Here is a 115,343-nt window from a genome sequence, read left to right as displayed (position 1 = left end):
CCAGTGTGCCTGACCTTTCTTATGGATAGTCATTACCGTTCTCCTGTGTTGTCGTTGGAGTTACAAGTATAGGACGGCTGAGAAAAAGCATGGCACATACGGGATAGTTCTCATTTGCCGCTTAAGCATTGACCTTTCAGCTGAAATGACCGACCATCCAGAAAGCCGCTATTTTTAACATCGGCTTTCTATCAGGTTGTATTTCGTCCGTTCTCATACGGACTCGCCCTTGAAACCAGTAACAGGATTAAGGAGTTAGAATGAAATCGAACCGTCAGGCCCGTCATATTCTCGGACTGGACCACAAAATCTCAAATCAACGCAAAGTCGTGACCGAAGGTGACAAAACCAACGTGGTCAATAATCCTACCGGAAGAAAGCGCCGCGCTGACGGCAAATAGCCTTTCGCACGTCTGACTGAATAACGAGATAAACACCATTGCAACCGCAGTGGTGTTTTTGCTTATAAAACCCCTTAACCCATTCACAATGCTTTATACTTCGGCCGTTTCCCTGGCGGACAGGCCACATACGATCATAAAGAGTGCCAGGGACGGTTATTCAAAAAAGAGTGAGTGACATGGAAAACGAAACTAAAAAACTGCGTTCCCTTTACATCCCCTACGCTGGCCCGGTTCTGCTGGAATTCCCTTTACTGAATAAAGGGAGTGCTTTCAGTGCGGAAGAACGCCGTAACTTCAACCTGCTGGGGTTACTGCCGGAAGTGGTCGAGACGATTGAAGAACAGGCTGAACGCGCCTGGATCCAATATCAGGGATTCAAAACCGAAATCGATAAACATATTTACCTGCGCAACATCCAGGACACCAACGAAACCCTGTTTTACCGGCTGGTGCATAATCACCTTGATGAGATGATGCCGGTTATCTATACCCCAACGGTTGGCGCGGCCTGTGAGCGTTTCTCCGAGATTTATCGTCGCGCGCGCGGCGTGTTTATCTCTTATCAGAACCGCCACAATATGGACGATATCCTGCAAAACGTTCCTAACCACAATATCAAGGTCATCGTTGTCACCGATGGGGAACGTATTTTGGGTCTTGGCGATCAGGGGATCGGCGGGATGGGTATTCCAATCGGTAAACTGTCGCTGTATACCGCGTGTGGTGGGATCAGCCCGGCCTACACCCTGCCGGTGGTACTGGACGTCGGAACCAACAACCAGCAACTGCTCAACGATCCGCTGTATATGGGCTGGCGTAATCCGCGTATCACCGATGATGAATACTACGAATTTGTCGATGAATTCATCCAGGCTGTGAAGCATCGCTGGCCGGACGTGCTGTTGCAGTTTGAAGATTTCGCACAGAAAAACGCCATGCCGCTGTTGACCCGCTATCGCGATGAAATTTGCTCGTTTAACGACGATATTCAGGGTACCGCTGCGGTAACCGTTGGCACGCTGATTGCGGCCAGCCGTGCGGCCGGTAGCCAGTTAAGCGAACAGAACATTGTCTTCCTCGGGGCAGGTTCCGCCGGTTGCGGAATTGCCGAGCAGATCATCGCGCAAATCCAGCGTGAAGGTTTAAGCGAAGAAGCGGCGCGTCAACGCGTGTTTATGGTCGATCGCTTCGGCCTGTTAACCGATAAGATGCCGAACCTGCTCTCTTTCCAGACCAAACTGGTGCAAAAACGCGAAAATCTGCAGCACTGGGATACGCAAGAAGATGTGCTGTCGTTACTCGATGTGGTACGCAACGTTAAGCCGGACATCCTGATTGGTGTTTCCGGACAGACTGGCCTGTTTACCGAAGAGATCATTCGCGAAATGCATAAGCATTGCCCGCGTCCGATCGTCATGCCGCTGTCTAACCCGACTTCCCGCGTAGAAGCCACGCCACAGGATATTATCGCCTGGACCGAGGGTAACGCGCTGGTTGCGACCGGTAGCCCGTTTGCACCGGTACTGTGGAAAGAGAAAATCTATCCCATTGCCCAATGTAACAACGCCTATATCTTCCCGGGTATTGGTCTGGGGGTAATTGCTTCTGGCGCATCGCGTATCACCGATGAAATGCTGATGTCAGCCAGTGAAACGCTGGCGCAGTATTCACCGCTGGTGCTCAACGGCGAAGGACTGGTGTTACCTGAGCTGAAAGATATTCAGACCGTTTCCCGCGCCATCGCGTTTGCCGTCGGTAAAATGGCCCAGCAGCAAGGCGTGGCGGTGAAAACCTCCGCCGAAGCGCTGCAACAGGCGATTGACGATAACTTCTGGCAGGCAGAATACCGCGACTACCGTCGTACCTCTATCTGACGGTTTGCCCGGCGGCACTCTGCTGCCGGGCGCTCAGAACTTGCGCGACTGCGTGACTTACGATTACACTTTCGCTACCGATTAACATTCTGAATAACAAAAGGAGGATACTTATGCTGTACTGTGAACGTTTTATCGTTTCACATGCTTTTGGCGATCGCCAGTGCTCAAGCGTTATCGGTATCGTGCTGCGATAACTTCTGCTTGAGCGAAGCTAACTTCTAAATCCCCTTCTCTCGGGCTTACCGGGTTATCGTCAGCGATGTTTGACGAGGCGTTTTTACGCCTGTAACTCTTGAGTAAGCAACAATGAGCACATTACTAACCGCACAATCCTTACACGTTGATACGGCATTCGGCACGCTATTCGACGATCTTTCCTTTACCCTGAAAAAAGGCGACCGCATCGGGCTTATCGGTTACAACGGCTGCGGCAAAAGCACGCTGTTAAAACTGCTCGATGGCACAATTTCGCCGACCAGTGGGGTTATCGCGCAGGCAAATCACTGCCATCTCGCCCGTGTAGAACAACATCTGCCTGACGAAATATTGCCGCTCACGCTGCAGGAAGCTGTTCTGGCTCAACTGCCCGAGCATGAACGCGCAGGTCAGCAGTGGCGAGTTGAAGCACTGCTCGCCGAAATGGGGTTCACGCCGGAGAATTTATCTCTGACAGCACACACGCTGAGCGGCGGCCAACACACGCGTCTGTTATTGGCGCGGGCGCTGATGCGAAACCCTGACCTGCTGCTGCTGGATGAGCCGGGTAACCACCTGGATCTGCCAACATTACTGTGGCTGGAACAGTTCTTACAAAACTGGTCTGGCAGTTTTGTGGTGGTTTCCCACGACCCGCAGCTGTTAGACGCGGTGACTCACGGAACCTGGATCCTGCGCGATCGAACTCTTCATGCCTTCGATCTGCCCTGTAGCGCGGCGCGTCAGGCTCTGGCAGAAAGAGACATCAGCGATGCTCTGCGCCATAAGGCTGAGCAAAAGGAGATAGACCGGGTGACCGCCAGCGCCAAACGGCTGGCTACCTGGGGGCGGGTCTACGACAACGAAGATCTTTCCCGCAAGGCCAAGCAGATGGAAAAGCAGGTACAGCGCCTGAAAGAGGTACAGACTGAAGTGACGTCAGGAAGTCAGTGGACACTAACATTGCAGGGAGATGCCCTGCGTGCGGATCGTTTGCTGGAGATGACTAATCTGTCCGTAGCCCCTGCTCCCGACGCCGATACGCTGTTTTCCATTGCCGGTCTCCGGTTAAAAAGCGGCGATCGCGTGGCGATTGTCGGGCGCAACGGTTGCGGGAAATCATCGTTGTTAAGGCTTATCTGGCAACAGTTTCACTCACAACTGGCATCACCTTCACTGGTGTTGCACCCGCGCGTTACGTTGGGGTATTACGACCAGACGCTGCACCAACTCGCAGATAACGATTCGTTATTTGACGCGCTGGAGCCGTTTGCTCCGCAGCCTGATATCCGCAAAATGGCGCTGATTAGCGCGGGTTTTCCGTGGGTTCGTCACGCGCAGCGGATCAGTTCCCTAAGCGGCGGTGAGCGCTCCCGGCTGCTGTTTGTTGGGCTAACGCTTGCGCGCTACAGCCTGCTGATGCTCGATGAACCGACCAACCATCTGGATCTGGAAGGTAAAGAGGCGTTAGCAGAAACGCTGCAAAGCTATAACGGCGGCGTGTTGTTGGTCAGTCACGACCGTCAGCTTATTAGCCAAAGCTGTAACCGGTTTTGGTTGATCGACAAGGGCGAACTCAGTGAATGGCACGATCTGGACGCGGTCAATGCGCGTATTCGGGAAACATCCTCGGAGATAACCGTTCCAAAAACGGTGGTCGATGCAAGAGCCGAAATAAGCGGTGACAGCGATGGATTGCTGGAACAACTTCTTGAGCTGGAGCAGCGTCTGGCTGACGATCTTGCCCGCAAGCCGAAACATCAAAAGCCGTTGTTACAGGCGCAATGGCGTGAGGAGATTGAGCGCCTGAACTCACAACTGGAGTAAACCGTATTGCCGGATGGCAGGCCTACATCAGCAAAATGCGCGTGTAGGCCCGTCATCCGGCTTATCTTTTGTTATTGCGGTTTTTTCTCTTTCCAGGCATCCCAGGCCTGCTTGATCTCTTGCTTTGCCGTAGCGGCGTCATTGAAACCGTTTAATTCGACCTTCTTGCGCCCTTCCGGCAGATCTTTGTATACGCGGAAGAAAGATTCCAGACGTTGAACTTCAATCTTGGGCAGGTCGCTTAACTCTTTGATGTTGTCATAAGTGGGGTCAATTTTGCTGGCCGGAACGGCGACAATTTTATCGTCCTTTTCACCGCCGTCGATCATCTTCAGTACGCCTATAGCCCGCAGCTTAATCAACGTTCCCGGGGCCAGCGGCGCGCGGGTATAAAAGATAACATCCAGCGGATCGCCGTCACCAGCTAAAGACTGGGTTAGTGAACCGTAGTTGGCGGGATAGGCAACCGGCATTGACTGGAAGCGATCGGCCACGATAAAACCGGTTTTGGCGTCGGTTTCATATTTAATCATTCCACCTGCCGGGATTTCGGTTACGGCATAAAACTCTTCCGGGTTATTTTCTGGCTGAGGAAATTCGAGGATGTTCTGCGCCTGAGCGGACGCACAAAGAAACACGCTGACTGCGAGTAATTTTTTCACCAGATGCATTGTCTTTTAACTCTTCTATTATTGGAAAGACAATACCTTACGTTCAGCAGATGACAAAAACATGACATTTTTTTGGCAAAAAAATGGCGCTACTGGTGTAGCGCCATTACGATCAGGGCACGTCAGGAGTTAGTTAACCCCTTCCTCGCTCTCTTTTTTCGCTTCTTGTCGTTCAACTTCGCGATACCAGCGTGGGTGATGTTTCTTCGCCCAGCGGCGGCTCACTTTCCCTTCGACCATGCCTTTAATCGATCCTTTCACCCAGAATGCCATATACATGTGGATGAGGATGGCGTGCATCAGGATAATCCCCGCAGCCGCATGGATAAGCAGGCTATAGCGCACGACCTGCATCGGGAAGAACTGCGCAAAGTACGGACGCCAGATAATGATGCCGGTAATCAGCAGCACGAAAATCATGCTCATGATCGACCAGAACATCATTTTCTGTCCGGCATTGTACTTACCCACGTCCGCCACTTTGTGTTCATTGCCTTTCAGCACTTCCACAATATTTTTCAGCCACGGGATATCTTTTTTATCCGGGATGTTGTGGTGAACAAAGCGTACAAACATGAACATCAGCGCCACGAAGATCAGCAGTCCGAAGAACGGGTGCAAAATGCGCCCCATCTGCGGTGTACCGAAGGTCTGCGTCAGCCATTGCAGAGTCGGGAAGAAAAACGAAATCCCCGACAACGCCACCAGGAAGAAGCAGATCACCACCGTCCAGTGACAGGCGCGGTCGATAAACTTCGTGCGCACAATCATTTTCGACTTACTCATGATGATCCTCCTCGTCGTCGTCCACTTCCTTATTCGGACCGATACCAATGTAGTGGTAAATCAGTCCGGCGAAGGTGGCGATAAATCCGGCAGCGGCCAGTGGTTTCAGCGCCCCTTTCCACAGATTGATAGAGGTATCGATCTGCGGTTCTTTCGGCAGGCCGTGATACAGCTCCGGCTGGTTGGCATGATGCAGAACGTACATCACGTGCGTGCCACCCACACCTTCCGGGTTGTAGACACCGGCATGTTCATAACCACGTGCTTTCAGTTTTGCCACTCGCTGTTCGCCCATTTCCAGCATTTCCTGCTTGGTACCGAAATGGATTGCCCCGGTCGGACAGGTCTTCACGCAGGCAGGCTCCTGCCCGACGCTGACGCGGTCCACACACAGCGTACATTTATACACGCGGTTATCCTCTTTATTGAGGCGCGGAATATTAAATGGACACCCGGCAATACAGTAGCCGCAGCCAATACAGTGCTCTGACTGAAAATCAACAATCCCGTTGGCGTACTGGATGATAGCCCCGGCAGACGGGCATGCCTTCAGGCAGCCCGGATCTTCACAGTGCATACAGCCGTCTTTACGAATCAACCACTCGAGCTTGCCGTTCTGTTCGGTTTCGGTAAACCGCATCACCGTCCAGGACTTGGCGCTAAGATCGGCAGGGTTGTCATACACCCCGACGCAGTGGCCGACTTCATCGCGGATATCATTCCACTCTGAGCATGCCACCTGACAGGCCTTACAGCCTATACAGGTGGAAACGTCGATCAGCTTTGCGACCTCAGCTTTGTAATCACGGGCCTGAGGCGGCGGCGTGATGGCGTTTGTTGCGGACCGTTTGATGATGTCCTGCGTTTCCATAGACATATGTTCGCCTCCCTTACGCCTTCTCGATGTTAACTAAAAACGCTTTGTATTCCGGCGTTTGCGAGTTTGCATCACCGACATTCGGCGTCAGGGTGTTGGCGATATAGCCTTTACGCGCGACTCCTTCAAAGCCCCAGTGGATCGGGATCCCAACCGTTTCAACCTGCTGACCGTTGACGTGCAGAGTGCGCAGACGACGGGTAACCACGGCAACTGCGCGAATAAATCCACGCTTGCTGCTGACTTTGACGTGATCGCCGTTGGAGATCCCCTTCGCTGCCGCCAGCGTTTCGCTGATTTCCACAAACTGCTCTGGCTGGGCAATCGCATTCAGCAATGCGTGCTTGGTCCAGGTATGGAAATGTTCGGTCAGACGATAGGTCGTCCCGACGTACGGGAAGTCCTGTTTCGTGCCCATGCGTAACTTATCCGCTTCGTACAGACGCGCTGCCGGGTTGGAGATCACGTTCGGATGCAGCGGGTTCGTACCCAGCGGCGTTTCCATCGGCTCGTAGTGTTCCGGGAACGGACCTTCCGCCATCTTATCGATAGCGAACAGACGACCCAGCCCTTCCGGCTGCATAATAAACGGATTGGTGCCACTGCCCGGTGCTGCGGTGTTGAAGTCCGGGATATCGTTCCCCGTCCACTTCGTGCCGTTCCACTGGATCAGCATGCGTTTTGGATCCCATGGCTTACCTTGCGGGTCCGCCGAAGCGCGGTTATACAACACGCGACGGTTTAACGGCCATGCCCAGGCCCAGCCCAGCGTATTACCGAGACCTGACGGGTCGGCGTTATCGCGATTGGCCATCTGGTTGCCCTGCTCGGTCCAGCTACCGGTATAAATCCAGCAGGACGATGACGTAGAACCATCATCGCGCAGAAGCGCAAAGCTGCTGAGTAACTGGCCTTTCTTCGCAACCAGCACACCGTTGGCATCATAGAGGTCTTCCAGCGCATAGCCGTTGTTCTCTTTTGCCACTTCCTCGGAGTGCGGTTCGTCCGGCTGCTTATAGTTCCAGCTCATTTTCAGCACGGGTTCTACGGCTTTACCGCCTTCAGTGCGATACATGTCGCGCAGACGGTGATAAATACCGGCCAGAATTTCGCCGTCGTTACGGGCTTCACCCGGGGCATCCTGACCTTTCCAGTGCCACTGCAGCCAGCGACCGGAGTTGGCGATGGAGCCGTCCTCTTCCGCAAAGCAGGTGGATGGCAAACGGAAGACTTCGGTCTGAATAGAAGCCGGATCAACGTCGTTTGATTCGCCGTGGTTCTGCCAGAACGTTGAGGTTTCAGTCACCAGCGGATCGATAATCACCAGATACTTCAGTTTGCTCAGGCACTGCACCACTTTGTTTTTGTCCGGGAAGGACGCGACCGGGTTAAAGCCCTGACAGATGTAGCCGGTCACTTTCCCGCTATCCATCATGTTGAAGTATTTGATGACGTCGTAGGACTGATCCCACTTCGGCAACCACTCAAAGCCCCAGTCGTTTTCTTTCTGCGCCGCATTGCCGTAGAAAGATTTCATCAGGCTGACGAAGAATTTCGGGTAGTTGCCCCAGTAGTTCACCTGATCGGCCAACGTCGCTTTTGGCGTGTTAGCGGCCAGATAGGTTTGCAGATCGGCCTGTTTCTCTGACGGCAGCGTCAGGTAGCCTGGCAGACTGGTAGAGAGCAGCCCTAAGTCGGTTAAACCCTGAATGTTGGAGTGACCGCGTAAAGCGTTGACCCCGCCACCTGCCATCCCCATGTTGCCGAGCAGCAACTGGATCATCGCCATGGTACGGATGTTCTGCGCCCCGACGGTATGCTGTGTCCAGCCCAGCGCATACAGGAACGTGGTGGTGCGGTCCGCTGCGCTGGTGGAAGCCAGCACTTCGCAAACTTTCAGGAAGTCTTCTTTTGGCGTACCGCAGATGTTTTCCACCACATCCGGCGTGTAGCGGGAAACGTGCTGTTTTAGCAGATTCCAGACACAGCGAGGATGGCTTAACGTTTCATCGCGTTTCGCGTAGCCGTTTTCATCGAACTGGTAGTTCCAGGACGATTTATCGTATTGGCGTTTTTTCGCGTCGTAACCGCTGAACAGACCGTCTTCAAAAGCAAAATCATCCCGCACCAGCAGGCTGGCGTTGGTGTAATGCTTAACGTATTCAGCGTTGATTTTGTTGTTTTCAATCAGATACAGCAAGACGCCGGACAGGAACGTAATGTCCGTGCCGGAACGAATTGGCGCGTAAATATCCGCTACCGAGGCTGTACGTGTAAAACGGGGGTCAACAACAATTAGCGTGGCATCATTGTTGTTTTTAGCTTCCATCGCCCAGCGGAATCCCACCGGATGTGCTTCAGCGGCGTTACCGCCCATCACCATCACGACGTTGGCGTTTTTAATATCAACCCAGTGGTTGGTCATCGCACCGCGACCAAATGTTGGAGCAAGACTTGCTACCGTTGGTCCGTGTCAGACGCGCGCCTGGTTGTCTACTGCCAGCATGCCGAGTGAGCGCACAAATTTTTGCGTCAGCATGCCGGTTTCATTACTTGCCGCAGATGCGCACAGCATCCCGGTAGAAAGCCAGCGGTTTACCGTTACGCCCTGCTCATTCTTCTCAATAAAGTTGGCGTCGCGGTCAGTTTTCATCAGCTTCGCGATACGGGTGAAAGCCTCATCCCAGCTGATACGCTGCCATTTGTCGGAGCCTGGAGCGCGATATTCCGGGTAACGCAGACGGTTTTCACTGTGCACGTAATCCAGTAATCCTGCGCCCTTAGGGCATAATGCTCCACGGCTCACCGGATGATCCGGATCCCCTTCAATATGGTAAATCGACTCTTTGGCGTTTTTTGCTCCATCTCCCAGGCTATACATTAATAGCCCGCAACCTACGGAACAGTATGTGCAGGTGTTTCGGATCTCTTTGGCGCGCAACAGCTTATAGTTTCGCGCCTGAGCCAGTGCCATTTTGGGTGCAAAACCCAGAGCGGCTACTGTTGTTCCCGCCATACCGCCCGCGCAGATTTTAAAAAATTGTCTGCGGCTGACGTCCATTGCTTTCCTCTTTTTTGCAGGGATTCGTACAGGAAATCTCTCAAATTGCGCCAGCGCGGCATGATTGAAAGATGACATGTACAACTTCGCGACGAAACTATCAGCTATATCCATATTTTTTTTGCGTCAAATCAATAACGAAACGGTTCCGCTACTAAATAGTGCACTTCGCTTAACCTTTGTACCCATAAGGGAGTAGGCAAAAGGGAATTAATTAGTGCGCTACGGTGTAAAGGTGCTATACATTTCAGCTTAATTTTTGCCAGTACCATGGACAGACAATCAGCATGACAAAACAAAAAGCAACGTTAATTGGGCTTATTGCCATCGTGCTCTGGAGCACGATGGTCGGGCTTATTCGTGGGGTAAGCGAAGGACTGGGGCCGGCAGGCGGCGCGGCGATGATTTTTACATTAAGCGGCCTGTTGCTGATATTTACCGTCGGCTTCCCAAATATCAGAAAAATTCCTGTGCGATATTTAATCGCCGGCAGCGTGCTTTTTGTTAGCTATGAAATATGTTTAGCGCTGGCCCTCGGCTATGCCGCCACTCGTCACCAGGCTATTGAAGTGGGTATGGTCAATTATCTCTGGCCAAGTCTGACAATATTATTCGCCATCTTATTTAATGGCCAAAAAACAACCTGGTTGGTGATTCCCGGATTAATCATCGCATTGACCGGGGTTTGTTGGGTGTTGGGGGGCGAAAACGGCCTCAATCCTGGAGAAATTATCAGTAATGTTGCCAGCAGCCCGCTTAGCTATTTCCTCGCCTTTCTCGGTGCTTTTATCTGGGCAACGTATTGCACGGTGACCAATAAATATGCAAAAGGTTTTAACGGCATCACCGTGTTCGTTTTACTAACGGCGGCAAGTTTGTGGGTTTACTATTTTATTACGCCTCAACCGGAAATGGTTTTCAGCACTTCGGTGACGATTAAAATGTTCACTGCAGCATTAACGTTAGGATTTGCCTATGCCACGTGGAATATTGGTATTTTGCATGGCAACGTGACCGTTATGGCCGTCGGGTCTTATTTTACTCCAGTGCTCTCCTCTGCGCTGGCGGCGGTGTTGCTCAGCGCCCCGCTGTCACTATCCTTCTGGCAAGGAGCGCTGATGGTCTGCGCGGGGTCTCTGCTTTGCTGGCTGGCAACGCGCCGTGCCTGAAAAAAGTCGGGTTTTATCACAAACAAATAAAATCCGGCTATACTTTAGACAATTTAATGAATAATAATTGTTCATTCCACTGCGGTTTATGTTTATATTTTTTTAATTAAATGTTAAATATATGGAAATTAATTAACGCCCGAAAGTATTACTCGGTTATCTGTATCTCTTCACATGTATATATTACACCTGCGAAACTAACGCCATTTAAATCATAGCCTGCACAATAGTTCCCCATGTAAATATACCCATTCCGATCTGTCACATATTAAGATTAATACAATCAGCTATATTATGTAGATCTGGATCACACAACTTCAAATATTTCGCAATATTATGAAACTTATTATTGAACTTATACCACTGCGTCATTTAAAAATGGTTTGCCATTGACGAACCCCTTCGTTTAGCAATGGTTTAGGAAACACACCAAGAAATAATTATAAGGATTATTTAGAATGAAACTTAAATTAGTTGCAGTGGCAGTGACTAGCCTGTTGGCGGCAGGTGCGGTAAACGCAGCTGAGGTATATAACAAAGACGCAAACAAACTGGACCTGTACGGTAAAGTTCACGCTCAACACTACTTCTCTAACGATACCAGCAGCGATGGCGACAAAACTTACGCGCGTCTGGGCTTCAAAGGCGAAACTCAGATCAACGACCAACTGGTTGGTTTTGGTCAGTGGGAATATGAATTCAAAGGCAACCGTTCTGAAGATCAGGGTTCCGACAAAGATAAAACCCGTCTGGCATTCGCTGGCCTGAAATTCGCTGAATACGGTTCTTTCGACTACGGTCGTAACTACGGCGTAGCTTACGACATCGGCGCATGGACCGACGTTCTGCCAGAGTTCGGTGGCGATACCTGGACCCAGACTGACGTCTTCATGACTGGTCGTACTACTGGCGTTGCAACCTACCGTAACACCGACTTCTTCGGTCTGGTCGAAGGTCTGAACTTTGCCCTGCAGTACCAGGGTAAAAACGATCGTAGCGCCGACAAAGAAGCTAACGGCGACGGCTTCGGTCTGTCAACTACCTATGAGTACGATGGCTTCGGCGTAGGTGCAGCCTATGCGAAATCTGACCGTACTGACTCCCAGAACAACCACAGCGGTCAGTTCAAAGCTGACGGTAAGAACGCTGAAGTTTGGGCTGCTGGCCTGAAATATGATGCGAACAACATCTACCTGGCAACCACCTACTCCGAAACCCGTAACATGACTACCTTTGGTGGTACTGTTAAAGGTACTGAGATCATCGGTATTGCAAATAAAGCACAGAACTTTGAAGCTGTTGCTCAGTACCAGTTCGACTTCGGTCTGCGTCCGTCCGTTGCTTACCTGAAGTCTAAAGGTAAAGACATCAACGGTTACGGCGACCAGGATCTGGTTGAATACGTAGACCTGGGTGCTACCTACTACTTCAACAAAAACATGTCCACCTTCGTTGATTACAAAATCAACCTGCTGGATGCCAACAACTTCACAAGAGCTGCCGGTGTAAGCACTGACAACATCGTTGCTGTTGGTCTGAACTACCAGTTCTAATTTTGTTGTAGTCTGAATACAAAGCCAGTCCTTCCAGGGCTGGCTTTTTCTCTTAATGTAGACTCGGTCATAAGGAGTATGCCGTGCAGACATTCACTGGTCGTTGTCTTTGCGGGCAGAGTCATTTTACCGTCGACGTCGAAATGCTGGATGTCTATGCCTGTCATTGTACGCTGTGCCAGAAGTGGTCAGGTGGCATCGCTATGTATCTGGAAGCCAGCGCTCAGCCGCTGATGTCGCCGGATTCAGCAGAACCTTCGCACTTCCCATCTTCAAATCGTGGTGAACGTTTCTTCTGTTCCGGATGCGGGTGCCCGCTCTGGTTTACCCTAACGGGCAGCGATCGTTATTTTGTGCCGTGGACGCTGCTGGAACTGAATGAGGTGGATCGCCGCCGCCTGGTTTTAGCGGCAGAGATCTATACGGAAACACAGCCTGCGTTCTGGAGGCTGACGGGGCAATACGCTCGACTGAGTGGAAAAGAAGTCGAAGAGATGGATTACCCCTGTCATTTAGCCCATTAGTTATTGACGCTGTACCTTTGCCAGACTGAACCACATTCCTACCGCTAATACGATAAGCATGCTGCCGGCGCTGCTTAAGGCCACGCTGTGCGACCAGGTAAAGGCTTCTTTAGCAGCCGACAGCAACGCCTCACTCAGCGACGACGGGAGCGAGTGCGCCAGTTGCACCGCCTCACCCATTGACGATGAGGCTCGTTCTATCTCCTGTGGATTAAGTCCGACAGGCGGCAGAATCGAGGCTGAAAAGCTGCGGCTCAACAACAAACCAAAGATAGCGATCCCAAGCCCGGCCCCCAGTTCATAAGCCATTGTCTCAATGGCGCCCGCGGCTGCGGCTTTTTCTGCCGGGGCTGCCGCCATGATAGCCGCCGTTGAGGCCAGCAGCGCACTGGCGGCGCTGAAACCGAGCAAAGCCATTAATATCCAGGCTTGAATCTGCTGAGTACTGAAATCTGTCATCGCCAGGCCGTAAAAACTGACGGCGCTAAGCGCCATACCCGCCGTTGCCACACAACGTAATCCCAGGCGTGACACCAGCATACCGGCAATGGGTCCGCTGAAGCCGCTTGCCAGCATCACCGGCAGCATAAACAATCCCGCCTGATACGGTGTTAAACCATGAACAAACTGTAGCTCCTGAGCCATCAGTAACTCGAAACCCACCAGAGTTATCATGGCGGTCATCGCCATCACAACGCCGCTTAAGATGATGCGATGCGTGAACAGCCGCATATCAATCATCGGGCGGGAAGCAGCAAGCTGGATGCGGACAAACTGCCACAACAGTAACGCGCCGGTTAACAGCGTCAACGTAATGGCAACGGTCGCCGTATGCCCTTTCAGCGCGGTTTTAGCGCTGTAAACCAGCAGCAGAATGGCGACAATCAGCATTATTGCATGACCGAAATTTAACGATTGATCGCGACGTCCGGCCTGGCGCGGCACTAAACGTGCGGTTAAGGCCATCACCACCAGGACAATCGGTACATTAATTAAGAATACGGATCCCCAGTAGAAGTGCTCCAGCAGCATTCCACCAACCAGTGGGCCAAATGCCGCACCGCCGGAACCCACGGCAGCCCAGACACCGAGCGCCATATTGCGATGCCGTTGCTCAGCGAATGTGGCGCGAATACCCGCAAGCGTTGCCGGAACAATCATCGCCGCCCCAATCGCCAATACGGCCCGGGTGGCAATCAGCCAACCCGCGCTGTGGGCAAAGGCAGCGGCCAGCGATGCGAGGCCAAATAATCCGCCCCCTAACAGCAGCAGACGTTTAAAGCCAATACGATCGCCCAGCGCGCCCATTGGCAATACCATTCCGGCCATTACCAGAGAATAAATATCAATGATCCACAGCAGCTCGTTACCACTGGCGCCCAGCGTCATACTCAGCGTGGGCGCGGCAACGTGCAGCACCGTTGCATCAATCGCAACAGGGATGTAGACCAGTACAATAATGACTAACGTTAACCACTGACGAAACATAAAACTCCCTAACGAAACTGAAACTGGACACGTGTCCAGCTTTAGCGATCCTACGGAAATTTGAACGTATGTCCAACTTTTTGTTAGACTGCGTGCTATACGGGTACAGGAGGAAAGATGAGCTATCTGAATCGGGACGAACGTCGGGAAGTTATTCTGCAAGCGGCCATGCGTGTCGCGCTTGAGGAAGGATTTACTGCGATGACGGTGCGGCGTATTGCCACGGAAGCGCAGGTGTCTACCGGGCAGGTACACCATCACTTTACCTCTGCGGGTGAGTTAAAATCCCTCGCTTTTGTGCAACTGATACGGACCCTTCTGGATGCCGAACAGGTCAGTGATAACGCTAGCTTCCGCGAACGACTGCATGCCATGTTGGGCAGTGAAGATGGCGGGTTCGAACCCTACATTAAACTGTGGCGTGAAGCGCAGGTCCTGGCGGATAAAGATCCGGAAATCAAAAGCGCCTACCTGCTAACCATGCGGATGTGGCATGAAGAAACCGCCGCTATCATCACTCAAGGACAGAGTGCAGGTGAATTCTCAGCAATACCGGATGCGGCCGAGGTGGCCTGGCGCTTAATCGCATTGGTTTGCGGCCTGGATGGCATCTATGTCTTAGGCATTGAGGAAATGGCCGACCCTGCATTCGTGCGCCATTTGGATCGTATGATTACGTTAGAGTTAGTTAATTGATGTTATAGATGAATTAATAATACATCTTTTAATTTTACAATTGGTAACACTTAAGCAACATGTAATTCCCTCATCACGCCGCGTTATTGCGCTTTTTTATCTATTCTTTCAGTCAATATTCCCAAAACTTTTCAATAGTTTCTAAAAAGAACTCGCGCGGCGCTGTATGCGTTTATTTCTTTTTCATGAACGGCATGGGCATGGAGAATAATATGTCAGCATCAAATGAGAAAAATAATCGTTATCTTTTAACTGACTGGAAACCGGAGAACCCCGCCTTTTGGGAAAACAAAGGTAAGCATATTGCACGCAGAAACCTCTGGATATCAGTAAGTTGTCTGTTGCTGGCGTTCTGCGTCTGGATGTTGTTTAGCGCCGTGGCCGTCAATCTGAATAAAATTGGTTTTAATTTCACCACTGACCAACTGTTTTTATTAACGGCATTGCCTTCTCTTTCTGGCGCAATATTGCGCGTTCCCTACTCCTTTATGGTACCTATATTTGGTGGGCGCCGGTGGACCATTTTTAGCACGATTATTCTGGTTATTCCCTGCGTCTGGCTCGGTTTTGCCGTGCAAAATAACGCTACTCCGTTTGGCGTATTTATTATCATTGCGCTGATGTGTGGTTTTGCTGGCGCAAACTTTGCCTCCAGCATGGGTAATATCAGCTTTTTCTTCCCCAAAGCTAAACAAGGCAGCGCATTAGGCGTTAACGGTGGTCTCGGCAACCTTGGCGTCAGCGTGATGCAGTTGATCGCGCCGCTAGTGATCTTTCTGCCTATCTTTACCTTTTTGGGCGTACAGGGCGTACCGCAAGCCGACGGCTCGTTATTGTCGCTGGCCAATGCCGCATGGATTTGGGTTCCGTTACTGCTGATAGCCACCTTAGCAGCAGGCATGGGAATGAACGATATTGCCAGTTCGAAGGCCTCAATTGCTTCCCAGTTGCCGGTCCTCAAGCGTTTTCATCTGTGGTTATTAAGCCTGCTGTATCTCGCCACCTTCGGTTCATTTATCGGCTTTTCGGCAGGCTTTGCCATGCTGGCGAAAACTCAGTTCCCGGACGTGAATATCCTGCAACTGGCGTTCTTCGGCCCCTTCATCGGCGCTCTTGCGCGATCGGCAGGCGGCGTGATCTCTGACAAATTCGGCGGTGTGCGCGTCACGTTAATTAACTTCATCTTTATGGCGTTGTTTAGCGCCCTGCTGTTCCTCACCCTGCCTGGGTCAGGCGAAGGAAACTTTGTCGCCTTCTACCTGGTGTTTATGGGCTTGTTCCTGACTGCGGGTCTGGGAAGCGGCTCAACCTTCCAGATGATCGCGGTGATCTTTCGCAAAATCACCATATACCGGGTGAAGCTGCACGGTGGTACTGAAGAACAGGCCCAACGTGAGGCGGTAACCGATACCGCTGCCGCCCTGGGATTCATCTCTGCTATTGGCGCTGTGGGGGGCTTTTTCATCCCCAAAGCGTTTGGTTCATCGCTGGCGCTGACCGGCTCTCCGGTGGGCGCAATGAAAATATTCCTCGTGTTTTACATCGTCTGCGTGCTGGTGACCTGGCTGGTCTATGGCCGTAAATCACAAAAAAAATAACAAAATGGATACCGCAGGATCGGACAGTTCGATAGGCCGGATAAGGCGTTAACCGCCATCCGGCCTACCGTTCGATTCACCGTCGGCAATATTCTCAAAGCAGGAGTTATGTCATGAGTAAACTGTTCGATCGCTTTCGCTACTTTAAACAAAAGGGCGATACGTTTGCCGATGGGCACGGGCAAGTGATGCACACCAACCGGGACTGGGAAGACAGCTATCGTCAGCGCTGGCAGTTCGACAAAATTGTGCGTTCTACCCACGGCGTTAACTGTACCGGCTCATGCAGTTGGAAAATCTACGTCAAAAACGGACTGGTGACCTGGGAAACGCAGCAAACCGACTACCCGCGTACCCGCCCTGACCTGCCAAATCATGAACCCCGTGGCTGCCCGCGCGGTGCCAGCTACTCCTGGTATCTTTACAGCGCCAACCGTCTGAAGTATCCCCTGGTGCGTAAACGTCTGATCGAACTGTGGCGCGACGCCCTGTCCCGCCAGCCCGATCCGGTGCTGGCCTGGGAATCCATTATGAACGACCCGCAAAAATGCCAGAGCTACAAGCAGGTACGCGGGCGCGGTGGTTTTATCCGTTCCAACTGGAAAGAGCTTAATCAGCTCATTGCTGCCGCCAACGTCTGGACGGTGAAAACCTATGGCCCGGATCGCGTGGCCGGGTTCTCCCCGATCCCTGCTATGTCGATGGTCTCCTATGCCGCAGGCACACGTTATCTTTCGCTACTGGGCGGAACCTGCCTGAGCTTCTATGACTGGTACTGCGACTTACCGCCTGCATCACCGATGACCTGGGGCGAACAGACCGATGTTCCAGAATCCGCCGACTGGTATAACTCCAGCTACATCATCGCCTGGGGGTCAAACGTGCCGCAGACCCGTACCCCGGATGCGCACTTTTTTACTGAAGTACGCTACAAAGGCACCAAGACGATTGCCATTACGCCGGATTACTCGGAAGTCGCTAAACTGTGCGACCAGTGGCTGGCACCTAAGCAAGGAACAGACAGCGCGTTGGCGATGGCGATGGGCCACGTCATCCTGAAAGAATTCCACCTCGACAATCCCAGCGATTACTTCATCAATTACTGTCGTCGCTATACCGATATGCCGATGCTGGTTTTGCTGGATGCCCGGGAAGATGGCAGCTACGTGCCAGGGCGCATGATGCGCGCCTCAGACCTTGTCGATGGTCTGGGCGAAAGTAACAATCCGGAGTGGAAAACCGTGGCCTTTAACACTGCTGGCGAACTGGTGGTCCCGAACGGGTCTATCGGTTTTCGCTGGGGCGAGAAAGGTAAATGGAACCTGGAGCCACTGGCGGCTGGCGCTGAAACAGAACTTTCCCTCTCGTTGCTTGGTCAGCATGATGAAGTGACCGGCGTGGCATTCCCCTACTTCGGCGGCAACGAAAACCCACATTTTCGCAGCGTGAAACAGGAACCCGTGCTGATTCGTCAACTGCCGGTAAAACATCTTACCCTCGCCGACGGCAGCCGTTGCCCGGTGGTAAGCGTCTATGATCTGGTGCTGGCGAATTACGGCCTCGACCGTGGTCTGGATGACGCTCATAGCGCGCAAGATTACGGCGAAGTGAAAGCCTACACCCCGGCCTGGGGAGAGCAAATTACCGGTGTCCCTCGTCGTCATATCGAACAAATCGCCCGTGAGTTTGCCGATACGGCGCACAAAACGCATGGCCGTTCGATGATTATCCTCGGGGCTGGCGTCAACCACTGGTATCACATGGATATGAACTACCGTGGAATGATTAACATCCTCGTGTTCTGCGGTTGTGTGGGACAAAGCGGTGGCGGCTGGGCGCACTATGTGGGTCAGGAGAAACTGCGTCCGCAAACCGGTTGGTTGCCGCTGGCCTTTGCGCTGGACTGGAACCGCCCGCCGCGTCAGATGAACAGCACCTCGTTTTTCTACAATCACTCCAGCCAATGGCGTTATGAAAAACTCACCGCTCAGGAACTCCTCTCTCCGCTGGCTGACGCGTCGAAGTTTAGCGGACATTTGATCGACTTTAACGTGCGTGCAGAAAGAATGGGCTGGCTGCCGTCCGCGCCGCAGCTCAACCTCAACCCTCTGACCGTCAAAGCAAAGGCAGAACAAGCGGGAGTGTCGCCTGCGCAATACACTGCACAGGCGCTGAAATCGGGTGAAATTCGTTTTGCCTGCGAGCAGCCGGATAGTGGTAACAACCATCCGCGTAATCTCTTCGTCTGGCGCTCTAACCTGCTCGGCTCCTCCGGTAAAGGGCATGAATACATGCTCAAGTATCTGCTGGGTACCGAAAGCGGGATCCAGGGGGAAGCGCTCGGTTCAAGCGAAGGTATTAAACCTGAAGAGGTGGAATGGCAGTCCGCGGCGATAGAGGGCAAGCTTGATCTGCTGGTAACGCTCGATTTCCGTATGTCGAGTACCTGCCTGTTCTCCGATGTCGTTTTGCCGACCGCCACCTGGTATGAAAAAGACGATATGAACACCTCGGATATGCATCCGTTTATTCACCCGCTGTCGGCGGCGGTCGATCCTGCGTGGGAATCGAAGAGCGACTGGGAAATTTATAAAGGCATCGCCAAAGTCTTCTCTGAGGTTTGCGTCGGGCACCTTGGGCAAGAAACGGATGTGGTATTACAACCGCTGCAACACGACTCCCCGGCAGAGCTGGCGCAGCCGTTTGACATTCAGGACTGGCGTAAAGGCGAATGCGATCTCCTCCCGGGGAAAACGGCGCCCAATATTGCCGTTGTGGAACGTGACTATCCCGCCACCTACGAACGCTTCACTTCGCTCGGTCCGCTAATGGACAAGCTCGGTAACGGCGGGAAAGGTATTACGTGGAATACCCAGGCGGAGGTCGATTTCCTCGGCAAGCTGAACTACACCAAACGCGAAGGCCCGGCGAAAGGCCGACCACTGATAGACACCGCGCTGGATGCGTCTGAGGTGATCCTCGCCCTGGCACCGGAAACGAACGGTCAGGTGGCGGTGAAAGCCTGGGAAGCGCTGGGAGCGATGACCGGACGCGACCATACGCATCTGGCGTTGAACAAAGAAGACGAGAAAATCCGTTTTCGCGATATTCAGGCGCAGCCGCGCAAAATCATCTCCAGCCCCACCTGGTCCGGGCTGGAAAGTGAACATGTCTCCTATAACGCAGGCTATACCAACGTCCACGAGCTGATCCCGTGGCGTACCCTGTCCGGTCGCCAACAGTTGTACCAGGATCACGCGTGGATGCGAGCCTTTGGTGAAAGTCTGGTGGCATATCGTCCACCTATCGATACCCGTAGCGTCAGCAATATGCGCGAAGTTCCACCTAACGGCTTCCCGGAAAAAGCGCTCAACTTCCTGACTCCGCATCAGAAATGGGGGATCCATTCTACCTACAGCGAAAACCTGCTGATGCTGACGCTGTCGCGCGGCGGCCCCATTGTCTGGATCAGTGAAACCGATGCTAAAGAGCTGGGCATTGAGGATAACGACTGGATTGAAGCCTTTAACGCCAACGGCGCGCTCACCGCGCGGGCTGTGGTGAGTCAGCGCGTGCCGCCGGGAATGACCATGATGTATCACGCTCAGGAGCGAATCATGAATATCCCTGGATCGGAAGTCACCGGTATGCGCGGCGGGATCCACAACTCAGTCACCCGCGTCTGCCCGAAACCCACGCACATGATCGGCGGCTATGCGCAACTGGCATACAGCTTCAACTATTACGGCACGGTCGGCTCTAACCGCGATGAGTTCATCATGATTAGAAAAATGAAAAATATTAACTGGCTGGATGATGAAGGTCGCGATCAGGTACAGGAGACGAAAAAATGAAAATACGCTCACAGGTAGGCATGGTTCTTAATCTGGATAAGTGCATCGGCTGCCACACCTGCTCCGTCACCTGTAAAAACGTCTGGACCGGGCGTGAAGGGATGGAATATGCGTGGTTTAACAACGTTGAGACCAAGCCAGGCATTGGCTATCCGAAAAACTGGGAAGATCAGGAAGAGTGGCAAGGCGGCTGGATTCGCGATGTTAACGGGAAGATAAGGCCGCGCCTGGGCGGCAAGATGGGCGTTATCACCAAAATTTTTGCTAACCCAGTGATCCCGCAAATCGATGATTATTACGAACCCTTTACCTACGATTATCAGCATCTGCATAGCGCGCCGGAAAGCAAGAATCAGCCCACCGCACGTCCGCGTTCGCTGATAGATGGCAGACGGATGGACAAGATTATCTGGGGCCCTAACTGGGAAGAGTTGCTCGGCGGTGAGTTCTCAAAACGTGCCCGCGACCGTAACTTTGAGAAAATGCAAAAGGAGATGTACGGGCAATTCGAAAACACCTTCATGATGTATTTACCGCGCTTGTGCGAACACTGCCTGAACCCAAGCTGTGTCGCCACCTGCCCGAGCGGAGCCATCTATAAGCGTGAAGAAGACGGCATCGTGTTGATCGACCAGGATAAATGTCGTGGCTGGCGCTTGTGCATCAGCGGTTGTCCGTACAAAAAAATCTACTTTAACTGGAAGAGCGGTAAATCAGAGAAGTGCATTTTCTGCTACCCGCGTATTGAGTCCGGCCAGCCGACGGTATGTTCGGAAACCTGCGTGGGACGCATCCGCTATCTTGGCGTATTGCTGTATGACGCCGACCGCATCGAAGAAGCAGCCAGCACCGAGCATGAGACCGATCTCTACGAGCGTCAGTGCGATGTGTTCCTCAATCCACACGACCCGGTGGTCATTGAAGAGGCGTTAAAACAAGGTATTCCGCACAACGTCATCGAAGCGGCCCAACGTTCGCCCGTTTACAAGATGGCGATGGACTGGAAGCTGGCGCTGCCGCTGCACCCGGAATACCGCACCCTGCCGATGGTCTGGTATGTACCGCCGTTGTCGCCGATTCAGTCGGTCGCTGACGCGGGGGGACTGCCGCACAATGGCAACATTCTGCCAGCGGTTGAATCACTGCGAATTCCGGTTCAGTACCTTGCCAACATGCTTAGCGCGGGCGATACCGGTCCGGTACTGCGGGCGCTAAAACGAATGATGGCCATGCGCCATTATATGCGTTCGCAAACCGTAGAAGGCGTTACGGACACCCGCGCGATTGAGGAAGTGGGTCTGACAGTTGAGCAGGTTGAAGAGATGTATCGCTATCTGGCCATCGCCAACTATGAAGACCGCTTCGTGATCCCGACCAGCCACCGTGAAATGGCGCGTGATGCGTTCCCGGAGAAAAACGGTTGCGGATTTACCTTTGGCGACGGCTGCCATGGTTCAGATACCAAATTCAACCTGTTTAACAGCAGTCGTATTGATGCCATCGACATCACCGAAGTGCGCGATAACGCGGAGGGTGAATAATGCAAATCCTGAAGGTTATCGGCCTGCTGATGGAATATCCCGACGAGTTGCTGTGGGAGTGTAAAGACGAGGCGCTGGCGCTTGTGGCCAGCGATGCCCCAATGCTTACCGAATTTAGCCAGGGGCTGCTCAATGCGCCATTACTGGATAAACAAGCCGAATGGTGTGAGATATTTGACCGGGGCCGGGCCACCTCTCTGCTGCTGTTTGAGCACGTGCACGCCGAGTCTCGCGATCGGGGCCAGGCGATGGTTGATCTGTTGGCGCAGTACGAAAAGGTCGGACTGCAGCTCGACTGCCGCGAACTGCCGGATCATCTGCCGCTGTATCTTGAGTACTTAAGCGTGTTGCCGGAAGCGGAGGCCAAAGAAGGATTGCAGAACGTCGCACCAATTCTGGCGCTGCTGGGGGGGCGTTTGAAACAGCGTGATACGCCGTGGTATCAACTGTTTGACGCCCTGCTACTGCTTGCCGGAAGCCCTCTTTCAAGTGACAGTGTCACTAAACAGGTTGGCACGGAAACCCGCGACGATACCCGACAGGCGCTGGATGCCGTCTGGGAAGAGGAACAGGTGAAGTTTATCGAGGATAACGCCACCGCCTGTGACAGTTCACCGTTACAAAACTATCAACGACGCTTTAGCCAGGACGTGGCACCTCAGTATGTCGACGTCAGCGCGGGAGGCCCGAAATGATACAGTACCTGAACGTCTTTTTTTACGATATCTACCCGTACCTGTGCGGCACGGTGTTTATCCTCGGCAGTTGGCTACGCTATGACTACGGGCAATACACCTGGCGAGCCTCTTCCAGCCAGATGCTGGACAAACGCGGCATGGTGTTATGGTCAAACCTGTTCCACATCGGCATTCTGGGGATCTTTTTCGGGCACTTGTTTGGCATGTTAACCCCGCACTGGATGTATGCCTGGTTCCTGCCGATTGCGGTGAAGCAGCAGATGGCGATGATCGCCGGTGGGCTCTGTGGCGTGCTGACGCTGGTCGGTGGCGCTGGCTTGCTGGTACGTCGTTTGACCAATCCGCGCATTCGTGCAACCTCCTCCACTGCCGATATCCTGATCCTCTGCGTTCTGCTGATTCAGTGTATCCTCGGCTTAACCACCATCCCATTCTCTGCGCAGCATCCTGACGGCAGTGAAATGCTGAAACTGGTAGGTTGGGCGCAGTCGGTAGTGACTTTCCAGGGCGGCGCGTCTGCGCATCTGGATGGCGTGGCGTTGATTTTCCGTGTGCATCTGGTTCTGGGGATGACTATCTTCCTGCTGTTCCCGTTCACGCGCCTGGTTCACGTGTGGAGCGCGCCGTTTGAGTACTTTACCCGCCGCTATCAAATAGTGCGTTCACGCCGATAAATCCGCATTGAAATGTCGGGTGACGACACGCCTTATCCGACCTACAACCAGGTACCGTAGGCCGGATAAGATAGCGATCATCGCCATCCGGCATTTTGCACGTTATGATGCTTCTCCATTCCAGGGAGAACGTTAATGAAACCACAGGTTTACCACGTCGATGCCTTTACCTCGGTACCCTTTCGCGGCAATTCAGCAGGCGTGGTTTTGCATGCTGACGGACTGAGCGAAGCGCAGATGCAACTCATTGCTCGCGAGCTGCGTCATTCGGAAACCGCTTTCCTGCTGACCAGCGACGACAGCGATGTTCGCATCCGCTATTTCACGCCGACGGTAGAAGTTCCTATCTGTGGGCATGCTACCGTCGCTGCACATTATGTGCGGGCAAACGTGCTTGGCTTGGGCAACAGTACAGTCTGGCAAACTTCGCTGGCTGGTCGTCATCGGGTGGATATCGAAGCTACCGGGAATGACTATCGTATTAGCCTTGAACAAGGCGTACCCGGATTTGAACCTCCGCTGGAAGGGGCTATTCGTGGTGCGATTATCGATGCCCTACACCTGAGCGAAGACGATATGCTGGCAGGCTTGCCGATTCAGGTTGCTACCACCGGGCATTCGAAAGTGATGATTCCGCTTAAGCCCGAGGTGGACCTCGACGCCCTTTCCCCTGATTTGCAGGCTCTGACAGCCATCAGCCAACAAATTGGCTGTAACGGCTTCTTTCCTTTTCAAATCCGCCCGGGCGAAAACGCCACCGATGGCCGCATGTTTTCGCCTGCGATTGGGATTGTGGAAGACCCGGTTACCGGCAATGCCAACGGTCCAATGGGCGCGTGGTTGGTTCACCATGGGCAGATGGCGCATGATGGGAAAACGTTACGTGTTCAGGGACATCAGGGCCGTGCGCTCGGGCGCGACGGTATTGTTGATGTGACGGTGACTATCCGTGATAACCAGCCAGAAAAAGTCACCATTACCGGTTCGGCGGTGATCCTGTTTCACGCAGAATGGGCGATAGATTTTTAATTGTTCCCGTAGGCCGGGTAAGGCCTACAACGTTCAAAATCATTGACTATAAAAATTTTATATGAATCTAAAAATAACAAATTCGTGATATCAAAATAATTTACAAAGTTGAACAGAGATAATGTCATGTACATTTATGAATCAGCTAAAAAATACTGGACGAACAAGCTAAACGGTATCCTGATAGTGATTTCCCTAATAAAAATTATGAAAAACAACTCAAAATCTATAATGCTAAGATCAAAGTTGATAAACTCAAAAGCGCTTTAAAGCCAACAATAGGGCTAAGTTCTTCTTATTGGTCTGAGCCTGTTAATATTTTTGCGAAAAAATATTTGGAATCTATTTTTTCGATGCGCGATATAACAAGAACATTTAAAATATTAGCCGGGATGTTTCATTTTACAGAAAATGAAAAGGATATAGTAAATCAACACGCTAATAATAATATCGGTAAAAAACACTACGACAGATACGACTATATTATTGAAAAAAGAGAGGTAACGTTGAAATGGGAAAAAGCGTTACATATTCTACTATCAAAAAATGGGCTAAATGAGATAAATTTGATTATAGAAAAGGTGAAAGCATTATAATTAATTCATTTGTTAAATGAGTTATGCATTTATTATTTTTAGCCTGAATTATCTAGGATTGTATTCAGGCTTTTTTACATATTATGTGATCAGAAACACAAAATTTACTGTGAAAATCGGTTGTTATTATATTTTTAGCAGATGAGTAAGATTCAAAAATGTATTTCTATCAAAGTAATAAAAAAATCTGTCAGTATATTTATGAACATGAATTATGGGTTTTAGGTCGTGTTATTGAAATATATGATCAGGTTACCCATCAGAATGAGGAAATGTTAGAGCCTTTATGGAGAAAATTCGATAGCGACATAGAAGGTATTTCTTTATTTTGTTCAAAAATGGAAGCAGCGTTCTATTCAACTTATTTAGAAAAAAGATTTAATGAAAAATGGGCAGTATATCCTCTGGATGATTTCAACATTAAAGAAATGATAATACATAATTATTCAGCCAAGAAAACTTACGAATATAATTTATTATTGAGTGCAGGTTTATGGGCCGATAAAGATAATAAAATTATCACATGCAATTATCATTTAGTTCAAGCCATGATCCCCGTCACGTATAAGCCTGGTGTTATAACAAAAGACAGCGAACATCCAATATTAAAAATACCAGAAAACGTAGCGGTAAAATTTAACAAAATGTGGAAAAGAAGATACCCTGACTTCATTAGCCATACCAAATCACAGTGCAATTATCACAGTGACTATTTAAAAGAACAAAGTTTAATAGCATTCAACAATATTCAATTTAAAGAGATTGATGAAATATCTGATTGTGTTTACTTAGCGACATACGACAATGACTGGATTTTTTGTAATCCAGATGATTTAAATTTAATAAGGTAAGGATATTATGGGCATTGCATATTTTTTAAGAGTTGGCGATAAAACAACGTGCGGCGGGAGCATCATAACGGGTGCATTTGATCATATAATTCATGGACAGTTTACTGCTCGTAATGGTGATAAATATATATGTGGTAAAGATAAGAATATTTATTCTATAGCCGGGGGACAGCCTGATTATTATATACAGGGTGTACAGGCTGCCGGAACAGCACATAGCACCGGTACATGTCCGTGTAAGTGCAAATTTATTAATTCAATTTATAATGTAACGTATGGCTATGAAAGTGAGAGTAAAAGTAAAGTCCATTCCGCCAGGCCAGCAACAAACAAAATGGTATCTGGAACTCTACAGCACGCACCGAAACCGCTTACAATAGCTCCAGAGCCATCTGGCCCGGTTGAAGAAGAAAAACCGCCCCGTGAACCTGTAGATGCGGGATTTTGCGTATTACCTTACGGGTCCACACCATCATCATATGAACCGTTTTTTTTCATTAATCCTCCCGATGGTACACGTGAGCTATACCATAAACTGAATCCTGATATGAAAAAACAACCTGGTTCGATTTTGATTGTTGTTGATCCTGAAAAACAAGATCAGGAACAAATTCAGACATTGCAAAAAGCGCGTGACAGAATAGATAAAGCTCTTGCACCGCTTTCTTTAGAGGAAGCAAAATTACTGCATGACAACAGAGGGGCCGTGGATGCATTTTCATATCAACTCTTTGGCAATTATTTAGGAAATGCTGGGGACGGCTTTGGCTATATTAGTGAGGCAGGTAAAGGTTATTATGAAGAAATAAATAAAATATTAATTGAAATTCAGGAGTTATACAAAAACACATATACCCATAATAAAGGTATTATATCGGGAGAGGAATTTTTCGGTCAACGTGCAAGACTATTTGGAAAACTAAATTCTCTATTAAACAAATATTCTAAAACCCATCTTAACTTAGAAGAATATAATAACATAAAAAAAGCTTTAGGTTTATCAACAGGATCAATTATGCACAAATGGGATAAAACCGGAGTGGATAATATTGAGGGCTATGCTACATATATTGAAAATTCAGCTAAATTAGTTAAACTGATGAAAACCGTTGGTTTTGTTGGGATAGCTTTAGATTTTTCCGGATATACATCAAATATTTATGATGCCTGTGCAAAAGGCCGTGAAAGTGCTTGCAAAAAAGTGGCGATAACAGAGTATAGTAAATTTGGATTTAAACAGGTAAGTGGTATGGTGATCGGAGCCGCTGCCGGACGTGCCGCGACTTCGCTTTGTACGTGGGTATTAGGACTTTCCACTATAGAAGCTGGCGGTGTCGGTGCTACTCTGTGTTTTGTTACAGGAGTTGGTGTTACTATTGCATCAGGTAAAATTGCAGAAAAATACGGCGAAGACGTTGGTGAAAAATTAGGTAATTATGCAGGAGATCATATTATATATGAAAACTCTTTTTATTCAAAATGAGGAGCTTATAAAAGTTATCATAAGCTTTGTTCTTGCATTTAATATGTTATTAATAATAGTATTTTACTTTTACAATAAGATAGCATATAAAAAAATAGTTGAAATCTATGAAAAGGAAATCGGAGCGTTGCCTGTTACAGCAATAATATGCAAAAACGCGAGTCTATTTTCCACACCTGGATTATATCTCACTAAAGTTGCGTTTATTATGGAAACTTTAATCTTCAAATATAATAAAATCTCAAATTATGATATGAGCATAGATGGTTATAATTTAATAAGAAGTTTACCTTGCAAATTGACACTAGGATTTAAAATTGAAGCATTGCTGTGGATATTATGCATTCCTGTATGGATAAGTGTGTTTATTGTCTTTTGAATAAAGGGACTCCGTTGGAGTCCCTTTATTATTTTTATTTCAATGCACCATATATCTGATCAACAATCCAACCATATGTTGCAGCAGGTAATAACCCACTCACAAATACATTTGGATTCACTTTAGGATCTGCAACTGGCGAGTGTGGCCTGTTACCTAAAATCACAATAGCCATATGGTTAACCGGATCGATTGACGTCAGCGTTCCGGTCCATCCAGTATGACCGTATGTTTCTGAACTGGGTTAGAGAACAATCCAGCGTGGCCCGATATGAAAAAACGAGTAAAGCAGCAGCTATATCAAGTTTCATGTTATACCCTCAATACAGGTCTACGTTTTTGCAGTCAAACAATGCAGTGATGATAAACCCGCAAACGTAAGAGATCAGAACACCACCACCATAAACGGCAATCGCCGGAAGAATCCCGTTGTTAGATGTCATGAGCGGTAACGCAACAAGCCCTGACGGGCCAAAGGCACTGTTAAGGCGATTACGCCGATCCGGCACTAATCCCGATGCCCCTATTTCCCCGCGTCCGGATGCGTATCAAACGCCGCCATTACCGTCGCCAGCTCATCCTGGGTAAACCCATGCTTCACGTCCTCCACGCCCAGGCCAAACCGCTCCTGCAACAAGGCATACAGGCTGGCGACGTCAGGTAGATTAATCTGTTCTACCGCGTGTCCATCCTGATAATGGGTGAAATGAAAATTGGTTAACGTTAATTTCCCGCCGTCGGGCAGATGACGACACATCAGCAAATGATGGCGAAAATGTGATTGCGGCCAGTGAGCGGACCAGAAGTTGCCTATCAGATAATCGCTCTGATGCTGGACGACCAGGTCGAAACGGTACATTGATTGCCAGTGTTCGTGATGACAGAACTGTAGGATCCAGTCTTCACCTTCCTGAATCAGCCGATACTCGCCGTGTGGTGTCTTCTGCTCAATGTTCGCCTGCAGACGAATCGGCGCCGTCAGCGTCTGCCCGCCGAAGCCAACGTCGGCGATCCACTGCTCTCCCTGCAACTCAACCAGCAACAGACGATGCGTGCGTGGTGGCAGGCTTGACGGGTTCGCCAGTACCACACGTCCGAGCAGACTGCGTACGGTAAAACCGATTTCGCGTAGCGCTCGCTCAAATACTCCGTTCTGTTCAAAACAATAGCCGCCGCGACGCGCCGTCACCAGCTTCTCTTCCAAAGACAAATCATCAAGCTGCATCTCTCTTGGAAGCAATACATCCAGGTTTTCAAAAGGTATGGCGGCGTTGTGCAGTAAATGCAGCGCCCGTAAGGTTTCAATGTTGACCCTGGCCAAATCTGACCAGCCAATACGGGCAAAATAAGCGGTTAAAAAAGGCGTCATACGGAGTTCCTGTTCGATTAATGCAGTACTTATAGCGCATTTTTAATTTTGCGCCGTCGATTTTGTGCGTTGTTCCTCCAGACGAGGCGACAAAATCGCTAATACCGTTAATATCTATGTTTATTGTGGTGTGTTATCTCTCAGCCAAGGAGCATCCATGAGCCATTTTCGTCCGATCGAATTAAAACATGCCAGTCGGTTGCTAAATCACGGCCCAACGATATTAATCACCAGCCGGGATGAGCATACCGAGCGGCGAAATGTGATGGCTGCCGCGTGGTCAATGCCCGTGGAGTTTGAACCACCGCGGATCGCGATTGTTGTCGACAAGACCGCCTGGTCACGTGAGCTCATTGAACGTAGCGGCAAATTCGGCATCGTTATTCCGGGCGTTGCCGCCGCCAACTGGACCTGGGCCGTAGGCAGCGTTTCCGGTCGTGTGGAAGATAAATTCAACTGCTACGGCATTCCCGTGGTGCAGGGACCGGTACTGGGTTTACCGCTGATTGAAGCAAAATGTCTGGCCTGGATGGAGTGTCGCCTGTTGCCTGCCACTGCGGCACAGGAAAAATATGACACGCTGTTTGGTGAAGTGGTCTCGGCTGCCGCTGATGAGCGAGCCTTCGTGGAAGGACGCTGGCAGTTTGATGATGGCAAGCTCAATACCCTGCATCACCTTGGGGCCGGAACGTTTGTCTCCAGCGGAAAACTCATAACAGCAGCTGAATAATGGCACGACAAAACGGGCGGAAAATCCGCCCGTTTTTTCTTACATGCTGTAGCCGGGTTTTTTAATCAACCTGGCCATCTGCGGCGCAATCTCCGCATCCCACACGCCCTGCCACGCCTCGGGCTCAATTTCATTAAGCGCCACACTCACTGAACTGTCTTTGCTTTGCAAATGACGAATAATGACGTCGGTAATATCCGCCGCCAGCGCGGATTTTTGTTCGTCGTTAAGATCGCGAGGAAAACATTTGATATCGACGTGCGGCATAGCAGATTCCTTATTGTTTTGGGATGCAGGTAACTTATGCGGATTCTCGTTCTACCAGGTGAAATCCAACATCAATAATATCGTCTTCACGCGGAATTTGTTCGATACGATCGGCAAGCAGAGAGGCGGCGCGTTGTCCAATAGCCCGTCTGTCGACGCTGACGGTGGTGATGGCTGGTCGGTTACTGGCGGCAAAGTCGAGATCGCCAAAACCGATTACCGCTAATTCCTGCGGCACGCGTAGACCACGGCTTTCGGCTTCCATGATCGCCCCTTGGGCTAACGTATCTGAGCTACAGACGATGACATCAAACGCGCGTTCAGCCAATAGCTGTGCCAACCCGCTACGCCCCAATGCCAGAGAGGCAGGAAGCGGGACATCCACCTGTGCACCAGCCGCAATACCATGACGGCTCAGCGCATCGCACAGTCCTTGTTTACGCTGGCCAGCCCGGCGATCGGCGGTCCATAGCAAACCAGGACGGCGATACCCTTTTTCCAGCAAATAGTCTGCTACCGCCTGCCCGACTTTTTCATGCGAAAACCCCACCAGCATATCGATGGGCGTTGGCGTTAAATCCCATATTTCCACGACCGGGATGGCCGCATTAAGAATCACCTTTTTCAGCTCGGCGGTATGATGGATACCGGTGAGCACTACACCATCCGGGCGACGAGAAAGCAGCGTCGCCACCAGCTCAGCCTCTGTTTGCGGCGTATAACCCGACACGCAGAGCAAGATGTGGTATCCGCGTTCAGCCAGTTCATCGCTTAATGACTGGATGGTATCGACAAACATATTGTTGTTAATTTGTGGGACAACCACAGCAATAAGCTTACTGCGACGCGACGCCAGCCCCCCGGCCAGCGCGTTGGGAATATAGCCAGTGGCGCGTACCGCCTGCATCACTTTCTCTACTGTTCTCGGGCGCACCAGTTGCGGGGTATTCAACGCCCTGCTCACCGTCATGGGCGACAATCCCGCGGTACGGGCAACATCTTCCAGCGTGGGTGCGCGCGGAGGTCTGGGATTTTTCACTGTCGATGCCCTTGTCAAAAATCGCTGATTTATCCTGGCATTATTCATCATGATTTCGGCTATTGCCAGCGCCCCTCTACGATAACGCTGAGAAAACAGCAGCTTAGTTAATTAGCACCATCTGAAATGATAGCGCCATCATAATGACTTGTGCATTTACCCATAAAGTATTGGAATGTGATGCTGTTTACAAGTTACTGCCCTTTCGTCTCAGTATTTGTGAGCGATTGTTCAAAACGCATTCAATTCGCTGGCGCAATGATTGCGCTAACACTAAAAATGTTAGCGCAATCATTTGTTATCACCAGGAGAGATTAAAATGTCATTAAGTGCGAATTCCGATGCCGTAACGTATGCCAAATCAGCCAATGCAAAAACCGCGGCTGAAACCGGCGACCGTATCGAGTGGGTTAAGCTGTCCCTGGCTTTCCTTCCTCTGGCAACACCCGTGAGCGATGCCAAAGTGCTGACCGGTCGCCAGAAACCCCTAACCGAAGTTGCCATCATTATCGCGGAGATCCGCAGTCGCGACGGGTTTGAAGGCGTTGGATTTAGTTACTCCAAACGGGCTGGCGGCCAGGGAATCTACGCTCATGCCAAAGAAATTGCCGATAACCTGTTAGGCGAAGATCCAAACGATATCGACAAGATCTACACCAAGCTGCTGTGGGCTGGAGCTTCCGTAGGGCGCAGCGGCATGGCGGTTCAGGCTATCTCCCCTATCGATATCGCCTTGTGGGATATGAAGGCCAAGCGTGCAGGGTTGCCGCTGGCAAAACTATTGGGTGCACACCGGGACTCCGTGCAGTGTTACAACACCTCCGGCGGATTCCTGCATACGCCGCTGGATCAGGTGCTCAAAAACGTCGTTATTTCCCGTGAAAACGGCATTGGCGGCATCAAACTCAAGGTTGGTCAGCCAAACTGCGCCGAGGATATTCGCCGCTTAACCGCGGTGCGTGAAGCGCTGGGCGATGACTTCCCGCTGATGGTCGATGCCAATCAGCAGTGGGATCGAGAAACCGCCATTCGTATGGGACGAAAAATGGAGCAGTTCAATCTGATCTGGATTGAAGAGCCGCTGGATGCCTACGATGTGGAAGGTCACGCCCAACTGGCCGCCGCGCTTGATACCCCGATTGCTACCGGTGAAATGCTGACCAGTTTCCGCGAACATGAACAGCTGATCCTCGGTAATGCCAGTGATTTTGTGCAGCCCGATGCACCGCGTGTGGGGGGAATTTCACCGTTTCTGAAAATTATGGACCTGGCGGCGAAACACGGTCGCAAACTGGCTCCGCACTTTGCCATGGAAGTTCACCTGCATCTGTCCGCCGCTTACCCGCTTGAGCCATGGTTGGAACATTTCGAATGGCTGAACCCGTTATTTAATGAACAGCTTGAGCTGCGCGATGGGCGGATGTGGGTTTCCGACCGTCACGGTCTGGGGTTCAGCATCAGCGAGCAGACACGCCGCTGGACGCAATTAACCTGCGAGTTTGGTAAACGTCCTTAATTTATTTGGCGGGTAAGTAATACCCGCCCTCTTCCCTACAGAAACGCTCTCAACCTTATGAAAGGAGTGGGTGATGAACACAATAATAAAGCGCACAAAAGTGCGTTACGGTATTTTGATATTTCTGTTTCTTGCCACCGTATTTAATTACGCCGATCGCGCGACGTTATCCGTCGTGGCTCCGATTATGAGCAAAGAATTAGGTTTTGATCCCGAAGCAATGGGGCTGGCCTTTTCTGCCTTCGGTATTTCTTATGTCATTATGCAATTGCCTGGCGGCTGGCTACTTGATCGCTACGGTTCTCGTCTGGTATACGGCTGCGCCCTGATTGGCTGGTCGCTGGTGACCATGTTTCAGGGCACCATTTATTTGTACGCCAGTCCACTTGTGGTATTGATTATCTTACGTTTACTGATGGGTGCCATTGAGGCTCCGGCCTTTCCTGCCAACAGCCGATTAAGCGTGCAGTGGTTTCCTAATAATGAACGAGGATTTGTCACCTCAGTTTACCAGGCCGCGCAATATATCTCGTTAGGGGTAATTACACCGTTAATGACGATTATTTTGCATAATCTCAGCTGGCACTTTGTTTTTTATTACATTGGGGCGATTGGCGTTATTCTTGGCATCTTCTGGCTGGTAAAAATCAGAGATCCTATGCATCATCCGAAGGTAAACCAGCAGGAAATTGACTATATCCGGGAAGGCGGTGGCGAACCGTCGCTGGGAAATAAAAAAGAGCCACAGAAGATTACCTTTGCGCAAATAAAAAGCGTCTGCGTCAACCGCATGATGATTGGCGTTTACATCGGGCAGTTCTGCGTGACGTCAATCACCTGGTTCTTCCTGACCTGGTTTCCTACCTATCTGTATCAGGCTAAAGGAATGTCGATCCTTAAAGTGGGGTTTGTCGCCAGTATTCCTGCTATTGCCGGTTTTATCGGTGGATTGTTAGGGGGCGTTTTTTCAGACTGGCTATTAAAACGCGGCTACAGCCTGACGGTTGCTCGTAAGCTACCCGTTATCTGCGGAATGTTACTTTCCTGTGTCATCGTTATCGCTAACTACACCTCGTCAGAATTTGTGGTTATCGCGGCGATGAGTCTGGCATTTTTCGCCAAAGGCTTTGGCAATCTGGGATGGTGCGTACTTAGCGATACTTCACCAAAAGAAGTGCTCGGCATTGCTGGCGGCGTATTCAATATGTGCGGCAATATGGCGAGTATTATCACGCCGCTGGTGATTGGCGTCATTCTGGCGAATACCCAGTCATTCGATTACGCCATTCTGTACGTCGGTTCGATGGGGCTGATTGGCCTGATTTCTTATCTGTTTATCGTGGGGCCGCTGGATCGTATTACGCTGAGCCCGTCCGTCGCGTAATGTAAGCTTATGGCGATAGTTCGCCCGCTGTTCCGGGATTTGCACTCCTGCGGAACAGCGTTTTTTTATTCAAATAATCTTATTATTTTTCAGTACAGTACGCAGTCGCGGGTGCTGGCAAACCGCGTCAGCGATAGCGCTGATATTGGGCGTGTTGTCCTGAAACCAGTCATGCCCCGGCCCCCAGGTGCGCATAACGGCAATATAAACGTCCAGCAGTGTTAGCTGATCGCCAAACGCATACGGCTCAGCGCTTAGCTGGTCGTTCAGCCACATATAAAGCGATTTGCGGTACTCAATACAGTTCTTTTTCAACTGCGCCGCGGCGTCTGGTACCCAGCGTTGTGGATAATCGGCATAGGTAAACGTTGGATAGACATTTGCCACCAGCCATATCAACAGACGCTGAAACTGCTGGCGCTCAGCGTGCCCAACGGGTGGCGCAAGTTCAGGACAACGATCGAGGATCATCAGGGCGATGGCCGCCGTTTCCGTCATCACGTTACCATTTTCCAGTATCAGTGTGGGCACCTGGCACAGCGGATTCATTTTTTTAAGCAACTCCCGCGAAGGCCCGTCGCGGTCAAAACCATCCACATCAATAAAGCTGTAAGGGATCTCCGCCAGTGTGAGCATCACTTCACTGATGGCCGATCCCCAGCCCGGCACCCCATAGACCTTAATCATGCTGCAACCCCCAAAGTTAAAACCCTAAGTGTAGAGCAGCATTCGTCAGTCTATGCAGACCTGCCTATCTTTCCCTTGAAGTTCACAGCACTTTCGACAAGAACTGCTGGGTGCGCGTGTGGCGTGGATGATTCAGCACCTGCTCGCTGCTGCCCTGTTCGACAATTTTGCCATCGACCATAAACACCACCTGATCCGCCACTTCCCGGGCGAACCCAATCTCGTGCGTGACCACAACCAGCGTGGTTCCCGACTGCGCCAGTGCTTTGATGACATCCAGAACTTCGCCTACCAGTTCAGGATCCAGCGCTGAAGTGGGTTCATCAAACAGCATAACGCGTGGATTTAGCGCCAGCGCACGGGCAATAGCGATACGCTGCTGCTGACCGCCGGAGAGATGACGCGACCAGGCATCGGCTTTATTACGCAGGCCAACGGCATCAAGCAGAGTTAATGCCCGCTCGGTGGCGGCTTTACGCGATGCCAGACCGTGCGCAATGGGCGCTTCAATCAAATTCTCCAGCACCGTTAAGTGCGGAAACAGATTAAAATTCTGGAACACATAGCCGACGTTAACGCGCTGGCGCAAAATTTCCGCCTCTTTCAGCTCATACAGCTTGTCTCCCTGCCGACGATAACCAATGTAATCGCCATCGATTTGAATAAACCCTTCATCGACGCGCTCCAGATGGTTGATCGTCCGCAAGAGTGTGGATTTCCCTGAACCGGACGGGCCAAGAATAACCGTTACCGTTCCGGGAGGGATCTCCAGCGACACATTATCCAGCGCTTTGTGGCGACCGAAGTATTTGCTGACGCCGGTAATGGAAATATGGCCTTCAGGCGAGTGGGACATGGACGGCCTCCTGCTGCGGACGTTGACGGTTGCGTTTTTCTGCACGGCTCACCCGGGCGGTATTGATTGCTGAACGTCGCTCGCTGCGGGCCAGCGCGCGTTCGACCAGGTGCTGAATTAACGACAGGACGCTGGTGATCACCAGATACCACACCGCACCCACCATCAGCAGCGGGATCACTTCCTGCGTGCGGTTGTAGATCATCTGGATGGTGTAGAACAGCTCTGGCATTGCCAGCACGTATACCATCGCCGTCCCTTTCGCCAGACTGATGATTTCATTGAAGCCAGCAGGCAAAATGGTGCGCAGCGCCTGCGGCAGAATAATTCGCAGCGTACGTCGCCATGCGGGTAAGCCCAGCGCTGCCGCTGCCTCGTACTGGCCGTGGTCAACTCCTAAAAATCCACCACGAATAATTTCAGCGGTATAGGCGCTTTGCACCAGCGTCAGGCCAACCACTGCGGTGGAAAACTGGCCGAGCACATTGATGGTCTCAAAACTGCCCCATTGAATGGGAGTAAACGGAATACCAATCGCCAGCGTGTCGTACAAATAGGAGAAGTTGTACAAAACGATGAGCACCACAATCAGCGGTAACGAACGAAACAGCCAGATGTATCCCCATGCCAGACCGTTCAGCAACCAGGAAGATGAAAGTCGTGCCAGCGCCAGCAGACCACCGATGATAATACTCAACAGCGTACCGATAAGCGTCAGTAGCAGAGTTTGCCCAAGGCCGGACAAGATAACCGGATCAAAGAACCAACGGGCAAACACGCCCCATTCCCAGCGCGGATTAAACGCCACGGACTGGATAATCACCGCCAGGACAAACAAGGCAATGACTGCTCCTGCGGTGCGCATCGGATAGCGCGCCGGTACGACTTTAATACTCTCCGTCGTTTTCATCTTCTCTCCTCAGGCTATTCTGGCCTGACCGGCGATGGTCAAGAGTTTGGTAAAGCGCAGCCGGCCATCAAACGGTGGCAGGCTGTACTCTTCGGGATCGCGCGCTGTATCAAATTGCGGATCGTAGCCCTGGCTTAAATAAAGTCGCACGGCCTCTGGCTGGCGAAATCCCGTGGTCAGATAAATCCGGCTGTAGCCCGCCAGCAGCGCCCTGCGTTCCAGCTCCTGCACCACGCGCGCCGCCAGCCCCTGCTGACGCAGGCTGCTTTTCGTCCAGATGCGCTTAATCTCGGCGGTGTCTTTGTCGTAAGGTTTGTAGGCCCCGGTGGCGATAATCTCGCCGCTGCGCTCCAGTACCACGAAAAGTCCCTGCGGTGCCAGATACCATTCGGTCAGCTCCACTTCAGCGTCGCGAGAAAAATAATCGCCATAGCGGGCGGCATATTCACCGAACAGACCGTTCAAAATTGGCTGCAGCTCGCTGGCTTCAGGTGAGACCACGCGAAATTGATCGCTCACGATGACCTCCTTAGTCGCCTAAACCGGCCGGGTTGATTTCAGATTGCGGAATACGTTCCACCCCTTCTCCCCAGCGGTTCAGCACCTTGTCATAGTCGCCGTTGCCAATTACGCCGTTGAGGGCGGTTTGTACCGGCAGAACCAGACCGCTGTCCTTTTTCAGCGTCACAGCGATGTGTGCCGCTTTTGGCCAACCGCCATCAACGCTGCCCACCCGTTGCGTTTTACCGTTGAGTGCAGCTTTCCACGCGCCGATAACGTTAGGGCCGAAGTAAGCATCGGCACGGCCTGACTGCAGGGCCAGGGTTTGCGCGGCATCATCTTTGGTATACACCGGCGTAAACGGCTGCAACCCTTTCTTCACGTTCTCATCGTTCCAGGCGAGCAGGATGGCTTCCTGATTTGTCCCCGAACCGACGATGATGCGCAGACCGGCGATATCTTCTGCCTGCTCGATTTTCTTCAGCTTACTGCCGGTTTTGACGTAGAAGCCAAGGGAGTCCTTACGATACGTCGCGAAATCGAATTTCTCTTTGCGGGCTTTGGTGACGGTAATATTGCTGATCGCGGCATCATATTTGCCGGACGTGACGCCCAGCGGCCAGTCTTCCCATGACGTGGGCACGACGTTGAGTTCCAGCCCCAGACTGTCAGCCACCAGACGAGCGATGTCCGCCTCGCTGCCGATCAGTGTCTTATTGTCATCGGCAAAGACGGTCAGCGGCGGCTGGCTTAACCCGGCAATCGCCACGGTGAATTTACCCGGTACGGCCAGGTGCAGGTTCGCGGGCAACTGCGCAATCGCCTGCGGATTTTTTGCCGTATTGATTGGCGTTTTATTGGCTTCCAGGCTTACGCCCGTACCGTTAATAGTCACATCATTTGCCCAGACGTTAGCGCTGAAAGCCAGTGACAGCGCGAGGAAGACTGATTTTTTCTGCATAGCGTTTTTCTCTTATTGTGTGAATTGGTTTGCAGGTGTCGCGAGTCCCAGGCTTGCGCGCAGGGTCGTACCGGGATATTCATGGCGGAACAGGCCACGCGCCTGAAGCACGGGGACAACCTGTTCGACAAAACGCGGGAAGGTATCTGGCGTTCCCCCCTGGATGATAAAACCGTCTGCGGCTTTTTCGTCGAACCACTGCTGAAGACCATCGGCAACCTGTTGCGGCGTACCGCTGAAACGTGGGCGTGGACTGGCCGCTTCCAGAGCAACCTGGCGTAGCGTTAGGCCACGCTCACGCGCGTTGCGTTTGATCTCATCAGTCGTACTGCGAAAGCTGTTTTGTCCAAGGGAACCCAGATCCGGGAACGGTGCGTCCAGTGGATATTGGGCGAAATCATGATGTTCAAAGTAGCGGCCCAGGTAGTTCAGCGCGTCGGTAATAGAGACCAGCGCAGCGGTAGTCTGATACTGCTGCTCAACGTCCTCTGCGCTGTCGCCAACAATCACGCTGACGCCCTGGAATATATGCAGTTGTTCGGGATGTCGCCCGGCGTAGGCCAACTGGCTTTTTACATCCTGATAGAACTCTTTGGCCTCCGCCAGCGACTCCTGATGGGTAAAAATAGCATCGGCATGCTGCGCCGCTAATTTCTTACCATCCTGTGAAGCGCCCGCCTGGAATATAATCGGACGGCCTTGTGGCGTGCGCCCAATATTTAACGGACCTGCGACCTGAAAATAATCTCCATGATGGTTAAGCGTGTGCAGTTTTTGCGGATTAAAAAATTCTCCGCTTGCCTTATTACGGGTAAAAGCATCATCTTCCCAGGAATCCCACAGTCCTTTCACCACCTGTAAATATTCATCGGCGATACGATAACGCAAGGCATGTTCTGGATGCTGGGCACGGGAATAGTTCTTTGCCGAACCCTCCAGAGGTGATGTGACCACGTTCCATCCGGCTCGCCCCTGGCTGAGATGATCAAGGCTGGCGAACTGCCGTGCGGTAGTAAACGGCTCGCTGTATGATGTGGATACCGTGCCAACCAATCCCAGATTCTGGGTAATGCTGGCCAAAGCAGATAATACCGTCAGCGGCTCAAAGCGATTTAAAAAGTGTGGGATTGATTTTTCATTAATATACAGTCCATCGGCGACAAAAATAAAATCCAGCTTCCCTTTTTCCGCAATAAGCGCCGTCTCTTTGACAAAATCAAAATTAATACTGGCATCGGCCTGTGCCGCCGGATGACGCCATGCGGACATATTTCCCGCTGCGCCATGCAGAATAGTGCCGAGCCGTAGTTGCCGATTTTCAGCCATAATAACCCCTACCCAACAGGTAAACTTAAAGATGTGCGAATGCCGTTTTTGCTAGCTGTGCAAAGTAATGCGCGGCAGGTTCAATTAAACGTTCGTCCGGATTAAAGCCCGGGTGATGTAATCCGTATTCACTGGCGCTGCCAATACTGACAAATGCGCCAGGCGTATTTTGCAGATAGACGGCAAAATCCTCGCCGCCCATATGCAGGTCGGCATGGTGGGTGGTGTAGCCTGATTGTTTCGCCACGGCGGTGGCGATATCGGCCCAACGTGCATCGTTTACCAACGCGGTCGGCCCTGCATGCCAGATAACGTCGATTTGTGCGCCAAAGGCGTGGGCAAAACCGGCGGCGATGTCATTAACCCGTGCTTTAACCTGCTGCTGCACCGAAGTCCGGTGCGTTCTGAGCGTCCCTTCCAGCTCAACGGATTCTGGCAACACATTCCATGTATTTCCTCCCTGAATACGGGTCACGCTAAGCACCACTGAATCCAGTGTGTTAACGTCGCGACTGGCAACGCTTTGCAACACCGTGACCAGTTGGCTGGCGAGCAGGATGGCATCTCTGCCTTCATGCGGACGCGCCGCATGTGCGCCCTTGCCATTAATACGCAGCACGAAGCGATCGACGTTGGCATAGAACGCGCCGCCGCGTGTGGCAAATTCCCCCACTGGTAAACCTGGCTCATTGTGCATGCCGAAAATAGCCGCAACGTTGTGCAGCGCACCGGCGCGGATCAGCGTTTTTGCGCCACCGAAACTCTCTTCAGCGGGCTGAAACAAAATACGTACGCGCCCCGGTAAGTGTGTTTCCTGTTGTTTAAGCAGCAGCGCGGCGCCCAGCATGACGCTGGTGTGGACGTCATGCCCGCAGGCATGCATCACTCCCGGCGTGAGGGAGCGAAACGGAACATCGGCGCTTTCTTCTATCGGTAGCGCATCGATATCCGCTCGCAGCGCGATGACCTCTTCTCCCTGCCCGATTTCCGCGACCAGACCGGTTTTCAGGTCGAACGGTAAAATCTCGACGTCCGCTGCGTGCAGCCAGGCGTGAATGCGCGCCGTCGTTGCCACCTCTTGCAGGGAAAGTTCCGGGTGCTGGTGTAATTCACGACGCCAGTTGATAAGCGTTGAGGCCAGAGTCATCAGAGCACCTCCACGGCGTTATGGGCTTGCGCCAACAACCGCAGCGATGTCAGACGCGCATGACCTTCCGCCACTGGCGTGTCGATAATGAACTCCTCAATGCCAAATTGCGTATGCAGGGCATTCAGCTTCGCCATCACCTCCTGAGCCGTGCCGTGTAACAACGCCTGCTCACGACGCGCGATTTTGCGTGGCGGACTGCCGGCCTGCGCGGCGAATGCCAGCGCCTGCTCTTCGCTGGCTACCGTGACACGTTGACCATTCTCCAACTCCACGCCCCAGATTTGCACGTTTTCCGCAAGCTGCGCGGCGGTATCGCTACTGTCAGCCACAATCACCTGGACGGCAACTATCGTCGGACGTGCGCTGTGGGTCTGCCAGAAGGACAAAACGTCACGCAATAACGCGCGGTCACCGTTGAAGTGTGCCGCGAAGATAAAATGCCAATTGAATTGCGCTGCTAACTGTGCGCTTTGCACACTGGCTCCCAGGACAAATCCTTCCGGCGGTATCGGTGGGATTGGCGTCGGAAATACCGTTTCCCCGCTTTCCGTGCCGCTCAGCGTTAGCCAGTCGTTAAGCTGGGAAAGTTGGTCGGCAAAACTGCCTTTTTCATCCTGATGCACTCCTTGCTGTAGTGCCTGAGTCGACAGTGGTAAGCCGCCAGGGGCTTTCCCTACGCCGAGATCGACACGCCCGGGTGCCAGCGAGGCCAGAAGATTGAAGTTTTCCGCCACTTTGTACGGGCTGTAATGTTGCAGCATCACGCCACCGGAGCCAACGCGAATACGCTGGGTTTGCCCGAGGATCCAGGCAATCACCAGCTCCGGTGATGGGCTGGCCAGCTGTGGCGTATTATGGTGTTCCGCGATCCAGAAACGATGGTATCCCCACTCTTCTGCCCGCTGCGCCAGACGTAACGTCCGGGCAAGTGCAATCGCGGCGGTTTCACCTTCCCCGAGGGGGCTTTTATCCAGAATACTCAGGCGATATGACATGTTACGGGCCTATGCTTGTTAACATGTCATTATTATTAAATTATCAGATAACCATGCAGAAACATTTAATTCACATTTGCTCAGCTAAAAAGTAGATAACCAGCCCTGACGCTGTCAGGGTTAAAATTCGGATCGCCTTGTACTGGTCGGAACACGAAACTGAAAACACGCGGAATGTATGGCCTACAAAATATAATAGGGTCGTTGGTCTCACGGGAATAACATCCAAATCATTTCATGCCAGTTTTCTTTTTGCGAAAACGTTTTTTAACGCGATTTACGTTAAGTCAGGTTAAATGACTTAAAACGTTATGCGGTTGTATAAAATGTTTCAGTTTTATGACCCTGAATGAATATTCCACAGAGATTTTTTAATTTAAATACTTCCACAGAAATGATGATTAGTAGAGAATGCAGCGTTTCTTATTAAAACGGTTTAAAACGGCTTTTTAATATTCCTCCCGATTTTATTGCGGGAATTTTTGTATGGATTATGCATATCATTATGGGGCCTCTATGAAAAGTAACATGCCCGTTACACAAATTGAGCACGCACTTAACGACAAAGCGACGCTGCTTTCAACGACGGATAAAGAAAGTCATATTACCTACGCTAACTCTGCTTTTATCGATGCCAGCGGATTTAACGAAGATCAATTAATGGGCGAAGCGCATAATATTATTCGCCATCCTGACATGCCTCCCGCTGCATTCGCCGATATGTGGTACACGCTACAGCAGGGAGACAGCTGGACGGGTATGGTGAAAAACCGCCGCCAAAATGGTGACCATTACTGGGTTCGCGCCAACGTTACGCCGGTCTGGCACAATGAAAAACTCACCGGTTACATCTCAGTGCGTACCGTTCCTTCGCGTGATGAAATAACTCACAGCGAAAGTTTATACCAAAAAATGAATAGTCAGCAGTTTAAAGGCTTTCGACTTTTTAAAGGGATTATCATTCGTCGCGGCTTATTGGCATGGACCTCCATGTTTAAATGGCTGAATATCAGCCAGCGCGTCAATTATTCTTTAGGGGTGACGGCCCTGCTCGCTTTGTTATTTATCTTCGCCCCGTTTAATCCATTTATTCAGTCGGGTGGCTTGCTGGTGTTATTTCTGGCACTGGCTATTTACCTTAAGTATCAAATTTGTCAGCCAGTTAATACGCTCCTGACGCAAATGAAGAAAGTGGTGTCCGGACGTAAACCTGATAACTGTCATTTAAATCGGGTGGATGAGATCGGAATGCTAATGCGACTGGTTAATCAGTCCGGGCTTAATCTGAATTCTCTGGTCGATGACGTCAGTACGCAAATTTCCGGTATTCGCGCTATCAGTCAGCGGGTGTCAAAAGAAGGTACGGCGCTGCATCAGCGTTCAGAAGAAACCTCTGCCGACCTGCAACAAACCGCTGCGGCCATTGAAGAAATTGGTAGCGCGGTACAACAAACCGCTGAGACGGCGGCACATACCATGACCATGGCCGATAAAACCAGCGCCAACGCTGCAGAAGGCGGCGATATCATGAAACAAACTATCGCCATGATGCAGGCGATATCGCGTGACAACGGGCAGATCGTTGACATCATTGGCGTGATCGACAGCATCGCCTTTCAGACCAATATTCTGGCGCTTAATGCCGCGGTTGAGGCCGCGCGAGCCGGGGAATCCGGGCGTGGCTTCGCCGTTGTCGCGGCAGAAGTCCGCAATCTGGCCCAACACTCGGCGTCTGCGGCAAAAGAGATCAAACAGCTTATTGAGAAGAACGTCGCCAATGTTAATAGCGGCGTCAAAATGGTGGAGCAAACGGAAACGCATCTCACCGGGATGATTGGGGATGTACTGCAGATGTCGATGATGATCAAAGACATTAGTCTGGCCACGCGTGAGCAAACCCAGGCTTTGGATCTGATTAACGATTCAATTTCACGCGTTGGCACCATGACACACAATAATGCCGAGATGGTGGAGCGCGTCACCGACGCCACCGCCGATCTGACCCAGCGTTCATCACGCTTACAGCAGGCCGTTCAGGTCTTTGGCGTATCGGCATAACGTTACGGCGCTTATTGGGTGAATGTCTCGATAAGCGCACTCCTCTACATGGGGTTCTACGCCGGAACCGCCGAAATTTCCGGTCCGTTGCTTTTAGTGATCTTTCGGTACCTCAATGACTCCATCAGCAATGCCCTGAGCCAGCCTTTCCATCCATTTTGCAAAGCGAAATATCCAGGGTATTGCAGGTATCTGGACTTTTGAAGCGCTGTCCATCACCCGTTTAAAGGCATCCATATAGTCATAACAGCCCTGCAATAATTGAGCATCACCATTATCATGAACTATCTTCGCTAACTGCTGTTGTTCAGCAGTTAAGTCGACCATTTTCTTTCCTCCTTTGGTGCCCCTCGTCATCAGGCACAACAACGATCGTTCCATGAGTCTCGATAGATAATATTACCCTCCGTATACTTCCAGGTAATCGCCTCATAACGCAACTCGAGCGTTTCAAGGTGAGTACTACTCATACCGTTAGGTGACAGGTATGGCGCAACCGTTGTGAACTTGACGTTTTCCAGAATGATATTGAAATACTCCGCCTCGATGCCCGATTCCAGGATACGGTACATCTTGATTGTCGCCTTCTTCATTGTTCGGCCTTCACAGACAGCGCGGTACAGGAGCGGTGTTGTCTGATCAAATTCCTTCACTATCGTGATCGGGCTATGAACGCGCGTCCCTGTAAGTTTGCCCCAATTGGGGTCTACTGGAATGGTTACGCCGTGCGAAAATGATTTTAATTCGATGGAACCCAAACGCAGGGGCATTAAACAACTGCCAACAATCGGCGATCCATTTTCATCTTCAAGCCATAAATGAGCGGGAGTAGACATATAATTTCCTTATCAGTGATGATTTAAGTAACTGTGATATTAACGCTGTCACCATTTACAGTAACGCGTGAAAATAACAATCATAACTATGGCGAATACGCCTGTAGGCCAGACAGGGCTGTCAGGGAAAAAATATCCCTGGAGCAATGCGAAAATAATCGTAAAAATGACAGGTCCGTACAGCGATGATAAAAACCTGAGCTGCCACAGTAGAAATTTCTTTAGTGATCGAATCATGGTTATCTGATCATCCGGGTGATGATATGTGCTATACCGGAATCAGATGACCATTGCGCTTCAATTGCGCCCGCGCGCTCAAATACCGGTTCAATCAGGAAATACATCATATCCAGTTGTTGCATGTAAAGTGCAGAGTAATAAGCTGGATACTGGACGTGTAGACGACGAGCACTATCCGCCGCTTTCTGAACCAAGCCGTACGTGGCCACAACCCCCGCAGTCGTACCCGCTGCACGTCCCGTAAGAGCACTGAGTTGCATACTTAGATGCAATCCGATACGGACGCTGGTAGCGACCGCTAAAGCGTACCCCGCACCGGTAAGGGTGCTGGACGCGATATGAACATTTACAGCCATAAGTGCTTTTTTAATATGCTCTAATTGGGCATTAGTTTTGTATTTGAATACTTCTTCAAAGTAGACACGAAGCATTTCATAGACAACGTCACCATGCTGGATAATGCGAATAACAGCATTCCTGAAGCGCAGATCCTCCGTTTTTTGCTGCTGGCAAATATCATTATATTCATCGGTAAAGCAGGACGTGTAATACAGCAGACGGGTAGCGCCCTTTCCCAAGGTTTCAACTTGATTTGTAACCTGCTGACCGACGGCAGAAACTGCATGATCGAGCTTTAATGCAAGGATCCTGTTAGCCTGTAGATAACTGATGACTTCATTGTTGTTGTACATAACCGCTCCATGCTAATTTCATTACATCCAGTTTTTCATTACTTTTCTCGGGAAAGCGTCCGATAAAAGGATTCGTCAGCACATAAAAAATGCCTGATCCAGCCTGCGGGCACATTGTTCTGGACCTTATCACACGCGAAAAAAGCAATCTTGATCGCATCGTCGCCACGCCTGGGCTGAAGGAAATGACGTAGGGAACGCTGATCCGCAAGTTATGTACATATACAACGGCCAACCCGACAAGACAGGCGATATTTGAATACGATCGGCTGGTTCGCAGTATTTACACGCTGAAGTATCTGCGTGACCCGCAGTTGGAACGCAATATCCGTCGCTCCCAGAATCGCGTTTAATCTTATCACCAGTTACGTGCATCAGTCGCCAAAGTCGGCGGTAAGAAAGAGTTAACAGGGAAAAATGATACTGAAACGGACATCAGTACCCAGTGTGGGCGCTTGATCTCCAATGCGATCATTTATTACAACTCCGTGTTCCTGTCACGTTTGCTGGAGAGACTGGAAGCCGAAGATAATACCAAAGGCGTCGAGGCGCTGACCCGGATATCACAGATGGCCTGCAGCACATTTTACTGAACGGGCATTACACCCTCCAGAGCAGCAATGAACTTATCGATCTGGATACTCTTGTTGCCGGACTTAAACTGGGTTTCGGCGGTTCCGGCGTAGAACCTCTACAGGTATAAACGCCCTTCTCCTTTATTGGCTGAATCGAGGCCACACCGCGCCAGTACCGGCTGCATAAAAATGCTGAATTCTTGTTACCGGGGCTTTGCGGAACCAATCAATTGAATGTAGGATGCTCGGCCGGCAGTTTTGCCCCGTAACACAATGAAGGGTAAGGCTGTTTTCGCCGCAGCTGGTGCGGCAAAAAGGATGTTGTATTTTTGTCAGGTCAACAGGAATCGTAATGAACACAAACAACACGCAAGCCGCGGAACAACATGCGGCGAAACGACGCTGGTTGAATGCTCACGAAGAGGGGTATCACAAAGCGATGGGCAATCGACAGGTACAAATGATCGCCATTGGCGGCGCAATTGGTACCGGGTTGTTTTTAGGGGCAGGCGCACGCCTGCAGATGGCCGGCCCGGCTTTGGCGCTGGTCTATCTGGTATGCGGTATTTTTTCGTTCTTTATACTGCGCGCGCTCGGCGAACTGGTTTTACATCGCCCTTCCAGCGGTAGCTTCGTTTCCTACGCCCGTGAATTTTTAGGTGAGAAAGCCGCCTATGTGGCTGGCTGGATGTACTTCATCAACTGGGCGATGACCGGCATTGTCGATATCACCGCGGTGGCGTTGTATATGCACTACTGGGGCGCGTTTGGCGACGTGCCGCAGTGGGTGTTCGCCCTCGGCGCGCTGGCTATTGTCGGCACCATGAACATGATCGGCGTGAAGTGGTTCGCGGAGATGGAGTTTTGGTTTGCGCTGGTTAAGGTACTGGCAATTGTGATTTTCCTGGTGGTGGGTACCGTTTTTTTAGGTACCGGAAAGCCGCTGGATGGTAACGCCACGGGTTTTCACCTGATTACCGACAACGGCGGCTTCTTCCCGCATGGCCTGTTGCCTGCGCTGGTACTGGTACAGGGTGTGGTTTTCGCCTTTGCCTCTATTGAACTGGTGGGTACCGCCGCCGGTGAGTGCAAAGATCCGCAAACGATGGTGCCGAAAGCAATCAATAGCGTTATCTGGCGTATTGGTCTGTTCTATGTGGGTTCTGTCGTGCTGCTGGTTCTGCTACTGCCCTGGAACGCCTATCAGGCGGGGCAAAGCCCGTTTGTTACCTTCTTTTCCAAACTGGGCGTGCCGTACATTGGCAGTATCATGAATATTGTGGTGCTCACCGCGGCGCTTTCCAGCCTTAACTCAGGGTTGTACTGCACCGGGCGTATTTTACGCTCCATGTCGATGGGCGGTTCGGCACCGAAATTCATGGCTAAAATGAGCCGTCAACAGGTGCCCTGGGCCGGGATCCTCGCCACGCTGGTCGTGTATGTCGTCGGGGTATTCCTGAACTATCTGGTGCCGTCACAGGTGTTTGAGATCGTGTTGAACTTCGCGTCACTGGGCATTATTGCGTCGTGGGGATTTATCATGGTCTGTCAGATGCGTCTGCGCCGGGCCATAAAAGAAGGTAAAACGGCAGACGTCAGCTTTAAACTGCCGGGCGCACCGTTTACCTCGTGGTTAACGCTGCTGTTCCTGGTGAGCGTACTGGTATTGATGGCGTTTGACTATCCAAACGGCACCTATACCATCGCGTCATTACCGCTGATTGCCATCCTGCTGGTCGCGGGCTGGTTCGGCGTGCGTAAACGCGTTGCAGAGATCCACCGCACCGCGCCATAACGGCAGAAGGCCTGACAGGTTAATCCTTCAGGCCTTCTTTTTTAGTTCGCTTCAATCAACTGCGCTACGTCGTAGCTGTTAATTTCCCGCGCATTCCCATCCTGATCGGTATAGCTGGTCATTCCCGTGTCTTTATCCAGTTTTGGCTTACCCTGGGTGGTGATGGTTTGTCCGCTTTTGGTCGTCATAACGTAATCGGTGGTGCATCCTGCCAATGTAAACAGCATTACGCCTGCACAAAGACAGATAAATGGCTTTTTCATGGTATTCCCGTGTTATTCAGTTAGCCGTTGAGGGCGTAGTGTAAGTCCCTGAAGTAGGTCAGGCTACTGGCGGGGTGTAACGAGGCGTATCGGGGGATTTAGAGAAGTGACAGGAGGGGTTTCCCCCTCCGGTTAATTACAGCGCAATACGAATAACATCGTCCGGCTGGGTGGCTTCCTGCTCGCGGGTGGACTTCTGTTTCACGCTCACGTACAGGGTTTTACCGTCGGCGGAGAGCGCCAGGCTATTCGGGAATGTTGGGGTCTCGAACGTTTTAACGACTTTATAGCTTTTCGCGTCGATCACGCTCACTTTGCCGGCCTGACGATGGGTCACGTAGGCCTCGTTACGCGCCGGGTTAAACAGCACGGCCAGGGATTCCGGCGCGGCGACTTTTGCCAGGACGTTGCCATTACGGGTGTCGATTACCAGCACTTCCGCCGCTTTAGAGTCGGTGACAAAGGCGCGGTTGCCCGCCGTGTCCAGGCTCAGGTTGATGAAGAAATGCTCTTTTCCATCATCCAGCAGCTTTTTACGGCTGAGAATTTTGTTGGTGGTGGTATCGATGGTGATGAATTCACCGTCTGCATTGGCGGTGTACAGGCGTTTAGCCTTGCTGTCGACAGCCAGAGCGGTGCTCATTTTGCCGGTATTTTGAATGGTGTCCTTCAATGTAATGGCATCACCGTCCACCACCCAAATCACGCTCTCTTTACCAATACCGCTAATGTATACCGTGTTGGTGGCGTCATCGGCGACCAGCTCACGCGGCTGCAGTGGGCGAACGTCTTCAGAACGCTTACGCGCATCCAGCACCAGACGTCCTTTCACCGCGCCCGTTTTGGCATCCATTGCCGTCACCGCGCTGTTTACTGTGTTGCCGAACCACAGCGTTTGCGTGGCGTTGTTGATGGTGGCGCCAAACGGTTTGAGATCGTTATGAATAACCTGGGTCACTTCGAGGGTGACCGGGTCAAGACGGTAAACCACCCCGCCGGTATCCAGTTTGCGGCTCTGCGAAGTCGCCAGCCACAGCGCGTTCTCTTGCTGACTGTATGCCATTTCATAGGCGCCTTTGCCCACGGCTTTGCGCAGCAGTTCTTCTGCAGCCTGCGTAGTAAAAGATGATGCAACGAGCAGTGAACCTAACAGTAAAGAACCACGCAGACGCGGCGAAAACAGATGACGTAAAGACATGACGACTCCCTTTGATAAATTCGTTTGTTACTGCTTCACATAGCTTCAATGAGCAAAATCATGGTTTTGCCCTTTTTAAGAATGAGAATAGTAATCATTATTCATCTCAAAGTGGAGCACTTCTTCACATATTGACTACAATCGTTGTCATTGCCCGAAAAATTAGCGCAATTCAGCAGCGCTGAAATTCATCTTTTATAAAAAAATTCACGCGCTTATCGCCGGTTTTACGGCGTAAGCATCATTAACTGGCCTTGTTCATGACGATTTTTGCATCCCGCTACACTGCACTTCCTGTTTCTTTACTGCCTGTCTTCCTCTCGCCTTATGCCGTGGCAGAAAGTGAGATAAACGATCAAACGCTGATCGTTAGCGCGACACCACAGTCCATTTCTGAACTGGACACCCCTGCCGCCGTCAGCGTCGTTGACGGAGAAGATATGCGTCTGGCAACGCCGCGAATTAACCTGTCTGAATCCCTGACCAGCGTCCCTGGGCTACAGGTGCAAAATCGGCAGAACTACGCCCAGGATCTCCAGTTGTCGATTCGCGGATTTGGTTCGCGAACCACTTATGGCATCCGCGGCATTCGTTTGTATGTCGACGGGATCCCGGCAACCATGCCGGATGGGCAGGGTCAAACATCCAATATTGATATCAGCAGCGTACAAAATATTGAGGTTTTACGCGGCCCCTTCTCTGCTCTGTATGGCAATGCGTCTGGTGGAGTGATAAATGTCAGCACTGAAACGGGACATGAGCCGCCAACCATTGAAGCCAGCAGTTATTACGGCAGTTTTGGCAGTTGGCGCTACGGGTTAAAAGCAACGGGCGCATTGGGCGATGGCACACAGCAAGGGGATGTGGATTACACCGTTTCAACAACCCGGTTTACTACCCATGGTTATCGCGATCGCAGCAGCGCACAAAAAAATCTGGCCAATGCCAAACTGGGCGTGCGCATGGACGATACGAGCAAACTAACCCTGATTTTCAATAGCGTAGAGAGTAAAGCTGACGATCCTGGTGGTCTTACCGAGTCAGAGTGGCAGGCCAATCCGCAGCAATCTCCCCGCGCTGAGCAATACAACACGCGAAAAACCATCAAGCAGACCCAGGCGGGGTTGCGCCATGAACGCCAGCTTAGCGCGAAGGATGATATCAGCATCATGACTTATGCGGGCGAGCGTGAAACCACTCAGTATCAGTCAATCCCGATGGCCCCGCAGTTAAAACCCTCTCATGCCGGAGGCGTTATTACCCTGCAACGTCATTATCAGGGGATAGACAACCGCTGGACTCACCGTGGCGAGCTGGGTATACCCGTGACCTTCACCACCGGTCTGAATTACGAAAACATGAGCGAAAACCGTAAAGGCTACAACAACTTTCGCCTTGATGATGGCGTGCCAGAATATGGTCAGAAAGGCGACTTACGACGTAACGAACGTAACCTGATGTGGAATGTCGATCCCTATCTGCAAACCCAGTGGCAATTAACGCAGAAACTCTCGCTGGATGCCGGGGTTCGCTACAGTTCGGTGTGGTTTGATTCTAACGATCGCTATATTACGCCTGGTAACGGAGATGACAGCGGTGACGCCAGCTATCACCAGTGGTTACCTGCCGGATCGTTAAAATACGCCATCACCGATGCCTGGAACGTCTACCTGGCCGCGGGACGCGGGTTCGAAACGCCCACCATCAACGAGTTGTCTTACCGCTCCGACGGCCAAAGTGGGATGAATTTTGACCTACAGCCTTCCACAAACGATACCGTGGAAATCGGCAGTAAAACGCGTATCGGCGATGGGCTGTTTACCGCAGCGCTATTCCAGACCGATACCGATGACGAGATCGTGGTTGACAGCAGTAGCGGCGGGCGGACAACCTACAAAAACGCTGGAAAAACCCGCCGTCAGGGAGGTGAGTTATCCTGGGACCAACGCTTTGCCGCAAGCTGGCGCGTAAAAGCTGCATGGACCTGGCTGGATGCGACCTACCGCAGCAACGTCTGTGGCGATCAAAACTGCAACGGCAACCGCCTGCCTGGCATTGCGCAAAACATGGGATTTGCTTCGCTGGGCTACGTGCCTGATGAAGGTTGGTATGCGGGAACTGATGTTCGTTATATGAGCAACATTATGGCCAATGATGAAAATACGGCGCAAGCCCCGTCCTATACCGTAGTGGGTTTAAATACCGGCTATAAATTTTATTACCGCAGTCTGATGTTCGACCTGTTCGGTCGGGTGGATAATCTGTTTGATAAGTCCTACGTCGGTTCGGTGATAGTGAATGAGGCAAATGGTCGATATTACGAACCGGCGCCAGGACGAAACTATGGCGTAGGGATTAATCTGGCCTGGCGTTTTGAGTAACACTGGCGGGAATGACTCCCGCCATCCGTTTTACGCATCGTCTGCAAGACGAATCACCACTTTACCGAAGTTTTTGCCGGTCAGCAGGCCGATAAAGGTCTGCGGCGCATTTTCCAGACCGTCGGTGATTTGCTCGCGGTAATGGATTTTGCCCTCTTTAACCCAGCGCCCCATTTCCCGCTGAAACTCCTGAATGCGGTGACCATAATCCTGACCAATGATAAAGCCCTGCATCCGAATTCGCTTTTTCAGCAGCGTTGCCATCAGCAAAGGTAATCTATCGGGTCCGCCTGGAAGCGATGTGGCGTTGTAACCACTGACCAGTCCGCACAGCGGAATGCGCGCAGAGGTATTGAGTAATGGCAGAACGGCGTCAAATACCTTACCGCCAACGTTTTCGTAGTAAATATCGATCCCCTGCGGACAGGCTTTTGCCAGCTGTTGCGCAAAATCTTGTGCATGGTGATCGAGGCAGACATCAAAGCCTAATACCTCGGTGGCATGTCGGCATTTCTCTGCCCCGCCTGCAACCCCGATCACCCGGCAGCCTTTGAGCTTACCAATCTGCCCTACCGTTGCGCCAACCGGGCCGGTGGCGGCGGCCACAACCAGCGTTTCCCCTGCTTTTGGCTGACCGATATCCAGCAGCCCCATATAAGCAGTAAATCCTGGCATCCCCATCACTCCCAGCGCCCAGGAGGGATGTTCGGGATTATCGCCAAGCTTCACCAGCCCGTTACCGTCGGAGATGTCATAGTCCTGCCAGCCGCTGTAGCTCAGCACCCACTCGCCTGGCTGGTAATCAGGATGGTTGGATGACACCACGCGACTCACGGTCCCGCCAACCATCACGCCGCCAATCTCTACCGGCGGGGAGTAAGACGGCTCATCGCTCATGCGTCCACGCATGTAGGGATCGAGGGAAAGAAAAATGGTGCGTAGCAAAACCTGGCCTTCACCCGGCGTTGCCACCTCATCGTCTTCAAGACGGAAGTTTTCCGGGACCGGCGCGCCATGCGGGCGGGAAGCCAGTACCCAGCGGCGATTGCGATTAGTCTGTTGACCCATGATGTGCTCCTCTGCTTTTGGCATGATTCCATCAATAGTAGCAGCCTGTGTCCGCCAGTTAGCTGACGACATGATTTAACCGCACAACCAGGTAAACGCAGGGTTGTGCGGTTTCATTGATAAACCGACAATCATTCGGCGGGCCAAGCTCCAGGCAATCGCCAGCCCGCATTTCATGACGCACGTCCCCTTCCACAAAGACCAATTCCCCCTGCTGTAGCCAGATAAGTTGTCTTGCCTGCACGTAGGAAGAGGCTGGCATCGGGATGTCGCTTCCAGCGGGCAATTCTATCTGCACCAGATCAATAGGCAGATCGCTGCGCGGTGAAACGTGGCGGCGCAGATAGTGGCTTTGCGGGTCGTGCCAGACAGGCTGATCAGCGAAGCGCAGCAGCTTGCCCTCCTGCATTTCGGCCCGCGCCATCAGCATAGACATGCTGATACCAAAGGCACCGGAGAGCCTGCCCAGCAGCGTGGCCGTTGGGCTGCTCTCACCGCGCTCTATTTTATGGATCATCGCCCGCGACACGCCTGCGCGCTCAGCGAGTTCCGTCAGAGACCAGCCGCGAGACTCCCGCTCAATGCGAATTCTTGCACCGATCCGTTGATTTATGCTGTCTTCAATAGTATTCATATTGTAATACTATAGTGAACAATCCCTGAGGTTCAACATGTCCATTCGATTTGCCAGCAAAGAAGACTGTGCCACCATTGCAGAAATCTACAACCACGCGGTACTGCATACGGCGGCTATCTGGAACGATCAAACGGTCGATGCCGAAAACCGTATCTCATGGTATCAAGCCCGCCAGTTGATGGGCTATCCGGTGCTGGTGAGTGAAGAGAATGGCGTGATTACAGGGTACGCCTCCTTTGGCGACTGGCGTAACTTTGATGGATTCCGTCATACCGTTGAACATTCGGTATATGTTCATCCTGCTCATCAGGGTAAAGGCCTGGGACGAGCGCTGCTCAGCAGACTGATAGAAGAAGCCCGCGCGTGCGGCAAGCATGTGATGGTTGCGGGCATTGAGTCTCAGAATCAGGCGTCGCTGCATCTGCACAGCACGCTGGGTTTTAAAACCACCGCGCAAATGCCACAGGTTGGCACGAAATTTGGGCGCTGGCTGGATCTGACTTTTATGCAGTTGCAGTTAGACGATCGCCGCGAACCGGATGCCAGCAGATGAACCAGACGCTAACCCTCTCCTTTCTGATTGCCGCAGGTATTGGTCTGGTGGTGCAAAATACCTTGATGGTACGCATCACGCAGACGTCCTCGACGATTCTCATCGCCATGTTACTTAACTCGCTGGTCGGGATCGTGCTGTTTGTCAGCATACTGTGGTTTAAGCAAGGTATGGCGGGGTTTGGGGAACTGGTTTCCAGCGTGCGCTGGTGGACGCTAATCCCTGGCTTGCTGGGATCGTTCTTTGTTTTTGCCAGCATCAGTGGATACCAAAATGTGGGCGCTGCAACCACTATCGCGGTGCTGGTGGCCAGCCAGTTAATCGGCGGACTGGTGCTGGATATTCTGCGCAGTCATGGCGTACCGCTGCGGGCGTTGGTGGGGCCGGTCTGCGGCGCGGTGCTGCTGGTTGTTGGGGCCTGGCTGGTGGCGAGACGTTCGTTTTAATTGCGCTTATCCGGCCTGAACATGCAGGCCGGATAAGGTGTTACTTCGCCATCTGGCAACAACGAATTAAAGGATTGTGCCGCCTTTGGTCAACTGTTCGCGACGGGTTTCCATATCCTCTTTATGCTGACGGCCATGATGTGCGATAGCCGTACGCAAACGCTGTTGCTGGGTGTAACGTTCTTCCCGGCTCAGCACGACATCATCGCTGAGTTCAATCAGCAATTCATTCATATGCGTAATGACGCTCTCTTCAATGGCGGCATCAACACGTGCGCTGACCTCATCCAGATGCGACATAACCTCTCCTTAACTCATTAATTTAATTTTGCTTTTGAAAAATCGCTGCCCATCAAGCTAACGCTGTATCCGCTGACGTTGCTGCGCGTCGCGTAAAACGTTTTCCCGTTTGCCAACGCAATCCACGGAGCCTGCTGGTAGAAAATCTCTTGCGACTGCTGGTAAAGCGCGGCGCGTTCTTCCGGTTTACTCACCAGTTTCGCCTTTTGAACCAGCGAATTATACTCTTTATCGCACCAGCGCGCGGCGTTAGATCCGGTTTTAATGCTGTCACAGCCCAGCAGTACATCGGCGAAGTTGTCCGGATCGCCGTTGTCTGACATCCAACCGAACAACGCGGTGTCATGCTCACCTTTACGCATTCCGGAGATATATTCGCCCCACTCGTACGACACAATTTTCGCCTTCACGCCAACCTTCGCCCAGTCGCTTTGGATCATCTCGGCAATCCGTCGGGAGTTCGGGTTGTATGGGCGCTGAACCGGCATTGACCACAGCGTCGCTTCAAAGCCGTTTTCCAGTCCCGCCTGTTTCAGCAGATCTTTCGCTTTCTGCGGGTCGTAAGCGTAATCCTGCAGATCTTTATTGAACCCCAACATATTCGGCGGAATTTGCGATTTTGCCACCGTACCGGAACCTAAAAAGACGGCGTTAATAATGGCCTTTTTGTCTGTCGCGTAGTTAAGCGCCTGACGCACCAGCACGTTATCAAACGGTTTTTTCTCGGTATTAAACGCCAGATAGCCGACGTTCAGCGCTTCAACCGAATGCAGCGTCAACTCTTTATTCTTCTTAATCTCATCAAACTGTACGGGCGCAGGTGCCGGAATTATCTGGCATTCATTGGTTTGCAGTTTCGCCAATCGGGTCTGAACGTTTGGCGTGATTGAGAAGATCAGGTGCTTCGTGGGGACGGCGCCGTCCCAGTAGTTCGGGTTGGCGAGATAGCGGATTTGCGAATCCTGCTTGTACTGCTGCAACACGTATGGCCCGGTGCCAATTGGCCAGTTATCGACGTTTTCCGGAGTGCCTTTTTTCAGCATCACGTCGGCATATTCCGCAGAAAGGATGGAGGCAAAATCCATTCCCCAGTCGGCAAGAAACGCGGCATTAGGTTCATTAAGGATAAACTGAACGTGATAATCATCGACCTTCTTCACTTCTTTAATCAGTTTATCCAGACCGACATCGTTGAAGTATTCGTAGCTTCCCTGAGAAATTTTGTGGTACGGATGATCGGCATCTTTCTGTCGTAATACCGAGAAAACAACGTCATCAGCGTTGAAGTCACGGGTTGGTTTGAAGAATTTATTACTGTTGAATTTCACGCCCTGACGCAGGGTAAAAGTGTAGGTCTTACCGTCCGGCGAAATCGTCCAGTCCGTTGCCAGAGACGGAACTGGCGTATTTTTTACCGGATCAAAGTTGATGAGTCGGTTGTAGAGCACCTGTGAGCTGGCCACAAACGATGGACCGGAACTGGCGATTTGCGGGTTAAATGACTCTGGCGACGCTTCTGAGCAGTAAATGAGAGTGTCAGTATTGGCCGCGAACGCCGCGCCTGATGGTAAGACGGCGCTGAGCGCCAGCGCGAGTAACGTTTTCCTTGCAATCATGGTTATAAGCCTTCTTATTTTATTATTAACCGGGATATCAGAGCATAGCTGACAAAAACTGACCAATAACAAATCACTATCAGGTTATTCTAATCCGGTGTATTTCGCTGAATAATTCATCACCCTAAGCGAATTAATTTCCCTTAAGTCTTTTTCAAAACGTCAAGATTTTTCCCGGCACTCTATGCCATGAAAATTCGCCCCTTTTTGCCTCTCTTCCACCGTTTGCTCGTTTTTATAAAACGTAAAGTAGATACGTGAAGAAGTCTAAGGGGTAACAACGTGGCAAAAACTCTCTTGCGCAGCGGCAATTTGGATGACTATCAGGCCGTGGGCGGCGGTGGTCAGGCCGTGTTTGATTCAGCATTGCAAATTCGTGAAACGCTTCGCCTGCGTAAACAGCAGGCGATGGTGGATTGTCTGGCGATCCCACAAATTAACGACAACGGCGATCGCGTTGACTGGTATTCGCCGATTGAAGGGAAAGCCGTTGCATGGAAAGCCGCTGATGAAGAGGCCCGTTTTCGTGCGCTGCGCTATCTGGGAAGCACGCTGGAAAATGCGGCGGCGCTGAGCCGTAAAAGTCTGCAATCGGGTAAAACCTCCCTGCAACTGTTTGGCTCACTGCTGGAAAAAGCCATCCAGTTTCCTGGTGAGAATCACGTGTTTCTGGTTGAAGGTAAACCCGTTATTACGTTCTGGGGTTTCGTCAATCTGAATGAAAATCCTCGCGACGATGTGCTCGATTGCCTGCGCCTTGCCGATATTCCTCCGGTCGTCACCGTAGCAGAGCCTGAGCCGGAAGAAGAAATCACTGCCCAAATCACCTTTGTCGAGGCCGACGCACCTTTGCTGACTCCAGTGGTTGAGCTACCTAAACCGGCTGAACCTGAACATGAACTACAACCCCCGGTCGTTGTTAACGAACCGGAAGTCTCGCCGCCGCTCGCACAGAAGAAACCCGCACGCCGCCTGCCGCTGTGGAGCCTGCCCGTTGCCGCGGTGATCATTGCAGCCATGGTTGGGCCGCTGCTGTGGAAGCAACAGACCACCCAGCCCGTACCCGCTGTTCCCCCAAGAGATGTCGCTAAGGCAGATATAGCACCGCTGCCAGAACTGACATCTGCACTGCCGCTGCATCGGGCTGAAGTGGTTCCGGTCGCCAAAAAAGAAAAACCTGTCGAGGGACCGGTCGTGATCGCCGCGATTCCGAAAGATGCGCTGGTGATGGATGCCAACCAGATGAAGGCAGGAACGACGCGTTTTCTCAACGGTAACTGGCGCGTAATGGTTGATGTTAAAGATCCGGTTAGCGGTAAAGCGCCGTCGCTGCGCTATCAGATCCAGGCCAATAAAGGTACTGCGCGCGTGGTTCATGGCGACAATATTGTTTGTCGTGCCGAGATTTTCTCCGGTTTGCATCAGTCAGGTGAATTAATGATTAAGAGTCGCGGGAATGCCCGTTGTACGGACGGGTCACGTTATCCGATGCCGGAAATTACCTGCAAAGCGGGAACCAATGACGTCGCCGCCTGTACCGCACGTTATGACGATCACGCGGAAATCCCTCTGACGATCAAAAAGATAGGTGCCTGATTTTATGTTGGTGAATCTGTGTGACTACAAACAGAGCGTGACGCTCATCGCCAATAGCGGTGTGCAATTTCTGGATTTTGGCCTGACGCCGCAGGAATCTGCGCATCATGGCCGCTTTGTGCGCAAAACGGCAAACGGTCCCCTGCTGCGGCTGGATTTCGATCTGACAACCGGACGTTATACCTTACCAGGCAGCACCGGCGGTCAGCCCGAAGTGGTGAAGCCGGAAAGCACCCAGAAGCTGCATTATTCGCTGGACGTGCTCGACGGTGTCTGGCTGCCGCTGCCGTTCCTGCGCTTTAATCCGCCGCGTACGTTCGTTGAAGGCCCGGATAACTGGGCGCGCGTACAGGTGCGAAAGCTGGCGCAACCTGACAGCGCGGGCAACACCCACCGCGTCACCGTGGCGCTGGACAGCCAGCTCACTGAAAATGCCCCTGCGGCGTTAACCCCCAACGAAAATGACCTGCTGAACGGTACGCGATTTGCGCTGGCCTGGCATGACAACGAAATTGCCGATTTCCTCGACCAGACCTGGATTGACGGCTGGTTGCGCGAATCCTTTATGCATCATGTCACACAGCATGAGAACCGCTCAGAACAAGAGATCCAACAGGCGCTGCGTAACTTTGAATATCAGGCGCACTGGCTGAATGTGCTGACCCTGTTAGGCGAGCAGCTTTCCGTCCCGGAAGTGAAACTGGTCACGCATACCCTCAGCACGCCCGCCATTCCCGTTGATCTTATCCTGGATATCGGTAACACCCATACCTGTGGCGTCCTGATTGAAGATCACGGGGATGCCAATGACGGACTGCGCCAGACAGCCGAATTGCAGGTGCGTTCGTTAAGCGAGCCACAGTTTCTCAACGATCCGTTGTTCACCAGCCGACTGGAGTTTTCCGAAGCGCGTTTTGGTAAGCAGCACTTTTCCGTGGAGAGCGGCCGTGATGATGCCTTTATCTGGCCGTCGATTGTCCGCGTTGGCGATGAAGCCCGAAAGCTGGCGATGCAGCGCATGGGCACTGAAGGCAGCAGTGGGATCTCCAGCCCGCGCCGTTATCTGTGGGACGAAACGCCGGTGTTGCATGACTGGCGCTTTAGCCAGATGAATGGCAAAACCCAGCGCGAACCACTGGCTACCGCCTTCCCGCTGATGAACCTGATGAACGATGACGGGCAACCGCTGTTCAGCCTGCCGCAGGATGATCGTCTGCCGGTATTCTCACCGCAATACAGCCGCAGTACGCTGATGACGCATATGTTGTGCGAAATACTGGCCCAGGCGCTGGGGCAAATTAACAGCGTGGCGACGCGTTTGCGCCTCGGATTCCCGGCATCTCCTCGTCAGTTGCGTACGCTGATCCTGACCCTGCCGTCGGCGATGCCCAAACAGGAGCGTGAGATTTTCCGCCTGCGCATGTTTGAAGCTATTGCGTTGGTCTGGAAAGCAATGGGCTGGCACCCGCAGGATGAAGACTTCACCACCCGTAAACAGCAGGAAAAGAGCGTGGTTCCCGTACCTGAGATCCAGATGGAATGGGATGAGGCCAGCTGCGGGCAACTGGTGTGGCTGTATAACGAAGCTATCTCTCACTACGATGGCCACACCGAATCGTTCTTTAACGCCCTTGCCCGCCCGGACCGTTTGCCGGAGCCTGGTGAGACTAAAGGTCGTGCGCTGCGCGTGGCATCGATCGACATTGGCGGCGGGACAACGGATATGGCCGTCGTCCATTACCAGCTTGATGACGGCGTGGGTACAAACGTCAAAATTACCCCGCACCTGCTGTTCCGTGAAGGCTTTAAGGTTGCGGGCGATGATATGCTGCTGGACGTGATTCAGCGTTGCGTGTTGCCTGCGCTGCAAACCCGCCTGCAACAGGCTGGCGTGACCGACGCCGCCGCATTGCTGGCTACGCTATTTGGCGATTCCGGGCGCATCGACACCCAGGCGATTTTGCGTCAACAAACGGCGTTACAACTCTTTATGCCGCTCGGTCATGCGGTACTTTCTGCCTGGGAACAAAGTGATATTAACGATCCGGTAGCGGGTCTGCATGCCACCTTTGGCGAACTCCTGAGCCAGCAACCAACGCGCAACGTACTGAATTACATCCAGCAGGCTATCGATCATGCGTTACCTGCGGGATCGCCAGCGTTTGATGTGTTGAGCGTGCCGTTACAGGTGCAGTTCAGGCAGTTACAAGAAGCGTTACTGGCGGGCCAGTTTACCCTGACCTCCCCACTGCATGCGGTCTGTGAGGCCATTTCACACTATCGCTGCGATATTTTATTAGTGACCGGCAGACCCGCCTGTTTACCGGGCGTACAGGCGTTGATCCGCCATCTGCAGCCCGTTCCGGTTAATCGTATGATCTGGATGGATAACTACCGCGTACATGAGTGGTATCCGTTCAGCCAACAAGGGCGGATTGGTAACCCCAAATCCACCGCAGCAGTTGGTGCAATGTTGTGTAGCCTGGCGCTGGATCTACGCTTGCCGCGTTTCAACTTTAAAGCTGCCGATATCGGCGCTTACTCGACCGTACGTTATCTCGGCGTGTTGGATAATACGGTCAATACGCTGCGTGATGAGAACATCTGGTATCACGATATCGATCTGGATAAGCCCGGCGCGAAGCTGGATGCCCGCCTGCACTTCCCATTGCGCGGCAACGTTACGTTAGGTTTCCGTCAACTGGCCAACAGCCGTTGGCCTGCCACACCGCTGTATACGCTCAGCATAAATTCTGCCGAACTGGCAAAAACCATCGCCGGAGATGGCGTGTTGAATGTACGGCTGCAGCTACGCGGTGGTAGCAAAGAAAGCGGCCCGGAATTTTTCGTACTGAGCGATGCGTGGTTACAGGATGGCACTCCCGTTGCCGCCAATGCCTTAACGTTAAAACTGAATACGCTGGCAGACCGTCGCCATAGCGGGAGCCATTACTGGATTGATAGCGGGAGCGTGTACCTGAAATGAGTAAGATGTTAAACACCGCGCAGGCCGCCATCGAGTGGGTAACTGATACCCGTCAGCGTGCGGCGCGTCTTGATGATGAAGCGGATGCCCTGTTGGCGCAGCTCACCCTGGCCGCCGTTAATGAATCTGCGTTGAAGACGACCTTTTCATCGCGAGGATGCGTTGGGCTTTACGGACATTCGCAATCGGCAAAAGCGCACCTGCTCACAGCATTGTGCAGCAACGCCAATGGCAAAGTGAATATCGTTACCCCGGATCGCAGCTTTGATTACTTTTCACATATTAATCCTGGTCATGCGCCAACCAATATGGCGATCCGCTTTACGCGTGATGAAAATCCGCTCGATGGTGAATGGCCGTTGCGCCTGCGGCTACTCAGTGAAGCCGAACTGGTACAGCTATTTATTACCCAGTTCTGTGCGCTTGCGGACAACCGCCAGGTCGAGAAATCGATTATTGAGGCGCGCCTGGAAAAATGGCAAACGTTGCGCCAGCGTCATCCGGTGCCGGGCATTACCGCGCATGATGTCGCGGCAATTGGTCGTTTCTGGCGCGCCTGCGTACCGGCCAGACAGCAGCAATTTGACGACGCGCTATGGCATCAGTTTGCCACGCTGCTACCCGCTCTGGATCTGACTACCCGGGCAAACGCCTGGGCGTTACTGTGGGGAGAACAGCCAGAGTTGACGCAACAGTGGTTGGCGCTGGCGCATACGCTGCAACAAACCGGGAGCGCGCAAGAACTCGCGGCTCCGCTGAGCCTGCTGGTTGACCATTTTGGTTTACCTGCCGAGAGTTTCCTGACTCAGGTAGCATTGAACGGGAATGAGGCGCAAAGCGATGTAGTGGTTCATCCAATAGAAAATGATCAGTTGCTCAATGCGGTCAGCCTTTCTCAGGCTTCGCTGGCGCTGCTCACGCGCGAGCTGGTCCTGACGGTTGAAGACGCGGTACTGGAGAATGTCGATCTGCTGGATATTCCCCTCGCCCCGGATGTTCATCCCCATCCATTGTGGCAGGCCAAATTAGGCTGGATGCTGGAACATTATCGCCAGCATCTGCAACCGGATGTACTTTTAATCTGTAATGCGGTATCTACCCGCTCCCAGACGCCCGCCATCACCCGCAAGCTGCTGGGCTGGGTTAACGACACTCAGCCCGTACATGACGCCGCATTGCCGGGAGTGGTCTGGGCCATTACTCCGCAGGATGCGCGGTTTAGCACTCAGCAAAATCTTGATGAATCTGTGCAGCAATTAATGGGCAAACCCGGACTGCACTGGGGCACGCTGCAGGCGCTGGATAAACACAGCTTACAACGCCTCGTCGAATGGCTGACTCAGGCAACCTCGCCACAGCAACGCCAGGCGAGATTGACCTCCCTGCGTGAGCAGCACCAGCAGCGTGTACGCGAAACCCTGATCGGCTGGATTAACCCCGTTGAAACCGAATCGGGTAGCAATGAGTCGGTGATCCGCCAGCTCCAGGCCCAGGCGGCAAAGCATGGCGAACTCCTGGACGGTTTGCTTCCGCCGATGCGCCTCTTTGAGTCGCTGCTGCGTGTTCAGCAGCCGCGCGAGGAACAGGTGAGCGGATTATTTAATGAAGAGATTGACCTGTTTGCCGAGGTGCGTGACACAACGCACTCGCCGGAAAGCAAAGAGACCGGGTATCAGGCGCACAAAATGTGGGTTAACCACGTGCGCCAGTGGTGTCGCGATGAAAATAATGCGCGCCGTTTACGTCTCGAGCCGCGTACGCTAAGGCAGGTTGCTGATATCCTCGTCACCACTAGCTATCGGCTGGAAATGCCGCAACGCTTACAGCGCATTATGCAGCGAGAAAACGTCTGCGCCGCGCAGCTTCACGCCGATATTGGGGATTTTATTACCTGGCTTGGATTTGCCAGCGTGGCAGAGGAACAGCGTCCGGCCAGCAGGATCCAAAAAGGATCGGCTATTTTTAGTGCCCCGGCGCAACAGCCGATGTTACGGTTGACGAAACTGGATGAACAACCTTCGCATGGCGCAAGCCGTTACGTTTACGACTGGCTGGTCGCTTTGTATACCCGCGCCAATGAAAACGTGGGATATCAGCATCCAATGGATGTTTGCGCAGCCGACAAAAAACGATTAGATGCCCTGCTTTCCTCCTGAAACGGCGTTTACGCCGTCATCAGAAGAGAGAAAACATTAACGCGACGGGAAAACTCATCGGCCAGGTCGCCCCGACTAATACCGCGCTGAGAAAACGAATCCGCTTTTTATCGCGGGAAAGAAACCAGGTGATGATTGCCGTGATAGCGGCCATCACCGCATAAAAAACCAACATTTTTTGGTACAGAGACATGTCAGGCATCCGGGCCGAAAGGTAAAATCGCGCGCAATATGCTCTTTTTCATGACCTACATCAAGTTTTATTAATTATTTTAAGAGAAACGCCGGTAAAACAAGCCGTTTTCATTATGTTCAGAATCCGTACTATTGCGGATAGTTATAACCCGTACTATACCCATAAGGGTTAAAACGAAAGGTGGCACAAATGAATGTTTCCAGTAAAACTGTGGTGCTGATAAATATATTTGCTGCTGTAGGACTTTTCAGTCTGATTTCCGCAAGGTTTGGCTGGTTTGCTTGATGTCGTTCTTCTTGATTAATTGCAGCGTCCGCTGGCAGAGAGGCTCTTCTCTCTGCCATTAGTACACGATTTTCCCACTCTCCTGCCACCCGGTAAATTATCCTTAGTATGTAATACCCCTAATCCTTCTGCGGCATTATATTGCCCGCATAACGGCTCGGTGTTGTGCCGGTATGCTGATGGAAAAAAGCGATAAAAGCACTGTCACTGACAAATTCCAGATATTGCGCCACCTGGCTGATCTGCCCCCCGTCAGCCAGCATCTCCATGGCTTTTAATAGTCTAAATTGCTGCCGCCAGCTCTGATAATTCATCCCGGTATCCCTGGTAAATATTCGACTGATCGTCCTCTCGCATGCCCCAACCCGTTGGGATAATTGATTTAGTCGTGGTGGCAATTCGCCCATGCGTACTCCTTCAAGCCACACGTTCAGCCGTGGATCTGAGGGAAACTGCAACGTCCAGTTTTCACTGCGGGCGGCCCGCATTTCCTCACAGAAAACGGTGATAAGACTGGCCTGCTGCGCGGCAGGCATTTCCCATGGCCAGAAAGCCATACGTTCTATTACTTCAAAAAAGAGAGGATTAACGTCGACTATCTGCAGCGGTAATTTAGATAACGGCAATGTAGTTGAAAAATACAACGAACGATAAGCCATCACGCCACGCATTATGGCGCGATGTACCGTACCAGCCGGGATCCAGACCGCGCGCCGTGGCGGTAGCAGACACAGGGCATGCTCCAGCTCAATCGTAATGCTTCCCGCTGCCGAAAAAAGTAGCTGATGACGAAGATGGCTATGCCGGCCGGAATCGTGTACGCCCATCTCGGAGGCAATCCCGATTACCGGTTTATCAAAGCTATCCGCATCGAAATCATCATCCGGGGCAATTTCCATTATCTGTCCGATATTTGATATTTAAAGTCTTGATAATGGTAATGCGACACCTCCCTTTCAGCAATAATGCCCGCCAGTTTTCTGTCTCTCTGGATATTGCTATGAACACTCTTCGCCGCCCGCCGTTGTGGCTTCTTACTTTGCTGATTATGTTTCCGCAACTGGTGGAAACCATTTATAGCCCGGCATTGCCAGGAATCGCCACGTCTTATCACGTAAGCAGTGAGCGCGCGGCGCAAACACTCTCCGTTTATTTTATTGCCTTCGCCATCGGCGTGGCGATATGGGGTTGGCTGAGCGACTGCATCGGTCGACGTTGGGCGATGCTGGCAGGACTTATCTGCTATGGGTCAGGTTGTGCCCTGGCCGTGGTTGCCACTGACTTCAGCGTTTTGCTGCTGGCGCGGATGATCTCAGCCATCGGCGCGGCTGCCGGGTCAGTGGTGGTACAGACCATGTTACGGGACACATATGAATCAACCGCGCTATCCCGCGTCTTTTCCGTGATGGGCGCTGCGCTGGCATTGAGTCCCGTTTTCGGCCTGCTAAGCGGAGGTTGGCTGGTTAGCCTGTATGGTCATACCGGTGTATTTATTGCCCTTGTGCTGCTGGCGCTGCTACTGCTACTACTGACTGCGACCATGCTGCCAGAAACCCGGCCCGAAAATACGCTCAGCCCCAGCCTTGCTGCACTGCTCTCCCGCATGATGCGTGACCGCGAGCTGTGGAAAAATACCATGCTGGTTGCGCTGCTGAACACCATGCTGTTTAGCTATTACAGCCTGGCTCCGTTTCTTTTCGGGCAATTGGGATGGAGTTCCAGAGCCTTTGGCTGGACGGGGGGACTACTTGCGTTTGCTTCGCTGTCGGGCAGCCTGCTGAACCGGAGATTATTGACGACAGACCTGACATCGGAACAGAGGGTACGTTATGCCTGTGCGCTGGCAGCATTGTCAGGCCTCGCCGCGTGGTGGTTACAGCACTCCGCGTGGATTCTGATACCGGTTTTCGGCGCGGTGATTGCCTATGGCATCGCAATCCCTAATGTGCTGAGTCAGGCCCTACGCCACTATCGTGAACAGGCCGGGGCCGCCGGTGCATTATTTGGATTAAGCTATTACCTGTTGCTGGGAATGATGCTGGGGGTGGCAGGCATGGTGCAACAACTGGGGCTGGTTCTGAGCGTCTGTGCGCTACTCGCCTGGATTTGCAGCTTGCGCCGCGGATAACCGGATGAGGTTCCTCCTGACATTAAGCTGTAATGCTTGCCAGTTAACGAGGATGAGTGGCACATACGCAGGTAATGAATCTGTTGCCTCCGGCGTATTGCTACGTTCACCTTATGTTTGTCACATCTCTGAGGCAATACGACCTGTGAACGTGTTAAGGGTACTATCGCCGTACCCTTAACAATCCCGGCTCCCGGCGGGAAAATTGCCGCTCCGCGGTTCCCTCCGTTTATTCCTCCAGGCTACCGGGCCGGGCGCGAGGTAGCGTCCCTGCAAAACGCGCCCTGAACCCGCATCCCTGCGGGTTCTCCCGGCCTTACGGAAACACGTCGGCAATTTTCAGCCGGACCAGCCCACACCTGACCACCTGCGTTTTTTATCTGAATAGCAAAACAGATTTAACTGGAAGTCAGTGCGTTGCAGCGATGACCCCGTTCAGGCTGAAAATCGATGAAGCGTTGAAGCTGACCGCAGGGATGCGGCGGTAAGCCTCCTTTGCACGTTCACGGGTGTCTGAGCCTCAGAGAATTGATATCGCTGAGGTGAACGGAACCCTGAGCCGAAATCACATGTTCGCCGTAATGTTTAATTGACAAGCATTACGACATTAAGCCGGGGCTTTGTTGTATTAATAGCCTGACCTCGCGGATATTTCCAACTTACCGCCGTCCGATGGCGACGAGGCCAGTGGCGCGAATAATATAGACACACGTTTGCCAGTATTTAGCTATCCGTGCCGCATTTATTGCTCGCGCTTCAGATATTACTCATGCTTGATCATGACATGGCGAACAATCGTGTAATCTTCCAGCCCGTAAACCGACATATCCTTGCCATAACCAGACTGTTTTTGTCCGCCGTGCGGCATCTCGCTGACCAGCGTGAAGTGGGTATTGACCCAGGTGCAACCATACTGCAGGCGAGCGCTAAATCGATGCGCGCGCCCCACATCCCGAGTCCAGACGGAGGATGCCAGGCCGTATTTCGAATCGTTAGCCCACGCCAGCACCTGATCTTCATCCTCAAATACGGTGACGCTGACCACCGGACCGAAAACTTCCCGCTGCACGATAGCATCTTCCTGCTTCGCCCCGGCCAGCAGCGTCGGAGCAAAATAGTAGCCTGCGCCGTCCACTTTTTTACCACCGGTGATGACTTTGATATGCCCCAGTGCTTTGGCTTCATCGACCGCTTTAGTCACGCGATCGAGGTGCGCCTGCGAGCTTACCGGCCCCAGCTCCGTCGATTCGTCATTCGGTGCACCGATTTTCAGGCTGGCAACCGCGGCACCAAGTTTCTCAACCAACGCGTCATAAATGCCTTTCTGGGCATAGATTCGACAAGCGGCGGTACAGTCTTGCCCGGCGTTGTAATAGCCAAAGGTTCGCACGCCGCTCACCACCGCATCCAGATCGGCATCATCAAAAATGATGACCGGGGCTTTGCCGCCCAGCTCCATATGTGTGCGCTTAATCGAAGGCGCGGTGTGCTGGATAATGTGTTCACCGGTCGCAATGGAGCCGGTCAGGGAAACCATCCGGACTTTTTCATGACCGGTCAGCGGGTCACCCACCGTTTTGCCACGGCCAAAAAGCACGTTGATAACGCCAGGCGGATAAATATCTTTGGCAAATTCAGCCAGTTTAAGTGCCGTTAGCGGGGTAATTTCTGACGGTTTAATCACCACACAGTTACCCGCCGCCAGCGCCGGTGCCAGTTTCCACGCCGCCATCATCAGCGGGTAGTTCCACGGCGCGATAGAGGCCACCACGCCCAGCGGATCCCGACGAATCATCGACGTATGCCCTTCCAGATACTCTCCGGCCGCCTGTCCTTGCAGGGTACGAGCTGCCCCGGCGAAGAAGCGGAAAACGTCGACGATTGCCGGAATTTCATCGTTAAGGACACAGTGCAGCGGCTTACCACAGTTAAGCGATTCCAGCTCAGCGAAGGTTTGCGCGTTATCGGCGATAGCATCCGCCAGTTTCAGCAGCAGTTCGGAACGAACTTTCGGTGTGGTTTGTCCCCAGGTGGCAAATGCGCTGTCTGCTGCACGTACCGCCGCATCAACCTGCCCGGCTGACGCCTCGGCAATCTCCAGAATGCGTTCTCCAGTGGCAGGGTTATAGACTGGCTGCTTTTCACCTTCACCGTTGACCAGCTCGCCATTAATCAGTAATTGATGTTGCATAGCAATTTCCCATATCGTCGTTTATTTACCGTTTCCGGCGAGAGAGTCGCCTTCACGCGTTAGCCACCAGGCCCCTAAAATTGGCAGTGTTGTCACCAGCATTACCAGCAATGCCACAACGTTGGTGACAGGCACATCTCGTGGTCGACCCAGTTGATTGAGCAGCCACAAAGGAAGTGTTCTTTCATGTCCGGCGGTGAACGTTGTCACGATGATTTCATCAAACGACAAAGCAAACGCCAGCATCCCTCCCGCCAGCAGTGCCGATGCCAGGTTTGGCAGCACGACATAACGAAAGGTTTGCCAGCCGTTGGCGCCAAGATCCATAGACGCTTCAACCAGACTCCATGAGGTACGGCGAAAACGCGCCACGACGTTGTTAAATACCACCACCACGCAAAACGTCGCATGGCCGACCACGATGGTGAGAAAACCGGGTTCCAGGTTGATAGTTTTAAACGCCGTCAGTAGCGCCAGACCGGTAATAATCCCCGGCAGCGCGATCGGCAACAGCAGCAACAGCGATATTGCGCTTTTACCAAAAAAGTCCCTGCGCCACAGTGCGGCAGCGGCCAGCGTCCCCAGAACGAGGGCAATGGCCGTCGACAACGCAGCGATTTTAAGTGACAACGTCACCGATTCCAGAATATCGCTACGTTGCGCCGCAACGCTAAACCACTTCAGCGTTAACCCCTGCGGTGGAAAACTAAAAGCAGCCTCCTCAGTATTAAAAGCATAGGTGGCGATGATGAGGATGGGAAAGTGCAGGAAAATAACCCCGCCCCATGCCGCCAGTTTGAGTAACCAGGGCGCGCGTTCAGAGTGCATCGAAAGCTCCCAGACGCTTCACGAACGCCAGATACAGTGCGATTAACACAATCGGCACCAGAGTAAATGCCGCCGCCATCGGCATATTGCCGATCGCCCCTTGTTGCGAATACACCATATTGCCGATGAAATAGCCTGGCGGTCCCACCAGTTGCGGCACGATAAAATCTCCCAACGTCAGAGAGAAGGTAAAGATCGACCCTGCCGCGATACCGGGTATCGCCAGTGGCAGGACCACATAGCGGAAAGTCTGATGCGGACGAGCGCCCAAATCAGCGGAGGCCTGTAAGAGCGAAGGCGGAAGTCTCTCCAGCGCGGCCTGTACCGGCAGGATCATAAACGGCAGCCAGATGTAGACGAACACCAGAAAACGCCCTAACCCTGAAGTCGACAACGTATTGCCGCCTACCGCAGGCAGCGTCAGGAACGAAAGCAGCAGCGGCTCCAGCCCCAGATGGGTTAAAAACCACTGCGCCACCCCGTCTTTAGCCAACAGTAACGTCCATGCGTAGGCTTTAACAATGTAGCTGGCCCACATCGGCAACATCACAGCAATGTAAAAAAAGGCTTTCATTTTGCCACTGGTATATCGCGCCATATACCACGCCATCGGAAACGCCAGAATCGCGCTGGCAATGGTGACCGCCACCGCCATCGTCAGGGTACGCAAAATGATGTCGTAGTTGGCGGGATTAAACAGCGCCTGCAAATTCGCCAGCGTCAGGTCGGGCGTGACCGACATGGTGAAATCATCGAAGGTATAAAAACCTTGCCACAACAGCGTCAGTAATGAGCCGAAGTAGACGATCCCAAACCACATCAGCGGTCCGAGGAGCAGCAAAAATAGCCCCAGACCCGGATTACGCCAGAAGAACCCTGAGATCCGGTTCAGACTTGTCGACTGTGGAGGCGAATGTAAGACATTCATAGCCATTCACCTCTCCTCAACCAGCGGTACCATCACGTCGCGTGACCACGATGCCATCACCTGTTGACCCGGCGACAGCGTTGTTGGCAGCATTTCTCCCGTCAGGTTCGCCTGGCTAACCAGCAATTTTTCACCGCCGACAAGTTTCAGCTCAAAACGTGTCGCGGCACCCTGGTACTGCACTGCCTGGATAACCCCCCGGGCCTGGACTTCGCCACTGCTATCATTCAAGCGAATGTGTTCCGGACGCAGGGAAAACATACCCTGTAGCCCGCAAACGTTCGCTGACATCGTTTCATCAAAAACATTTGACGTCCCGACGAAACTTGCCACAAACGGTGTGCGCGGACGCATGTACAGTTCACGCGGAGAATCCACCTGTTCGATGCGACCATTATTAAACACCGCCACACGATCGGACATCGACAGGGCTTCACCCTGATCGTGGGTGACAAAAATGAAGGTGATACCCAGGGATTGCTGTAGCTTTTTCAGTTCCAGCTGCATCTGCTCACGCAGCTTAAGATCCAATGCCCCGAGCGGTTCATCCAACAGCAGGACGCGCGGTTCATTGACCAGCGCGCGGGCAATCGCCACGCGTTGCCGCTGACCACCGGAAAGTTGCGATGGTTTGCGTTCATAAACAAAACCGAGCGCAACCTTATCCAGCGCTTCACGTGCTTTTGCGTGACGCTGTTTTTTATCAATACCTTTGACCATCAGCCCATAGGCGACATTGTCGAGAATCGACATATGCGGGAATAGCGCATAATCCTGAAATACCGTATTGACGTCCCGTTCCCAGGGCGGCAATTCGCTGGCCTGCTTACCAAAAATGGTGATTGCGCCGCCTGACAGTTGCTCAAACCCTGCAATAAGGCGCAGACAAGTGGTCTTGCCGGAGCCGGATGGCCCCAGCATAGAGAAAAACTCACCGTCGTTAATCGCAATACTCACCCCATCAACTGCACGAACATCCCCGTACAGACGCGAGACGTTATGAAACTCCACTGCGTACGTCATAAAACCCCCAGCGGAATTAACGACCGCCCATAATGGCGATGTAATCCTGCGTCCAGCGACTGTAAGGAACGAATTTGCCACCTTCTGCGATCGGCGTTTTCCAGAAGGCAATTTTGTCAAAGTAGCTATAGCCGTTGGTTTCACAGCCCTTTTCACCCAGCAGCGGGCTGGCTTTACAACCTTCAGGCACGACTGGCAGAGAACCAAACCAGGCTGCGACGTCGCCCTGAACTTTCGGGGTTAATGACCAGTTCATCCATTTGTAAGCGCACACCGGGTGTTTGGCTTCGCTGTGCAGCATGGTGGTATCAGCCCATCCGGTAACCCCTTCTTTTGGGAAGACCGTGGCAATAGGCTGGCCTTCTCCTTTCAGGGCGTTCGCCTGATAAGGCCAGGCGCTGGACGCCACCACACCTTCGTTTTTGAAGTCGCTCATTTGTACGGTGGTATCGTGCCAATAGCGATGGATCAGCGCGTGTTGATCGCTCAGGACTTTGATCACCGCCTGATACTGTTGTTCGGTGAGCTGATAGGGATCGGTAATGCCCAGTTGCGGCTGAGTCGCCTTAACGAATAATGCAGCATCGGCAATATAGATCGGGCCATCGTAGGCTTGAACGCGCCCTTTATTGCTTTTTCCGTCCCCAAGTTTTTGCTCAACAAATACCACGTTCCAGCTATCCGGCGGTGTTGGGAAAATTTTGGTGTTGTACATCAGCAGGTTTGGCCCCCACTGGTACGGTGTGCCGTAAACTTTTCCGCCAACGTTAAACCACTCGCCTTTTACCACGCGCGGATCGATGCTTTTCCAGTTAGGGATCAGCGCGGTATTAATCGGCTGAACGCGTTTTCCCATAATCAGACGCAATGAGGCATCACCGGAAGCGGTAACCAGGTCGTAGCCGCCTTTTGCCATCAGGCTGACCATTTCATCAGAAGTGGCCGCTGTTTTAACATTGACCGCGCAGCCGGTCTCTTTCTCAAACTGCGAGACCCAATCATATTGTTTATCGGTCTGTCCACGTTCGATGTAGCCCGGCCAGGCAATAATATCCAGACGGCCTTCCGGTTTATCTAAGGATGTCGGGGGTTCGGCTGCTTGTGCAGTCATCAGCGTCATACTGAGTGCGCACAGGCTACTGAGGGCAAACTGCTTGCTCATAACGTCTTACTCCTGTCTAAAAAATAATGAGCGGCAGCCTTGCCGTAAATATATGTCCTTTCCTAAAAATAGTCGGGGTGTTGTAAGCGTTCCTGCTGGCGCAAGGAAATTTAATCAGGTTGTGAGCTAACGCTCATTACGCTACTGATGCTGATCGGGAGCTTTAATCTTCTGGAGTATAGACAAGGAGTTAGGTGCAACGGTGGCAATAGTAAGAACTATTGATTTTTTGTATGGTAGCACCCGATATAAATAACATCGGGGTTAGGTATTCTCTATTTCGAAAATAAGAACGCGCTATTCTTTTATATTGAATAGCGCGTTACGTTTTATTTCATCATCTCGCGAATTAATTTTCCCAGCTGTTTCACTGCCTGTTCCTCACGCTCTCCCCAGTGCCATGCGGTATTAAAGCGAAAAAAACGAGTCCAGCTCCCCGAGGTCGAAAACATTTTTCCCGGTGCAATGCTGATATGGTGCGCCAGTGCCTGGGTGCTGAGCACGCCTGCATCAAGCGGTTCTGGCAGTTCCAGCCACAGAAAATAGCCGCTGTCGTTATGGTGAATTTTGACTTCCGCCGGAAGATGACGCAGCAACGTTTGCCAGGCCTGCTGTTTGCGTTCCGCCAGTTGACGGCGTAAGCGGCGCAGATGCGCGTCATAGCGCCGGGTTGACAGGTAATCCACGAGTGCAAGCTGCATGGGGGAACTGGTGGATAACGTGCTCATGAGCTGGAGTCGCTGAATACGCCGCGCATGCTTCCCGGCCGCCACCCAGCCCACGCGAAATCCGGGCACCAGGCACTTCGAGAAGGATGAACAATGCAAAACGCTGTCGGCGCGATCCCAGGCTTTGGCAGGCAGTGGTTTTTCGCGACCAAAGTACAGCTCGCTGTAGACATCATCTTCTATCAGCATTACATGATATTTTTCCAGCAATGCGACCAGGTGCACCTTTTTCTCTGGGCTGAGCGTAAAACCCAGCGGATTTTGGCTGTTGGTCATCAGCCAGCAGGCTTTTACCGGATACTCCTGCAACGCTTGCTCCAGCGCGGTAAGATCGATCCCCTCTTTCACGTCGGTGGCAATCGAAAGCGCCTTCAGCCGTAATCGTTCCAGGGCCTGCAACGCCCCATAGAAACAGGGATTTTCGACAATCACCCAGTCTCCCGGTTCGGTAACCGCCTGCAGGCTCAGGTTGAGGGCATCCAGCGCACCGGTAGTGATGACAATTTCATCAGGTGAAATGGTCATCCCCTGTTGAGCATAGCGGCGGGCAATGGCATGGCGCAGCTCATCATTTCCCGGCGGCAGGTTTTCTATCACGCTCATGGCGGTCGCGGTTTTACTGACCTGCGCCAGCGAGCGGTTCAACTGCTGGAGGGGAAACAGACGCGGGTCGGGGAATGCAGAGGCAAATGGCATCACTGACGCATCCCGGCTGGCCTGCAGCATATCAAAAATATAGGTGTTGATATCCACCGCTTCATCGCGCATCACCTGCGCCTGCGGCGCTGCCAGCTCACGTTCAGGGCGCGCGGCAACATAGTAACCCGACTGCGGCCGGGCGATAATCCGGCCCTGACTTTCCAGCAACTGATATGCATGTCCGACGGTCATAAAACTCATGCCGCTGCTGACCACCTGCTCGCGCAAGGATGGCAAGCGATCGCCGGGCTGCCATACGCCAGACGCGATTTGATCGCGAATTTGCTCAGCCAGTCGCTGGTATTTTTTCATTTTTCGTCCTGATAATCGGTGTCGGTGACACGCACTGTATATATCAGTTTACATAATCAGGGCATTTTTTATAACTGTTATAGTTAACAGTTTTACAACATTGTTACTGACAGCTCCTTGCCTAAGGCGCGTGCAGCTATTTGCACAGCATCAATTTTTGTCGCGTGCTTTAAATCGAACAAACGGGTAATTTCCTGCTTAGGCCTGCCGATCCTGTTTGCCAGCTCCTGCTGGGTGATGTTTGATTCAAGAAAGGCATTTAACAAAAGAACCTTCGACGCAATGCTCAGGGGGATTTCCACATAGTCACCTTCAGTGCCAACCGCCGAAGGTAAAGGAATCGGTTCGTTATCGTCGAAATAGAATTCAAAAGCGGTCACCAATGCAGACTGCGCAGCCTGCAAAGCCCCATGACGGGTTTCGCCCTGGGTTAATGCTTCAGGAATATCCGGGAAAGAAACCACGAATCCACCTTCCACGGCGGGGATTAGATTAACGGGATAACGCATGATTTTTTCAAAATCTCTCATATAATTAACCTCATATTGATGATGACTGTAAACCAGGCTGCTTCAGGATCGATTTTCGCAAGGCTTCTTTTATTTCATCACCAGGATGTCTGGGCATAACGCTACGCCTTCCCTGATACCTCAACTTCAGATGATTTGAGCCGTTTGTAACAGCCACTCCCTGAGATTCAAGCCAGCGTCTGAACTCACTTTGCTTCACTGCGCCTCCCTGTCGTCTATTATACGCACAAAGTAAACATTTATGATTACCTTTTTCATTACCTCGCTAGTGATAGCGTAAAATCACTCGCATGGGGAGGACGCGATTCAATAACAGGAATCCAGGTTCCAGATTTCATATCAGCCAGGCTAACCTATAACAGCACGACAACTGTTATGGTTAAAAAGAACTGTTCTGTTTCTGCCTTCCATTGCTTCGCAGCCTTAGAATTGCGCCAAATCAATTTTTCCTGCGGAGCTAAGCATGTTCGGTCTTGACGCGTTTCACCTGGCGAGGATCCAGTTCGCGTTTACGGTATCCTTTCACATCATCTTTCCGGCGATTACCATTGGCCTCGCCAGTTATCTGGCGGTGCTCGAAGGGTTATGGTTAAAAACGAAAAATCCGACCTGGCGCTCGCTATACCATTTCTGGTCGAAAATATTCGCCGTAAACTTTGGTATGGGCGTGGTTTCCGGGCTGGTGATGGCTTATCAGTTCGGCACGAACTGGAGTGGTTTTTCCGAGTTCGCCGGTAGCATCACCGGGCCGCTGCTGACCTATGAAGTATTAACCGCCTTCTTCCTCGAAGCGGGCTTCCTCGGGGTAATGCTGTTTGGCTGGAACCGGGTTGGCCCAGGGCTTCACTTCTTCGCGACCTGTATGGTTGCGCTGGGTACTATTATTTCTACCTTCTGGATCCTCGCCTCCAACAGCTGGATGCAAACGCCACAGGGCTATGAAATTGTTAACGGGCAAGTCGTTCCCGTCGACTGGTTCGCCGTGATTTTCAATCCTTCCTTCCCTTATCGTTTGCTGCATATGTCCGTTGCCGCCTTCCTGAGCAGCGCGCTGTTTGTCGCGGCATCAGCCGCATGGCATTTATTGCGCGGTAATAGCACGCCAGCAATTCGCGCTATGTTTTCAATGGCGCTGTGGATGACGTTAATCGTCGCCCCGCTGCAGGCCTTAATTGGCGATATGCACGGGTTGAATACGCTGAAGCACCAGCCTGCAAAAATTGCGGCGATTGAAGGACACTGGGAAAATCCGCCTGGTGAACCGACCCCGCTGCTGTTGTTCGGCTGGCCGGATATGGAGCAGGAGCGCACCCGCTATGGGCTGGAAATCCCGGCGCTGGGCAGCCTGATCCTGACTCATAGTCTGGATAAACAGGTCCCGGCGTTAAAAGAATTTCCGAAGGAAGACAGGCCCAATTCCACCATCGTGTTCTGGTCGTTTCGCATTATGGCAGGGTTAGGCATGCTGATGATCCTGCTGGGCGCGTTTGCCCTGTGGTTGCGTTATAAGCAGCGGCTATACACCTCACGTCCTTTCCTGCGCTTTGCATTGTGGATGGGGCCCTCCGGTCTGATTGCCATCCTTGCTGGCTGGGTGACCACCGAAGTTGGCCGTCAGCCGTGGGTGGTTTACGGTTTGCAACGTACGGCGGATGCGGTTTCCGCACATGGTGATTTACATATGAGCATCAGCCTACTGTCTTTCTTTGTGGTGTATAGCTCGGTGTTTGGCGTGGGTTACAGCTACATGATCCGCCTGATCCGCAAAGGGCCACAGGAAGATGAGCCGACCATTCCACCAACAGGCACGCCGGCACGGCCGCTTTCTGCTGTTGTTCTCGATTCTCAACCGGAGGCACACCGCTAATGGGTATCGATTTATCAGTTATCTGGTTTGTAATTATCGTGTTCGCCACGCTGATGTATATCGTGATGGACGGTTTTGATCTCGGGATCGGTATTTTATTCCCTGCGATTTCGGATGCGGATGACCGCGATGTGATGGTCAACAGCGTCGCCCCGGTATGGGATGGTAATGAAACCTGGCTGGTGTTGGGTGGCGCCGGATTATTCGGCGCTTTTCCCCTGGCCTATGCGGTGATTGTCGATGCGCTAACGATCCCGTTGACCCTGATGCTCATCGGCCTGATATTTCGCGGCGTCGCGTTTGAGTTTCGCTTCAAAGCCACGCCGGCGCATCGACCATTCTGGGATAAAGCTTTTCTCGGCGGTTCAATCCTCGCGACATTCACTCAGGGTATTGTGGTCGGTGCCGTACTCAATGGATTTTCCGTCACCGGACGCAGCTACAGCGGCGGTCCTTTCGACTGGCTGACCCCCTTTACCCTGTTCTGCGGCGTGGGCCTGGTTGTAGCCTACGCCCTGTTGGGGGCAACATGGCTGGTGATGAAAAGCGAAAATCCGTTGCAGGATAAAATGCGCTGCGTGGCAAGAAAACTGCTGCTGGCGATGCTGGTTGTCATTGCCATTATCAGCCTGTGGACGCCGCTGGCGCACAGCGCCATTGCCGAGCGTTGGTTTAGCCTGCCCAATCTGTGGTTCCTGATGCCGGTTCCGCTCCTGGTTGCGCTGATTAGCCTCTGGCTGTGGCGCTCGCTGGGTCAGCAAAACAGCCATACGCTGCCTTTTGTATTGACGCTGGGGCTGATTTTTCTCGGGTTCAGCGGGCTGGGGATCAGTATCTGGCCCCACATCATTCCACCGTCCATTACGCTGTGGCAGGCGGCAGCTCCGGCGCAGAGTCAGGGCTTTATGTTGGTTGGCGCGCTGCTGATTATCCCGATAATCCTGGTGTACACCTTCTGGAGCTACTACGTTTTCCGCGGCAAAGTTCAACATGGTGAGGGGTATCATTGATGCAACAAACAATCTGGAAACGCCTGATGTGGCTGGTGATCCTCTGGGGCGGCAGCGTGCTGGCCCTGGCCGCCGTTGGTATGTTCTTTCGTCTCCTGATGACGGCCGCCGGATTTAAATCCTGATTCTCTCTCTGATAACAACCGGGCAGCGCTGCACTGCCCGGTTGTGACAAATCCCAACGTTATCTAAACAAAAATGTAAAAAACATCGAAATGACAAAACAGAGATTGTCATTAACCCGATTAAAATATTGAATAGTCACCTGGCGAAATTATCGTCAATTCCGCAGCTAACGTACCAGAGGGTGCATGATGTTTAAGAAAGGGTTAACGGTGTTATTGCTGGCCAGCGCGCTTTTTTCCGGTCAGCTTCTCGCTACTAATCAGGGACATGAATATCTTCAGGTGCAGGATGCCGATCACTTATTACGACACACGGCCGACAGCGATGAACTACGAATGACGGCGGAAGAATCCGCCGCCGATCTTCGCGAACACCATTACTGGCAAAAATCACGCAAACCCGATACACATCAGAGCTAACCGTTAGCTTTTACGCTTTGGCAACGTTTTCAGCAGTTCTTCAGGGCTGACGGAAGCCACCACGCTGCCCGGCAACGGCATCTTCAGAATGTGATGTTTCATCTTGCCGATCACGTGCATTTCGCACGGTCGGCAATCAAATTTCAGCGTCAGGACCTCATCGCCGTTAACCAGTTGCATCGGCGTGGCTTTCCAGCTTTTGATATTTCCTTTCGCCTGTTTCGGACACAGGTTAAACGCAAAACGCAGGCAATGTTTGGTGATCATCACCGGCACATCGCCCTTCTCTTCATGCGCCTCATAGGCGGCATCAATCAACTGCACGCCATAACGGTGATAAAACTCTCGCGCTTTATGGTTGTAGACGTTAGCCAGAAAGCTCAGATGCGTTTGCGGGTAAACCGGCGCCAGCTGGGCAACCGGTTTACGGCGACCGCGCTGATAGTTTTGCAAACGAGCTGCATCCAGCATGTCGACCGCTTCACGTCGCAGCTGATTCAGTTGACCGTTAGGCACGAACAATGCTCCCGGCAGATTCACCTGAATATTACGGGCGTAATAAAGCGTTTGTCCCAGTTTTGCCAGGCCATCCTGCAGGTTGCTCAACGCTTTTTCTGCATTGTTCGCTTCCTCAAACTGGCCGTCCAGCGTATGGGTGATACTCACCCCCTCCTCACTGGTGAGCGTCAGGATCAACTGTTCCTGCCAGCCGCCCAGCTCAATATCGACCGCGACGCGGCGTTCGCTGGAGGTTTTGGTCAACGCTTGCTGCCAGTTATGATCGAGATTGCGGTTCAGCGGATGGTTGTCGCGCACTTTGTGCAGGTCGGCGGGCATTTCATTCGGCCACACCCGATAACGATTGTGCCCCGTTTTTTCAACGGTATTGGCGCGAAATCCGACGACCTCACGCTTGATTAACACGTTCAGACCATCCCCGTTGGCCAGCGGTTCTGTTACCTCAACATCGAGATGATCTTTTGCCACCTTCAGGACTTCGCCAACCGGCAGACCGATGAACTTTGGTGAGTCGAATGCGCCGATATCCCCCTTACGGTCATTCACAAAATAATCGGTGCTGCCGCGATGGAAGGTCTTTTCCGTGGATGGAGTAAAGAAATGTTCGGTACGCCCGGCTGAAGAACGGGCAAGATCGCCGCGCTCTTCAATAATGGCGTCCAGCATCTGACGATAATGCGCGGTAATATTCTTCACATAGCTCATGTCTTTATAGCGCCCTTCAATTTTGAAGGAGCGCACGCCTGCGTCAATCAACGCGCCGAGGTTGGCGGTCTGATCGTTATCTTTCATCGACAGCAGATGTTTTTCATAGGACACCACGCGCCCCTGATCGTCTTTCAGGGTATACGGCAGGCGACAAGCCTGAGAACAGTCACCGCGGTTAGCGCTACGTCCGGTTTGCGCATGTGAAATATAACACTGGCCTGAATAGGCGACGCACAGCGCACCGTGAATGAAAAATTCAATAGTCGCATCCGTAGCCTGATGGATGGCGTTTATTTGCTCAAGGCTCAGTTCGCGCGCGAGGACAATTTGGGTGAATCCGACGTCAGAAAGAAACTTCGCCTTCTCGACGCTGCGAATATCACATTGGGTGCTGGCGTGCAGCTCAATGGGAGGAATATCCAGCTCCAGAATCCCCATATCCTGCACAATCAGGGCGTCAACGCCGGTCTGATACAGATCGGTAATTAATCGCTGTGCGGGCTCCAGCTCATCATCATGCAAGATTGTATTCAGCGTCACAAAGATTTTCGCCCCGTAACGATGCGCAAACGGCACCAGTTCGGCGATATCTTTCAGACTGTTACTGGCGTTATGACGCGCGCCAAAACCCGGTCCGCCAATGTAAACGGCGTCAGCACCGTGCAAAATGGCTTCACGTGCAATGGCGGTATCCCGGGCCGGGCTTAACAATTCAAGGTGATGAGGCTGCTGGCGCATACAGTTGTTACCATCCACAAGTGGTAAAAATGGCGGCTATTGTAGTCACAAGCGCGGCTTTTCGGAATAGTTTTCCCGATTAACCGCGCGGGTAATGGATCAGGGAATGAAAGTGAACCGTTTGTTCGCTACTGTTACGGTAGCTATGCGCCCTGTCTCCCGCAAAACGCACCCCCTCGCCGGATTTCATGGTGCGCCACTGCCCCTCAATACACATATCCAGCAGCCCATTTATCACCACCACGTGCTCTATAACGCCGGTTTCATGCGGAGTCGATTCACTGAGTGCGCCGGGTGCCAGCTGTATCGAAAAATGATCGAAGCACAGCTGTGGGTCCCACGGAAACAATGGCGTGACGACCATCGCCTGCTGCTGGGGATCGAATGTTGGCGCGCCGTCTGACTCTGGCGGTGAAATAAACGTCGAGAATGGCACGTTCAGTCCGGTAGCAATTTTCCACAATGTCGCCACCGTTGGGCTGGATTCGTTGCGCTCAATCTGCCCCAACATGGCTTTTGACACGCCGGTTTCCTCCGCTAAACGTGACAGGCTCCATTCCCGCTGGTGACGTAGCGTGCGGAGCGTTGTGGCCAGATAGTGGGTTAAGTTTTCCATTTTTCGCCTTCCTGACTCTCCTTTCTCAAGGCTACAGCTTAGCACTTGTACGCTATAACGCACAGTGCTACATTGATTGACCGTTATAACGCACACGGAGTGACTATGCGCGCATTTTCCATCCCACTACCCACCGTATTATCGGGGTTTGTGGCCGTCCTGGTCGGTTACGCCAGCTCGGCTGCCATTATCTGGCAAGCGGCCCTGGCCGCAGGTGCGACCACCGATCAAATCGCGGGCTGGATGACCGCGCTGGGGATTGCAATGGGCGTCAGTACGCTGGCGCTGACGTTATGGTATCGCGCTCCTGTGCTCACGGCCTGGTCAACACCTGGCGCCGCGCTGCTGGTTACGGGTCTGCACGGGGTATCGATTCAGGATGCTATCGGCGTTTTTATCGTAGCTAACGCGTTGATTGTGCTGTGCGGCATAACCGGATTGTTTGCCCGTCTGATGAAAATAATCCCCCACTCACTGGCATCAGCCATGCTGGCCGGGATCCTGCTGCGCTTTGGTCTGCAGGCCTTTAATAGCCTCAACAGTGAGCTTATTTTGTGCGGTAGTATGCTGGTGGCATGGCTGGTATTTAAAGTCACAGCCCCACGGTACGCGACGATCGCCGTGATGCTGGCGGGTATCGCTATCGCGCTAATAAAAGGTGACATTGTCACAAACGGAGTGGATTTGTCGCCGGTCATGCCTGCGTTTATAGCCCCACACTTTTCATTTGCCCACAGTATCAGCATTGCGCTACCACTGTTTCTGGTTACTATGGCTTCGCAAAATGCCCCAGGTATTGCCACTATGAATGCGTCGGGCTATTCATTACCCGTTTCACCGCTCATTATCTTTACCGGCCTGCTGGCGCTGATTTTTTCGCCGTTTGGTGTCTACTCCATCTGCATTGCCGCCATAACCGCCGCAATTTGCCAAAGTCCCGAAGCGCATCCTGATGCCAAACAACGCTGGCTCGCCGCCGCCGCGGCTGGCGTCTTCTATCTTCTGGCAGGGGTGTTTGGCGGTTCAGTCACAGGACTAATGGCGGCACTGCCCGTAAGCTGGATCCAGATGCTGGCCGGTCTGGCCTTGCTCGGGACGATTAGCGGTAGTTTGTATCAGGCGTTGCATAATGAAGCGGAACGCGACGCAGCCATCGTTACGTTTTTGGTCACGGCCAGCGGCCTGACGTTATTGGGGGTTGGATCTGCATTCTGGGGGCTGGTCGTAGGCGGTATCTGCTACGCCGTGTTGACGTTATTTCGCCGCACGTAGCTGCGTTGGCGTTTTACCGGTTACCTGTTTAAACCGGTTACTAAAATGGCTTGCCGAACTGAATCCGCAGGTCATCGCAATATCTGACAAACTGCGTGAAGTGTAACAAACCAGATGCTGTGCCAGCGCCATACGACGTTGCATCACGTACTGATGCGGTGCCATATTCATCGACTGGCGAAACATTCTGGCAAAATGGAATTCGCTAAGCGCCGCCTCACTAGCCAGATCGTTCAGGGTGATTGGGTACGCCAGATGCGCGTCAATATAGGCCAGCACGTTACGCAAGGTGACGGGCGCGAGTCCCCCGGTGACGGTGGGCAGTCGCCATTGGACGTTGCTGTAATGCTGGATCAGATGCGTTAACAGTAGCGAAGATGCCGCGCTGAGCGTGAGGTGATTGGCCGGTTGCTGCCAGTCGTTATCAAGCAGAAACTGACGGTAAACCGCCGTGATCCCCGGGTCACTGCCAAACGTGTGCTCGTCCAGCGTGAAGCTATAGGGGCTTTTATCCCAGACTTTTTCACCCACTTCGCGCAGATGTTCGTCGGTACAATAGAGATGAACAAAGGAGAGAGCGTCGCGGATATCCCAACTTGACTCGCTCTCTTTCGGCATCAGGCAAAAACGGTCCGGTCCGCCGCCATTCTTCCAGCCCCCCGCCGTTTTGTGGTAACTCTCGTAGCCATCCGCGATATATAAACTGAGCGTATGATGATCGCAATACTGGGTGATGGTATCGCGCTTGTTTGACCAGGCCGCCAGTTGGATCCCTGAATGTAACGCAACCGATTCATGCAGCACGGCATTATGTTTGCGTAAGTTTTCAAAGGCATCGTAGGGCTGAGGCATACCATCACATTCAAAATAAGTTAGCAGGCTTTCAGTCTATAACAGCCACATATTGTTAACAGCTTCCTTTTCGCTTTTACGCTAAAAAAGCGCAAGATTTTGCAAGTCCGCCGCAAACCGATGAAAGCCTCCTGCCGCCAGACATGACACAGTGTGAACCTGAATCCAAAAAAGAGAGAGTTGTATGAACGCACTGTTGTACTGCCTGGTGGTGGTAATTTGGGGAACGACATGGATTGCGATTTATTTGCAGCAGGGCCCGGTTTCTGCGCCGGTTTCTATCTTTTGGCGCTTCGCCGTTGCCAGTTCGCTGATGATAGTGGTCCTGCTGGTTAGCGGTAAATTACGCAAACTGTCTGGTCGCGATCATCTGTTTTGTCTGTTACAGGGTGGATGCGTTTTTTGCTTCAACTTCTGGTGTTTTTATACGGCTGCGGCCTGGATTAATACCGGCCTGGAGTCGGTAATTTTCTCAATGGCCGTCCTGTTCAATGCGGTCAATAGCTTCATCTTTTTTGGGCAAAGACCACCGCTGCGTTTCTATATCGCAGCCGGTCTCGGACTGACGGGCATTGTGACTCTGTTCTGGCAGGATTTGCTCAACAGCGGATTCAATCATTCCTTGCTGCTGGGTATCGGCTTAAGCGCCCTTGGAACCTTCGGTTTCTCATTGGGTAATATGATCAGCATGCGTCACCAGAAAAAAGGGCTGGAAGTGTTAACGACCAACAGTTGGGCCATGCTGTACGGCACGCTGTTGATCGCTGCCATTGCGCTGATGCGCGGGGACAATTTTACGCCACAGTGGACATTCAGCTATCTCAGCGCGCTGTTATATCTGGCTATTTTTGGCTCAGTGATTGCTTTCGGCGCTTATTTCACACTGGTAGGTCGCATTGGTCCCAGTAGGGCGGCATACAGTACCCTGCTTTTCCCGCTGGTTGCGCTAACGCTGTCAACATTGTATGAAGGATACGTCTGGCAAGTTAACGCTATTGCCGGATTAGTATTGATTTTACTGGGGAATATGGTGATGTTTGCCCGACCAGAAGTGCTGATGGGTAAACTATTCTATAGACGCCGGGTGGCATAAAAAAAACGCACCATCCTGAGATGGTGCGTTGATTATTATTGTGGTTTTTTGTTCACGTCAAACATGGTGGCATCCGTCGCCATGTCATCAATAACTTTCTTCAACGTTTCGAACGCCATCGGCGTATTTTCGTTGCTCAGATCTTTACCTTCACCCTTACGTACAACTTTAATTACCGGTTTATTGGTCGCAGCATCAATCAACTCACCCTCGAAATAGAGGTTGGTATCCATGGTACGGTGACCCGTTGCCATTTGTGTTCCCGCAACGAGTAGCGCAACCGGGATCACTTCATAGAACTGCAGTCCTTCTTTGCTCGTTGCAACACCGGTAATCGCTCCGCGGAAAATCAGGCTACGTGGCCCAGGGGTAGTAACCAGGGGCTTACGCTTGCTGATGGCGGATTTCAACTGGGTATTGGTGTAGGTCAGCAGTTGATCAAGAACCTGCTGCCCTACCTGCGTGGTAGGTTTAGGAACCGGATAATACGTTACCGGGTTATATACAATGTTGTCATATTTGGATTCGTTGTAGCTCGGATCAACCCAACGGAGTACGGTTTGTCCCGATGCTGATTGTGTTTCCTTCAAATCAGAGTAATTTTTTAAAAACCCAGAATATTTATCCGGCGCAGTCACTTTTGACGCACAGCCGGATAATGCCAACAAGCCAGTAAGCACTGCAACTTTAAATAAAGTTTGAGTACGCATGAAACGATCCCTTTAGTTTTCGCAATGATGCTTAAAAAGGATAGCAAAACTGTTTCATTTTGGATGTACTAAAAATGGTAAACACCGCACAATTTTCTCTCTACGCCCGGCACAAAAAATGCTGAGCGCAGAAAGAGTTAACCCAGGCGGGAGGTTCAGGCAGTTTTGCGTGCCAGCATTGTGGCAAAGCGCAGTTTAATTCGATTACCGTTTTCATCCGTACGATGAAGTTCACCCACGTCTTCGTTATATTTCAGCAGATCCCATCCGCTGTAATAATTGCGCAATTCTCCGGTTTTAAACGCGAACGGGAAACCCACGGTACACGGAAAATCATCAGTATCCATCGCCGCGACAATTAAGTTATATCCGCCCGGTTTAGTGCAACGCTGCATATTTTCAATAAGGCCAGGGATAGTTTTGGCTTCAAGGAACATCAGCACAACGGTAGAAAGAATAAAATCATATTCGCCATCAAAGCGTAATGCGTTGAGATCCGCGACATTCGCGTGCAGATTGGTCAGCCCTTCCGCCGCTTTTATACGCTCAAGGTTAGCGATGCTCATGGGATTTTTATCCCATGCTGTCACGTCATAACCGTTTGCCGCAAGGTACAGGCTGTTACGACCGTTACCGCAGCCCAGGTCTAACGTTTTACCTGGCTTAACAATGTTTGCCGCTTCAACAACATCGGAATGCGTACGAGTTAAATCGTATTTCTCAGTAAAGTAGTTTTCGTCGCAAAGGGTCATTATTTATCCTCAGATTTCAGTAATGCAGCACGCTCCGTGCGGATGAGCAGTTTCCCCTGCATCAGCAATGCAAACGTACGTACCAGTAATAATGCAATGATAAAATTGGTAAAAATAAACAGTGGGATCGACAGCGTATGAAAAAATCCTGACTCGCTACCGTGGCCCAGATGCAGCCCTGTTGTTGCCAGAGCCGACACGCCAAACGAGAAGCTCCAGAAAGACGCATTAAATGGCTGTGACAAATACCACGGCATGAGCCGTAGCATGAACAAAAGTTGCAGCAGACCATAGCCGAACAGCATTTTGGCTAACGTATCGCCCTCGCCGCCGTTGACGCTAAGCCAGGCGCTGCAGGCGACCAGCGCAGGCGCCAGTTGAATGCCAAGTGAAGTACGTAACACCGCAGGCAACTCGCCGCAGCTACGTAAACGTTGCAGAATCACCGGCTCCAGGCTGAGCCAGGAAAAAACCCCGGCGCCCAAAAACACCAATCCTGCGTCATTGAAACCCAGTGCGCCACAGGCCATTGCACTGATAAAGTTATTGGCGACGGTCGGCAGATACAGACCCGGCGTGGTGGCTTCCTCTGGATGCGATCCACGCCACAACCCTGCCGTTTGCCAGGCGGCGTAGGCCAGCTGTATCACCACGCCAATGCTGAACAACCCAATCGCCAGCGGTCGATACCACGGGACAAAACCAATCGCGACCAGCATCGTTGTGGCCGGAAACAGACTGACAAAGCTGCTCATCACCGGGTGACGAATTTCCGCCAATACGCTATGCGGAAAACGCAGTAAACGGCTAAGAAAGGCCAGCGTCAGCAGCCCCCAAATGACCATTGCGAGGATCACTAAACCGTCGCCAATCAAGTGACTCACTGGCCACACCTGACTGGCATAACGCCACGCAAACCCCATCCCAATGATGCCCAGTACCATGCCAAAATAACCGGCCGGAAGATTGAGGACCCGCTCACTCTGCTTGTTCTTACTCATTTTGTTTATTTTTTAAAGTATATTTGAAATGCATTTTATGGAATTTCCGCTGATTTAGCCAGTGCGGAAAACTTTGCTACGTTTAACTAAGGTGCGCAACATGGAAATGAGCTATGACCAAATATCGTCTCAGCGATGAGTCTCGATCCTTTAGTTACCAGGATAATGGCAATAAAAAAAGCGTATTACTACGCCAAATCATTGCGCTCACTGATTTTAATGATGTCCAGGCCGGCACGCCCGGTGGCTGGATCGACAATGAAAGCGTGCTGTCACAAAGCGGTGATTGCTGGATTTACGATGAAAACGCGCTCGCATTTTCCGGCGCGACGATTACAGGAAACGCCCGCATTACTCAGGCAAGCGTGGTCAGAGATGGCGCGCAAATTTGCGATGACGTGTGGATTGACCGGGCTGAAATCAGTCATAACGCGCAAATACGTGACAACGTCACCATTCAGGGTTCTGTGGTTCGCGGCGAGTGCCTTGTCTTTGGTGATGCGCGCGTGGTGTGTGACTCTGAAATCATCGCCGCCAGGGGGCTAACCCGTGAAAACGACCAGCTCCTGCAAATTTATGATCGGGCTTTTGTCAGCCACTCACGAGTGGTGCATCAGGCGCAGATCTATGGCGATGCGAAAATCAACTATGCCTTTATTGAACATCGGGCGGAAGTTTTTGATTTCGCACAGGTGGAAGGTAATGAAGAGAACAATGTCTGGATTTGCGATTGCGCCAAAGTCTATGGATATGCGCGCGTCATCGCCGGGAGCGAAGAAGATGCCATACCTACCCTACGCTACAGTTCGCAGGTGGCGGAGCACGCGGTAGTTGAAGGTAACTGCGTGCTGAAACACCACGTGCTGGTCGGCGGTCATGCGCAATTACGCGGTGGACCGCTCCAGTTAGACGACCACATCCTGATTGAAGGCCACGTCTGTGTGCTGGGCGAAGTGCTGATCGAGCATCACATTGAGATAACCGGTCAGGCGCATATCCAGGCGTTTGATGGCGATACCATTCACCTACGCGGACCGAAAGTGATTAACGGTGAACAGCGCATTACGCGCACGCCTATCGCAGGTTTATTCTGAAGAGCCATCAATGATGCGGGCGTAGAGATTCACATCATAGTAATCACCATTAAGGAATTCCGCCTGTTGCATACATCCTTCCAGTTGGAAGCCATTACGCAGCGCCACCTGATTACTCTCAACGTTTTCTACGCGACATTTAATCACGAAGCGGCGAATCTCCTGACGCTGCGCATAATGATGAATTAAGGCCTGTAACGCCTGGGACATGATGCCTTTACCCTGATGCTCCTCATCCAGCCAGTAGCCGATATAAGCCGCTTTGTTCAGTGGTTCTATCTGGTTAAACGAGATAACCCCGACCACATTTTCTTGCGCAAAAATCAGGAACATTTTGGCGTAACCGCGCTGGTGCAACATCATATTGCCCTGCACATTCTTGCGGGTGTCCTCCTCAGAGGCAACAAACTGCGGCCAGTTCAGCGACTGCTGGAGCCAGCTTTTATTTTTAAGCACCAACTGATGCAGAGGCGTGACGTGTTGCTCTTCTACGGCACGCAGTTCCAGCGTGTCATTGATGGTAATCACTTCTGACATTTTCATTCCATTATGATGGTTAAGCAGGCCACCCTGCTCATCAAATAAAAACAGGAAGGGCTCCCTTTTGGAAGCCCTTTTACACAGCAAGCGCCGTTTTACTTAGCTCTCACTGACACTCTCTTTTTGCAATATTTTGAGCAGATCTTCCTTCAGGTGGAGTTTCTGTTTCTTAAGGCGAACAATGTCCAAACTATACCCCCGACCATCCGAACCTTCCAGTCTGGAGATCTCATGATCAAGGCTGTTGTGTTTTTCGAATAAGGACAGAAAGCGAGGGTTCTCGGATTTCAGTCGGGAAATAAGGTCTCTGTATTCTGGAAACATACTTTCTCCCTGTTAGTGGAAAAGAACGTGTATAAGAAATACACACATCCAGAGTACCCACTTGACTTACAGAAAAATGCGAACGGGATCGAGTAAATAGTGTACAGAATGGTTGTGAAGAGGATTACAGATACGGCTCCCCATTCGGAGAGCCGTAAAGGGAGTGATTAACGCATCTCGCGGTCGTCAACGTACTGACGTTTATCAGGCGCTGGCGGGAAGTACTGATACAGCCAGGTTTCACTGATGGCGTCGCCCTGACAACGCAGGAACATACGCATATCTACCGGATCGGTTGAGTCAGAGGTCGGATACCAGTCAAACTGAATGCGATAACCGTCGATAGGTTCCACGTAAAGGATCTCAATCTGTTTCGCTTCACCGCTGGAGAGCGTAATCACCGGTTCAATACCCTTCGGCGCTGCGGCTTTTAGATCGCCACCGACGAAATCAACAGCAAAACGTCGCGCCCATTTTTCCGGGTAGTGCTCGCCCGGCGCCCATCCTTCCGGGAAGCCGCCCATGCCTGTTCGGGTCGCCATCACGCGAGCCAGCGGTGAACGCACCGGCGGCTGAGCACTCCAGTACAGGCGATATTTGAATTCCAGATCATCGCCCGCTTTGATCGACCTTTCAGGCTGCCAGAAGCAGACGACGTTATCCAGCGTTTCGCCGGTCGTCGGGATCTCCATCAGGCCGATAGTCCCCTTGCCCCACTGGTTACGCGGTTCGACCCACAGGCTCGGACGCTTGTTGTACCAGCCCATGATATCCTGGTAATGGGAGAAGTCGCGATCGAGCTGCAGCAAGCCAAACCCTTTCGGGTTGTTATCGGTATAGGCGTTGAACTGCAGTTTTTGCGGGTTATTCAGCGGGCGGCAGATCCACTCGCCATTGCCCCGCCACATCGCCAGACGGTCGGAATCATGAATTTGCGGGTGAATGGTGTCACACATCCGACGTTCGTTGTTGCCGCAGCTAAACATGCTGGTCATCGGAGCAATACCGAGCTGCTTGATGTCTTTGCGCGCATAGATGTGGTTTTGTACATCCATGATCACCTGCGTTTTCTCGCAGTGGATCACGAACTTAAATGCACCGGTTACGCTGGGGCTGTCGAGAAGCGCATACACGGTAAAGGAGGTTGCGCCCGGTTTGACCGTTTCGAACCAGAAAGAGGTGAAATCAGGAAACTCTTCTTTGCTGTCGGTGTAGGTATCTACCGCCAGACCGCGGGCCGATAAACCGTACTGATAGGTGTCATCCACGGCGCGGAAATAGCTGGCGCCCAGGAAAGAAACGATATCGCGACGGGCTAATTCTGGCGCTTTAAACACGCGGAACCCGGCGAACCCGAGGTCAGTCTGCCCTTCCAGCTGTTTGGTATCCACACCCGCATCATTGTATTTAAACAGTTCCGGACGGAAGTGGATTTCGCGCGCCATATGCGTGCTGCCATCAACCGAGAACATGCGTACGCGGCGACGGAAGCCCATTCCCACGTGGAAGAACTGCGCATCAAGCTGACGATTTTCAACATTGTTCCACAGAGACTGCTCTGCGTCATATTGAATGCTGTTGTAGGCCTGCGGCGTCAGTTTGGCCAGCGTGTCAGGTAACGCGCGCGGTGCGCCGCCCCAGGGCTTCTGTGCTAAGTCATGGGCCATCGATTGCAGAACGGAAAAATCAAAACGTACGGTTTTTCCGTCTGCAATGTCAGACTCTGCCGCAAAGGCGGCGCTGGAAAAGAGTGATGCAATACCACTGGTTCCGCACACGGCGGCCATTGCCATTGAACCTTTAATAAATCGTCTGCGATTCATGCCTGAAAGTAAGTCCTTCTGGTCGTGTAAATGGTCCCGCGCCGGCCATAATCAGCGGCAAGAGAGTGCACATTTCTGACCGCTCACTCTAGACAAAATTCATTAATAATCCAATTGTTGGTCGCCGATTATCTGTACAAAATCGAAAATATTTTATGTCGATGGGAACAGACCGAATCCCATGTAAATTCAATTAAAGTAAACCACACCGCCGTTTACTGCGATCTTGCGCCTCCTGATACAACGCAAACTCATCATAAACCGCACAACCCAGCGCCTGTTCGAACGCGTCGCGGCTGGAATTACCGTGGCTACGGGCCTGAGTTTCATTCCCCAAATTAGACTGGAAAATCCCCGCGGCGCTCACCGGTAAAAAATCTTCGTAGGTAATGGGCTGAGCAACCAGCCAGCCCCGCTCAATGAGCGGTTGCGGGTCGTCGTCCGGGCGAATCGCCTGTCGATGCGCCTCGCCCGACGGCGTCAGCCGGTAGCGGAACCAGGCAAGCCCCTGCTGGCGCAGCAGAAATTCGCTGTCCGGGAATGCTTTGAACACCTCCTGCAAATGCAGCTGATGCGTCAGGTTGTCTTTTCCCGTTCCCGCTTTATTCAGCAATTCGTCGTACAACGCTCTGCCTTTCGGCGTCAGGGCCACGCCGCGCTGTTCGATTTCACCAAAACGCGCCGTGTGAGTGCCACGCATTTCACCGGCAAATAACACCGGCTCTTCCAGCGCTTTAAAACTGGTCTGACGCAATAAAATGGGCACCTCGCGGCGCGGTGGCCCTTCAATCAGTATTTTGGGTTCAATGCCGCACTCCGGCATCATCGACTGAACCCGGTCGATATCCAGCGTACGCGGCGTCAGATGGTTAATATGACACCCAGGGAAACACACCACATCAGCAATCAGCCGGTGCTCATTGTGCAATGCGTGATAGGTCGCCTCATCGACCGTGGTATGCTGATGCCAGCGGAAAGTTTCCAGCGCTTCTTGCACAAACTCCTGCGCCTGCTCAGGCGTAAAACTGCCCTGCACATCAAACTCATCCAGCAGTTCGTGACAACGACGGGTGAAAATATCGCGTTTCGCGAGGATCTCCGCGGCTTTTTGCCGTAGCGCGGCGTTTTCGATTAATTCGAGCCGCAATAACGAGGTGAATACCCGAAACGGGTTGCGCGAAAGCGACGCATCGTCAATGGGACGAAACGCGGTGGAATGCACGGGAACACCGGCCTGGGAGAGATCGTAATAACTCACCGGATACATGCCCATAATGGCAAACATCCGGCGTAGCGTAGAAAGCTCCTGCGCAGTGCCCACCCGAATGGCGCCGTGGCGCTCAACGTTTAGCCGGGCCAGCTCATCTGCATTCGCCAGTTTTTCATGCAGCGTAGGATTATTTTCCAGTACCGCCAGATTCACATCAGCGACAAGTTCCAGCAACGTGCCATATTGCGGGACTTCCTGCTGGTACATTGCTGACATTGCCTGCGAAAATTGTTCCCGAATCTCATCTGCCGTGATGGTGTTCGCCATAATGTCATGCCTCCAGTGAATATTACCTGGAGTGTAGAAAACGCCGCTGACTCCGGTGGGAAGAATTTACAAAGTGTGACCCCGCGTAAATTTCCCACCCCTACAGACGGTGAACAGAACCTACTGGCGTGGTTTTAAATGACTTTCCAGCCAGGGCAACATCTGTTTTTTACGGCTGAGCATCCCCTCCACCTTACAGGGCTGCGGGATGTCTGACAGCGCTGTACCGGTAAACCACAGGCTGGTGTCGCCCAGATTGATATCGGTGAGCATCAGTACAACCAGCGCGGCATTCTTTTCCTCTGCATAGCGCGCCATTTCCAGACGGAGATCGTCCAGCACCGCATCCACCTGTTGCAGCGCATACAGTTCAAGCTGCGCCACACAAACAGAATGTCCATGAATGGTGAAGGTTTTAATGTCTTTCTGCAGAAGCTCGCGAGCGCTCATGCCTTCCACGCTTGTTTTAGCAGACAGCAGGTCGCGACTAAACGCCTCGAGATCCACACCGGTTTTTTGGGCCAGGGCCTCCACCGCCAGGCGATCGTCAGAGGTGGTCGTTGGCGAACGAAGCGTGACAGTGTCACTCAATACGGCACCCAGCAATAAAACGGCCTCAGCGGCAGACAACTGGCCGCGCTCCTCTTCCGTCATCAGTTGCCATAACAGCGTCGCGCTACTGCCGACTGGCTTCACCCATACTTCAGGTGGCAGACGAGTGACTAATCCACCGAGTCGGTGATGATCGATAATTCCCACGACGTTACTTTCTGCCAGCGATGCCGGCCCCTGGGCAGGCTCCGTGAAATCGACCAGCCACACATCACGATCGGTCAGTTCAAACGTCAGCCGTTCAGGCATCGTCAGTCCCGCATGCTCAAAGATAAATTGCGTTTCGCGGTTAGGTTCGCCCAGACGCCATGCCGTCGCCTGCTGGCCACGTAAAGTAAGCCAACGCGCCGTCATGGCGGCGGTACAAATGGCATCGCTATCGGGGTTAAGGTGCCCTATTACATCTATCATTAATCAGTACCTTGTGAAGAGAATGGTTCAAAAGCAAACAATAACGAAAGTATATCGACTGGACGGATTCTCTTCCATGATCCCACCACCCGGTGACGCTGTACAAAACATAAGCAAAATAAATCAGTTGTAAGTAAAATAGGATAAATGTTAATAATATTTTGCTATCAAGTTATCAAAATCGAACAACTTCACTTGTCACCGATACGACTCTGTTTTTAACATCGCTTATGGAAAAAAATGTTCTGTTCAATCAGCGCATTCGCTTGCGCCACCTTCATACTTTTGTCGCCGTTGCACAGCAGGGAACGTTGGGCCGCGCGGCTGAGACCCTTAACCTGAGCCAACCAGCCCTCTCCAAAACGCTGAATGAACTGGAGCAACTGACCGGTACCCGGCTCTTTGAGCGTGGTCGCCTTGGCGCACAATTAACGCTGCCCGGAGAACAGTTTCTTACCCACGCAGTCAGAGTGCTGGATGCGCTCAACACCGCCGGACAAGCCTTAAACCAGCGCGAAGAGTCACAGACGGATGTCGTACGGATTGGCGCCTTACCCACCGCGGCCCTTGGCATTCTGCCGGCGGTCATTGGCCCGTTCCATAAGCAGCAAATGGAGACCACGCTGCAGGTTGCCACTATGAGCAATCCCATGATCCTGGCGGGTTTAAAGTCAGGGGAAATTGATCTCGGCATTGGCCGTATGGCCGATCCGGAATTGATGGTTGGTCTGAACTACGAGCTGCTATTTCTGGAATCGCTCAAACTGGTCGTGCGCCCTAACCACCCGTTGTTGCAGGAAACCATCACGCTGAGTCGGGTGATGGAGTGGCCGGCGGTGGTTTCACCAAAAGGAACCGCCCCTCGCCAGCACGCAGAGGCGTTGTTGCAAAGTCAGGGCTGCAAAATGCCGCCGGGCTGTATTGAAACGCTTTCAGCATCGCTCTCCCGCCAACTGACGGTCGATTACGACTATGTGTGGTTTGTCCCTTCAGGCGCGGTTAGAGAAGATTTACGCCAGGCGACGCTGGTGTCGTTGCCGATACCCACCCACGGTGCGGGTGAACCCATCGGCATTCTTACCCGTGTCGATGTGCAACTCTCTCAGGCCGCGCAGATCCTGATCGCCGCAATACGCAAAACTGTACCGTTTTGATGCCAAAAATTAAGGGACCATCAGGTCCCTTAATTGATTTTATTGTTAAAACGTTTCCCAGTTATCGCCACTGGCAGTTGCCGCCTGCGGGCGTGAATGGTCAGGCTTTGTCGTCACAGGCGCGCGTTTAATAGCACTTGTCCCTGTTAAACGGAATGTGCCAACAGCTTCCGTTAAGCGCGCCGCCTGCTCTTCCAGCGATGCCGCAGCGGCAGAGGCTTCTTCAACCAGCGAGGCATTTTGCTGCGTTACCTTATCCATTTCTGAAATTGCCTGACTCACCTGGACGATACCCCGGCTCTGCTCATCAGAGGCCGCTGCAATTTCCAGCATAATGTCGGTGACGCGTCTTACCGCATCGACAATATCCGTCATCGTATTGCCCGCTGCGACCACTTCTCCGGAGCCCTGGTCAATCAGTCGGACTGATTCGCTGATCAATCCTTCAATCTCTTTTGCCGCCTGAGCGCTGCGGCTTGCCAGCGTGCGCACCTCACTGGCAACCACGGCAAACCCACGGCCCTGCTCTCCTGCTCGCGCCGCTTCAACCGCTGCGTTCAGCGCCAGAATATTGGTCTGGAAAGCAATGCTGTTAATAACGGCTGTGATTTCGGAGATTTTCTTCGAACTCGTTGAGATATTGCCCATGGTTTTGACCACGCCAGAAACCATCTGACCGCCCCGACTGGCCTTACCGGAGGCATCTTCTGCCAGCTTGCTCGCATGATGCGCGTTGTCGGCGTTTTGCTTCACCGTCGCCGTCAACTCTTCCATGCTGGCCGCCGTTTGTTCAATCGCCGCAGCCTGTTGTTCGGTACGTGAAGACAGATCGGTGTTCCCCGCCGAAATCTCACTGGTACCGCGATAAATCTCTTCCGCGCCCTGACGCACCGTGCCTACCGTTTTCCCCAGCGAACGTTGCATTGTTTGCAGATGGCGGCTCAGGCGACCAATTTCGCTGCGCCCGGTCGGTTCCTCCGGCATGGTGAGATCCCCCGCTGAAATTTGCTCAATACGCTGGGCGGCACGCAACAGAGGATGAATGACGGTACGACGCAGAACAATGAACGTCATCACGGTCAGCGCCAGCGCAAGAACGAATGCGCCCAGCATAAAAGCCATACCAAGCTGTGTACGCTGATGCGCCTGTTCGCTTAACTGATTCGCCCTGGTGGTACGAATGTCGATCGCCTTTAACAGCACCTTGTTGTACGCAGAGTCCAGCGGTCTGGCCTGTTCATTTTCATGGTTGATGATCGCTTCAAACATGCCGTTTTTAGCGTACTTCAGCATCGGCTGTAAGCCGTCGGTATAGGCTTTGAAGCTGGCGCTCAGTTCAGCGTCTAACGCTTCATCGGCAGACGTTTTTACCGCGCGTGACATATAAGCATTGAAACCGTCCTGCGATTGCTTAATCCGTTTTTCTGCCTCGGCGATATTGGCCTTCATGTCATCCATTTCGGCAATACGGCTCGCCGCGCCGGCGTGGATCATGTTGATACGCGCGGTACGCAAGTGGTTAGAGCTGTTAGATAACCCCATCCTGACCTGAATCTCATCGGTTACGTCGCGCTGATCGCGATCGGCCTGCATAAGAAAATAGCTTGCCAGCCCGGAACTTAAGGCGAACAGCAGAAGGATGCCACCGAGAATGGAGGAAAACAGCGGAACCAGCCGGATTTGATGCAGAAAGCCCAGTTTATGCTGGGCTTGCATCGATGTAGTGTTGTCCATGACCGTCGACTCTCTTGTAGGGTTTATGCGTGAAAACACGCCCGTTAGATAGTCATCGGCAATCCGGGAAGTTTACTTACCGTGAAAAGCGCCGGATTCGTCACACTTTCACAACATAATTCTAAAAAATTCAGGAAAGTGCCAGCGGAGAAATCCGCTGGCCAATGAATCAGTTATCACCAAAGTGGATAACGGTACGGATGGATTTACCCTGATGCATTAAATCGAACGCGTCGTTAATCTGCTCCAGCGGTAAACGGTGGGTAATAAACGGATCCAACTGAATTTTCCCGCTCATCGCATCTTCAACCATACCAGGAAGCTGAGTACGCCCCTTCACGCCGCCAAACGCGGAACCGCGCCAGACACGCCCGGTAACTAACTGGAACGGACGTGTTTTGATCTCTTGTCCGGCTCCTGCCACGCCAATAATGATGCTTTCGCCCCATCCTTTATGGCAGCATTCCAGCGCCGCGCGCATCACGTTAACGTTACCGATACATTCGAAACTAAAGTCCACGCCGCCATCGGTAAGCTCGACAATCACATCCTGAATCGGTTTGTCGTAATCCTTCGGATTGATGAAATCGGTCGCGCCCATTTCACCTGCCAGCGTAAATTTTTCCGGATTGGTATCAACGGCCAGAATACGCCCGGCTTTCGCCTGCGCCGCGCCCTGAATCACCGCCAGGCCAATACCGCCCAGACCAAATACGGCGACGGTATCGCCTTCTTTCACTTTTGCGGTGTTATGGACCGCTCCGATACCGGTGGTCACGCCACACCCCAGCAGACACACTTTGTCCAGCGGAGCCTGCGGGTTAACCTTCGCCAGAGAGATCTCCGCGCAAACGGTGTATTCGCTGAAGGTGCTGGTGCCCATATAGTGATAAATCGGCTCGCCGTTATACGAGAAACGGGTTGTGCCATCCGGCATCAGACCTTTGCCCTGGGTCGCACGTACGGCCTGACACAGGTTAGTTTTACCCGATTTACAGAACTTACACTCGCCACATTCTGCGGTGTATAGCGGGATCACATGATCGCCCGGTTTCAGGCTGGTAACGCCTTCACCCACTTCAACCACAATGCCGCCACCTTCATGGCCGAGCACCGCCGGGAAAACCCCTTCCGGATCGTCGCCTGAGAGCGTAAAAGCATCAGTATGGCACACGCCTGTGTGGGTAATTTTAACCAGCACTTCACCTTTCTTTGGCGGTGCGACATCGATTTCGACAATTTTTAACGGTTGGCCGGGGCCGAATGCAACTGCTGCACGTGATTTCATTTGTCTCTTCCCATTATTGCGAGGTGATGGTGTTATTTTAGATAAGCACGCAGAAGATGGCCGATTTCAGCCATGCGCACGGCACGCTGGTCTGGGGTTGTTTCCCCGCTGACCAGTTCGTCTTTCAGGTGGATCTCAACCATTTCGCCCATCAGGCCATTGGATGCGCCGCGCACGGCGGCAATTTGTTGCAGGATAGCCAAACACGGCTCGCCGGACTCCAGCGCGCGCTCAAGCGCATCAACCTGACCGCGAATACGGCGTACACGGGTGAGAATGCGTTTTTTATCTTCGGGTGAATGCGGCATACGCCCTCCAAATACTATAGGGGGGTATACTATCAGTATTTTTAACTAATTGTAAAATAAATAACTTGTTACTCTTTAATGAGTTGCACAAACAGCACATTTAGACATATGTGGGCATATCACCGTGTTAAGCAGTTTTAGAGCCGCAACACCGAGCGCTTTTCGATGTATTCTGCATCGCTGAACAGTCCGGATTTTTTCTGGAGCAGCGTAACTGGTTTGTCACTCGCAAAGAACAGTCAGTTGAAGACTCATGTAATTATGAACAATACGAATACCCCCGACTACAAACCGGGGGTTTCTATTTTTTAATACGCTATATATAGTAATTAGTTACTTATTCCGTAACTGCACACTCTGGCACGCGAATTTCCTTAATGAGCCTGGAAAAACTTTTTAACGAACACATTCCCTGACTATTTTTCTCTTCACATGCAATTAATTTTAAATCAACTTTGCCGGCAGGTTTTTCTAACGACAACGGTTGTATATCCCTCATATCTCTCAGCGTCTGATAAACAAATGAAACCTGAATCCAATCAGTATTATCACTGGTTCTTTTCCACTTTTCGAATACAAGCTCCCCACCAGGAGGGGTATTATCGGGTTGACCGGGCAGCGACCAGTTAAGATCTAAAGCCCCGCTTAAATTTGCAAGATTGGTATCATGACCAGCAATAAACAACAGAGATACGGGTAATTTTATGCCATACCTGTTTTCTGTTGTACCATTTGTCAATAATGCAGTGTCTATCATATCGAGTAATGGTGTGGCTCTACTACGGGCAACTTCTGGAGTTCTTTGCAAAAGATCAAACTGAGCGTTATGCAGATTTAACAAATCTCTCCATTCTTTTTCTCCCGTAATACGCCCCCAGGCTACCTGTGGCATTCCCTGGGCCTCTTGCAACAGAAATATCTCAGTCAGCGTGGAAGAAAGACTCCAGGCACCAGGTAATGATACGTTGTCAGGAGTTACCTTAAGTTCAGACGGTAAAGCCTCTGGTAATGTGCATTTCGTAGACTTCTCTGTAGTCTTACATGTCTCCGATTGTGAGAAATTTAAAACATTTTCCAGGGTCCGAAATGAAGATTGATAGCGTTGGGTATACAGTTCAATATTTCCTCCGGCCCGTTCCAGAATAGCGTTTTTAACCTTCAATGTGTTAAACGAACATTTCCCCATTTTTACCGGATTAAAAAGAGGATCATTTTTTTCTTCATCCTTCTGATAATGCACTTGAATTTGACATTTTGGTGCTAACCCAGCCAGAAACGCCTCACCCGTTTTACGGGTGCGTTGATCCGTGTCTGCAATAACAGCAACCTGCCCTGGAGATGGGCACGTTTGATTATTCAACAGACCTTTGCTTGTGAACCATAAACGTTGATACTGACCTAATTCAGAAACAAGTTCTCCCCCACGAGGCGTTAGCCATCCTAACGGCACATCCCATTGTGGCCATTGGTCGGGTGTGACATCTTTCATTATTGGAGTGAACTTCGTAGGTGCTCTTACTCCATGACGACTCACTATCACAACCCGCTCAAGTTTCATACCGTTCTGCTCTTCAGCACGTATTGAGAAAGAACCGCATAAGAGAGAAAAAAATAATAAACGAATGATGAATGTACTCATTACCAGCACCACCTTTTCGTAAGTGAAAAACAAACAACTCGTATAAGCCAGTTCGATAACTGGTTCTATCAGATAGAAATAATCCTACTCCTGAGTTCACAACAATCCAACTTTTTGAATATCAACTTTGTATCTTATCGAAGTATTAAAGGAGCGCTAATTTAGCCGCGCTGGAAAGGTATCCAAGGTTATGGAATCGTTGGCACTTTACAACGTCCTGTCATTGAAAGGATAATTGATCCGGTATAAATAAGGTGGGCGTAAGCCTTGTTTGACTATCAATTTACCCGCAGCAAATCACTGTATCTCGTTGTATAACGTGGTGAAAGCATGTCTCGCTTCATCGCCCACGGCTGCTGTATCCCTTGCCCGGCAAAGTAGAGCGTTCCTTTCCCCTTTTCAGCATTAAGAGTATCCAGTAGGTCCATCAATTTATCGCTGTTACGCCGCGGGGCGTTATTATCAAAAAGATTCAGCTGTGCAACGCCAGAGCTAAAAAAATCCCCCAGCATAACGCCCGCTTTTTGATAACGTAGCCCCTCTCGCCAAACGGCGTCCAGGCTGCGCGTGGCTGCTGTAATAATGTCCCGGCTATCCTGAGTTGGCGTCAGCAGTTTTATCGATGCGCTGTTACCGTAATAAGGTTCATTCAGGGCAAACGGACTGGTTTTGATAAACGTAGAAATAAACCGGCAGTACTGGTGTTCTCTGCGCAGCTTTTCCGCAGCACGTGAAGCATAGGTGCAAATGGCCTCTCTCATGGCGTTGTAATCCGTGAGTTTTTCACCAAACGATCTTGAGCAGATAATTTCCTGCTTATCCGGCGCAAACTCTTCCAGCGCCAGACAAGGTTCACCACGCAATTCCCGGACGGTTCGCTCAAGCACGACGCTGAAATGTTTACGAATGAAGCGAATATCGGTATCCGCCAGGTCGAGAACCGTTTTAATACCCATGACGTCCAGTTTTTTGCCGATACGGCGTCCGATGCCCCAGACTTCATCAACCGGGAGTGCTGCCATCAGCTTACGCTGGCGTTCAATATTTGAGAGATCCACGACTCCGCCCGTCTGTTCCTGCCACTTTTTAGCCGCATGGTTCGCCAGTTTGGCCAGGGTTTTGGTCTGAGCGATGCCGACCCCAACCGTGAGACGTGTTTTCTGCAAAATGGTTGCTCTGATTTCCTGACCAAAATCCGTAAGATCCCTGCAGTTTCGCACGCCCGTTAAATCACAAAAGGCTTCATCAATACTGTATATCTCCACGCGTGGCGACAACTCCTCCAGAATCGACATCACCCTGCTGCTCATATCCGCATACAGTTCGTAGTTCGAACTAAAACAGAACACGCCATAGCGCCTGAACAGATCTTTCTGTTTGAAGTACGGAGCGCCCATATTAACGCCAAGCGCCTTTGCCTCTACGCTACTGGCAATAACGCAGCCATCGTTATTTGAAAGAACGACAACGGGCTTCCCTTTCAGATCAGGCCGGAATGCCGACTCACAGCTGGCATAAAACGCGTTAACATCCACCAGTGCAAACATCATCAGCCCGCAGCTTTAATGATAAATGTCACCACGCCAAATATATCCAGCGTGTCCTCGCTGCTAATCATGATCGGCGCGTAGGCGCTGTTCTCTGGCTTCAGCATCACAACCGGATGTAATTGCAGGCGTTTAACGGTGAATTCGCCCTCAACGGCGGCAATAACGATGTCTCCATGGGCAGGTTTTCTGGCGCTGTCGACAATCAGTAAATCGCCCTCGCCGATCCCTGCCCCCCTCATGGAGTCGCCAGATGATTTAACAAAATAGGTTGCGCTGGGATGCCGTACCAGCAGGTCATTGAGGTCGATACGTTTCTCAACGTAGTCCTGCGCAGGAGATGGAAAACCGCAGGGCACAAGATCGCTAAATAACGGAAAGTGTTTAATTTCGCGGCGTTCCGCAGGCTGGAAAAACAACATAATAATCTGCCTCTCATTTACTGTATTTATATACAGTAGTTTTAATAAGAGCAGCAATCAAGTAGCGAGTGTGATGAACTGGACGTTGTTTAACCATCTTGCCGGTAAGTTTTTATGATGTCTGGAAAAATAATCGGCTAAAAAAATACCCCGCATTTGCGGGGCATTACATCAGGAGCGTTTTCGCGGCATCATGCGCAGCAGCGTATTGTCCTTCCAGAAATAGTGGTGCATCAGGGCGGCAGCGGCATGCAGAGCAATAACAAAATAGCCCAGATTTGCCAGCGTCACGTGCCAGGACTTCAGCATATCCACTACATCAAAATTGGCCTCTGCCGCATGCGGCATAACAATGCCGAATGCAATCCACGGGTTACCCCGGTTGTACATCATCACCAGCCCAATAATCGGCAGAACAATAAACAGCAGATAGATAACCAGATGCCCCAGATGCGCCATTCCGGTCATCATCGGCTTCGGTTTTGGCACAATCGGCGGTGCCGGATATTTTAGCCTGACCAGCAGACGCGCCACCATCAGCGTTAAAATAGTGATGCCACAGGATACGTGCACCATGTTAAATAAGGGACGATAGCTGCGCGGGAAAAATCCGCGAAACTCCATAGCGCTGTAGGCCACAATGACCAACAAAAAGACCAGCCAGTGAATGCCAATTTGCAGGCCAGAATACTTATTCCCCATAACACTTCCTGAATAAAAACAATAATGCGTCACCATAACGGGCTTTTGTTAAAAATTCATTAACTTTTGCTCCCCCGGCTTATTCGTACGCGGGATAAATTTATCAGGCTCTCGCCTTCCGGCGGAGATTCGCCTCCACCGTCTTTCATTTCCCGCGAATTCAATACGTCGTGAGTCTCTCCCCGTTTTCAATTCATTAACTATGTTATAGCTAACCTTTGCCACTGAGGGAGCATAGTAATGGAAGCACTGAGTCGTGAAGCGTTAGAAAACATGATGGAGCAAGCCGTTGCCCACGCGGCCACCTTCTCATGCTGGCCGCAGGGTGAAGCCCCCGGAGCAAAAAACAGCGATGCGGTATTCACGCCTGAACCCCGGCATACCGGAACGTCTGCTTATGATCGTGCGGTAACCGGCATTCGTGCACCAGAAATTACCGTTTACGCCCCTGCAAAACCTAACGGCACAGGGATCCTTGTTACCCCTGGCGGCTCTTATCGTCGCGTGGTGATGGATAAAGAAGGCAGCGCACTGGCACCGTTCTTTAACGCTCACGGTTATACCCTGTTTGTGATGACCTACCGCATGCCGGGCGATGGTCACGAGGAAGGCGCAAATGCGCCGCTGGCCGATGCCCAACGCGCCATGCGCTACATTCGCGCCAACGCGCATGAATGGAAAATCAACCCTGACCGTATCGGCGTGTTGGGCTTCTCCTCCGGGGGACACGTGGCCGCCAGTCTGGGAACCCGGTTTGACGAATCGGTTTATACGCCGATTGATAGCATAGACGAACAATCTGCGCGCCCTGCTTTTATGGCGCTGGTGTACCCAGTGATCACCCTGCGCGAAGATATCGGTCACCCAGGCTCTCGCCTTGAGCTGGTTGGCGCAACGCCCGAAAAGGAAGACCTGCAGCGCTATTCTCTTGAAGAGCGAGTGGATAACACAACGCCGCCGACGTTCTTGCTACACGCCATTGACGATCCGGCGGTGAAGGTGGAAAACAGCCTGGTCTTCTTTAATGCGCTACGTAGGCCAGGGGTTTCGGTCGAAATGCATCTGTTTGAACGCGGTAAGCACGGATTTGGTATTCGCGATGCGCAGGGATTGCCGCTGGCCATCTGGCCGGAATTGATGATGAACTGGATCGCCAGCAAAGTGTGAGAATTGCGCCGGGTGGCGTACAGGCTCACCCGGCGAAAACTTAGGACTGCAGATACACCACCTGCGTTTGCAGATATTCGTTCAGACCGTGTTTACCGTCAGCTCCGCCAATCCCGGACTTGCGCCAGCCAGCATGAAAGCCCTGCATCGCCTCGAAGTTTTCACGATTAATATAGGTTTCGCCAAACTTCAGCCCTTTAATCGCTTTCATCGCCGTATTCAGATTCTGCGTATAGATCGATGAGGTCAGACCGTAATCGCTGTCATTGGCCATCGTCAGCGCCTGTTCCAGCGTATCAAACGCTACCACCGGTAGCACCGGACCAAACGTCTCCTCGTGCATAATCGCCATCTCCTGGCGCACGTCTAACAGTAACGTCGGTGGATAGTAATACCCTTTGCCGGAAACGGCCTTACCGCCCAGCACCACTCTGGCGCCTTCCTGCACCGCTCGTGCAACTTTCTGCTCTACACGCTCCAGCGCAGCGGCGTTAATCAGCGGCCCCATTGCAATATCATTGCGCTCAGCCGGATTGCCAAACTGCACGGCTTTCATCGCCTCGCCCAGACGATTGACGAATTGGTCATAAATACCTTTCTGAACGTACACGCGCTCGGCACAGTTGCATACCTGTCCGGTGTTGATCACCCGCGAGTCAACAATTGCCTTTACGGCCAGTTCAAGATCGGCATCATCCATCACGATAGCCGGGGCCTTGCCGCCCAACTCCAGACAAACTTTGGTGATATTTTTAGCCGCCGCAGCCATAATTTTCTCACCCGCCCCGACGCTACCGGTCATGCTCACCATGGCCACCTTCGGGTTTGCGGCCAGCGCCTGACCGACCGTTTCACCACGTCCCAGCACCAGATTAAATACGCCGCGTGGCAAGCCAATATCATCAACAATTTTGGCAAAGGCGATGGCGTTATTCGGTGTAAATTCACTCGGCTTAATGACAATGGTATTACCCGTCAACAGTGCGGGAGCCAGTTTGCGGGCAATCAGGAAAAATGGAAAGTTCCACGGCAGAATGCCCGTAGTCACGCCCAAAGCGCGCTTAAACAGCAGAATATTCTCGCCCGGACGATCGCTTTGCAGGATCTCGCCTTCATAGCGACGCGCCCACTCCGCCATATAATCGATATAGTCGGCGGTAAACGAGACTTCGACCTCAGCCAGTTGCTGTATTTTTCCACCCTCCGCCACAATCAGGGCGCTGATTTCACTGGCTCGCTGACGGATACCCGCAGAAATTTTGCGTAACCAGTTCGCCCGTTCAATGGCGGGCAGCGCTTCCCATTGCGGCTGAGCGCGCTGTGCAGCATCGATCGCTTTACACGCATCCTCGGCACGTCCATCGGGAATACGCGAGATCACCTCTTCCGTGGCAGGATTGACGACATCAATCCAGGCATCATCGTGCCAGGTCACAAACTGCCCATCGATATACATAGGATGTTGTACGGGTACTGACATGCGGCTCTCCTGTGATTGATTTGTTTTTAACAAGTAAAACTATTGTTAATTAATATCAATCATGCAGGTCGTATTATGGCTGGAGTGGCTGTTCTGTGAGCGGCTTCATAAAAGCGTCTGGCAAAGTGATGATGAAGGGAAAAAACAGGTGTGATTTTTGCCCGTTTGCCGCAAAACGCCGACAAACGGGCAACAGGAATTACAGAGAGCGGCTCTCCAGTAAGTCAGTCAGCACGATGTCATTTTGCAACTGCTGCCAGGCTTGCTCAACGTTCTGAGGAATATCAACATGGGCGATAAAATCGCGGCCGCACGGCCCATAACCGGTGGCATCATCACGCAGGCGAGGAAGTTCACCGGTTATGAGAGACAGATAGCGATCCACTGACCACAAACCTTCTGCTGCTGGCACAAAATCCACGCCGTCTTGCTGTTGGGCCAGCTCAGGGATGAATCCAGGGAAACTCAACCAGCGCGGCGCATGCGGCTCATCGCGGGTTACACGCTGAAAGGTTGCCATCGTGCGACGTTGCATAGTGGGATCCTGTACCACAATGACGGTATGAATACTTTCCGTCGCCTGATTCAATAATGCACAGCTAAAACGGGCATTCTCACCGCAGTTTGTTGACTGGTCTTCCACCCAAATCTTCTCACCTGGGATTTGCCAGAACTGATGTGCGATATCGGCAAGGATCGCCGCTTCCGCGCGCCCGGTGGTACGAATGATGTTGTAACGAGGATGCTCTGCAATCGCGTCATACAGAAATCGTGTGGAGTGACCGATGCCACCGCTAATCAACAAGGGAACCTGTTGCTCTTTCGCGATCCGGCAGGCGGCGTCGATGGTCGGAATAACCGCGTTCCCTGCCAGAATCACGCAATCTGACTGAACGGTGATATTCCCCGTAAAATCATTCTGCGCCAACCATCGCCCTACGGTATTGATCGCCGCAAGCGTGGTTGCGGAAAGTGTCGGAAACTGGCTCATACTCATGACTCCTGATCTTAATACTTTATCGGGTTGCATACCGGGCGGTGACGTCACCTTACCCGGTATGCTGTCTGGTACCGATTTATCCCGAAATCTGCTCCATCGCCTGCAAAATACGTTTATCGGAAATCGGATACGGCGTACCAAGCTGCTGGGCAAAATAGCTGACGCGCAGCTCTTCTATCATCCAGCGGATCTCTTTGACATCGTCATCTTCACGGCGCGCGGGAGGCAGTTTATTGAACCACTGCTGCCAGGCCTGCTGCACGCTATCCACTTTCAGCATCTGCGCACGGTCACGATGCGGGTCGATAGCCAGTTTTTCCAGACGCTTTTCGATAGCCTGCAAATAACGCAGCGTATCGCCCAGACGCTTGAAACCATTGCCGGTAACAAATCCACGGTACACCAGCCCGCCCATCTGCGATTTGATATCCGCAAGCCCCAGCGCCATGGTCATATCCACGCGCCCTTTCAGACGTTTGTTGATATTAAACACCGCAGTCAGGATCTGTTCGACCTGCTTAGCAATATCCACCACCGTATCGTTCAGTTCAGCCCGCACTTTTTCATGCAGCGCCGCAAAGCCTTCTTCGGTCCACACCGGACCACCGTTGGCGTCGATCAGTTGATCCACACCACAGGATATACAGTCGTCAATCAAATCCAGCACTTTACCGTACGGGTTAAAATACAGCCCCAGCTTGGCTTTGTTGGGCAGTTTCTCATGCAAATATTTGATTGGTGAAGGAATATTCAGTAACAACAGGCGGCGTAAACCGCACCACATCGCCTGCTGTTGCTCCAGCGGGTTATCAAACAGTTTGATGGCAACGCTGTCACGCTCATCCACCAGCGCTGGCCAGGCTTTTACCTTATAGTTACCGCGTTTTTGCTCGTAACTCTCCGGAAGCTGACCGAAGCTCCAGATGTGCAACCCGCTCTGTTCGATACCGTCATCCGCCACCGCAGACAATGTTTCCTGAACTTTACCCTTCAGTGTGTCTTTCAGATCCTGCAGCGAACGTCCTTCCTGCAGCTTTTTGTTCTTATCATCCACTACCCGGAAGGTGATTTTTAGGTGATCGGGCACCTGATCCCAATGCCAGTCTTCACGGTCAACGGTCACGCCGGTCATGCGGCGCAGTTCACGCTCCAGCGAGTCCAGCAGCGGCAGTTCCAGCGGCGTGACGCGGCCTAAAAACGCTTCCGCATAGTTCGGCGCGGGCACAAAGTTGCGTCGTACCGGTTTCGGCAGAGACTTAATCAGGGCGATAACCAGTTCACGGCGCAGCCCCGGAATTTGCCATTCAAAACCGCTCTCTTCGATCTGATTGAGTAGCGGGAGCGGAATATGTACGGTCACACCGTCCGCATCGGCCCCGGGTTCGAACTGGTAACTTAACCGTAGTTTGAGATTGCCCTGATGCCAGAAGTTCGGGTAATCCAGCTTACTGATTTTTTCCGCGCCCTCTTTGATGAGCATGCTCTTTTCAAAGTTGAGCAGATCCGGCGTTTCACGGCTGATCTTTTTCCACCAGCTGTCAAAGTGACGCGCGGAGACTACATCATGGCTGATGCGTTGGTCGTAAAACTCAAATAGCGTCTCATCATCAACCAGAATGTCGCGACGGCGCGATTTGTGCTCTAACTCTTCCACCTCAGCGCGTAACTTCAAATTGTCACGGAAAAACGCATGGCGCGTTTGCCAGTCGCCCTCCACCAGCGCATGGCGGATGAACAGTTCACGCGACAACGCGGGATCGATCTGGCTGTAGTTCACCTTACGGGCTGCAACAATAGGTAAACCGTAGACGGTAACCTTTTCTGTTGCCATCACCGCGCCCTGCGCACGTTCCCAGTGCGGTTCACTGTATGAACGTTTGATCAGATGCTGGGCAACCGGTTCGACCCACTCAGGATCGATGCGTGCAGCAATACGTCCCCACAGGCGGCTGGTTTCCACCAGCTCCGCTACCATCGTCCACTTCGGCGGTTTTTTAAATAGACCAGAGCCTGGGAAGATCGAGAAGCGAGCGTTACGCGCCCCGGTAAATTCCTGTTTATCGGCATCTTTCATCCCGAAATGTGACAGTAAACCGGTCAGCAACGCGACGTGGATCTCTCTGTATTCAGCGGGTTCGCTGTTAACAGGAATCCCTAACTCTTTCACCACCTGACGCAGTTGCGTGTAGATATCCTGCCATTCACGCACGCGCAGGTAGTTCAGAAAATCAAGTTTGCACTGACGACGGAACTGGTTTGACGACAGCGCTTTCTGCTGCTCGCCGAGATAGTTCCACAGATTCACAAATGCGAGGAAATCAGACTCTTTGTCGTGGAAACGGCGATGCTTCTCGTCGGAGGCCTGCTGCTTGTCCATCGGGCGCTCGCGCGGATCCTGAATAGACAGCGCCGAGGTGATAATCATCGCCTCACGTACGCAGCCATGTTTTTGCGCTTCCAGCACCATGCGAGCCAGGCGTGGATCCACCGGCAGTTGCGAGAGCTGACGGCCCAATGGCGTCAGTTTGTAAGCGGTTGTCTGTTCGTCGGTGGTTATCGCCCCCAGTTCTTCGAGCAGGCGTACACCGTCCTGAATGTTACGTTTATCCGGCGCTTCAACAAACGGAAACGCCGCGATATCGCCCAGCCCCAAGGCGGTCATCTGCAAAATAACGGACGCCAGGTTGGTACGCAGGATCTCCGGGTCGGTAAACTCCGGGCGCGACAGGAAATCGTCTTCGGAATACAGACGAATACAGATCCCCTCCGAAACACGACCGCAACGGCCTTTACGCTGGTTGGCAGAGGCCTGCGACACCGGTTCAATCGGCAAGCGCTGAACTTTGGTGCGGTAACTGTAACGGCTGATACGCGCAGTACCCGGATCAATCACATACTTGATCCCCGGAACGGTCAGCGAGGTTTCCGCCACGTTGGTCGCCAGCACGATACGGCGACCGCTGTGCGACTGGAACACACGGTTCTGCTCGCTGTTGGAAAGACGCGCATAAAGCGGTAGCACTTCGGTATGGCGCAAATCCAGCTTATTCAGCGCATCGGCGGTATCGCGGATTTCGCGCTCGCCGCTCATGAAGATCAAAATGTCGCCCTGACTTTCACGGCCTAACTCATCTACGGCATCAAAAATTGCCTGCAATTGGTCACGCTCGGTGTCATCTGCGTCTTCAACAATTGGACGATAGCGAACTTCCACCGGATAGGTTCGACCAGAGACTTCGATAATCGGTGCATTATTGAAATGCTTTGAAAAACGCTCCGGATCGATGGTCGCCGAAGTGATGATAATCTTTAGATCCGGACGGCGCGGCAGGAGCTCTTTCAGATAACCGAGCAGAAAATCGATATTCAGGCTGCGCTCATGCGCTTCATCGATGATGATGGTGTCGTACTGCATCAGCAGCCGATCCTGCTGGATTTCCGCCAGCAGGATACCGTCCGTCATCAGCTTAACCATGGTGTTGTCGCTGACATGATCGCTAAAACGGACTTTATAACCGATACAACCGCCCGGCTCGGTTTGCAGCTCTTCTGCAATACGGTTCGCCACGGTACGCGCCGCCAGACGACGCGGCTGGGTATGGCCGATCAGCCCTTTTACCCCGCGCCCGAGCTCCATACAGATTTTGGGTAACTGAGTGGTTTTCCCTGATCCCGTTTCCCCAGCGACAATCACCACCTGGTTATCGCGGATCGCTTCCAGAATATCCTGTTTTTTCTGACTGACGGGCAGGTTTTCCGGGTAGCTGATGACCGGACGCGCGGCTTCACGCAGCACAACTTTACCTGCAGCGTGATCAATCTCTTTTGCCATCTCCTGGTAAATGGCCTGTTGTGCATCAGGATTTTTAACCTTCTTCACGCCATGCAGGCGGCGGGCAAAACGCTGTCTGTCACGCAGCATCAGTGAATCCAGCTGTTGCTGCAACATGTTGAAGGTTAATTTTTGTTGTTCTGTCATAGCGTTAAAAGGCAGTGCTCTGCCGGGTTAAATCTCTTTTAGATGATAGGTATAGAGTACCACATCAGCGCTTTTCATGTGTTGTTCAATAATTTCGAACATAGGATTCGATATATTGCGCTATCACTGCGACAGGATTGTGAATAAAGTGTCAACAAGCAACGGGGCACTCCCCCTTCAAACACATAAAAGGAAACACCCATGAGCAAGGTATTAGTTCTTAAATCCAGTATTCTGGCAGGGTACTCTCAGTCTGGTCAGTTGTCTGATTATTTTGTTGAACAGTGGCGTGAAAAGCACTCCGCTGATGAAATCACCGTCCGTGACCTGGCTGCAAATCCTGTTCCGGTACTGGATGGCGAACTGGTGGGTGCGCTGCGCCCGAGCGATGCACCGCTGACACCGCGTCAGCAGGAAGCGCTGGCGTTGTCCGATGAGCTGATTGCTGAGCTGAAAGCGCATGATGTGATTGTTATCGCCGCGCCGATGTATAACTTCAACATCCCAACCCAGCTGAAAAACTATTTCGATCTGATTGCCCGTGCAGGTGTGACTTTCCGTTATACCGAGAAAGGTCCGGAAGGTCTGGTGACGGGTAAACGCGCAGTCGTGTTGACCAGCCGTGGTGGTATCCATAAAGATACGCCGACCGACCTGATCACGCCGTATCTGAACGTATTCCTGGGCTTTATTGGCATCACCGACGTGAACGTCGTCTTTGCTGAAGGCATTGCGTACGGCCCGGAAGTGGCGTCCAAAGCGCAGTCCGATGCGAAAGCCGCTATCGACAGCGTCGTCGCTGCCTGATAATTCACCCTCTCACCATCCGGTGGGAGGGTTTCTCCAGCATTTACTTCTTTACCTGCACCTGTTTGCCGTGAATGCGGTTAATATCACGCCAGATGGTTGCATAATCTCTGCACTTCGCCAGATTCTCTTCCCAGCAATGCAGCAAAAATTGTTCTGGCTCGGCAACATCCCGGCTTAACAGCTTGAATATCCAACGATTCCAGACATACCACTTGAAAAGCCACATGATTTCACTCCGCAACGCGACCGGTGTTGAACTATATCAGCCTCAGTTTGATGCCGTGTGGCAACTATTGCGATGTCGATGAATAAGTCAGCGTCGTGCCTCTCTGGTTGTGTGCAGAGAAAATTTATTATTTTCTCAACCACTTACCATTGATGCCCTGGACGTACTCCCCTGGTTTAGCCCGAGCGACCAGCTTTTGTCCGGCCATTTTCGCCACTTCATCTGGAGGAATGTTATTGCTCTCAGCCAGTTGCTGATAGCTGGCGCTGCGTGCTTTATTAATCTCACTCACCAGCGCCTGCGTTTCGGCGTCGGTTTGCAATGCCACCAGATAACCATTAAGCGTTTCGCCCACCCGCCCCTGGGATCTGGCTTCATTCAAGGTCAATGCCCACCCATTGCCACTGAATAAACTCAATGCCACCAGGATCACTGCAAGCTGTTTTTTCATCGTGACCTCAGAACAAATCGCTGCGCGATTTTAATAAGCTCTCAACGTCTTTATCGACTTTAATATGGATCTCATGCTCGATTTTGACGTTCATATTAATAGTGATCGGCTCTTTAGGCGCAGCCACTTCGATTCTGGGTGTGCAGCCGATCAGCAGAGATGAAGCCAGCAGACCCAGCATGGCAGCTATCGTTTTCATTGTTGTTCCTCACATTCCTTGCCTTCCGGGCAATGGGATTCCGGCAGCGCTGCATTTTGTTCAAGCCATGCCTGTAAATTGTCGCCAAAACGCAAACTACGCCATAGCGTAAAGACGTTTTCCTCATGGGTGTAATTCAAATTAACCGTCCCCACTTTGCCATCCACCCGGCTATTGCCAGTTACGGTTGCCTGCATGGTTAAGACACCGAGATTATCCAAATTTATTTTCGTCCAGGAATGGCTTATTTCCATATAACGCAGCCAGTTAATGGCCGCACCGGCTGCCATATTATCTTTGACGACGGCATCCGCCGTGTCTTTATCAATACGCAGCGTCATAGGCCCCGGATTGGTCAGCCAGCCGTCTTTAATGATCCACTTTTCGTTATCCAGCCATAACGGCAACGCACCGCTGACCGGGCCAGACATGGCGAATTGCTTGGGATTAACCGCGCTGATAAGCTCGCTGGAAGATATATTTTGCACCCGTAATAATGCCGGATCGTGCTGCGGCATCCGCAGTTGTTGCATGATGACTTTGCCCCCTAGCAGTTCGGCGCTGACATCGCTTAACAGTAACGGATTGTCTTCACTCCAGGGATACGCCCCCTGTAGATCGGCGGCGATATTTTTCACCGTCACCTGATTCACCACTTCCGCAATACGTAGTGAAATAGGTCCACGCGTACCCAGTTGCCATGCGCCTTCACTAAACCGGAAAGGCAACACAAAATCGACGCCATTAATTTGGTTATCGGGCATCCAGGCGCTACCGCCTTTTAATACCCCATGGCCGCCCGCTTCAAAGCCCTGTTCCGGGGCAGCCGAAAACGCAACCTGCGCATACAGTTCACCTTCACGTAGCTTCATTTTCCAGTCTGGTGGGATGAGCGGTTGGAATACGGTGAGCGATTGTTTTGGCCACCAGGCCTGTCCGCGCAGGCGGATCCCGTCCCAACGGCCATTTACCTGTACTGGACCTATCGCGCCCGCGTGAAGCTGGCCTTTAAACTGGAAAATCGTCGGGTCGGTGCCTTCCACGCTGAACTTCAGGGTTGACGGCGGTAACACGCTCCCCCCGGTAAAGGTGGTGTTCCCTGCGTCCAGCAACAGCGCGCCGCTAAAAGTCGGTTTGTTGGCATCCCGTACCCAGACGATCGGCTCGTCCATCACCAGGCGTGGGGTTTCCACCTTCATGGTGCCGTATTGCAGGTGGTCAAATCCGGTGGAGAGATCAAAAAGCTTCAGGGTGTTGTCATGCCATTCGCCCTTACCCGCCACGTCCCAACGCGCATGCATTGGCGTAAAGCTGCCTTTGCCCCAGTACCGCCACTGCCAGCGACCCGCGTCAGGGAGAAAATCATTTGCCAGACCATCCAGATGCAATTCAAAACCGCCCATCTGGTTTTCATGCGCGCGCAATATAGCCTGCAGACGGCCATCTACGCCGCGCTGTGTTACTTTTACGCCCGCCAGCGGCCAGCGAATTTCGTCAATATCCAGCGAGTCAATCACCCGTCCACGCGAACGCAGCAGCGCTCCTGGCTCGAAAGCCAGCTGCGGGTCGTTCAGGCTTCCGGTGAGTCTGGCGGGTAATTTGGCGTAGAAGATCAGGTCACCCTGTTTCGCCTCGCCTATCAACTGTAACGGCATGTCGCTACTATCCACACCCAGCTTACCCGGCCCCAGCGTTAATACGGCGTTTCCTTTACCTGCATCGCCTTGGGTCAGTATGTTCAGACGCCCGCTCACCACCGCATTTTCCAGCCCGGCCTGCCAGTTTTCAACTTTCATGCCCAACCGCCCGCTGAGCGGGAATCCCTGATAAGGCCAGTTCCAGCGACCGTCGCTGATGGTTAATTGCTGGCGGGTTATTTCCCACGGAAGATCGAGCAACGGATCGGCATTGTCCCGCGCCATGACGATCAGTTGTCCGCTGTTTTCTTGCCACTCCAGTTCGGCGTCCACCAGTGAGGGCTCCTGCGGCAAGCTCAGAGTAGCAACCGCATGACCGCTCACCGGTAGTCCATCAGGAACCAGCGGCATGGTAAATTCACCGACCAGTTTTACCGGCGGTTGCCCTTCAAACGCGGCTATATCCAGCTCATTTACCGTGAGATTTTGCCCGTGCAGACGCCCCTGGAATTTCACTTTTTCACCCTGGTAGCGCAGTTGCTGGGTCGATGGCGTTAGCGAAAGAGACAGTTTTCCCTGCCACTCCTGCCAGGGGGAGAGAATAACTTTGTCGATGTTAATCCAGGTATTGGGCAGCATCGATTGCCATTCAGCCAGCGTTTTGGGCGCTGCCGGAGACGCTTCTGTCTGCGGTAATTTAGCCAGGCAAGCGGAATCCAGCTCAATTGTCCCGACATTGAGCAACCAGCGGCTGGGATGGGAAAGATCGGCCCGAGTAATGCGCGCTAGCGGGCAATCATCGACCAGATAACGGAGTTCCGGAATATGCAGCCCATGCCGTGTCAGCCGAGGGCTCTCATCCAGCGCGATGCGCGTGCCAACAGGTAACCAGACGCCCACCAGCGTAGGAACCCACAGGCCAAGCGTCATGACCAACGTCAGCGGCACGAGAATCAATAATAAGAGAAGTGCCAGAGCGGCTTTATATTTACCCTTCATGGGTAGTTAATATCCTGATTTAGCGAAAATTTAAGCCGGTTTAGGCCAGTATTGTGGCATGTTTAACAGGATATGCCCACATTAAGAATAAATTCCCATGAAGTATATGCACTATTTATCAATCAACGAGCATTAATAAAATAATAATTATTTCAATAAGATAGTGCGTTATTTTATATGGCACGCTGTTACACGTGCCGTCGGGAATATAAAGAACTCAGACTCAATGAGGCCTCAGTTCTCCATCGCTATGTTTAGGTCCTAAACGACCAGCTTCTATCAGAATTTCCTCAATGAGCTCTTCGAGGCACTCCCTACCATGATGATCGCAGACCAGATGTACCTGCCGGGAAATCTCCTCAGGTTTCATACCATCACATAATGCCGCCTTAAGCATTAAGGTGGCCCATCGCTTTGCTTCAGAGTGAGTTAACATGACCCCTCCCGATATTTGCTACCAGTATAAGCGTAGCTGTCTGGATGTGATTCGGCTGGCTTTTTACCTGCATCGATTACGGGTATTGAGTTGGACGGAAAAATATCCAGTTGTTGAAATTGAGTAACCTGCCCACACTAACAACAGATGCGCTGAAATTATTCATTACGCCTATGACTATCAATAACTTTTTAGATTTTGTAAAATAATTTGAATTGGATTAATGTGACGTCAAAATCACTGGAGAAAGTCTTATGAAACTCGCCATCTATAGTACAAAACAGTACGACAAGAAGTATCTGCAGCAGGTTAACGAGGCTTTTGGTTTTGAACTTGAATTCTTTGACTTTCTGCTGACGGAGAAAACAGCCAAAACAGCCCATGGCTGTGAAGCCGTCTGTATCTTCGTCAACGACGATGGCAGCCGCCCGGTTCTGGAAGAGCTGAAAAAACATGGCGTGAAATATATTGCGCTGCGTTGCGCCGGCTTCAATAACGTCGATCTCGACGCGGCAAAAGAGCTCGGCCTGCAGGTCGTCCGTGTGCCAGCCTATTCACCGGAAGCCGTCGCTGAACATGCGATTGGCATGATGATGACGTTGAATCGCCGTATTCACCGCGCCTATCAGCGTACTCGTGATGCCAACTTCTCCCTTGAGGGGCTGACCGGCTTTACCATGTATGGCAAAACGGCTGGGGTGATCGGTACCGGTAAGATTGGGATTGCGGCACTGCGGATCCTGAAAGGTTTTGGGATGCGCCTGCTGGCGTTTGATCCCTACCCAAGCGCTGCCGCACTGGAGTTAGGCGTTGAATATGTCGATCTTAAAACGCTGTTCGCGGAGTCCGATGTCATCTCCCTGCACTGTCCGTTAACGCCGGAGAATTATCACCTGCTCAATCACGAAGCCTTTGAGCAAATGAAAAATGGCGTGATGGTTATTAACACCAGCCGCGGGGCGTTGATCGATTCACAAGCCGCTATCGATGCGCTGAAAAACCAGAAAATTGGTTCTCTGGGTATGGACGTGTATGAAAACGAACGCGACCTGTTCTTTGAAGATAAATCCAATGACGTGATTCAGGATGATGTGTTCCGCCGCCTGTCGGCCTGTCATAACGTGCTGTTCACCGGTCACCAGGCGTTCCTGACTGCCGAAGCATTGACCAGCATTTCTGAGACCACACTGCAAAATCTGGCACAGATCTCCAAAGGCGAAACCTGTCCAAACGCCCTCTTCTAATCCCTGTGCTCCCCTGGATTCAGGGGGGCATTTTCAGATAATCACCGATGCTAAAATCTTCAGTATCATTATTATATTGAATGTATTCCCGTCACAAACGTAGAGAAATTGAATGAAAAAAGTTGTCACGTTGATTGCGCTCAGCATGCTGATGGCTGGCTGTGTGAGCAATGGAAAAGTTTCCGTCAATCGCGAACAGTTGCAGCATCACCGCTTCGTTTTGCAGAGCGTGAATGGTAAAGCCGTCACCGTCGCTAATAACCCACCCGAATTGAGTTTTGGCGAAAACATGACGGTATCGGGAAAGATGTGTAATCAATTCCACGGTCAGGGCAAACTGTCCGACGGCGAGTTGAAGGTTAAAGATATGGCGATGACCCGCATGATGTGCGCCGATCCACAGCTTAACGCGCTCGACGGGATCGTCAGCGACATGTTTAAGCAAGGCGCACAGGTCGATCTGACTGCTGACCAGTTAACACTGGCGACAGCAGAACAAACGCTGACGTATAAACTCGTGGATTTAATGTAGGAAACGCGGTGGCTTAATAGTTGCCACAGCTTCCGGCGGCAAGCGACTGCTCACTACAGCGTTTGCCGTTGGGTAACGCACACATTCCGATAGCTGAACCATCAAGCTGACGGGCAACGGAGAGCGAACCACCAATCATGGCGCAATTAGCTTCTCCAGAACTGGACATTGCGGCCTTCATCCCCGGTGCGACATGCGCGGCGGTTGCCTGCTGAACAGGTTCACTACTACAAGCCGATAATAATAACGCGGCACACCCTACCCAAAACGCTGCGCGCATCTTACTCCCCTCTGAATATTAACCAAACGACACAGCCATAAATAATAGGCAGCGGAAACACCGCCGTCGAGAGGCAATATGCGCATTTATGCGCACTGTTTACATTTTCTGGCAATTTTTTGGCTGCTCCTTTGATCAAACCATTCATTCTGTTTAT

At 51.9% G+C, this 115,343-nt stretch carries 103 protein-coding genes and 4 pseudogenes (1 of these 107 running past the window's edge); 43 read left to right on the top strand and 64 right to left on the bottom strand.

Annotated features, from left to right (window positions below; translation table 11 throughout):
- On the bottom strand, positions 1-33 hold the 5' end (the start) of the coding sequence (locus OGV93_RS18920) for an OsmC family protein (RefSeq protein ID WP_016156542.1). It extends 399 nt beyond the left edge of the window; 33 of the gene's 432 nt are visible here — the first part of the coding sequence; its start codon is at positions 31-33; its stop codon lies off the left edge, out of view.
- A 227-nt stretch (positions 34-260) separates the two neighbouring features.
- On the opposite strand from OGV93_RS18920, the gene sra reads away from it, so the two are divergent.
- From sra to OGV93_RS18905, 3 genes are all read left to right on the top strand, one after another.
- The gene (sra, locus tag OGV93_RS18915; protein WP_006684530.1) at positions 261-401 is read left to right on the top strand and encodes a stationary-phase-induced ribosome-associated protein; all 141 of its coding nucleotides are present in this window, start codon (positions 261-263) and stop codon (positions 399-401) included.
- Positions 402-580: 179 nt separating this feature from the next.
- Positions 581-2,278, top strand: a complete 1,698-nt coding sequence (maeA, locus tag OGV93_RS18910) for a malate dehydrogenase (RefSeq protein ID WP_016153104.1) — start codon at positions 581-583, stop codon at positions 2,276-2,278.
- Between the two features lie 309 nt (positions 2,279-2,587).
- Positions 2,588-4,303 (top strand): ABC-F family ATP-binding cassette domain-containing protein, encoded by a 1,716-nt coding sequence (locus OGV93_RS18905; RefSeq protein ID WP_080858778.1) that lies wholly within the window; start codon positions 2,588-2,590, stop codon positions 4,301-4,303.
- 70 nt (positions 4,304-4,373) lie between these two features.
- On the opposite strand, the pseudogene OGV93_RS18900 reads toward OGV93_RS18905, so the two are convergent.
- The 4 genes and pseudogenes from OGV93_RS18900 to fdnG all read right to left on the bottom strand — a co-directional run.
- Positions 4,374-4,974 (bottom strand): annotated as a pseudogene (locus OGV93_RS18900) (inorganic diphosphatase); the annotation flags it as partial.
- A 129-nt stretch (positions 4,975-5,103) separates the two neighbouring features.
- The gene (fdnI, locus tag OGV93_RS18895; protein WP_016153106.1) at positions 5,104-5,760 is read right to left on the bottom strand and encodes a formate dehydrogenase-N subunit gamma; all 657 of its coding nucleotides are present in this window, start codon (positions 5,758-5,760) and stop codon (positions 5,104-5,106) included.
- Entirely contained in the window at positions 5,753-6,637 is an 885-nt protein-coding gene (fdnH, locus tag OGV93_RS18890) for a formate dehydrogenase N subunit beta (protein WP_016156544.1), read from the bottom strand. Before fdnH ends, fdnI begins: the two co-directional genes overlap by 8 nt.
- 13 nt (positions 6,638-6,650) lie before the next feature.
- Positions 6,651-9,698 (bottom strand): formate dehydrogenase-N subunit alpha, encoded by a 3,048-nt coding sequence (fdnG, locus tag OGV93_RS18885; protein ID WP_094169740.1) that lies wholly within the window; start codon positions 9,696-9,698, stop codon positions 6,651-6,653.
- A gap of 287 nt (positions 9,699-9,985) precedes the next feature.
- Here fdnG and yddG point away from each other — a divergent pair, with 287 nt between their 5' ends.
- From yddG to OGV93_RS18870, 3 genes are all read left to right on the top strand, one after another.
- Positions 9,986-10,867 (top strand): aromatic amino acid efflux DMT transporter YddG, encoded by an 882-nt coding sequence (gene yddG / locus OGV93_RS18880; RefSeq protein WP_287109973.1) that lies wholly within the window; start codon positions 9,986-9,988, stop codon positions 10,865-10,867.
- 458 nt (positions 10,868-11,325) lie between these two features.
- A complete protein-coding gene (gene ompD, locus OGV93_RS18875) occupies positions 11,326-12,420 on the top strand; it encodes a porin OmpD (RefSeq protein ID WP_019076795.1) in 1,095 nt (364 codons plus the stop codon).
- Positions 12,421-12,503: 83 nt separating this feature from the next.
- Complete coding sequence (locus OGV93_RS18870; RefSeq protein WP_016153111.1) at positions 12,504-12,944, top strand: GFA family protein; 441 nt, start codon at positions 12,504-12,506, stop codon at positions 12,942-12,944.
- Here the strand turns inward: OGV93_RS18870 and OGV93_RS18865 are convergent, their stop codons facing one another.
- On the bottom strand, positions 12,945-14,432 hold the full coding sequence (locus OGV93_RS18865; protein WP_053389783.1) for an MFS transporter: 1,488 nt from the start codon (positions 14,430-14,432) through the stop codon (positions 12,945-12,947).
- Between the two features lie 117 nt (positions 14,433-14,549).
- Here OGV93_RS18865 and OGV93_RS18860 point away from each other — a divergent pair, with 117 nt between their 5' ends.
- The 11 genes from OGV93_RS18860 to OGV93_RS18810 all read left to right on the top strand — a co-directional run bounded on the left by OGV93_RS18860 (position 14,550) and on the right by OGV93_RS18810 (position 27,831).
- Positions 14,550-15,128, top strand: a complete 579-nt coding sequence (locus OGV93_RS18860; RefSeq protein WP_047358147.1) for a TetR family transcriptional regulator — start codon at positions 14,550-14,552, stop codon at positions 15,126-15,128.
- Between the two features lie 212 nt (positions 15,129-15,340).
- Positions 15,341-16,726, top strand: coding sequence for a NarK family nitrate/nitrite MFS transporter (locus OGV93_RS18855; protein WP_047358146.1), 1,386 nt, complete (start codon positions 15,341-15,343; stop codon positions 16,724-16,726).
- 113 nt (positions 16,727-16,839) lie between these two features.
- Positions 16,840-20,580: a nitrate reductase subunit alpha gene (locus OGV93_RS18850; protein ID WP_287109970.1), complete on the top strand. Its 3,741-nt coding sequence runs from the start codon at positions 16,840-16,842 to the stop codon at positions 20,578-20,580.
- The gene (gene narH / locus OGV93_RS18845) at positions 20,577-22,121 is read left to right on the top strand and encodes a nitrate reductase subunit beta (protein WP_287109968.1); all 1,545 of its coding nucleotides are present in this window, start codon (positions 20,577-20,579) and stop codon (positions 22,119-22,121) included. The genes OGV93_RS18850 and narH overlap by 4 nt, the downstream gene beginning before the upstream one ends.
- Positions 22,121-22,816: a nitrate reductase molybdenum cofactor assembly chaperone gene (gene narW / locus OGV93_RS18840; RefSeq protein ID WP_016153117.1), complete on the top strand. Its 696-nt coding sequence runs from the start codon at positions 22,121-22,123 to the stop codon at positions 22,814-22,816. The genes narH and narW overlap by 1 nt, the downstream gene beginning before the upstream one ends.
- Positions 22,813-23,493, top strand: a complete 681-nt coding sequence (narI, locus tag OGV93_RS18835) for a respiratory nitrate reductase subunit gamma (protein ID WP_003833047.1) — start codon at positions 22,813-22,815, stop codon at positions 23,491-23,493. Before narW ends, narI begins: the two co-directional genes overlap by 4 nt.
- Before the next feature lie 135 nt (positions 23,494-23,628).
- Positions 23,629-24,522 carry a PhzF family isomerase gene (locus OGV93_RS18830; RefSeq protein WP_200047867.1) on the top strand — a complete coding sequence of 298 codons (894 nt, stop codon included), beginning with the start codon at positions 23,629-23,631 and terminating at the stop codon, positions 24,520-24,522.
- A 353-nt stretch (positions 24,523-24,875) separates the two neighbouring features.
- Positions 24,876-25,118, top strand: a complete 243-nt coding sequence (locus OGV93_RS18825) for a site-specific integrase (RefSeq protein ID WP_287109966.1) — start codon at positions 24,876-24,878, stop codon at positions 25,116-25,118.
- A 158-nt stretch (positions 25,119-25,276) separates the two neighbouring features.
- Positions 25,277-25,969, top strand: a complete 693-nt coding sequence (locus OGV93_RS18820; protein WP_287109965.1) for a hypothetical protein — start codon at positions 25,277-25,279, stop codon at positions 25,967-25,969.
- Positions 25,970-25,976: 7 nt separating this feature from the next.
- Positions 25,977-27,452, top strand: coding sequence for a PAAR domain-containing protein (locus OGV93_RS18815; RefSeq protein ID WP_101700652.1), 1,476 nt, complete (start codon positions 25,977-25,979; stop codon positions 27,450-27,452).
- Positions 27,427-27,831, top strand: coding sequence for a hypothetical protein (locus OGV93_RS18810; RefSeq protein WP_287109962.1), 405 nt, complete (start codon positions 27,427-27,429; stop codon positions 27,829-27,831). Before OGV93_RS18815 ends, OGV93_RS18810 begins: the two co-directional genes overlap by 26 nt.
- A 34-nt stretch (positions 27,832-27,865) precedes the next feature.
- Here the strand turns inward: OGV93_RS18810 and OGV93_RS18805 are convergent.
- The 3 genes and pseudogenes from OGV93_RS18805 to nhoA form a co-directional block, all read right to left on the bottom strand.
- Positions 27,866-28,072: pseudogene (locus tag OGV93_RS18805) on the bottom strand (penicillin binding protein PBP4B); the annotation flags it as partial.
- Positions 28,073-28,151: 79 nt separating this feature from the next.
- Positions 28,152-28,319 (bottom strand): annotated as a pseudogene (murP, locus tag OGV93_RS18800) (PTS N-acetylmuramic acid transporter subunit IIBC); the annotation flags it as partial.
- A gap of 35 nt (positions 28,320-28,354) precedes the next feature.
- On the bottom strand, positions 28,355-29,200 hold the full coding sequence (nhoA, locus tag OGV93_RS18795) for an N-hydroxyarylamine O-acetyltransferase (protein ID WP_142417801.1): 846 nt from the start codon (positions 29,198-29,200) through the stop codon (positions 28,355-28,357).
- A gap of 157 nt (positions 29,201-29,357) precedes the next feature.
- On the opposite strand from nhoA, the gene OGV93_RS18790 reads away from it, so the two are divergent.
- Positions 29,358-29,930 (top strand): flavin reductase family protein, encoded by a 573-nt coding sequence (locus tag OGV93_RS18790; RefSeq protein WP_016156553.1) that lies wholly within the window; start codon positions 29,358-29,360, stop codon positions 29,928-29,930.
- 39 nt (positions 29,931-29,969) lie between these two features.
- On the opposite strand, the gene pptA is transcribed toward OGV93_RS18790, so the two are convergent.
- Together pptA and OGV93_RS18780 are read right to left on the bottom strand one after the other, a co-directional pair.
- The gene (gene pptA / locus OGV93_RS18785; RefSeq protein WP_016156554.1) at positions 29,970-30,197 is read right to left on the bottom strand and encodes a tautomerase PptA; all 228 of its coding nucleotides are present in this window, start codon (positions 30,195-30,197) and stop codon (positions 29,970-29,972) included.
- Positions 30,198-30,231: 34 nt separating this feature from the next.
- Positions 30,232-31,284: a LacI family DNA-binding transcriptional regulator gene (locus tag OGV93_RS18780; protein ID WP_233628821.1), complete on the bottom strand. Its 1,053-nt coding sequence runs from the start codon at positions 31,282-31,284 to the stop codon at positions 30,232-30,234.
- Positions 31,285-31,555: 271 nt separating this feature from the next.
- On the opposite strand from OGV93_RS18780, the gene OGV93_RS18775 reads away from it, so the two are divergent.
- A complete protein-coding gene (locus tag OGV93_RS18775) occupies positions 31,556-32,752 on the top strand; it encodes an L-talarate/galactarate dehydratase (protein WP_016153126.1) in 1,197 nt (398 codons plus the stop codon).
- A 73-nt stretch (positions 32,753-32,825) separates the two neighbouring features.
- Positions 32,826-34,136 (top strand): MFS transporter, encoded by a 1,311-nt coding sequence (locus OGV93_RS18770; protein ID WP_016153127.1) that lies wholly within the window; start codon positions 32,826-32,828, stop codon positions 34,134-34,136.
- Between the two features lie 69 nt (positions 34,137-34,205).
- Here the strand turns inward: OGV93_RS18770 and OGV93_RS18765 are convergent, their stop codons facing one another.
- The 8 genes from OGV93_RS18765 to OGV93_RS18735 form a co-directional block, all read right to left on the bottom strand.
- Positions 34,206-34,823 (bottom strand): glutathione S-transferase family protein, encoded by a 618-nt coding sequence (locus tag OGV93_RS18765; RefSeq protein WP_016153128.1) that lies wholly within the window; start codon positions 34,821-34,823, stop codon positions 34,206-34,208.
- A gap of 82 nt (positions 34,824-34,905) precedes the next feature.
- Entirely contained in the window at positions 34,906-35,679 is a 774-nt protein-coding gene (locus tag OGV93_RS18760; RefSeq protein ID WP_016153129.1) for an amino acid ABC transporter ATP-binding protein, read from the bottom strand.
- Positions 35,663-36,589 (bottom strand): amino acid ABC transporter permease, encoded by a 927-nt coding sequence (locus tag OGV93_RS18755; protein ID WP_016153130.1) that lies wholly within the window; start codon positions 36,587-36,589, stop codon positions 35,663-35,665. The genes OGV93_RS18760 and OGV93_RS18755 overlap by 17 nt, the downstream gene beginning before the upstream one ends.
- Before the next feature lie 9 nt (positions 36,590-36,598).
- The gene (locus tag OGV93_RS18750) at positions 36,599-37,108 is read right to left on the bottom strand and encodes a GNAT family N-acetyltransferase (RefSeq protein WP_016153131.1); all 510 of its coding nucleotides are present in this window, start codon (positions 37,106-37,108) and stop codon (positions 36,599-36,601) included.
- 10 nt (positions 37,109-37,118) lie between these two features.
- Positions 37,119-38,051, bottom strand: coding sequence for an ABC transporter substrate-binding protein (locus OGV93_RS23960; RefSeq protein ID WP_019076809.1), 933 nt, complete (start codon positions 38,049-38,051; stop codon positions 37,119-37,121).
- Positions 38,052-38,063: 12 nt separating this feature from the next.
- Positions 38,064-39,377 carry an LLM class flavin-dependent oxidoreductase gene (locus OGV93_RS23955; protein ID WP_016153133.1) on the bottom strand — a complete coding sequence of 438 codons (1,314 nt, stop codon included), beginning with the start codon at positions 39,375-39,377 and terminating at the stop codon, positions 38,064-38,066.
- 25 nt (positions 39,378-39,402) lie between these two features.
- Positions 39,403-40,524 (bottom strand): amidohydrolase, encoded by a 1,122-nt coding sequence (locus OGV93_RS18740; protein WP_094761323.1) that lies wholly within the window; start codon positions 40,522-40,524, stop codon positions 39,403-39,405.
- Positions 40,524-41,522, bottom strand: coding sequence for an MsnO8 family LLM class oxidoreductase (locus OGV93_RS18735; RefSeq protein WP_284201617.1), 999 nt, complete (start codon positions 41,520-41,522; stop codon positions 40,524-40,526). Before OGV93_RS18735 ends, OGV93_RS18740 begins: the two co-directional genes overlap by 1 nt.
- 516 nt (positions 41,523-42,038) lie before the next feature.
- Between OGV93_RS18735 and OGV93_RS18730 the strand changes: the two genes are divergently transcribed.
- The gene (locus tag OGV93_RS18730; protein ID WP_053389793.1) at positions 42,039-43,580 is read left to right on the top strand and encodes a methyl-accepting chemotaxis protein; all 1,542 of its coding nucleotides are present in this window, start codon (positions 42,039-42,041) and stop codon (positions 43,578-43,580) included.
- Between the two features lie 93 nt (positions 43,581-43,673).
- On the opposite strand, the gene OGV93_RS18725 is transcribed toward OGV93_RS18730, so the two are convergent.
- The 3 genes from OGV93_RS18725 to OGV93_RS18715 form a co-directional block, all read right to left on the bottom strand.
- On the bottom strand, positions 43,674-43,907 hold the full coding sequence (locus OGV93_RS18725; protein WP_029139542.1) for a hypothetical protein: 234 nt from the start codon (positions 43,905-43,907) through the stop codon (positions 43,674-43,676).
- 29 nt (positions 43,908-43,936) lie between these two features.
- Complete coding sequence (locus OGV93_RS18720) at positions 43,937-44,416, bottom strand: Hcp family type VI secretion system effector (protein WP_019076814.1); 480 nt, start codon at positions 44,414-44,416, stop codon at positions 43,937-43,939.
- 239 nt (positions 44,417-44,655) lie between these two features.
- On the bottom strand, positions 44,656-45,348 hold the full coding sequence (locus OGV93_RS18715; RefSeq protein WP_131350804.1) for a hypothetical protein: 693 nt from the start codon (positions 45,346-45,348) through the stop codon (positions 44,656-44,658).
- A 69-nt stretch (positions 45,349-45,417) separates the two neighbouring features.
- On the opposite strand from OGV93_RS18715, the pseudogene OGV93_RS18710 reads away from it, so the two are divergent.
- Together OGV93_RS18710 and ansP are read left to right on the top strand one after the other, a co-directional pair.
- Positions 45,418-46,051: pseudogene (locus tag OGV93_RS18710) on the top strand (Tn3 family transposase); the annotation flags it as partial.
- Between the two features lie 224 nt (positions 46,052-46,275).
- The gene (ansP, locus tag OGV93_RS18705) at positions 46,276-47,718 is read left to right on the top strand and encodes an L-asparagine permease (RefSeq protein WP_047358134.1); all 1,443 of its coding nucleotides are present in this window, start codon (positions 46,276-46,278) and stop codon (positions 47,716-47,718) included.
- Positions 47,719-47,759: 41 nt separating this feature from the next.
- On the opposite strand, the gene OGV93_RS18700 is transcribed toward ansP, so the two are convergent.
- Both OGV93_RS18700 and yncE read right to left on the bottom strand, forming a co-directional pair.
- Positions 47,760-47,981 (bottom strand): YgdI/YgdR family lipoprotein, encoded by a 222-nt coding sequence (locus tag OGV93_RS18700; protein ID WP_287109957.1) that lies wholly within the window; start codon positions 47,979-47,981, stop codon positions 47,760-47,762.
- A gap of 136 nt (positions 47,982-48,117) precedes the next feature.
- Positions 48,118-49,179, bottom strand: coding sequence for a 7-bladed beta-propeller protein YncE (gene yncE, locus OGV93_RS18695; protein WP_046275590.1), 1,062 nt, complete (start codon positions 49,177-49,179; stop codon positions 48,118-48,120).
- 260 nt (positions 49,180-49,439) lie between these two features.
- On the opposite strand from yncE, the gene pqqU reads away from it, so the two are divergent.
- Complete coding sequence (gene pqqU, locus OGV93_RS18690) at positions 49,440-51,560, top strand: TonB-dependent receptor PqqU (protein ID WP_287109955.1); 2,121 nt, start codon at positions 49,440-49,442, stop codon at positions 51,558-51,560.
- Positions 51,561-51,590: 30 nt separating this feature from the next.
- On the opposite strand, the gene curA is transcribed toward pqqU, so the two are convergent.
- A complete protein-coding gene (gene curA / locus OGV93_RS18685) occupies positions 51,591-52,628 on the bottom strand; it encodes an NADPH-dependent curcumin/dihydrocurcumin reductase (protein WP_016156570.1) in 1,038 nt (345 codons plus the stop codon).
- 58 nt (positions 52,629-52,686) lie between these two features.
- Positions 52,687-53,262 carry a helix-turn-helix domain-containing protein gene (locus OGV93_RS18680; protein ID WP_016153140.1) on the bottom strand — a complete coding sequence of 192 codons (576 nt, stop codon included), beginning with the start codon at positions 53,260-53,262 and terminating at the stop codon, positions 52,687-52,689.
- 37 nt (positions 53,263-53,299) lie between these two features.
- On the opposite strand from OGV93_RS18680, the gene OGV93_RS18675 reads away from it, so the two are divergent.
- Positions 53,300-53,818, top strand: coding sequence for a GNAT family N-acetyltransferase (locus OGV93_RS18675; protein WP_287109953.1), 519 nt, complete (start codon positions 53,300-53,302; stop codon positions 53,816-53,818).
- Complete coding sequence (locus tag OGV93_RS18670) at positions 53,815-54,264, top strand: DMT family transporter (protein WP_016156572.1); 450 nt, start codon at positions 53,815-53,817, stop codon at positions 54,262-54,264. The genes OGV93_RS18675 and OGV93_RS18670 overlap by 4 nt, the downstream gene beginning before the upstream one ends.
- A 66-nt stretch (positions 54,265-54,330) precedes the next feature.
- Here OGV93_RS18670 and OGV93_RS18665 read toward each other — a convergent pair whose 3' ends face one another.
- Together OGV93_RS18665 and OGV93_RS18660 are read right to left on the bottom strand one after the other, a co-directional pair.
- Positions 54,331-54,564 carry a YdcY family protein gene (locus tag OGV93_RS18665; protein ID WP_016153143.1) on the bottom strand — a complete coding sequence of 78 codons (234 nt, stop codon included), beginning with the start codon at positions 54,562-54,564 and terminating at the stop codon, positions 54,331-54,333.
- A 17-nt stretch (positions 54,565-54,581) separates the two neighbouring features.
- A complete protein-coding gene (locus OGV93_RS18660; RefSeq protein ID WP_287109951.1) occupies positions 54,582-56,180 on the bottom strand; it encodes an ABC transporter substrate-binding protein in 1,599 nt (532 codons plus the stop codon).
- 282 nt (positions 56,181-56,462) lie between these two features.
- Here OGV93_RS18660 and OGV93_RS18655 point away from each other — a divergent pair, with 282 nt between their 5' ends.
- The 3 genes from OGV93_RS18655 to OGV93_RS18645 are packed head-to-tail and all read left to right on the top strand — an operon-like array spanning position 56,463 to position 62,918.
- Positions 56,463-57,776: an SrfA family protein gene (locus OGV93_RS18655; protein WP_213239653.1), complete on the top strand. Its 1,314-nt coding sequence runs from the start codon at positions 56,463-56,465 to the stop codon at positions 57,774-57,776.
- A 4-nt stretch (positions 57,777-57,780) separates the two neighbouring features.
- Complete coding sequence (locus OGV93_RS18650) at positions 57,781-60,762, top strand: virulence factor SrfB (protein WP_046275606.1); 2,982 nt, start codon at positions 57,781-57,783, stop codon at positions 60,760-60,762.
- Positions 60,759-62,918 (top strand): virulence factor SrfC family protein, encoded by a 2,160-nt coding sequence (locus OGV93_RS18645; protein ID WP_287109949.1) that lies wholly within the window; start codon positions 60,759-60,761, stop codon positions 62,916-62,918. The genes OGV93_RS18650 and OGV93_RS18645 overlap by 4 nt, the downstream gene beginning before the upstream one ends.
- Positions 62,919-62,937: 19 nt before the next feature.
- Here OGV93_RS18645 and OGV93_RS18640 read toward each other — a convergent pair whose 3' ends face one another.
- Positions 62,938-63,111, bottom strand: coding sequence for a GhoT/OrtT family toxin (locus OGV93_RS18640; RefSeq protein ID WP_016153148.1), 174 nt, complete (start codon positions 63,109-63,111; stop codon positions 62,938-62,940).
- 192 nt (positions 63,112-63,303) lie between these two features.
- Between OGV93_RS18640 and yncL the strand changes: the two genes are divergently transcribed.
- Positions 63,304-63,399 (top strand): stress response membrane protein YncL, encoded by a 96-nt coding sequence (yncL, locus tag OGV93_RS18635; protein WP_071524268.1) that lies wholly within the window; start codon positions 63,304-63,306, stop codon positions 63,397-63,399.
- A 119-nt stretch (positions 63,400-63,518) separates the two neighbouring features.
- Here yncL and OGV93_RS18630 read toward each other — a convergent pair whose 3' ends face one another.
- Positions 63,519-64,298 carry an AraC family transcriptional regulator gene (locus OGV93_RS18630; protein WP_046275598.1) on the bottom strand — a complete coding sequence of 260 codons (780 nt, stop codon included), beginning with the start codon at positions 64,296-64,298 and terminating at the stop codon, positions 63,519-63,521.
- Positions 64,299-64,399: 101 nt separating this feature from the next.
- Here OGV93_RS18630 and OGV93_RS18625 point away from each other — a divergent pair, with 101 nt between their 5' ends.
- Complete coding sequence (locus tag OGV93_RS18625) at positions 64,400-65,527, top strand: multidrug effflux MFS transporter (protein ID WP_142417793.1); 1,128 nt, start codon at positions 64,400-64,402, stop codon at positions 65,525-65,527.
- A gap of 763 nt (positions 65,528-66,290) precedes the next feature.
- Here OGV93_RS18625 and patD read toward each other — a convergent pair.
- The 8 genes from patD to OGV93_RS18585 form a co-directional block, all read right to left on the bottom strand.
- Entirely contained in the window at positions 66,291-67,718 is a 1,428-nt protein-coding gene (gene patD, locus OGV93_RS18620; protein WP_016156580.1) for an aminobutyraldehyde dehydrogenase, read from the bottom strand.
- A gap of 21 nt (positions 67,719-67,739) precedes the next feature.
- Complete coding sequence (locus tag OGV93_RS18615; protein WP_016156581.1) at positions 67,740-68,546, bottom strand: ABC transporter permease; 807 nt, start codon at positions 68,544-68,546, stop codon at positions 67,740-67,742.
- Positions 68,536-69,480, bottom strand: coding sequence for an ABC transporter permease (locus OGV93_RS18610; protein WP_016153152.1), 945 nt, complete (start codon positions 69,478-69,480; stop codon positions 68,536-68,538). The genes OGV93_RS18615 and OGV93_RS18610 overlap by 11 nt, the downstream gene beginning before the upstream one ends.
- Complete coding sequence (locus OGV93_RS18605) at positions 69,481-70,497, bottom strand: ABC transporter ATP-binding protein (RefSeq protein ID WP_016153153.1); 1,017 nt, start codon at positions 70,495-70,497, stop codon at positions 69,481-69,483.
- A 16-nt stretch (positions 70,498-70,513) separates the two neighbouring features.
- Positions 70,514-71,659 carry a putative ABC transporter substrate-binding protein YdcS gene (gene ydcS, locus OGV93_RS18600; protein ID WP_016153154.1) on the bottom strand — a complete coding sequence of 382 codons (1,146 nt, stop codon included), beginning with the start codon at positions 71,657-71,659 and terminating at the stop codon, positions 70,514-70,516.
- A 329-nt stretch (positions 71,660-71,988) separates the two neighbouring features.
- Positions 71,989-73,398 carry an aminotransferase-like domain-containing protein gene (locus OGV93_RS18595; RefSeq protein ID WP_287109947.1) on the bottom strand — a complete coding sequence of 470 codons (1,410 nt, stop codon included), beginning with the start codon at positions 73,396-73,398 and terminating at the stop codon, positions 71,989-71,991.
- A gap of 92 nt (positions 73,399-73,490) precedes the next feature.
- Complete coding sequence (locus OGV93_RS18590) at positions 73,491-73,907, bottom strand: type II toxin-antitoxin system HicB family antitoxin (protein ID WP_287110152.1); 417 nt, start codon at positions 73,905-73,907, stop codon at positions 73,491-73,493.
- Positions 73,908-73,938: 31 nt separating this feature from the next.
- Positions 73,939-74,127, bottom strand: a complete 189-nt coding sequence (locus OGV93_RS18585) for a type II toxin-antitoxin system HicA family toxin (protein ID WP_287109946.1) — start codon at positions 74,125-74,127, stop codon at positions 73,939-73,941.
- 264 nt (positions 74,128-74,391) lie between these two features.
- On the opposite strand from OGV93_RS18585, the gene OGV93_RS18580 reads away from it, so the two are divergent.
- The 4 genes from OGV93_RS18580 (at position 74,392) to OGV93_RS18565 (ending at position 77,350) form a co-directional block, all read left to right on the top strand.
- Complete coding sequence (locus OGV93_RS18580) at positions 74,392-75,795, top strand: cytochrome ubiquinol oxidase subunit I (RefSeq protein ID WP_047417372.1); 1,404 nt, start codon at positions 74,392-74,394, stop codon at positions 75,793-75,795.
- Positions 75,795-76,805, top strand: a complete 1,011-nt coding sequence (cydB, locus tag OGV93_RS18575) for a cytochrome d ubiquinol oxidase subunit II (RefSeq protein ID WP_016153157.1) — start codon at positions 75,795-75,797, stop codon at positions 76,803-76,805. The genes OGV93_RS18580 and cydB overlap by 1 nt, the downstream gene beginning before the upstream one ends.
- Complete coding sequence (locus OGV93_RS18570) at positions 76,805-76,930, top strand: DUF2474 domain-containing protein (RefSeq protein ID WP_003020230.1); 126 nt, start codon at positions 76,805-76,807, stop codon at positions 76,928-76,930. The genes cydB and OGV93_RS18570 overlap by 1 nt, the downstream gene beginning before the upstream one ends.
- A gap of 189 nt (positions 76,931-77,119) precedes the next feature.
- Positions 77,120-77,350, top strand: a complete 231-nt coding sequence (locus tag OGV93_RS18565; protein WP_016153158.1) for a DUF2554 family protein — start codon at positions 77,120-77,122, stop codon at positions 77,348-77,350.
- A gap of 3 nt (positions 77,351-77,353) precedes the next feature.
- Here the strand turns inward: OGV93_RS18565 and OGV93_RS18560 are convergent, their stop codons facing one another.
- On the bottom strand, positions 77,354-79,315 hold the full coding sequence (locus tag OGV93_RS18560) for a peptidase U32 family protein (RefSeq protein WP_101700482.1): 1,962 nt from the start codon (positions 79,313-79,315) through the stop codon (positions 77,354-77,356).
- Between the two features lie 79 nt (positions 79,316-79,394).
- Positions 79,395-79,931 carry a helix-turn-helix domain-containing protein gene (locus OGV93_RS18555; RefSeq protein WP_016153160.1) on the bottom strand — a complete coding sequence of 179 codons (537 nt, stop codon included), beginning with the start codon at positions 79,929-79,931 and terminating at the stop codon, positions 79,395-79,397.
- A gap of 105 nt (positions 79,932-80,036) precedes the next feature.
- On the opposite strand from OGV93_RS18555, the gene OGV93_RS18550 reads away from it, so the two are divergent.
- Positions 80,037-81,203 (top strand): benzoate/H(+) symporter BenE family transporter, encoded by a 1,167-nt coding sequence (locus tag OGV93_RS18550; protein WP_287109942.1) that lies wholly within the window; start codon positions 80,037-80,039, stop codon positions 81,201-81,203.
- Here the strand turns inward: OGV93_RS18550 and OGV93_RS18545 are convergent.
- The gene (locus OGV93_RS18545) at positions 81,186-82,055 is read right to left on the bottom strand and encodes an AraC family transcriptional regulator (protein ID WP_016153162.1); all 870 of its coding nucleotides are present in this window, start codon (positions 82,053-82,055) and stop codon (positions 81,186-81,188) included. The two genes, OGV93_RS18550 and OGV93_RS18545, sit on opposite strands and share 18 nt — an antisense overlap.
- Positions 82,056-82,239: 184 nt before the next feature.
- On the opposite strand from OGV93_RS18545, the gene OGV93_RS18540 reads away from it, so the two are divergent.
- Positions 82,240-83,148 (top strand): DMT family transporter, encoded by a 909-nt coding sequence (locus tag OGV93_RS18540; RefSeq protein ID WP_101700485.1) that lies wholly within the window; start codon positions 82,240-82,242, stop codon positions 83,146-83,148.
- A gap of 35 nt (positions 83,149-83,183) precedes the next feature.
- On the opposite strand, the gene OGV93_RS18535 is transcribed toward OGV93_RS18540, so the two are convergent.
- From OGV93_RS18535 to tehA, 3 genes are all read right to left on the bottom strand, one after another.
- Positions 83,184-83,858, bottom strand: coding sequence for a DUF3313 domain-containing protein (locus OGV93_RS18535; RefSeq protein ID WP_019076834.1), 675 nt, complete (start codon positions 83,856-83,858; stop codon positions 83,184-83,186).
- A 155-nt stretch (positions 83,859-84,013) separates the two neighbouring features.
- Positions 84,014-84,610, bottom strand: a complete 597-nt coding sequence (tehB, locus tag OGV93_RS18530; protein ID WP_200100674.1) for a tellurite resistance methyltransferase TehB — start codon at positions 84,608-84,610, stop codon at positions 84,014-84,016.
- Positions 84,610-85,611, bottom strand: a complete 1,002-nt coding sequence (gene tehA, locus OGV93_RS18525) for a dicarboxylate transporter/tellurite-resistance protein TehA (RefSeq protein ID WP_016156593.1) — start codon at positions 85,609-85,611, stop codon at positions 84,610-84,612. The genes tehB and tehA overlap by 1 nt, the downstream gene beginning before the upstream one ends.
- A gap of 113 nt (positions 85,612-85,724) precedes the next feature.
- Between tehA and ydcK the strand changes: the two genes are divergently transcribed.
- Complete coding sequence (ydcK, locus tag OGV93_RS18520) at positions 85,725-86,705, top strand: YdcK family protein (RefSeq protein ID WP_200012129.1); 981 nt, start codon at positions 85,725-85,727, stop codon at positions 86,703-86,705.
- Here the strand turns inward: ydcK and rimL are convergent.
- The 5 genes from rimL to OGV93_RS18495 all read right to left on the bottom strand — a co-directional run bounded on the left by rimL (position 86,697) and on the right by OGV93_RS18495 (position 91,952).
- On the bottom strand, positions 86,697-87,242 hold the full coding sequence (rimL, locus tag OGV93_RS18515; protein WP_016156595.1) for a 50S ribosomal protein L7/L12-serine acetyltransferase: 546 nt from the start codon (positions 87,240-87,242) through the stop codon (positions 86,697-86,699). The genes ydcK and rimL overlap by 9 nt on opposite strands.
- Positions 87,243-87,344: 102 nt before the next feature.
- On the bottom strand, positions 87,345-87,569 hold the full coding sequence (locus tag OGV93_RS18510) for an HP1242/YdcH family protein (RefSeq protein ID WP_003833168.1): 225 nt from the start codon (positions 87,567-87,569) through the stop codon (positions 87,345-87,347).
- A 167-nt stretch (positions 87,570-87,736) separates the two neighbouring features.
- Positions 87,737-89,392 (bottom strand): glucan biosynthesis protein D, encoded by a 1,656-nt coding sequence (locus OGV93_RS18505; RefSeq protein WP_029139548.1) that lies wholly within the window; start codon positions 89,390-89,392, stop codon positions 87,737-87,739.
- A gap of 193 nt (positions 89,393-89,585) precedes the next feature.
- The gene (gene hglS, locus OGV93_RS18500) at positions 89,586-90,929 is read right to left on the bottom strand and encodes a 2-oxoadipate dioxygenase/decarboxylase HglS (RefSeq protein ID WP_287109938.1); all 1,344 of its coding nucleotides are present in this window, start codon (positions 90,927-90,929) and stop codon (positions 89,586-89,588) included.
- A 120-nt stretch (positions 90,930-91,049) separates the two neighbouring features.
- Positions 91,050-91,952, bottom strand: a complete 903-nt coding sequence (locus OGV93_RS18495) for a manganese-dependent inorganic pyrophosphatase (protein ID WP_287109936.1) — start codon at positions 91,950-91,952, stop codon at positions 91,050-91,052.
- Positions 91,953-92,182: 230 nt separating this feature from the next.
- Between OGV93_RS18495 and OGV93_RS18490 the strand changes: the two genes are divergently transcribed.
- On the top strand, positions 92,183-93,106 hold the full coding sequence (locus OGV93_RS18490) for a LysR substrate-binding domain-containing protein (RefSeq protein WP_287109934.1): 924 nt from the start codon (positions 92,183-92,185) through the stop codon (positions 93,104-93,106).
- Positions 93,107-93,151: 45 nt separating this feature from the next.
- On the opposite strand, the gene OGV93_RS18485 is transcribed toward OGV93_RS18490, so the two are convergent.
- The 7 genes from OGV93_RS18485 to cybB all read right to left on the bottom strand — a co-directional run bounded on the left by OGV93_RS18485 (position 93,152) and on the right by cybB (position 100,746).
- Positions 93,152-94,840 carry a methyl-accepting chemotaxis protein gene (locus tag OGV93_RS18485; protein ID WP_053389635.1) on the bottom strand — a complete coding sequence of 563 codons (1,689 nt, stop codon included), beginning with the start codon at positions 94,838-94,840 and terminating at the stop codon, positions 93,152-93,154.
- Between the two features lie 169 nt (positions 94,841-95,009).
- Positions 95,010-96,128 carry an S-(hydroxymethyl)glutathione dehydrogenase/class III alcohol dehydrogenase gene (locus OGV93_RS18480; RefSeq protein WP_016153173.1) on the bottom strand — a complete coding sequence of 373 codons (1,119 nt, stop codon included), beginning with the start codon at positions 96,126-96,128 and terminating at the stop codon, positions 95,010-95,012.
- A 32-nt stretch (positions 96,129-96,160) separates the two neighbouring features.
- Entirely contained in the window at positions 96,161-96,436 is a 276-nt protein-coding gene (locus OGV93_RS18475) for a metal/formaldehyde-sensitive transcriptional repressor (protein ID WP_003833178.1), read from the bottom strand.
- Positions 96,437-96,773: 337 nt separating this feature from the next.
- Entirely contained in the window at positions 96,774-98,075 is a 1,302-nt protein-coding gene (locus tag OGV93_RS18470) for an AppA family phytase/histidine-type acid phosphatase (protein ID WP_287109932.1), read from the bottom strand.
- A 278-nt stretch (positions 98,076-98,353) separates the two neighbouring features.
- Positions 98,354-99,622: a Y-family DNA polymerase gene (locus OGV93_RS18465; protein ID WP_029139549.1), complete on the bottom strand. Its 1,269-nt coding sequence runs from the start codon at positions 99,620-99,622 to the stop codon at positions 98,354-98,356.
- Between the two features lie 2 nt (positions 99,623-99,624).
- Complete coding sequence (locus tag OGV93_RS18460) at positions 99,625-100,044, bottom strand: translesion error-prone DNA polymerase V autoproteolytic subunit (RefSeq protein ID WP_016153176.1); 420 nt, start codon at positions 100,042-100,044, stop codon at positions 99,625-99,627.
- Between the two features lie 171 nt (positions 100,045-100,215).
- On the bottom strand, positions 100,216-100,746 hold the full coding sequence (gene cybB, locus OGV93_RS18455; protein ID WP_019076843.1) for a cytochrome b561: 531 nt from the start codon (positions 100,744-100,746) through the stop codon (positions 100,216-100,218).
- Positions 100,747-100,986: 240 nt separating this feature from the next.
- Here cybB and OGV93_RS18450 point away from each other — a divergent pair, with 240 nt between their 5' ends.
- Complete coding sequence (locus OGV93_RS18450) at positions 100,987-101,913, top strand: alpha/beta hydrolase (RefSeq protein WP_049282409.1); 927 nt, start codon at positions 100,987-100,989, stop codon at positions 101,911-101,913.
- A gap of 40 nt (positions 101,914-101,953) precedes the next feature.
- Here the strand turns inward: OGV93_RS18450 and aldA are convergent, their stop codons facing one another.
- The 3 genes from aldA to hrpA form a co-directional block, all read right to left on the bottom strand.
- Positions 101,954-103,393, bottom strand: coding sequence for an aldehyde dehydrogenase (gene aldA / locus OGV93_RS18445; RefSeq protein ID WP_016153178.1), 1,440 nt, complete (start codon positions 103,391-103,393; stop codon positions 101,954-101,956).
- 199 nt (positions 103,394-103,592) lie between these two features.
- Positions 103,593-104,384 carry a YdcF family protein gene (locus tag OGV93_RS18440; RefSeq protein WP_047417340.1) on the bottom strand — a complete coding sequence of 264 codons (792 nt, stop codon included), beginning with the start codon at positions 104,382-104,384 and terminating at the stop codon, positions 103,593-103,595.
- 85 nt (positions 104,385-104,469) lie between these two features.
- Positions 104,470-108,372 (bottom strand): ATP-dependent RNA helicase HrpA, encoded by a 3,903-nt coding sequence (gene hrpA, locus OGV93_RS18435; RefSeq protein ID WP_287109930.1) that lies wholly within the window; start codon positions 108,370-108,372, stop codon positions 104,470-104,472.
- Between the two features lie 201 nt (positions 108,373-108,573).
- Here hrpA and azoR point away from each other — a divergent pair, with 201 nt between their 5' ends.
- Complete coding sequence (azoR, locus tag OGV93_RS18430) at positions 108,574-109,179, top strand: FMN-dependent NADH-azoreductase (protein ID WP_006684422.1); 606 nt, start codon at positions 108,574-108,576, stop codon at positions 109,177-109,179.
- Positions 109,180-109,222: 43 nt separating this feature from the next.
- Here the strand turns inward: azoR and OGV93_RS18425 are convergent, their stop codons facing one another.
- From OGV93_RS18425 to OGV93_RS18410, 4 genes are all read right to left on the bottom strand, one after another.
- Positions 109,223-109,408: a hypothetical protein gene (locus OGV93_RS18425; RefSeq protein ID WP_016153181.1), complete on the bottom strand. Its 186-nt coding sequence runs from the start codon at positions 109,406-109,408 to the stop codon at positions 109,223-109,225.
- Positions 109,409-109,535: 127 nt separating this feature from the next.
- The gene (locus tag OGV93_RS18420) at positions 109,536-109,859 is read right to left on the bottom strand and encodes a YdbL family probable chaperone protein (RefSeq protein WP_016156611.1); all 324 of its coding nucleotides are present in this window, start codon (positions 109,857-109,859) and stop codon (positions 109,536-109,538) included.
- A 7-nt stretch (positions 109,860-109,866) separates the two neighbouring features.
- Positions 109,867-110,058 carry a YnbE family lipoprotein gene (locus tag OGV93_RS18415; protein WP_016156612.1) on the bottom strand — a complete coding sequence of 64 codons (192 nt, stop codon included), beginning with the start codon at positions 110,056-110,058 and terminating at the stop codon, positions 109,867-109,869.
- Complete coding sequence (locus OGV93_RS18410) at positions 110,055-112,694, bottom strand: YdbH family protein (protein ID WP_287109928.1); 2,640 nt, start codon at positions 112,692-112,694, stop codon at positions 110,055-110,057. The genes OGV93_RS18415 and OGV93_RS18410 overlap by 4 nt, the downstream gene beginning before the upstream one ends.
- A gap of 690 nt (positions 112,695-113,384) precedes the next feature.
- Between OGV93_RS18410 and OGV93_RS18405 the strand changes: the two genes are divergently transcribed.
- Together OGV93_RS18405 and hslJ are read left to right on the top strand one after the other, a co-directional pair.
- Positions 113,385-114,374: a 2-hydroxyacid dehydrogenase gene (locus tag OGV93_RS18405; RefSeq protein ID WP_003833196.1), complete on the top strand. Its 990-nt coding sequence runs from the start codon at positions 113,385-113,387 to the stop codon at positions 114,372-114,374.
- A gap of 112 nt (positions 114,375-114,486) precedes the next feature.
- The gene (gene hslJ, locus OGV93_RS18400; RefSeq protein WP_287109926.1) at positions 114,487-114,906 is read left to right on the top strand and encodes a heat shock protein HslJ; all 420 of its coding nucleotides are present in this window, start codon (positions 114,487-114,489) and stop codon (positions 114,904-114,906) included.
- Between the two features lie 13 nt (positions 114,907-114,919).
- Here hslJ and OGV93_RS18395 read toward each other — a convergent pair whose 3' ends face one another.
- Positions 114,920-115,186: a putative hemolysin gene (locus OGV93_RS18395; RefSeq protein WP_003020360.1), complete on the bottom strand. Its 267-nt coding sequence runs from the start codon at positions 115,184-115,186 to the stop codon at positions 114,920-114,922.
- Between the last annotated feature and the right edge of the window lie 157 nt (positions 115,187-115,343).

Origin of the sequence: Citrobacter sp. Cb031 (assembly GCF_030336725.1) — a bacterium.
Lineage (GTDB): Bacteria > Pseudomonadota > Gammaproteobacteria > Enterobacterales > Enterobacteriaceae > Citrobacter > Citrobacter braakii.
The sequence above is the reverse complement of the archived record's forward strand: the minus strand, read 5'-3'. Positions and strand labels throughout refer to the sequence as shown.

Bases quoted from the DNA above. Each gene is read 5' to 3' on its own strand.
- narI (WP_003833047.1), top strand. From the start codon at position 22,813: ATGATACAGTACCTGAACGTCTTTTTTTACGATATCTACCCGTACCTG.
- pqqU (WP_287109955.1), top strand. From the start codon at position 49,440: ATGACGATTTTTGCATCCCGCTACACTGCACTTCCTGTTTCTTTACTG.
- OGV93_RS18680 (WP_016153140.1), bottom strand. From the start codon at position 53,262: ATGAATACTATTGAAGACAGCATAAATCAACGGATCGGTGCAAGAATT.
- OGV93_RS18490 (WP_287109934.1), top strand. From the start codon at position 92,183: ATGGAAAAAAATGTTCTGTTCAATCAGCGCATTCGCTTGCGCCACCTT.
- OGV93_RS18590 (WP_287110152.1), bottom strand. From the start codon at position 73,907: ATGCGTTATCCCGTTAATCTAATCCCCGCCGTGGAAGGTGGATTCGTG.
- yddG (WP_287109973.1), top strand. From the start codon at position 9,986: ATGACAAAACAAAAAGCAACGTTAATTGGGCTTATTGCCATCGTGCTC.
- OGV93_RS18440 (WP_047417340.1), bottom strand. From the start codon at position 104,384: ATGAGCCAGTTTCCGACACTTTCCGCAACCACGCTTGCGGCGATCAAT.
- OGV93_RS18630 (WP_046275598.1), bottom strand. From the start codon at position 64,298: ATGGAAATTGCCCCGGATGATGATTTCGATGCGGATAGCTTTGATAAA.
- OGV93_RS18770 (WP_016153127.1), top strand. From the start codon at position 32,826: ATGAACACAATAATAAAGCGCACAAAAGTGCGTTACGGTATTTTGATA.
- OGV93_RS18415 (WP_016156612.1), bottom strand. From the start codon at position 110,058: ATGAAAACGATAGCTGCCATGCTGGGTCTGCTGGCTTCATCTCTGCTG.
- OGV93_RS18595 (WP_287109947.1), bottom strand. From the start codon at position 73,398: ATGAAAAAATACCAGCGACTGGCTGAGCAAATTCGCGATCAAATCGCG.
- OGV93_RS18555 (WP_016153160.1), bottom strand. From the start codon at position 79,931: ATGGAAAACTTAACCCACTATCTGGCCACAACGCTCCGCACGCTACGT.
- azoR (WP_006684422.1), top strand. From the start codon at position 108,574: ATGAGCAAGGTATTAGTTCTTAAATCCAGTATTCTGGCAGGGTACTCT.
- OGV93_RS18825 (WP_287109966.1), top strand. From the start codon at position 24,876: ATGCGCGATATAACAAGAACATTTAAAATATTAGCCGGGATGTTTCAT.
- hglS (WP_287109938.1), bottom strand. From the start codon at position 90,929: ATGGCGAACACCATCACGGCAGATGAGATTCGGGAACAATTTTCGCAG.
- narW (WP_016153117.1), top strand. From the start codon at position 22,121: ATGCAAATCCTGAAGGTTATCGGCCTGCTGATGGAATATCCCGACGAG.
- sra (WP_006684530.1), top strand. From the start codon at position 261: ATGAAATCGAACCGTCAGGCCCGTCATATTCTCGGACTGGACCACAAA.
- OGV93_RS18820 (WP_287109965.1), top strand. From the start codon at position 25,277: ATGTATTTCTATCAAAGTAATAAAAAAATCTGTCAGTATATTTATGAA.
- OGV93_RS18815 (WP_101700652.1), top strand. From the start codon at position 25,977: ATGGGCATTGCATATTTTTTAAGAGTTGGCGATAAAACAACGTGCGGC.
- OGV93_RS18615 (WP_016156581.1), bottom strand. From the start codon at position 68,546: ATGCACTCTGAACGCGCGCCCTGGTTACTCAAACTGGCGGCATGGGGC.
- OGV93_RS18570 (WP_003020230.1), top strand. From the start codon at position 76,805: ATGCAACAAACAATCTGGAAACGCCTGATGTGGCTGGTGATCCTCTGG.
- hslJ (WP_287109926.1), top strand. From the start codon at position 114,487: ATGAAAAAAGTTGTCACGTTGATTGCGCTCAGCATGCTGATGGCTGGC.
- ydcK (WP_200012129.1), top strand. From the start codon at position 85,725: ATGACCAAATATCGTCTCAGCGATGAGTCTCGATCCTTTAGTTACCAG.
- tehA (WP_016156593.1), bottom strand. From the start codon at position 85,611: ATGAGTAAGAACAAGCAGAGTGAGCGGGTCCTCAATCTTCCGGCCGGT.
- OGV93_RS18735 (WP_284201617.1), bottom strand. From the start codon at position 41,522: ATGTCATATCGCCTGAGTATTCTGGATAAAAGCCCCCTCGGGGAAGGT.
- rimL (WP_016156595.1), bottom strand. From the start codon at position 87,242: ATGTCAGAAGTGATTACCATCAATGACACGCTGGAACTGCGTGCCGTA.
- OGV93_RS18760 (WP_016153129.1), bottom strand. From the start codon at position 35,679: ATGTCCCACTCGCCTGAAGGCCATATTTCCATTACCGGCGTCAGCAAA.
- curA (WP_016156570.1), bottom strand. From the start codon at position 52,628: ATGGGTCAACAGACTAATCGCAATCGCCGCTGGGTACTGGCTTCCCGC.
- OGV93_RS18755 (WP_016153130.1), bottom strand. From the start codon at position 36,589: ATGAAAACGACGGAGAGTATTAAAGTCGTACCGGCGCGCTATCCGATG.
- cybB (WP_019076843.1), bottom strand. From the start codon at position 100,746: ATGGGGAATAAGTATTCTGGCCTGCAAATTGGCATTCACTGGCTGGTC.
- OGV93_RS18850 (WP_287109970.1), top strand. From the start codon at position 16,840: ATGAGTAAACTGTTCGATCGCTTTCGCTACTTTAAACAAAAGGGCGAT.
- hrpA (WP_287109930.1), bottom strand. From the start codon at position 108,372: ATGACAGAACAACAAAAATTAACCTTCAACATGTTGCAGCAACAGCTG.
- OGV93_RS18720 (WP_019076814.1), bottom strand. From the start codon at position 44,416: ATGTCTACTCCCGCTCATTTATGGCTTGAAGATGAAAATGGATCGCCG.
- OGV93_RS18660 (WP_287109951.1), bottom strand. From the start codon at position 56,180: ATGATTGCAAGGAAAACGTTACTCGCGCTGGCGCTCAGCGCCGTCTTA.
- OGV93_RS18675 (WP_287109953.1), top strand. From the start codon at position 53,300: ATGTCCATTCGATTTGCCAGCAAAGAAGACTGTGCCACCATTGCAGAA.
- OGV93_RS18580 (WP_047417372.1), top strand. From the start codon at position 74,392: ATGTTCGGTCTTGACGCGTTTCACCTGGCGAGGATCCAGTTCGCGTTT.
- OGV93_RS18790 (WP_016156553.1), top strand. From the start codon at position 29,358: ATGAGCCATTTTCGTCCGATCGAATTAAAACATGCCAGTCGGTTGCTA.
- OGV93_RS18395 (WP_003020360.1), bottom strand. From the start codon at position 115,186: ATGCGCGCAGCGTTTTGGGTAGGGTGTGCCGCGTTATTATTATCGGCT.
- OGV93_RS18860 (WP_047358147.1), top strand. From the start codon at position 14,550: ATGAGCTATCTGAATCGGGACGAACGTCGGGAAGTTATTCTGCAAGCG.
- OGV93_RS18535 (WP_019076834.1), bottom strand. From the start codon at position 83,858: ATGCGTACTCAAACTTTATTTAAAGTTGCAGTGCTTACTGGCTTGTTG.
- OGV93_RS18605 (WP_016153153.1), bottom strand. From the start codon at position 70,497: ATGACGTACGCAGTGGAGTTTCATAACGTCTCGCGTCTGTACGGGGAT.
- OGV93_RS18905 (WP_080858778.1), top strand. From the start codon at position 2,588: ATGAGCACATTACTAACCGCACAATCCTTACACGTTGATACGGCATTC.
- OGV93_RS18560 (WP_101700482.1), bottom strand. From the start codon at position 79,315: ATGCGCCAGCAGCCTCATCACCTTGAATTGTTAAGCCCGGCCCGGGAT.
- OGV93_RS18505 (WP_029139548.1), bottom strand. From the start codon at position 89,392: ATGAATCGCAGACGATTTATTAAAGGTTCAATGGCAATGGCCGCCGTG.
- OGV93_RS18855 (WP_047358146.1), top strand. From the start codon at position 15,341: ATGTCAGCATCAAATGAGAAAAATAATCGTTATCTTTTAACTGACTGG.
- OGV93_RS23960 (WP_019076809.1), bottom strand. From the start codon at position 38,051: ATGCAGAAAAAATCAGTCTTCCTCGCGCTGTCACTGGCTTTCAGCGCT.
- OGV93_RS18640 (WP_016153148.1), bottom strand. From the start codon at position 63,111: ATGTCTCTGTACCAAAAAATGTTGGTTTTTTATGCGGTGATGGCCGCT.
- OGV93_RS18550 (WP_287109942.1), top strand. From the start codon at position 80,037: ATGCGCGCATTTTCCATCCCACTACCCACCGTATTATCGGGGTTTGTG.
- ansP (WP_047358134.1), top strand. From the start codon at position 46,276: ATGAACACAAACAACACGCAAGCCGCGGAACAACATGCGGCGAAACGA.
- OGV93_RS18810 (WP_287109962.1), top strand. From the start codon at position 27,427: ATGAAAACTCTTTTTATTCAAAATGAGGAGCTTATAAAAGTTATCATA.
- ompD (WP_019076795.1), top strand. From the start codon at position 11,326: ATGAAACTTAAATTAGTTGCAGTGGCAGTGACTAGCCTGTTGGCGGCA.
- OGV93_RS18470 (WP_287109932.1), bottom strand. From the start codon at position 98,075: ATGAGTACATTCATCATTCGTTTATTATTTTTTTCTCTCTTATGCGGT.
- OGV93_RS18625 (WP_142417793.1), top strand. From the start codon at position 64,400: ATGAACACTCTTCGCCGCCCGCCGTTGTGGCTTCTTACTTTGCTGATT.
- OGV93_RS18700 (WP_287109957.1), bottom strand. From the start codon at position 47,981: ATGAAAAAGCCATTTATCTGTCTTTGTGCAGGCGTAATGCTGTTTACA.
- yncE (WP_046275590.1), bottom strand. From the start codon at position 49,179: ATGTCTTTACGTCATCTGTTTTCGCCGCGTCTGCGTGGTTCTTTACTG.
- OGV93_RS18465 (WP_029139549.1), bottom strand. From the start codon at position 99,622: ATGTTTGCACTGGTGGATGTTAACGCGTTTTATGCCAGCTGTGAGTCG.
- aldA (WP_016153178.1), bottom strand. From the start codon at position 103,393: ATGTCAGTACCCGTACAACATCCTATGTATATCGATGGGCAGTTTGTG.
- OGV93_RS18425 (WP_016153181.1), bottom strand. From the start codon at position 109,408: ATGTGGCTTTTCAAGTGGTATGTCTGGAATCGTTGGATATTCAAGCTG.
- OGV93_RS18475 (WP_003833178.1), bottom strand. From the start codon at position 96,436: ATGCCGCATTCACCCGAAGATAAAAAACGCATTCTCACCCGTGTACGC.
- OGV93_RS18765 (WP_016153128.1), bottom strand. From the start codon at position 34,823: ATGATTAAGGTCTATGGGGTGCCGGGCTGGGGATCGGCCATCAGTGAA.
- OGV93_RS18665 (WP_016153143.1), bottom strand. From the start codon at position 54,564: ATGTCGCATCTGGATGAGGTCAGCGCACGTGTTGATGCCGCCATTGAA.
- OGV93_RS23955 (WP_016153133.1), bottom strand. From the start codon at position 39,377: ATGGCTGAAAATCGGCAACTACGGCTCGGCACTATTCTGCATGGCGCA.
- OGV93_RS18830 (WP_200047867.1), top strand. From the start codon at position 23,629: ATGAAACCACAGGTTTACCACGTCGATGCCTTTACCTCGGTACCCTTT.
- OGV93_RS18780 (WP_233628821.1), bottom strand. From the start codon at position 31,284: ATGAATAATGCCAGGATAAATCAGCGATTTTTGACAAGGGCATCGACA.
- nhoA (WP_142417801.1), bottom strand. From the start codon at position 29,200: ATGACGCCTTTTTTAACCGCTTATTTTGCCCGTATTGGCTGGTCAGAT.
- OGV93_RS18420 (WP_016156611.1), bottom strand. From the start codon at position 109,859: ATGAAAAAACAGCTTGCAGTGATCCTGGTGGCATTGAGTTTATTCAGT.
- OGV93_RS18480 (WP_016153173.1), bottom strand. From the start codon at position 96,128: ATGAAATCACGTGCAGCAGTTGCATTCGGCCCCGGCCAACCGTTAAAA.
- yncL (WP_071524268.1), top strand. From the start codon at position 63,304: ATGAATGTTTCCAGTAAAACTGTGGTGCTGATAAATATATTTGCTGCT.
- cydB (WP_016153157.1), top strand. From the start codon at position 75,795: ATGGGTATCGATTTATCAGTTATCTGGTTTGTAATTATCGTGTTCGCC.
- OGV93_RS18410 (WP_287109928.1), bottom strand. From the start codon at position 112,694: ATGAAGGGTAAATATAAAGCCGCTCTGGCACTTCTCTTATTATTGATT.
- fdnI (WP_016153106.1), bottom strand. From the start codon at position 5,760: ATGAGTAAGTCGAAAATGATTGTGCGCACGAAGTTTATCGACCGCGCC.
- OGV93_RS18645 (WP_287109949.1), top strand. From the start codon at position 60,759: ATGAGTAAGATGTTAAACACCGCGCAGGCCGCCATCGAGTGGGTAACT.
- OGV93_RS18565 (WP_016153158.1), top strand. From the start codon at position 77,120: ATGTTTAAGAAAGGGTTAACGGTGTTATTGCTGGCCAGCGCGCTTTTT.
- pptA (WP_016156554.1), bottom strand. From the start codon at position 30,197: ATGCCGCACGTCGATATCAAATGTTTTCCTCGCGATCTTAACGACGAA.
- OGV93_RS18775 (WP_016153126.1), top strand. From the start codon at position 31,556: ATGTCATTAAGTGCGAATTCCGATGCCGTAACGTATGCCAAATCAGCC.
- ydcS (WP_016153154.1), bottom strand. From the start codon at position 71,659: ATGAGCAAGCAGTTTGCCCTCAGTAGCCTGTGCGCACTCAGTATGACG.
- tehB (WP_200100674.1), bottom strand. From the start codon at position 84,610: ATGACCCTTTGCGACGAAAACTACTTTACTGAGAAATACGATTTAACT.
- OGV93_RS18405 (WP_003833196.1), top strand. From the start codon at position 113,385: ATGAAACTCGCCATCTATAGTACAAAACAGTACGACAAGAAGTATCTG.
- OGV93_RS18485 (WP_053389635.1), bottom strand. From the start codon at position 94,840: ATGGACAACACTACATCGATGCAAGCCCAGCATAAACTGGGCTTTCTG.
- OGV93_RS18730 (WP_053389793.1), top strand. From the start codon at position 42,039: ATGAAAAGTAACATGCCCGTTACACAAATTGAGCACGCACTTAACGAC.
- OGV93_RS18670 (WP_016156572.1), top strand. From the start codon at position 53,815: ATGAACCAGACGCTAACCCTCTCCTTTCTGATTGCCGCAGGTATTGGT.
- OGV93_RS18740 (WP_094761323.1), bottom strand. From the start codon at position 40,524: ATGACTCTGGCCTCAACGCTTATCAACTGGCGTCGTGAATTACACCAG.
- OGV93_RS18495 (WP_287109936.1), bottom strand. From the start codon at position 91,952: ATGATAGATGTAATAGGGCACCTTAACCCCGATAGCGATGCCATTTGT.
- OGV93_RS18725 (WP_029139542.1), bottom strand. From the start codon at position 43,907: ATGGTCGACTTAACTGCTGAACAACAGCAGTTAGCGAAGATAGTTCAT.
- OGV93_RS18650 (WP_046275606.1), top strand. From the start codon at position 57,781: ATGTTGGTGAATCTGTGTGACTACAAACAGAGCGTGACGCTCATCGCC.
- maeA (WP_016153104.1), top strand. From the start codon at position 581: ATGGAAAACGAAACTAAAAAACTGCGTTCCCTTTACATCCCCTACGCT.
- OGV93_RS18545 (WP_016153162.1), bottom strand. From the start codon at position 82,055: ATGCCTCAGCCCTACGATGCCTTTGAAAACTTACGCAAACATAATGCC.
- narH (WP_287109968.1), top strand. From the start codon at position 20,577: ATGAAAATACGCTCACAGGTAGGCATGGTTCTTAATCTGGATAAGTGC.
- OGV93_RS18460 (WP_016153176.1), bottom strand. From the start codon at position 100,044: ATGTTGTTTTTCCAGCCTGCGGAACGCCGCGAAATTAAACACTTTCCG.
- OGV93_RS18510 (WP_003833168.1), bottom strand. From the start codon at position 87,569: ATGTTTCCAGAATACAGAGACCTTATTTCCCGACTGAAATCCGAGAAC.
- fdnH (WP_016156544.1), bottom strand. From the start codon at position 6,637: ATGTCTATGGAAACGCAGGACATCATCAAACGGTCCGCAACAAACGCC.
- OGV93_RS18610 (WP_016153152.1), bottom strand. From the start codon at position 69,480: ATGGCTATGAATGTCTTACATTCGCCTCCACAGTCGACAAGTCTGAAC.
- OGV93_RS18540 (WP_101700485.1), top strand. From the start codon at position 82,240: ATGAACGCACTGTTGTACTGCCTGGTGGTGGTAATTTGGGGAACGACA.
- OGV93_RS18450 (WP_049282409.1), top strand. From the start codon at position 100,987: ATGGAAGCACTGAGTCGTGAAGCGTTAGAAAACATGATGGAGCAAGCC.
- OGV93_RS18865 (WP_053389783.1), bottom strand. From the start codon at position 14,432: ATGTTTCGTCAGTGGTTAACGTTAGTCATTATTGTACTGGTCTACATC.
- OGV93_RS18715 (WP_131350804.1), bottom strand. From the start codon at position 45,348: ATGTACAACAACAATGAAGTCATCAGTTATCTACAGGCTAACAGGATC.
- patD (WP_016156580.1), bottom strand. From the start codon at position 67,718: ATGCAACATCAATTACTGATTAATGGCGAGCTGGTCAACGGTGAAGGT.